The sequence below is a fragment of the Pseudomonas sp. GW821-FHT02H09 genome, assembly GCF_059421425.1.
Window position 1 is genome coordinate 228,174 of the sequence record NZ_JBWKVA010000005.1, and the last position, 99,260, is coordinate 327,433.

Annotated in this window: 88 protein-coding genes and 3 pseudogenes (1 of these 91 only partly in view); 37 read left to right on the forward strand and 54 right to left on the reverse strand. The window is 59.6% G+C overall.

Annotation, left to right across the window (positions count from 1 at the left end):
* The 11 genes from hutH to AC07VR_RS08935 all read left to right on the forward strand — a co-directional run.
* On the forward strand, nucleotides 1-634 hold the final stretch of the coding sequence (gene hutH / locus AC07VR_RS08885) for a histidine ammonia-lyase (RefSeq protein WP_494994323.1). Its footprint begins 899 nt before the window's first position; 634 of the gene's 1,533 nt are visible here — the last part of the coding sequence; the start codon falls outside the window, past its left edge; the stop codon is at nucleotides 632-634.
* Between the two features lie 145 nt (nucleotides 635-779).
* On the forward strand, nucleotides 780-2,189 hold the full coding sequence (locus AC07VR_RS08890; protein WP_494994322.1) for an amino acid permease: 1,410 nt from the start codon (nucleotides 780-782) through the stop codon (nucleotides 2,187-2,189).
* Between the two features lie 17 nt (nucleotides 2,190-2,206).
* A complete protein-coding gene (hutI, locus tag AC07VR_RS08895) occupies nucleotides 2,207-3,412 on the forward strand; it encodes an imidazolonepropionase (protein WP_494994321.1) in 1,206 nt (401 codons plus the stop codon).
* 10 nt (nucleotides 3,413-3,422) lie between these two features.
* Nucleotides 3,423-4,226 carry an N-formylglutamate deformylase gene (gene hutG / locus AC07VR_RS08900; RefSeq protein WP_494994320.1) on the forward strand — a complete coding sequence of 268 codons (804 nt, stop codon included), beginning with the start codon at nucleotides 3,423-3,425 and terminating at the stop codon, nucleotides 4,224-4,226.
* 166 nt (nucleotides 4,227-4,392) lie between these two features.
* Complete coding sequence (gene pip / locus AC07VR_RS08905; protein ID WP_494994319.1) at nucleotides 4,393-5,364, forward strand: prolyl aminopeptidase; 972 nt, start codon at nucleotides 4,393-4,395, stop codon at nucleotides 5,362-5,364.
* Entirely contained in the window at nucleotides 5,361-5,798 is a 438-nt protein-coding gene (dtd, locus tag AC07VR_RS08910; RefSeq protein WP_495011043.1) for a D-aminoacyl-tRNA deacylase, read from the forward strand. The genes pip and dtd overlap by 4 nt, the downstream gene beginning before the upstream one ends.
* Before the next feature lie 433 nt (nucleotides 5,799-6,231).
* Entirely contained in the window at nucleotides 6,232-7,983 is a 1,752-nt protein-coding gene (locus AC07VR_RS08915; protein ID WP_495011044.1) for a glucan biosynthesis protein G, read from the forward strand.
* Nucleotides 7,976-10,546 carry a glucans biosynthesis glucosyltransferase MdoH gene (mdoH, locus tag AC07VR_RS08920; protein ID WP_495011045.1) on the forward strand — a complete coding sequence of 857 codons (2,571 nt, stop codon included), beginning with the start codon at nucleotides 7,976-7,978 and terminating at the stop codon, nucleotides 10,544-10,546. Before AC07VR_RS08915 ends, mdoH begins: the two co-directional genes overlap by 8 nt.
* Nucleotides 10,547-10,930: 384 nt before the next feature.
* Nucleotides 10,931-11,728 (forward strand): transporter substrate-binding domain-containing protein, encoded by a 798-nt coding sequence (locus tag AC07VR_RS08925; RefSeq protein ID WP_495011084.1) that lies wholly within the window; start codon nucleotides 10,931-10,933, stop codon nucleotides 11,726-11,728.
* A 142-nt stretch (nucleotides 11,729-11,870) separates the two neighbouring features.
* Nucleotides 11,871-12,830 (forward strand): amino acid ABC transporter permease, encoded by a 960-nt coding sequence (locus AC07VR_RS08930; protein WP_495011046.1) that lies wholly within the window; start codon nucleotides 11,871-11,873, stop codon nucleotides 12,828-12,830.
* Complete coding sequence (locus tag AC07VR_RS08935) at nucleotides 12,823-13,557, forward strand: amino acid ABC transporter ATP-binding protein (RefSeq protein WP_495011047.1); 735 nt, start codon at nucleotides 12,823-12,825, stop codon at nucleotides 13,555-13,557. The genes AC07VR_RS08930 and AC07VR_RS08935 overlap by 8 nt, the downstream gene beginning before the upstream one ends.
* Nucleotides 13,558-13,609: 52 nt before the next feature.
* On the opposite strand, the gene AC07VR_RS08940 is transcribed toward AC07VR_RS08935, so the two are convergent.
* The 12 genes and pseudogenes from AC07VR_RS08940 to ubiE all read right to left on the reverse strand — a co-directional run bounded on the left by AC07VR_RS08940 (nucleotide 13,610) and on the right by ubiE (nucleotide 22,982).
* On the reverse strand, nucleotides 13,610-14,716 hold the full coding sequence (locus AC07VR_RS08940) for an RHS repeat-associated core domain-containing protein (RefSeq protein ID WP_495011048.1): 1,107 nt from the start codon (nucleotides 14,714-14,716) through the stop codon (nucleotides 13,610-13,612).
* A 102-nt stretch (nucleotides 14,717-14,818) separates the two neighbouring features.
* Nucleotides 14,819-15,691 (reverse strand): methyl-accepting chemotaxis protein, encoded by an 873-nt coding sequence (locus AC07VR_RS08945; RefSeq protein WP_495011085.1) that lies wholly within the window; start codon nucleotides 15,689-15,691, stop codon nucleotides 14,819-14,821.
* Nucleotides 15,674-16,735: pseudogene (locus AC07VR_RS08950) on the reverse strand (methyl-accepting chemotaxis protein); the annotation flags it as partial. The gene AC07VR_RS08945 and the pseudogene AC07VR_RS08950, both read right to left, overlap by 18 nt.
* A gap of 171 nt (nucleotides 16,736-16,906) precedes the next feature.
* Nucleotides 16,907-17,614: a 16S rRNA (uracil(1498)-N(3))-methyltransferase gene (locus AC07VR_RS08955; protein ID WP_494994311.1), complete on the reverse strand. Its 708-nt coding sequence runs from the start codon at nucleotides 17,612-17,614 to the stop codon at nucleotides 16,907-16,909.
* Complete coding sequence (gene tatC / locus AC07VR_RS08960) at nucleotides 17,611-18,411, reverse strand: twin-arginine translocase subunit TatC (RefSeq protein ID WP_494994310.1); 801 nt, start codon at nucleotides 18,409-18,411, stop codon at nucleotides 17,611-17,613. Before tatC ends, AC07VR_RS08955 begins: the two co-directional genes overlap by 4 nt.
* A complete protein-coding gene (tatB, locus tag AC07VR_RS08965) occupies nucleotides 18,408-18,866 on the reverse strand; it encodes a Sec-independent protein translocase protein TatB (protein ID WP_495011049.1) in 459 nt (152 codons plus the stop codon). Before tatB ends, tatC begins: the two co-directional genes overlap by 4 nt.
* A 10-nt stretch (nucleotides 18,867-18,876) precedes the next feature.
* Complete coding sequence (locus AC07VR_RS08970; protein ID WP_494994308.1) at nucleotides 18,877-19,152, reverse strand: twin-arginine translocase TatA/TatE family subunit; 276 nt, start codon at nucleotides 19,150-19,152, stop codon at nucleotides 18,877-18,879.
* Between the two features lie 25 nt (nucleotides 19,153-19,177).
* Entirely contained in the window at nucleotides 19,178-19,510 is a 333-nt protein-coding gene (locus tag AC07VR_RS08975) for a phosphoribosyl-ATP diphosphatase (RefSeq protein ID WP_494994307.1), read from the reverse strand.
* A gap of 2 nt (nucleotides 19,511-19,512) precedes the next feature.
* The gene (gene hisI, locus AC07VR_RS08980; protein ID WP_494994306.1) at nucleotides 19,513-19,905 is read right to left on the reverse strand and encodes a phosphoribosyl-AMP cyclohydrolase; all 393 of its coding nucleotides are present in this window, start codon (nucleotides 19,903-19,905) and stop codon (nucleotides 19,513-19,515) included.
* A gap of 82 nt (nucleotides 19,906-19,987) precedes the next feature.
* A complete protein-coding gene (gene ubiB / locus AC07VR_RS08985; RefSeq protein WP_494994305.1) occupies nucleotides 19,988-21,592 on the reverse strand; it encodes a ubiquinone biosynthesis regulatory protein kinase UbiB in 1,605 nt (534 codons plus the stop codon).
* Nucleotides 21,589-22,212 carry a ubiquinone biosynthesis accessory factor UbiJ gene (locus tag AC07VR_RS08990; protein WP_494994304.1) on the reverse strand — a complete coding sequence of 208 codons (624 nt, stop codon included), beginning with the start codon at nucleotides 22,210-22,212 and terminating at the stop codon, nucleotides 21,589-21,591. Before AC07VR_RS08990 ends, ubiB begins: the two co-directional genes overlap by 4 nt.
* Nucleotides 22,212-22,982, reverse strand: a complete 771-nt coding sequence (gene ubiE, locus AC07VR_RS08995) for a bifunctional demethylmenaquinone methyltransferase/2-methoxy-6-polyprenyl-1,4-benzoquinol methylase UbiE (protein ID WP_007948968.1) — start codon at nucleotides 22,980-22,982, stop codon at nucleotides 22,212-22,214. The genes AC07VR_RS08990 and ubiE overlap by 1 nt, the downstream gene beginning before the upstream one ends.
* A 174-nt stretch (nucleotides 22,983-23,156) precedes the next feature.
* On the opposite strand from ubiE, the gene AC07VR_RS09000 reads away from it, so the two are divergent.
* From AC07VR_RS09000 to AC07VR_RS09010, 3 genes are all read left to right on the forward strand, one after another.
* Nucleotides 23,157-23,432 carry a polyhydroxyalkanoic acid system family protein gene (locus tag AC07VR_RS09000; RefSeq protein ID WP_495011050.1) on the forward strand — a complete coding sequence of 92 codons (276 nt, stop codon included), beginning with the start codon at nucleotides 23,157-23,159 and terminating at the stop codon, nucleotides 23,430-23,432.
* 131 nt (nucleotides 23,433-23,563) lie between these two features.
* Complete coding sequence (locus AC07VR_RS09005) at nucleotides 23,564-23,986, forward strand: phasin family protein (protein ID WP_494994302.1); 423 nt, start codon at nucleotides 23,564-23,566, stop codon at nucleotides 23,984-23,986.
* Nucleotides 23,987-23,996: 10 nt separating this feature from the next.
* Nucleotides 23,997-24,770: a phasin family protein gene (locus AC07VR_RS09010; RefSeq protein WP_494994301.1), complete on the forward strand. Its 774-nt coding sequence runs from the start codon at nucleotides 23,997-23,999 to the stop codon at nucleotides 24,768-24,770.
* A 103-nt stretch (nucleotides 24,771-24,873) separates the two neighbouring features.
* On the opposite strand, the gene AC07VR_RS09015 is transcribed toward AC07VR_RS09010, so the two are convergent.
* The 10 genes from AC07VR_RS09015 to AC07VR_RS09060 all read right to left on the reverse strand — a co-directional run bounded on the left by AC07VR_RS09015 (nucleotide 24,874) and on the right by AC07VR_RS09060 (nucleotide 37,762).
* Nucleotides 24,874-25,494 carry a TetR/AcrR family transcriptional regulator gene (locus AC07VR_RS09015; protein ID WP_494994300.1) on the reverse strand — a complete coding sequence of 207 codons (621 nt, stop codon included), beginning with the start codon at nucleotides 25,492-25,494 and terminating at the stop codon, nucleotides 24,874-24,876.
* A 62-nt stretch (nucleotides 25,495-25,556) separates the two neighbouring features.
* The gene (gene phaC / locus AC07VR_RS09020; protein WP_495011051.1) at nucleotides 25,557-27,239 is read right to left on the reverse strand and encodes a class II poly(R)-hydroxyalkanoic acid synthase; all 1,683 of its coding nucleotides are present in this window, start codon (nucleotides 27,237-27,239) and stop codon (nucleotides 25,557-25,559) included.
* Between the two features lie 113 nt (nucleotides 27,240-27,352).
* Nucleotides 27,353-28,210, reverse strand: a complete 858-nt coding sequence (gene phaZ / locus AC07VR_RS09025; protein ID WP_494994298.1) for a poly(3-hydroxyalkanoate) depolymerase — start codon at nucleotides 28,208-28,210, stop codon at nucleotides 27,353-27,355.
* A gap of 135 nt (nucleotides 28,211-28,345) precedes the next feature.
* Nucleotides 28,346-30,025 (reverse strand): class II poly(R)-hydroxyalkanoic acid synthase, encoded by a 1,680-nt coding sequence (phaC, locus tag AC07VR_RS09030; RefSeq protein WP_494994297.1) that lies wholly within the window; start codon nucleotides 30,023-30,025, stop codon nucleotides 28,346-28,348.
* Nucleotides 30,026-30,282: 257 nt separating this feature from the next.
* The gene (locus tag AC07VR_RS09035) at nucleotides 30,283-30,660 is read right to left on the reverse strand and encodes a gamma-butyrobetaine hydroxylase family protein (protein ID WP_494994296.1); all 378 of its coding nucleotides are present in this window, start codon (nucleotides 30,658-30,660) and stop codon (nucleotides 30,283-30,285) included.
* Nucleotides 30,661-30,781: 121 nt separating this feature from the next.
* Nucleotides 30,782-32,119, reverse strand: coding sequence for an ATP-dependent protease ATPase subunit HslU (hslU, locus tag AC07VR_RS09040; RefSeq protein ID WP_494995468.1), 1,338 nt, complete (start codon nucleotides 32,117-32,119; stop codon nucleotides 30,782-30,784).
* A 57-nt stretch (nucleotides 32,120-32,176) separates the two neighbouring features.
* On the reverse strand, nucleotides 32,177-32,707 hold the full coding sequence (gene hslV, locus AC07VR_RS09045) for an ATP-dependent protease subunit HslV (protein WP_494995469.1): 531 nt from the start codon (nucleotides 32,705-32,707) through the stop codon (nucleotides 32,177-32,179).
* A 242-nt stretch (nucleotides 32,708-32,949) separates the two neighbouring features.
* Nucleotides 32,950-33,654 (reverse strand): SPOR domain-containing protein, encoded by a 705-nt coding sequence (locus tag AC07VR_RS09050; RefSeq protein WP_494995470.1) that lies wholly within the window; start codon nucleotides 33,652-33,654, stop codon nucleotides 32,950-32,952.
* A gap of 1 nt (nucleotide 33,655) precedes the next feature.
* Nucleotides 33,656-35,392, reverse strand: coding sequence for an arginine--tRNA ligase (gene argS, locus AC07VR_RS09055; RefSeq protein ID WP_494995471.1), 1,737 nt, complete (start codon nucleotides 35,390-35,392; stop codon nucleotides 33,656-33,658).
* A gap of 150 nt (nucleotides 35,393-35,542) precedes the next feature.
* Complete coding sequence (locus tag AC07VR_RS09060; RefSeq protein WP_495011052.1) at nucleotides 35,543-37,762, reverse strand: primosomal protein N'; 2,220 nt, start codon at nucleotides 37,760-37,762, stop codon at nucleotides 35,543-35,545.
* A 169-nt stretch (nucleotides 37,763-37,931) separates the two neighbouring features.
* On the opposite strand from AC07VR_RS09060, the gene rpmE reads away from it, so the two are divergent.
* The 3 genes from rpmE (at nucleotide 37,932) to AC07VR_RS09075 (ending at nucleotide 40,429) form a co-directional block, all read left to right on the forward strand.
* Complete coding sequence (gene rpmE / locus AC07VR_RS09065; protein WP_494995473.1) at nucleotides 37,932-38,153, forward strand: 50S ribosomal protein L31; 222 nt, start codon at nucleotides 37,932-37,934, stop codon at nucleotides 38,151-38,153.
* Between the two features lie 41 nt (nucleotides 38,154-38,194).
* Nucleotides 38,195-38,977 (forward strand): thermonuclease family protein, encoded by a 783-nt coding sequence (locus AC07VR_RS09070; RefSeq protein ID WP_495011053.1) that lies wholly within the window; start codon nucleotides 38,195-38,197, stop codon nucleotides 38,975-38,977.
* A gap of 183 nt (nucleotides 38,978-39,160) precedes the next feature.
* Complete coding sequence (locus AC07VR_RS09075) at nucleotides 39,161-40,429, forward strand: malic enzyme-like NAD(P)-binding protein (RefSeq protein WP_494995475.1); 1,269 nt, start codon at nucleotides 39,161-39,163, stop codon at nucleotides 40,427-40,429.
* 285 nt (nucleotides 40,430-40,714) lie between these two features.
* On the opposite strand, the gene AC07VR_RS09080 is transcribed toward AC07VR_RS09075, so the two are convergent.
* Nucleotides 40,715-43,153, reverse strand: coding sequence for a penicillin-binding protein 1A (locus AC07VR_RS09080; protein ID WP_494995526.1), 2,439 nt, complete (start codon nucleotides 43,151-43,153; stop codon nucleotides 40,715-40,717).
* A gap of 220 nt (nucleotides 43,154-43,373) precedes the next feature.
* On the opposite strand from AC07VR_RS09080, the gene AC07VR_RS09085 reads away from it, so the two are divergent.
* The 11 genes from AC07VR_RS09085 to hemE all read left to right on the forward strand — a co-directional run bounded on the left by AC07VR_RS09085 (nucleotide 43,374) and on the right by hemE (nucleotide 59,148).
* Nucleotides 43,374-44,447, forward strand: coding sequence for a pilus assembly protein PilM (locus AC07VR_RS09085; RefSeq protein WP_495011054.1), 1,074 nt, complete (start codon nucleotides 43,374-43,376; stop codon nucleotides 44,445-44,447).
* Nucleotides 44,438-45,007 (forward strand): PilN domain-containing protein, encoded by a 570-nt coding sequence (locus AC07VR_RS09090; RefSeq protein WP_494995477.1) that lies wholly within the window; start codon nucleotides 44,438-44,440, stop codon nucleotides 45,005-45,007. Before AC07VR_RS09085 ends, AC07VR_RS09090 begins: the two co-directional genes overlap by 10 nt.
* Nucleotides 45,004-45,627 (forward strand): type 4a pilus biogenesis protein PilO, encoded by a 624-nt coding sequence (gene pilO, locus AC07VR_RS09095; RefSeq protein ID WP_494995478.1) that lies wholly within the window; start codon nucleotides 45,004-45,006, stop codon nucleotides 45,625-45,627. Before AC07VR_RS09090 ends, pilO begins: the two co-directional genes overlap by 4 nt.
* Nucleotides 45,624-46,151, forward strand: a complete 528-nt coding sequence (locus tag AC07VR_RS09100; RefSeq protein ID WP_495011055.1) for a pilus assembly protein PilP — start codon at nucleotides 45,624-45,626, stop codon at nucleotides 46,149-46,151. The genes pilO and AC07VR_RS09100 overlap by 4 nt, the downstream gene beginning before the upstream one ends.
* A 13-nt stretch (nucleotides 46,152-46,164) precedes the next feature.
* Nucleotides 46,165-48,207, forward strand: a complete 2,043-nt coding sequence (locus AC07VR_RS09105; RefSeq protein ID WP_495011056.1) for a type IV pilus secretin PilQ — start codon at nucleotides 46,165-46,167, stop codon at nucleotides 48,205-48,207.
* A 4-nt stretch (nucleotides 48,208-48,211) separates the two neighbouring features.
* A complete protein-coding gene (gene aroK, locus AC07VR_RS09110) occupies nucleotides 48,212-48,730 on the forward strand; it encodes a shikimate kinase AroK (protein WP_494995481.1) in 519 nt (172 codons plus the stop codon).
* Between the two features lie 148 nt (nucleotides 48,731-48,878).
* Nucleotides 48,879-49,979, forward strand: a complete 1,101-nt coding sequence (aroB, locus tag AC07VR_RS09115) for a 3-dehydroquinate synthase (protein WP_494995482.1) — start codon at nucleotides 48,879-48,881, stop codon at nucleotides 49,977-49,979.
* A 10-nt stretch (nucleotides 49,980-49,989) separates the two neighbouring features.
* Nucleotides 49,990-51,600, forward strand: coding sequence for an AAA family ATPase (locus AC07VR_RS09120; protein WP_495011057.1), 1,611 nt, complete (start codon nucleotides 49,990-49,992; stop codon nucleotides 51,598-51,600).
* 349 nt (nucleotides 51,601-51,949) lie between these two features.
* Nucleotides 51,950-56,398, forward strand: a complete 4,449-nt coding sequence (gene gltB, locus AC07VR_RS09125; RefSeq protein ID WP_495011058.1) for a glutamate synthase large subunit — start codon at nucleotides 51,950-51,952, stop codon at nucleotides 56,396-56,398.
* Between the two features lie 32 nt (nucleotides 56,399-56,430).
* Nucleotides 56,431-57,849 carry an FAD-dependent oxidoreductase gene (locus AC07VR_RS09130; RefSeq protein WP_495011059.1) on the forward strand — a complete coding sequence of 473 codons (1,419 nt, stop codon included), beginning with the start codon at nucleotides 56,431-56,433 and terminating at the stop codon, nucleotides 57,847-57,849.
* A 231-nt stretch (nucleotides 57,850-58,080) separates the two neighbouring features.
* Nucleotides 58,081-59,148 (forward strand): uroporphyrinogen decarboxylase, encoded by a 1,068-nt coding sequence (gene hemE, locus AC07VR_RS09135; protein WP_495011060.1) that lies wholly within the window; start codon nucleotides 58,081-58,083, stop codon nucleotides 59,146-59,148.
* Nucleotides 59,149-59,216: 68 nt separating this feature from the next.
* Here the strand turns inward: hemE and AC07VR_RS09140 are convergent, their stop codons facing one another.
* Nucleotides 59,217-60,461: an MFS transporter gene (locus AC07VR_RS09140; protein WP_495011086.1), complete on the reverse strand. Its 1,245-nt coding sequence runs from the start codon at nucleotides 60,459-60,461 to the stop codon at nucleotides 59,217-59,219.
* 152 nt (nucleotides 60,462-60,613) lie between these two features.
* On the opposite strand from AC07VR_RS09140, the gene AC07VR_RS09145 reads away from it, so the two are divergent.
* On the forward strand, nucleotides 60,614-61,513 hold the full coding sequence (locus AC07VR_RS09145) for a LysR family transcriptional regulator (protein ID WP_495011061.1): 900 nt from the start codon (nucleotides 60,614-60,616) through the stop codon (nucleotides 61,511-61,513).
* Nucleotides 61,514-61,551: 38 nt separating this feature from the next.
* Here the strand turns inward: AC07VR_RS09145 and AC07VR_RS09150 are convergent, their stop codons facing one another.
* A complete protein-coding gene (locus tag AC07VR_RS09150; RefSeq protein WP_495011062.1) occupies nucleotides 61,552-61,911 on the reverse strand; it encodes a DUF6124 family protein in 360 nt (119 codons plus the stop codon).
* A gap of 454 nt (nucleotides 61,912-62,365) precedes the next feature.
* Here AC07VR_RS09150 and AC07VR_RS09155 point away from each other — a divergent pair, with 454 nt between their 5' ends.
* Entirely contained in the window at nucleotides 62,366-62,749 is a 384-nt protein-coding gene (locus AC07VR_RS09155; protein ID WP_495011063.1) for a type II toxin-antitoxin system PemK/MazF family toxin, read from the forward strand.
* A gap of 349 nt (nucleotides 62,750-63,098) precedes the next feature.
* On the opposite strand, the gene AC07VR_RS09160 is transcribed toward AC07VR_RS09155, so the two are convergent.
* The 20 genes from AC07VR_RS09160 to AC07VR_RS09255 all read right to left on the reverse strand — a co-directional run bounded on the left by AC07VR_RS09160 (nucleotide 63,099) and on the right by AC07VR_RS09255 (nucleotide 81,202).
* A complete protein-coding gene (locus tag AC07VR_RS09160; RefSeq protein ID WP_495011064.1) occupies nucleotides 63,099-64,325 on the reverse strand; it encodes a beta-ketoacyl-ACP synthase in 1,227 nt (408 codons plus the stop codon).
* Nucleotides 64,325-65,053: a 3-oxoacyl-ACP reductase FabG gene (gene fabG / locus AC07VR_RS09165; RefSeq protein WP_494995491.1), complete on the reverse strand. Its 729-nt coding sequence runs from the start codon at nucleotides 65,051-65,053 to the stop codon at nucleotides 64,325-64,327. The genes AC07VR_RS09160 and fabG overlap by 1 nt, the downstream gene beginning before the upstream one ends.
* Nucleotides 65,046-65,510 (reverse strand): hotdog family protein, encoded by a 465-nt coding sequence (locus AC07VR_RS09170; protein ID WP_495011065.1) that lies wholly within the window; start codon nucleotides 65,508-65,510, stop codon nucleotides 65,046-65,048. Before AC07VR_RS09170 ends, fabG begins: the two co-directional genes overlap by 8 nt.
* Nucleotides 65,507-66,703 carry a beta-ketoacyl-[acyl-carrier-protein] synthase family protein gene (locus AC07VR_RS09175; protein ID WP_495011066.1) on the reverse strand — a complete coding sequence of 399 codons (1,197 nt, stop codon included), beginning with the start codon at nucleotides 66,701-66,703 and terminating at the stop codon, nucleotides 65,507-65,509. The genes AC07VR_RS09170 and AC07VR_RS09175 overlap by 4 nt, the downstream gene beginning before the upstream one ends.
* Nucleotides 66,700-67,185, reverse strand: coding sequence for a hypothetical protein (locus tag AC07VR_RS09180; protein WP_494995494.1), 486 nt, complete (start codon nucleotides 67,183-67,185; stop codon nucleotides 66,700-66,702). The genes AC07VR_RS09175 and AC07VR_RS09180 overlap by 4 nt, the downstream gene beginning before the upstream one ends.
* Complete coding sequence (locus AC07VR_RS09185) at nucleotides 67,185-67,916, reverse strand: class I SAM-dependent methyltransferase (RefSeq protein ID WP_494995495.1); 732 nt, start codon at nucleotides 67,914-67,916, stop codon at nucleotides 67,185-67,187. The genes AC07VR_RS09180 and AC07VR_RS09185 overlap by 1 nt, the downstream gene beginning before the upstream one ends.
* Nucleotides 67,913-69,160 carry an NAD(P)/FAD-dependent oxidoreductase gene (locus AC07VR_RS09190; RefSeq protein ID WP_495011067.1) on the reverse strand — a complete coding sequence of 416 codons (1,248 nt, stop codon included), beginning with the start codon at nucleotides 69,158-69,160 and terminating at the stop codon, nucleotides 67,913-67,915. The genes AC07VR_RS09185 and AC07VR_RS09190 overlap by 4 nt, the downstream gene beginning before the upstream one ends.
* Nucleotides 69,147-70,307, reverse strand: a complete 1,161-nt coding sequence (locus AC07VR_RS09195) for a sodium:proton antiporter (protein WP_495011068.1) — start codon at nucleotides 70,305-70,307, stop codon at nucleotides 69,147-69,149. The genes AC07VR_RS09190 and AC07VR_RS09195 overlap by 14 nt, the downstream gene beginning before the upstream one ends.
* A complete protein-coding gene (locus AC07VR_RS09200; RefSeq protein WP_495011069.1) occupies nucleotides 70,304-72,643 on the reverse strand; it encodes an MMPL family transporter in 2,340 nt (779 codons plus the stop codon). The genes AC07VR_RS09195 and AC07VR_RS09200 overlap by 4 nt, the downstream gene beginning before the upstream one ends.
* On the reverse strand, nucleotides 72,627-73,193 hold the full coding sequence (locus AC07VR_RS09205; protein ID WP_495011087.1) for an outer membrane lipoprotein carrier protein LolA: 567 nt from the start codon (nucleotides 73,191-73,193) through the stop codon (nucleotides 72,627-72,629). The genes AC07VR_RS09200 and AC07VR_RS09205 overlap by 17 nt, the downstream gene beginning before the upstream one ends.
* A 152-nt stretch (nucleotides 73,194-73,345) precedes the next feature.
* Nucleotides 73,346-73,771 carry an acyl-CoA thioesterase gene (locus tag AC07VR_RS09210; RefSeq protein ID WP_494995499.1) on the reverse strand — a complete coding sequence of 142 codons (426 nt, stop codon included), beginning with the start codon at nucleotides 73,769-73,771 and terminating at the stop codon, nucleotides 73,346-73,348.
* Nucleotides 73,764-75,308: an HAL/PAL/TAL family ammonia-lyase gene (locus AC07VR_RS09215; protein ID WP_495011070.1), complete on the reverse strand. Its 1,545-nt coding sequence runs from the start codon at nucleotides 75,306-75,308 to the stop codon at nucleotides 73,764-73,766. Before AC07VR_RS09215 ends, AC07VR_RS09210 begins: the two co-directional genes overlap by 8 nt.
* Nucleotides 75,289-76,233, reverse strand: a complete 945-nt coding sequence (locus tag AC07VR_RS09220) for a lysophospholipid acyltransferase family protein (protein ID WP_495011071.1) — start codon at nucleotides 76,231-76,233, stop codon at nucleotides 75,289-75,291. Before AC07VR_RS09220 ends, AC07VR_RS09215 begins: the two co-directional genes overlap by 20 nt.
* Entirely contained in the window at nucleotides 76,230-76,964 is a 735-nt protein-coding gene (locus tag AC07VR_RS09225) for a glycosyltransferase family 2 protein (protein ID WP_495011072.1), read from the reverse strand. The genes AC07VR_RS09220 and AC07VR_RS09225 overlap by 4 nt, the downstream gene beginning before the upstream one ends.
* Nucleotides 76,957-78,636, reverse strand: a complete 1,680-nt coding sequence (locus tag AC07VR_RS09230) for an ApeI family dehydratase (protein ID WP_495011073.1) — start codon at nucleotides 78,634-78,636, stop codon at nucleotides 76,957-76,959. The genes AC07VR_RS09225 and AC07VR_RS09230 overlap by 8 nt, the downstream gene beginning before the upstream one ends.
* Nucleotides 78,633-79,178 carry a COG4648 family protein gene (locus AC07VR_RS09235; protein WP_494995504.1) on the reverse strand — a complete coding sequence of 182 codons (546 nt, stop codon included), beginning with the start codon at nucleotides 79,176-79,178 and terminating at the stop codon, nucleotides 78,633-78,635. Before AC07VR_RS09235 ends, AC07VR_RS09230 begins: the two co-directional genes overlap by 4 nt.
* Nucleotides 79,175-79,429: an acyl carrier protein gene (locus AC07VR_RS09240; protein WP_494995505.1), complete on the reverse strand. Its 255-nt coding sequence runs from the start codon at nucleotides 79,427-79,429 to the stop codon at nucleotides 79,175-79,177. Before AC07VR_RS09240 ends, AC07VR_RS09235 begins: the two co-directional genes overlap by 4 nt.
* Before the next feature lie 9 nt (nucleotides 79,430-79,438).
* Nucleotides 79,439-79,711: a phosphopantetheine-binding protein gene (locus AC07VR_RS09245; protein ID WP_494995506.1), complete on the reverse strand. Its 273-nt coding sequence runs from the start codon at nucleotides 79,709-79,711 to the stop codon at nucleotides 79,439-79,441.
* Nucleotides 79,680-80,501, reverse strand: coding sequence for a lysophospholipid acyltransferase family protein (locus tag AC07VR_RS09250; RefSeq protein WP_495011074.1), 822 nt, complete (start codon nucleotides 80,499-80,501; stop codon nucleotides 79,680-79,682). Before AC07VR_RS09250 ends, AC07VR_RS09245 begins: the two co-directional genes overlap by 32 nt.
* Entirely contained in the window at nucleotides 80,477-81,202 is a 726-nt protein-coding gene (locus AC07VR_RS09255; protein ID WP_494995508.1) for a beta-ketoacyl synthase chain length factor, read from the reverse strand. Before AC07VR_RS09255 ends, AC07VR_RS09250 begins: the two co-directional genes overlap by 25 nt.
* Before the next feature lie 392 nt (nucleotides 81,203-81,594).
* Between AC07VR_RS09255 and AC07VR_RS09260 the strand changes: the two genes are divergently transcribed.
* Nucleotides 81,595-82,365, forward strand: a complete 771-nt coding sequence (locus AC07VR_RS09260) for a ParA family protein (RefSeq protein ID WP_495011075.1) — start codon at nucleotides 81,595-81,597, stop codon at nucleotides 82,363-82,365.
* A gap of 10 nt (nucleotides 82,366-82,375) precedes the next feature.
* Here AC07VR_RS09260 and trxC read toward each other — a convergent pair whose 3' ends face one another.
* Nucleotides 82,376-82,810 carry a thioredoxin TrxC gene (trxC, locus tag AC07VR_RS09265; protein WP_495011076.1) on the reverse strand — a complete coding sequence of 145 codons (435 nt, stop codon included), beginning with the start codon at nucleotides 82,808-82,810 and terminating at the stop codon, nucleotides 82,376-82,378.
* Between the two features lie 184 nt (nucleotides 82,811-82,994).
* Nucleotides 82,995-83,513: an Hcp family type VI secretion system effector gene (locus AC07VR_RS09270; protein ID WP_494995511.1), complete on the reverse strand. Its 519-nt coding sequence runs from the start codon at nucleotides 83,511-83,513 to the stop codon at nucleotides 82,995-82,997.
* 498 nt (nucleotides 83,514-84,011) lie between these two features.
* On the opposite strand from AC07VR_RS09270, the gene mazE reads away from it, so the two are divergent.
* On the forward strand, nucleotides 84,012-84,281 hold the full coding sequence (gene mazE / locus AC07VR_RS09275) for a type II toxin-antitoxin system antitoxin MazE (RefSeq protein ID WP_495011077.1): 270 nt from the start codon (nucleotides 84,012-84,014) through the stop codon (nucleotides 84,279-84,281).
* Nucleotides 84,281-84,643 (forward strand): type II toxin-antitoxin system toxin MazF, encoded by a 363-nt coding sequence (mazF, locus tag AC07VR_RS09280; RefSeq protein ID WP_495011078.1) that lies wholly within the window; start codon nucleotides 84,281-84,283, stop codon nucleotides 84,641-84,643. Before mazE ends, mazF begins: the two co-directional genes overlap by 1 nt.
* 8 nt (nucleotides 84,644-84,651) lie before the next feature.
* Here mazF and selO read toward each other — a convergent pair whose 3' ends face one another.
* The 5 genes and pseudogenes from selO to AC07VR_RS09305 all read right to left on the reverse strand — a co-directional run.
* A complete protein-coding gene (gene selO / locus AC07VR_RS09285; RefSeq protein WP_495011079.1) occupies nucleotides 84,652-86,115 on the reverse strand; it encodes a protein adenylyltransferase SelO in 1,464 nt (487 codons plus the stop codon).
* 58 nt (nucleotides 86,116-86,173) lie between these two features.
* Nucleotides 86,174-89,521: a mechanosensitive channel MscK gene (gene mscK / locus AC07VR_RS09290; protein ID WP_494995515.1), complete on the reverse strand. Its 3,348-nt coding sequence runs from the start codon at nucleotides 89,519-89,521 to the stop codon at nucleotides 86,174-86,176.
* Nucleotides 89,522-89,555: 34 nt separating this feature from the next.
* Complete coding sequence (locus AC07VR_RS09295; protein ID WP_494995516.1) at nucleotides 89,556-91,298, reverse strand: potassium/proton antiporter; 1,743 nt, start codon at nucleotides 91,296-91,298, stop codon at nucleotides 89,556-89,558.
* 151 nt (nucleotides 91,299-91,449) lie between these two features.
* Entirely contained in the window at nucleotides 91,450-92,322 is an 873-nt protein-coding gene (locus tag AC07VR_RS09300) for a methyl-accepting chemotaxis protein (RefSeq protein ID WP_495011088.1), read from the reverse strand.
* 30 nt (nucleotides 92,323-92,352) lie between these two features.
* Nucleotides 92,353-93,075 (reverse strand): annotated as a pseudogene (locus tag AC07VR_RS09305) (MCP four helix bundle domain-containing protein); the annotation flags it as partial.
* Nucleotides 93,076-93,351: 276 nt separating this feature from the next.
* On the opposite strand from AC07VR_RS09305, the gene AC07VR_RS09310 reads away from it, so the two are divergent.
* The 4 genes and pseudogenes from AC07VR_RS09310 to AC07VR_RS09325 all read left to right on the forward strand — a co-directional run bounded on the left by AC07VR_RS09310 (nucleotide 93,352) and on the right by AC07VR_RS09325 (nucleotide 95,930).
* Nucleotides 93,352-93,582 carry a hypothetical protein gene (locus tag AC07VR_RS09310; RefSeq protein ID WP_494995517.1) on the forward strand — a complete coding sequence of 77 codons (231 nt, stop codon included), beginning with the start codon at nucleotides 93,352-93,354 and terminating at the stop codon, nucleotides 93,580-93,582.
* The gene (locus AC07VR_RS09315) at nucleotides 93,579-93,881 is read left to right on the forward strand and encodes a cell division protein ZapA (RefSeq protein ID WP_494995518.1); all 303 of its coding nucleotides are present in this window, start codon (nucleotides 93,579-93,581) and stop codon (nucleotides 93,879-93,881) included. Before AC07VR_RS09310 ends, AC07VR_RS09315 begins: the two co-directional genes overlap by 4 nt.
* Nucleotides 93,882-94,154: 273 nt before the next feature.
* Nucleotides 94,155-95,066, forward strand: a pseudogene (locus tag AC07VR_RS09320) (HAMP domain-containing protein); the annotation flags it as partial.
* Between the two features lie 132 nt (nucleotides 95,067-95,198).
* Entirely contained in the window at nucleotides 95,199-95,930 is a 732-nt protein-coding gene (locus tag AC07VR_RS09325) for a methyl-accepting chemotaxis protein (RefSeq protein ID WP_495011089.1), read from the forward strand.
* Between the two features lie 125 nt (nucleotides 95,931-96,055).
* On the opposite strand, the gene AC07VR_RS09330 is transcribed toward AC07VR_RS09325, so the two are convergent.
* Both AC07VR_RS09330 and AC07VR_RS09335 read right to left on the reverse strand, forming a co-directional pair.
* The gene (locus tag AC07VR_RS09330; RefSeq protein ID WP_495011080.1) at nucleotides 96,056-97,858 is read right to left on the reverse strand and encodes an acyl-CoA dehydrogenase; all 1,803 of its coding nucleotides are present in this window, start codon (nucleotides 97,856-97,858) and stop codon (nucleotides 96,056-96,058) included.
* 148 nt (nucleotides 97,859-98,006) lie between these two features.
* The coding region (locus tag AC07VR_RS09335; RefSeq protein ID WP_495011081.1) for an aldehyde dehydrogenase family protein at nucleotides 98,007-99,260 on the reverse strand (1,254 nt) is incomplete at its 5' end.

Sequence of the window (99,260 nt, forward strand, 5' to 3'; positions counted from 1 at the left end):
TGCCGAAGTGCTGAGCATCGAATCCAACGCAGTGTCGGATAACCCGTTGGTGTTCGCTGCTGAAGGCGACGTGATTTCCGGTGGTAACTTCCACGCTGAGCCAGTGGCCATGGCCGCTGACAACATAGCGCTGGCTATCGCTGAAATCGGCTCGCTGAGCGAACGCCGCATCTCGCTGATGATGGACAAGCACATGTCGCAATTGCCGCCATTCCTGGTGGCCAACGGCGGGGTTAACTCCGGCTTCATGATCGCTCAGGTGACTGCTGCGGCATTGGCCAGCGAAAACAAAGCACTGGCGCACCCGCACTCGGTCGACAGCCTGCCGACTTCGGCCAACCAGGAAGACCACGTTTCCATGGCGCCTGCCGCCGGTAAACGTCTCTGGGAAATGGCCGAGAACACCCGTGGCGTCCTCGCTGTGGAATGGCTCGCCGCTTGCCAGGGCCTGGACCTGCGCGATGGTCTGAAGACGTCGAGCAAACTTGAAGAAGCCCGTGGCATCCTGCGCAGCAAAGTACCGTTCTACGAGAAAGACCGTTTCTTCGCTCCGGACATCAACGCTGCGAGCGAGTTGTTGGCGAGCCGTTGCCTGAACGAGCTGGTGTTGGCGAAATTGCTGCCTAGCCTCTGATAGTGCTGATTGTTCCCACGCTCTGCGTGGGAATGCAGCCCGTGATGCTCTGCGTCACAAGAGCGGACGCAGAGCGTCCAATGAGGCATTCCCACGCAGGAGCGTGGGAACGATCTTTTCCGACAAAAACAATTAAGGACGAGAAATGCAGCAGCAAGCAAAAGGCTTGAAACGCGGGCTATCGGCTCGCCATATTCGTTTCATGGCGCTGGGGTCGGCAATCGGCACCGGGCTTTTTTACGGTTCTGCCTCGGCCATTCAAATGGCCGGTCCTGCGGTATTGCTGGCGTACCTGATTGGTGGCGCGGCGGTGTTCATGGTCATGCGCGCCCTCGGTGAGATGGCCGTGCATAACCCTGTTTCCGGTTCTTTCGGTCAGTACGCCAGTACTTACCTGGGGCCGATGGCGGGCTTTATTCTCGGTTGGACCTACGCGTTTGAAATGGTCATCGTCGGGCTTGCCGACGTAACGGCCTTCGGCATCTACATGGGCTTCTGGTTTCCGGAAGTCGCGCGCTGGATCTGGGTGCTCGGCATTGTGTTCCTGATCGGCGGGCTGAACCTGTGCAACGTCAAAGTCTTCGGTGAAATGGAGTTCTGGCTGTCGCTGCTCAAAGTCGGCGCCATCATCGCGATGATCCTCGGCGGACTCGGCATTATTGTGTTCGGCATCAGCAGCTCGCCGAGCTCGCAGATCACGGGAATCAGCAATCTCTGGACCCAGGGCGGCTTTATGCCCAACGGTGTCGGCGGCTTGATCGCTTCGTTCGCAGTGGTGATGTTTGCGTTCGGCGGCATCGAAATCATCGGCGTGACCGCCGGTGAAGCGAAAGACCCGCAGCATGTCCTGCCAAAGGCGATCAACGCCGTTCCCTTGCGGATTCTGCTGTTCTACGTGCTGACCATGTTCGTGCTGATGGCGATCTACCCATGGCAGCAGATCGGTAGCCAGGGCAGTCCGTTCGTGCAGATTTTTGACCATCTGGGGATCAGCTCGGCCGCAACTATCCTCAATATCGTGGTGATCTCGTCGGCGGTCTCGGCCATCAACAGTGACATCTTTGGTGCGGGCCGCATGATGTACGGTCTGGCCCAGCAAGGTCAGGCGCCGAAGGGCTTTGGCCAGTTGTCGCGCCATGGCGTGCCATGGATGACGGTGGTGGTTATGAGCGCAGCCTTGCTCGGTGGTGTGCTGCTGAACTACCTGATTCCGGAAAACGTGTTCATGCTGATCGCCTCGATTGCGACCTTTGCCACGGTCTGGGTCTGGTTGATGATTCTGGTCACTCAGGTGGCAATGCGTCGCTCCATGAGCCCGGCTGAAGTCGCACAACTGAAGTTCCCGGTGCCGTTCTGGCCGTATGCGCCGATGGCGGCGATCGTCTTCATGGCGTTTATATTCGGTGTGCTTGGCTACTTCCCGGATACTCAGGCAGCCTTGATCGTCGGCCTGGTGTGGATTGCCCTGCTGGTACTGGCCTACCTGTTGTGGGTCAAGCCAGCCGCAGGGCAGGCGGTACAGGTTTCCAACGACCTTTCTTTGTCTCATCGATAACCTAACGGAGGCCTGGGATGAAAACTCTCTGGCAACACTGCCACGTCGCAAGCATGGCGCAGGGTAACTACTCGATCATCGAGGATGCCGCCATCGTGACGTCAGGAGCGCACATAGAGTGGATCGGCCCGCGCAGTGAACTGCCGGCCGGTGAATACCCCGAGGTGCATGACCTCGCGGGTGCCTGGGTCACGCCGGGTCTGATCGACTGCCACACCCACACAGTGTTCGGTGGCAATCGCAGCGGCGAGTTCGAGCAGCGCTTGCAAGGCGTTAGCTATGCCGAAATCGCCGCCGCTGGCGGTGGCATTGCCAGCACCGTGCGTGCGACCCGGGCGGCCAGCGAGGATGAATTGTTCGCCAGCGCGCATAAACGCTTGAAGAGCTTGCTGCGCGACGGCGTCACCAGTGTCGAGATCAAGTCCGGCTATGGCCTGGATCTGGCCAGTGAGCGCAAGATCCTGCGGGTGATCCGCCGTCTCGGTGCTCAATTGCCGGTCAGTGTGCGCAGCACCTGTCTGGCTGCCCACGCCTTGCCACCGGAATATGCGGACCGCGCCGACGATTACATCGAGCACATCTGCAGCGAAATGCTTCCGGCACTCGCCGCCGAAGGGTTGGTGGATGCGGTTGACGCGTTTTGCGAATACCTGGCGTTTTCGCCGGAACAGGTCGAGCGGGTGTTCATCGCCGCGCAGAACCTCGGTTTGCCGGTGAAATTGCATGCCGAACAGTTGTCCTCCCTGCATGGGTCGAGCCTGGCGGCGCGCTATCACGCGTTGTCGGCTGACCATCTGGAGTTCATGACCGAAGACGACGCCATCGCCATGGCCAAGTCTGGCACTGTCGCAGTGCTGTTGCCGGGAGCGTTCTACTTTCTGCGCGAAACCCGGCTGCCGCCGATGGACGCCTTGCGCAAACACGGCGTGAAAATCGCCATCGCCAGCGACCTCAACCCCGGCACCTCGCCGGCGCTGTCGGTGCGGCTGATGCTGAACATGGCTTGCACGTGCTTTCGCATGACCCCGGAAGAGGCTCTGGCGGGTGCGACCATTCATGCGGCCACCGCGCTGGGCATGGATCAGACCCATGGCTCGCTGGAAGTCGGCAAAGTGGCGGATTTCGTCGCTTGGCAGATCGATCGTCCGGCAGACCTGGCGTATTGGCTGGGCGGTGACCTGGATAAACGCGTCGTGCGTCACGGCGTTGAAGTCACGTTTTAGGAGAATGGCAGTGGATAAGGTTCTGAACTTCAAACAAGGCCGAGTGCCGTTGCTGATCAGCATGCCCCATGCTGGCGTGCGTCTGAGCCCGGCAGTAGAAGCCGGGCTGATTCCCGAAGCGCAAAGCCTGCCGGATACCGACTGGCATATCCCGCAGCTCTACCAGTTCGCGCAAGAGTTGGGCGCCAGCACCCTGGCCGCCGAGTACTCACGGTTCGTTATCGACCTGAACCGGCCTTCCGACGACAAGCCTTTGTATGTCGGCGCTACCACCGGTTTGTATCCGGCGACGCTGTTCGACGGCGTGCCATTGTTCCGCGAAGGACTTGAGCCGTCCGCCGAGGAACGTGCGCGTTATCTTGAGCAGGTCTGGACGCCGTATCACAGCACCTTGCAACAAGAGCTGGCGCGGCTGAAAGCCGAGTTCGGTTATGCACTGTTGTTTGATGCGCACTCGATCCGCTCAGTGATCCCGCATTTGTTCGAAGGGCAACTGCCGGACTTCAACCTTGGCACCTTCAATGGCGCCAGTTGCGATCCACAGTTGGCTACGCAACTGGCAGCCATCTGCGCCCGGCATCCGGACTACAGCCATGTGCTCAACGGGCGCTTCAAGGGTGGGCATATCACAAGGCATTACGGTAACCCGGCCGAAAACATCCATGCCGTGCAACTGGAGCTGGCGCAGTGCACTTATATGGAAGAGGTCGAGCCGTTCCGCTACCGCCCTGATCTGGCCGTGCCGACTCAGGTGGTGCTCAAGCAATTGCTGCAAGGATTGCTGGATTGGGGGCAGAAGCACTACCGCGGATAGATTTGAAAGATCGTTCCCACGCTCTGCGTGGGAACGATCGGTCGAGTCAAACACCCCCCCAATTTCTCCAAGGACATGCTCATTGCACAATTCGGGTTTATGATGCCGGACGGCAGAATAATAGAAGTCCCCCCAGGGATGACCTCGACCCCATACGGAGTGCGCAATGCAGACTTTGTACCCGCAGATCAAACCCTACGCCCGGCACGATCTGGCCGTCGATAAGCCACATGTACTGTATGTCGACGAAAGTGGTTCACCGGAAGGTTTGCCGGTGGTGTTCATCCACGGCGGGCCAGGGGCCGGATGCGATGCGCAAAGCCGTTGTTTTTTCGACCCGAACCTGTATCGCATCGTCACCTTCGATCAGCGCGGTTGCGGTCGTTCGACACCTCACGCCAGCCTTGAAAACAACACTACCTGGGATCTGGTCGCTGACCTTGAGCGGATTCGCCAGCATTTAGGTATCGAAAAATGGGTGTTGTTCGGAGGCTCCTGGGGCTCGACCCTGGCGCTGGCTTACGCGCAAACTCATCCGGAGCGGGTCCACGGGCTGATTCTGCGCGGGATCTTTCTCTGCCGTCCGCAGGAAATCGAATGGTTCTACCAGGCCGGTGCCAGCCGCATGTTCCCGGATTACTGGCAAGACTACCTGGCGCCGATTCCATTGGATGAGCGCGACGACCTGCTCGGCGCTTTCCATAAACGTCTGACCGGCAATGACCAGATCGCCCAGATGCACGCGGCCAAAGCCTGGTCGACATGGGAAGGTCGTACTGCAACCTTGCGTCCCAACCCGATGGTAGTCGAGCGCTTTTCCGAACCGCAGCGCGCGCTGTCGATTGCCCGGATCGAGTGCCACTATTTCACTAACAATGCCTTCCTTGAGCCCAACCAGTTGATCCGCGACATGCAGAAGATCGCTCACTTGCCGGGTGTGATCGTCCATGGCCGCTACGATGTGATCTGTCCGTTGGATAACGCCTGGGAACTGCATCAAGCCTGGCCGAACAGCGAATTGCTGATCATTCGCGATGCTGGTCACGCGGCATCCGAATCGGGAATTACCGATGCGCTGGTGCGCGCGGCCAACAAAATGGCCCGTCGCTTGCTTGACCTGCCGCCTGAAGAAGCATGAAGGGCCTGCTCCAGCGCGTGCGTGGTGCGCGAGTCGAAGTGGCGGGGGAAATCGTTGGCGCGGTCGACCAGGGTTTGCTGGTGCTGGTGGCGGTCGAACCCGAGGATACCCGGGCCAGCGCCGACAAATTGCTGCATAAGCTGCTCAACTATCGGGTGTTCAGTGATGCCGAGGGCAAGATGAACTTGTCGTTGGCCGATGTCGGCGGCGGTTTGCTGCTGGTGTCGCAGTTCACCCTGGCTGCCGATACCAAAAACGGTTTGCGCCCGAGCTTTTCTACCGCGGCCCCTCCGGCATTGGGAGAAGAGCTTTTTGGCTATTTATTAGCCAAGGCGCAACAATTGCATAGCAATGTGGCATCGGGAAGATTTGGCGCAGACATGCAGGTGCATTTGGTCAATGATGGCCCGGTAACCTTCCTGTTACAGACCTGAAAGCGCTTGAAATATCTATTTAAGCTCTTTTTGGCCGAAAACAGGGGTTTTTCGCGATAAATACTTTGTTACCCCTGATGCGTTGTAACGCGGCCTACTAGATAATCGCGCGCTACGGGGATCAGCGTTCGTTGGTCCATTTTGACTTAGGTAGAGACTTGTCCTGGACCGTTTGGGGAATCATTTCGCCCCTGCGGAGTCGGAATAATGCTCGCCAACCTGGCATGAGTGGCTTGTACGGTTAGTTTGTTAGCAATATTTCGGATGTCAGGGAGTCAGAGACAAGGCGTTGCGACCAGTCATAGCCCGCTATGGCGAGGAGCAGCAACGCAGTATCTGGATTCCTGGCGCCGAAATAGGCAAACGAGACTGACCACACAGGCCACCTGGTCTGGCCGTTGGTTTTTTGATCTGTTTTCGGCGAGGGTTGCTCGTGATTGTTAGTCCCTGTAATGCACCAAAATTGTCTGCCAAACGGTTACGTAACGCACTGATGACGGGCTCTGCACTGCTTTGCCTGCTCAGCGCCGGCCAGCTTTGGGCATTCAATCTGGATGATGTATCGGCCAAGGCCAAAGAGCTGGCCGGGCAGAAGTACGAAGCCCCGCGCAGTAACCTGCCGAACGAATTTCGGGAAATGAAATTCGCGGATTACCAGAAAATACGTTTCCGCACCGAAAAAGCCGAATGGGCCGATCAGAAAACCCCGTTCAAGCTGTCGTTCTATCACCAGGGCATGCACTTCGACACGCCGGTGAAAATCAACGAAATCGGCGCCAACTCCGTCGAAGAGATCAAGTACGACTCGAGTCGTTTCGATTTCGGCGACGTCAAAGTCGATCCAAAGGCCACCGAGCAACTGGGTTATGCCGGTTTCCGTGTGCTGTATCCGATCAACAAGGCCGAAAAGCAAGACGAAATCATGACCATGCTCGGCGCGAGTTACTTCCGCGTCGTCGGTAAAGGGCACACCTACGGCTTGTCCGCCCGCGGCATGGCCATCGACACTGCGCTGCCGTCCGGTGAAGAGTTCCCGCGCTTCACCGAGTTCTGGATTCAGCAGCCCAAGCCGACCGACAAGCACCTGGTGATCTACGCCCTGCTGGATTCGCCTCGCGCGACCGGTGCCTACCGGCTGATCCTGCGTCCGGGCAGCGACACTATCGTCGACGTCAAGGCGCAGATGTTCCTGCGTGACAAGGTCACCAAGCTCGGTGTTGCGCCGCTGACCAGCATGTACCTGTTCGGTGCCAACCAGCCGTCGAAAGTACTTAACTATCGTCGCGAACTGCACGACTCCAGCGGTCTGTCGATCCATGCCGGTAATGGTGAATGGATCTGGCGTCCACTGAACAACCCGAAACATCTGGCCGTGAGCAATTTCTCGGTTGAGAACCCGCGTGGTTTTGGCTTGCTGCAACGTGGCCGTGACTTCAGCCACTACGAAGACCTCGATGACCGCTACGACAAGCGCCCAAGTGCCTGGATCGAGCCAAAAGGCGACTGGGGCAAAGGCACTGTTGACCTGGTCGAAATTCCGACCGCGGACGAAACCAACGACAACATCGTTGCTTTCTGGAGCCCGGAAAAGCTGCCTGAGCCAGGCCAGCCGCTGGACTTCGCCTACCGTCTGCACTGGACCATCGACGAAGCTGCATTGCACTCGGCTGACAGTGCCTGGGTCCAGCAGACCCTGCGCTCTACCGGTGACGTGAAGCAGTCCAACCTGATCCGTCAGCCAGACGGCAGCGTCGCTTATCTGGTGGACTTCGTCGGCCCGACCCTCAAGGCTCTGCCTGAAGATACACCGGTTCGCAGTCAGGTCAGCGTCGGCGATAATGCCGAGCTGGTGGAAAACAGCGTTCGCTACAACCCGGAGACCCAAGGCTGGCGCCTGACCTTGCGCATGAAAATCAAGGACCCGAACAAGTCCACTGAAATGCGCGCCGCTCTGGTCAAGAACATCGTGGCTGCCGAGCCGGTCAAGGCTTCGGCTGCGACGGCTAACTCTTCCGTTGCCAAGGCCGACAAAATCGCCGCCAGACAACAAGAGAAAGTCGAGAAGAAAGAAAAAGACGCCAAGCAGCCAGCGGCTGCCGAAGCGGCCCCTGCCACACCGGAATCGGTAAAAACCGAACAAGTCTTGACCGAGACCTGGAGCTACCAGTTGCCTGCCGATGAGTAATTCTCAAATACAACCAGAGACACTTGCCGAGTACCTGGCGCACCTGCCGATGAACGATGCGCAGCGCGCGGAACTTGCGGGCTGCAAATCATTCACCGAGTTGCATGAACGTCTGTCGTCCTCGACTTTCGACGCGCCTGCCGGGGCTGCACAAGCCTCGGTGGGTCGCCGCTTGACCTTGAATTCCGCGCAAGAACTGGAGGAGGCCGAGATGTTGGCGGTCGACGCCAGCGGTCGGGTGTGCCTCAAGGCAACTCCGCCGATTCGCCGGACCAAGGTCGTACCGGAGCCGTGGCGCACCAATATTCTGGTGCGCGTCTGGCGTCGTCTGACCGGGCGCACCAACCCGCCGGCACCCAAGATCGACGAGCGTGTGTTGCCGGCTGCCCGCTGGCGCACGGTGGGTTCGATCCGTCGCTACATTTTGCTGACACTGATGCTCGGCCAGACCATCGTCGCCGGCTGGTACATGAAAGGCATCATGCCGTACCAAGGCTGGTCATTCGTCGATCTGAACGAAGTCTTGCATCAACCGCTTATCCAAACCGCCACCCAAGTGCTGCCGTACGCGCTGCAATCCAGCATCCTGGTTCTGTTCGGGATTCTGTTCTGCTGGGTATCGGCGGGTTTCTGGACTGCACTGATGGGCTTCCTCGAGTTGCTCACCGGGCATGACAAATACCGTATATCCGGCGCCAGTGCTGGTGACGAGCCGATTCCCAAAGAAGCCCGCACCGCGCTGGTCATGCCGATCTGCAATGAAGATGTGCCGCGTGTATTCGCCGGTTTGCGAGCGACTTTCGAGTCGGTTGCAGCGACTGGTGACCTGGATCGCTTCGACTTCTTCGTCCTCAGCGACAGTAACGACAGCGACATCTGCGTTGCCGAACAGCAGGCCTGGCTAGACGTCTGCCGCGAAGCCAAAGGCTTCGGGCGGATCTTCTATCGCCGCCGTCGCCGTCGGGTCAAACGCAAGAGCGGCAACCTCGACGACTTCTGCCGTCGTTGGGGCGGTGATTACAAGTACATGGTGGTGCTCGACGCCGACAGCGTAATGAGTGGCGAATGCCTGACCAGCCTGGTGCGCTTGATGGAAGCCACGCCGGACGCCGGGATTATTCAGACCGCGCCGCGTGCTTCGGGCATGGACACGCTGTATGCACGCATGCAGCAGTTCGCGACCCGCGTTTATGGCCCGCTGTTTACCGCTGGCCTGCACTTCTGGCAGTTGGGTGAGTCCCACTACTGGGGGCACAACGCAATCATCCGCATGAAACCGTTCATCGAGCATTGCGCCCTGGCGCCATTGCCCGGTAAAGGCGCGTTCGCGGGTGCGATCCTCTCTCACGACTTCGTCGAAGCTGCGCTGATGCGCCGTGCCGGCTGGGGCGTATGGATTGCCTACGACTTGCCCGGCAGTTATGAAGAACTGCCGCCGAACCTGCTGGACGAACTCAAGCGTGATCGTCGCTGGTGTCACGGCAACCTGATGAACTTCCGGCTGTTCCTGGTCAAGGGCATGCACCCGGTGCACCGTGCGGTGTTCCTGACCGGCGTGATGTCGTACCTGTCGGCGCCGTTGTGGTTTTTCTTCCTGGTGCTCTCGACGGCCTTGCTGGCGGTCAACACGCTGATGGAACCGCAGTACTTCATGGAGCCTCGACAGCTCTATCCGCTGTGGCCGCAATGGCACCCGGACAAGGCCGTCGCGCTGTTCTCGACGACGATCGTGCTGCTGTTTCTGCCGAAATTGCTGAGCATCATCCTGATCTGGGCCAAGGGCGCGAAAGAGTTCGGTGGCAAGTTCAAGGTCACCCTGTCGATGCTGTTGGAGATGCTGTTCTCCATGCTGTTGGCACCGGTGCGGATGATTTTCCACACTCGCTTCGTTCTCGCCGCGTTCCTCGGTTGGGCTGCGACCTGGAACTCCCCGCAACGTGACGACGATTCCACGCCGTGGAGCGAAGCGGTGCGCCGTCATGGTCCGCAAACCTTGCTGGGCTTTTTCTGGGCATTGCTGGTGGTTTGGCTAAACCCAAGCTTCCTCTGGTGGCTGGTGCCGATTGTCGGTTCGCTGATGCTGTCGATTCCGGTCTCGGTGATTTCCAGCCGGGTCAAGTTGGGCCTCAAGTCCCGTGATGAAAGCCTGTTCCTGATCCCTGAGGAATACGCACCGCCACAGGCCTTGCTGGCGACTGATCGGTACACCCACGAAAACCGTTGGCATGCGCTGAACGACGGCTTTGTCCGGGCAGTGGTCGACCCGCAGCAGAATGCCCTGGCTTGCGCCTTGGCCACTGCCCGTCACGGCCAGGCCGAGCCGATCGAGTGGTTGCGTATCGAGCGAGTGCGTCACGCGCTGAAAGCCGGCCCTGCGGCGCTCAATAATAACGAGCGTGTGGCGCTGCTCAGCGATCCGGTTGCGTTGGCTCGCTTGCATGAGCAGGTCTGGAGCGAAGGTCATGCCGAATGGCTTGGCGCCTGGCGCCAGTCGATCGAAGCCGATCCGCATGCTCCGTTGCTACCGTTGAAACCGCTGTCTGCTGAAGTACAGCCGGCCTGATGAAAAGCCCCGCTCCTGAGAAGAAGCGGGGTTTTTTGTTGTGCGCCCAGCATGGGCGCAATCTTGATCGTTCCCACGCTCCCGCGTGGGAACGCCTCACCGGACGCTCCGCGTCCGCTCTTGAGGTGACGCGGAGCGTCACAGGCGGCATTCCCACGCAGAGCGTGGGAACGATCATTGCGCTCAGCATCTCTTCCCGCGTCTTTCCTGTTTCTGCCAACCTGCGATAACAAATCCTCCTTAAACCCTTGTGCAAACAAACGAGTGAGTTAGGATCGCTCCCCGAATTGGTGCGCCCGGACAGCTTATTGTTCGTATCTGACGGTTTTCTAACGAAAATCTGCTTTTTGCGCGCCTCAAAAAAAGGGTTCAGGGGACTTGATGATGAAGAAGTATCTATCGATGCTGCTGCTTGGCGTCACGGCAATGGTGTCAGTCAACGCCGCTCATGCCGGTGCCATCGATGACGCGGTCAAGCGCGGCACGCTGAAAGTCGGCATGGACCCGACTTACATGCCGTTCGAAATGACTAACAAGCGCGGCGAGATCATCGGCTTCGAGGTCGACCTGCTCAAAGCCATGGCCAAGGCCATGGGAGTCAAGCTGGAGATGGTTTCCACCGGCTATGACGGCATCATCCCGGCCCTGCTGACCGACAAGTTCGACATGATCGGCAGCGGCATGACCCTGACCCAGGAACGCAACCTGCGCCTGAACTTCAGCGAACCCTTCATCGTGGTTGGCCAGACGCTGCTGATCCGCAAGGAGCTGGAAGGCACCATCAAGTCCTATAAAGACCTGAACACTGCCGACTACCGCATCACCTCCAAGCTGGGCACTACTGGCGAATTGGTCGCCAGGAAGCTGATATCCCAAGCCAAATACCACGGCTACGACAACGAGCAAGAAGCGGTACTCGACGTGGTCAACGGCAAGGCTGACGCCTTCATTTACGACGCGCCTTACAACGTTGTCGCGGTGAACAAAGTCGGTAACGGCAAACTGGTATTCCTCGATAAGCCGTTCACCTACGAGCCGCTGGCCTTCGGTCTGAAGAAGGGTGATTACGACAGCATCAACTTCATCAACAACTTCCTGCACCAGATCCACGAAGACGGCACTTACGATCGCATCCATGACAAGTGGTTCAAAGAGACCGCCTGGCTCAAGGATATGGAATAACACCCAGTCGATGATCGTTCCCACGCTTTTGCGTGGGAATGCATCCTGTGACGCTCCGCGTCACGCCTGCGAAAGGACGCTGAGCGTCCTGAGCGGTGTTCCCATGCAGCGTGGGAACGATCAATCAGAGTCGAGTCTCAGAATGAAACAGAAAAAAGCCCAATGGCCCTGGCACGTATTGACCGTGCTGGTGCTGATCGGCCTGGCCGGCGCGTTGTACTATGCCACCTCGCTGATGTCCTATGAATGGCGCTGGAACCGCGTACCGCAATACTTCGCCTACCACGCCGAAGAATCCCGGCGGGCGGCGGACATCTCCACCGTCAGCGAACTGGTGCGCACAGGCGACAAGGCTCAAGTCACCCTGCGCAACGACGCAGGTGAAGAACAGCAGCTGACCGTCGACGACAACAGCCTGCAATTCGCCCGCGGCGATGACGTGGCCGAAGGCGACGTGATTGGTGTCACCCGCCATTGGGCGGCCGGGCCGCTGCTGTGGGGCTTGTGGACCACTTTGTGGCTTTCGCTGGTCTCAGGTTTGCTTGGGCTGTTGATCGGCCTGGCTACCGGCCTCTGCCGGCTGTCGAACAACCCGACCCTGCGCGATCTGTCGACGATTTATGTCGAACTGGTGCGCGGTACGCCGTTGCTGGTGCAGGTATTCATCTTCTACTTCTTCATCGGTACGGTGCTGAACCTCTCCCGCGAGTTCGCCGCAATTGCGGCGTTGTCGCTGTTCACCGGCGCCTATGTGGCTGAAATCGTCCGCTCGGGCGTACAGTCGATTGCCCGTGGCCAGAATGAAGCCGCACGTTCGCTGGGTTTGAGCGCTGGTCAGTCGATGCGCCATGTGGTCTTGCCGCAGGCCTTCAAACGCGTTCTGCCGCCGCTGGCCGGGCAGTTCATCAGTCTGGTCAAGGACACCTCGCTGGTGTCGGTGATCGCCATTACCGAGCTGCTCAAAAGCGGTCGGGAAGTTATCACGACCTCGTTCTCGCCATTTGAGATTCTGTTCTGCGTGGCGGGCCTGTATTTGTTGATCAACCTGCCGCTGTCGAAAGTCGCCAGCCGGCTTGAGCGGAGGCTCGCGCAAAGTGATTGAAGTCCGCGATCTGGTTAAAGTCTTCGACACCCGTGGGCAAGTGGTCCGCGCGGTGGATAGCGTCACCACCCAAGTGGCCAAGGGCGAAGTGCTGGTGGTGATTGGCCCGTCCGGCTCCGGCAAATCGACCTTCCTGCGCTGCCTGAACGGTCTCGAGGCGTTCGACTCGGGCTCCGTCAGCATCGACGGCCTGGAACTGTCCAACCCGAAAACCGACGTCAACGCCTACCGCCGTGAAGTCGGCATGGTCTTCCAGCATTTCAACCTGTTCCCGCATATGACCGTGCTGGAAAACCTTTGCCTTGCGCAGAAAGTCGTGCGCAAGCGCGGCAAGCAAGAGCGCGAGGCCAAGGCTCGGGTGTTGCTGGAAAAGGTCGGCATCGCGCAGAAGGCCAACGAATTTCCGTCACGCCTTTCCGGCGGCCAGCAACAACGCGTGGCGATAGCCCGGGCGTTGGCCATGGAGCCCAAGGTGATGTTGTTCGATGAGCCAACCTCGGCGCTCGACCCGGAAATGGTCGGCGAAGTCCTCGACGTAATGAAAACCCTGGCCCTGGAAGGCATGACCATGGTCTGCGTGACCCACGAAATGGGCTTCGCCCGGGAAGTGGCAGATCGGGTGCTGTTCTTCGACCACGGCAAACTGCTGGAAGATTCCCCGCCTGAGGAGTTCTTTGCTTTGCCGAAGGATTTGCGGGCTCAGGCGTTTTTGCGACAGGTGTTGTAGATCCATGTCACGCGCTTAACCTTTGGGTGACATGCAGGTTCTGTCATCTTCTTCAGGCGGATAATGAACGTCTCCTAAGGGTTTCTTGGCGGCTGTTTCTTCGGATCGAGGTGGAGTTTTGAACTACTCCCGATCCGGACCTGAACTCACCCTGATCAAACCTCTTCATCAAATTGAATTTATCTAAATTCGTATTCGAGACCGGCATAGGAGATTCACTGCCAAAGTTATGACCAATATTGGGTTGAGACTGGGATCGTGTCAGGCGTGGGGCTGGCAATTGGGCTAGAGAAGATGTCCGCGACAGAACTGTCGCCGGTCGGGCAAGTTTGTGCAGGACGACGCCGGCACCACTGATAAAAGCAACTGCCGAAAGCGCTGCCATAGCGAGCATGAATCGATCATTTGCCGATGATTCAGGGTTTTTAATTTCAAAGGCGGTCATGACCGGAAAAAGTACCGTCGCAGCAAGCCCGCTTATTGTTGCTATTCCCTTGGAGGCCTGCCCAAAGCCAGTGCGTCCGACTACCGGGATCCGCTGTGCTGCCCGTTGCAATGGCGCCACCCTGGGTAGGTGGGGGAGCAGGTAACTGCCCACGAAATCCGCAACACCCATCCCAAACCATGTCCATCCCTGCCAATATTTTCCTGTGGGATCGATACGATTAACGGGATCTCCCTGGCAATACGCATAGCCATTCAAGCCGCCTTTTCCAAAGGGACTCAAACTATCCAGACTGTTAAAACGCATAAGTACCGGATTGAACGCCCGGTGTCCGTTCCCCAATAAATAATGGCCAGTAACCGGGTCAGGATGCTCGCCATTGAAACCCAGAAGGCTGGCTAATCCCCCTTCAACCGGACGATGACCGTAAGGCGTATAGGCGGACTTGCTATCGGTAGTTTGTAACACCGAGTGTTGTTTATCGGTCATTAGTAACGAAGTGCGCCTGGTTTCCTCCTCCTGCTGCAGTTCCGCCAATAACATGTCTGCGCATTGAAATATCTGACGTTGTACGGAACCTTGAATTTCTGTAGTTAAGCGGTCTTTTTGATAGAGGCGATCTACACGAGACCGACCGCTGGGGGTGCAACTTACCAACCGATCAAGCGCATCGTATTGGTAGCGGATTAATAAGCTGTCATGTGAGTTGGGCATTGATCATCTTCAGGTGGCCAGGCTATCGATCCAGCTTCTACCGACGAGAAAACGATGTCTACCTGGCAGAACTGCCAGGTAGTGGTGACAGCAGCTCGTTCTTCAGGTCCTGAACCGCCCGACCAACATCTGCAGATGAGTCCCCAAGCGAGCCAGCTCAACGCTGGAAGCAGCGGTCTCTTCACTGGCGGCCGAGGTCTGTTCCGAGACATCGCGCACGTTCAGCACGCTGCGGTTGATCTCTTCGGCCACGGCGCTTTGTTGCTCGGCAGCGGCGGCGATCTGCTGGTTCATCGCCTGAATCGCTGACACGGTGCGGGTGATGTTTGTCAGCGAACTCCCCGCGCGTCGGGTCAGTTCGACGCTGCTGTCGGTCAGGCTGCGGCTGTTGTCCATGATGTTGGCGACTTGCTGGGTGCCGCTTTGCAGACCGACGATCAGCTCTTCGATTTCTTCGGTGGACTTCTGGGTGCGCTGGGCGAGGCTGCGCACTTCATCGGCCACCACGGCGAAGCCACGTCCTGCTTCACCGGCGCGGGCGGCTTCGATGGCAGCGTTGAGGGCCAGCAGGTTAGTCTGTTGTGCCACCGACTTGATCACGTCGAGCACACTGCCGATTTTGTCGCTTTCGCGCTTGAGATGGCTCATTGCTTCAGTGGAGTTGCCGACCTCGGTTGCCAGGCGTTCGATTTGAGCGATCGCCTCGCCCACCACTTTATCTCCTTCACGGGCCTGTTGGTCGGCGGCGACGGCAGCTTCTGAGGCCTCTTCGGCGTTGCGCGCGACTTCCTGCACGGTGGCGGTCATTTCGTGCATTGCGGTGGCAACCTGATCGGTTTCGACTTTCTGGCTGTTGACCCCGGCGCTGGTCTGTTCGGTAACGGCTGACAGCTGCTCGGCGGCGCTGGCGATCTGCGTCACGCCATCGCTGATGCCGCCGATCAGATCCCGAAGGCCCATGGTCATGCTTTGCATGGCCCGTTGCAGCTGGCCCAGTTCGTCGCGGCGCTCGGACGTGAGGTTGTGGGTCAGGTCGCCGGCCGCAACGTGCTCGGCGATTTTCAGCGTCTGGTTTAACGGAATGACGATCTGGCGGGTGATAGCCCAGGCGGCAATCAGGCCGAACACCAACGCCAGCACAGTCACCAGGAGCAGGGTGCTTTTGGCCTGGGCGGCCTCGGCGTCACGCACTTGGGTTTGAGCGCTCGTCAGTTGCTTGCTCAGCTCTATCAGGCGGTCGCCTTGCGCGGCCATGCGTTTGAGGGCGTCGGCGCTGGCCACTTGGCAGTCGCGAAACTGGCTGACGGCGGCGCGGTAGCCGATGAGCGAGTCGGTGGCCTGTTGCAGGTTGGCGGTGTGCTGTTCCGGCAGTTTCCCCGGTAGGCTTTCGAGGTTTTTCAGGGCGTTGTCGATGGCGTCCAGCGCCGGTTGTTCGGCGTCGGCCTTGCCACTGTAGGTGTAACCGCGCACCTGGAAGCGTGCCTGCTGAATCAGCTTGCTCAGGTCTACCACGCTGTTGAATTGAGCAACGCTGTCACCTTGCAGCAGGGATTTTTCGACTTCCGCCACGCGGGCCGCGGCGTTGTCGGCGGTGGCGCCGAGCCGGGCGCGGGCCGCTTCGCGATTGGCGGTGGCCTGGATCAGGTCGGCAAAGGCGTGCCTGTACTCGCTGACGGCTTCGATCTGCTGGTTGAGCATCGCCACATTTGTCGGCTTTATGATCACCTTGAGGGCGCTTTGCAGGCCTTCGTCGAGCTTGCCCAGCAGATCGTTGACCGCCGCCGGGCCTTGTTCGCCACGGCGCATTTCATAGTCCAGGCGGGCAATACGCAGGTCCTTGGTCAGTTCGTTCAGGCTGGAGATGTAGCCGAGCTTGTCGCCACGACTGATCACCCCACTCAGGCCAGTCCAGCCAGTCACGGTGATCAGCAGCGTCAACAGAAGTACCAGGCCGAAGCCTGCGCCGAGTTTGCGATTGACGCTCACATTTCCAAGGTTCTGGGCTAACCAACGGTACATGCTGTTCACTCCCTTTAGAGCATGAATGGGTCTATTGGGGTGTATCGGCAGGCTTGCCGGAAACTGGAGCAGCCGGTCGACGTTTGATTGCCCGCGAGGCGATATTTCTGGCACACCGTGGTGCGCCGATCGCCGGCAAGCTCTGCTCCTGCGGGTGTGCGGGGCGATAGATCAGAACAGTCGGGAAAGGAGGGCAGTCACGGCAGTCTCAACCCGCAGGATGCGGTCACCGAGCTGCACCGGTTGCAGGCCGGCCTTGGCCAACAGGTCGATTTCGTAAGGGATCCAGCCGCCTTCCGGGCCGATGGCCAGCGTCACCGGCTCATCCAGCCCGCGCGGGCAGGGCGGGTAATTACCGGGATGACCGACCAGTCCGAGGGTGCCGTCGGCCATCGCTGGCAGGCGGTCTTCGACGAAGGGTTTGAAGCGTTTCTCAATGATGATTTCCGGCAGCACGCTGTCGCGTGCCTGTTCCAGGCCGAGGATCAGTTGCTCGCGAACCGCTTCGGGTTCAAGAAACGGTGTTTGCCAGAAGCTCTTTTCGACCCGGTAGCTGTTCACCAGCACCACGCGCGGCACGCCCATCGCCGCGACGGTTTGCAGCACGCGGCGGAGCATCTTCGGTCGTGGCAGGGCCAGCAGCAGCGTCAATGGCAGCTTGGCCGGCGGCGGCTGATCAAGGCTGACCTGCAACTCGGCTTCGTGAGCCTCCAGGCGCAGCAACTCGGCCGAGCCCATCAATCCGCCGATACGCCCGACTCGCAGGCTGTCACCGACGGCGGCGCGATGGACTTCCTGCATATGGGTCAGGCGGCGATCACGCAGGATCACCCGGTCGGCCGCAATGAAGTCGGCCTCTTCGAGGAGGAGCAGATTCACGCTTGGGTCGCTGGCGGCTGGTCGTTATGGTCGTTGTCGGCGGGCTGATCGTCCGGGTGTTCGCCGCGCTTGCTGACCAGGCTGCCAAAGAGAATGCCGATTTCAAACAGCAACCACATCGGTACCGCCAGCAATGTCTGCGAGAAGATGTCCGGTGGGGTGAGGATCATGCCGACCACGAAGCAACCGATGACCACATATGGGCGGATTTTCTTCAGGTATTTGACGTCGACCACGCCGATCCATACCAGCAACACCACGGCTACCGGGATTTCGAACGCGACGCCGAAGGCGAAGAACAGCGTCATGACGAAATCGAGGTAGCTGGTGATATCGGTCATCATTTCCACGCCGGCCGGGGTGGCGGAGGCGAAGAATTTGAAGATCAGCGGGAACACCAGGAAGTAGGCGAAAGCCATCCCGGTATAGAACAGCAGGATGCTCGAGACCAGCAATGGCACGGCGATGCGTTTTTCGTGCTTGTACAGGCCTGGCGCGATAAAGCCCCAGATCTGATGCAGGATTATCGGAATCGCTAAAAACAGCGAGACCATCATCGTCAGCTTGAGCGGTGTGAGGAACGGTGAGGACACATCGGTGGCGATCATCGTCGCGCCCGCCGGCAGGTACTGGCGTAACGGTATGGAAACGAAGGTGTAGATCTGCTGGGTGAAGGCGAAAAGCCCGGCGAAGATCACGAAGATCGCCGCTACACAGCGCAGCAGGCGGGTGCGCAACTCGGTGAGGTGCGAAACCAGCGGCATGTGCTGGTCGTTTTCCGGTTTATCAGCGCTCATGGGGCTCGCGGCGGCAAAGTTGAGTCGTGGGGGGCTGGCGTACTGGGTACCGCCGCAGGAGAAACGGGTTCTGTCAGTGTTGAGGGGGCAACCGGTTCAGCAGGGCTGAGGGCTGTCACCGCAGGCGCTGCCTGGGTCTGGTTCGCAACCGCCGCAGGCGCGGCAATCGTCTGCTCCGCCACCGGTTCGGAAGTTGTCGGCGTCTGCTGCTGCGGCGCGAGGATCTTCCGCGCTTCTTCTTCAAGCGACAGAATGTGTTCGTTATGCAGTTGCCGACGAATTTCGTCGGCACCGATTTCACGTTCAACTTCCTGTTTGATCGCGTTGAAGCTGCGTTTCAAGCGCCCTATCCAAAGGCCTGCCGTGCGCGCAGCACCCGGCAGACGCTCGGGGCCGAGCACCAGCAGGGCAACGAGACCGACGAGCAACAGTTCAGAGAAGCTGATACCAAACATTAGTCAGTGCTCACGAGTCTTTGCGGATCGGCTCTTCGACTTTATGCGCCTGCACGTCGATGGTATGCGGCTCGTTCAGTGGCGAAGCCTGTGGCTGCACCGGCGGTACCGGTTGGCCCGGTGTTGCGGATGGATCTGCAGGTTTTTCATCGTCGTTCATGGCCTTGCGAAAGCCCTTGATCGACTCGCCGACGTCAGTGCCGAGGTTTTTGAGTTTCTTGGTACCGAACACCAGCACCACGACAACCAGGATGACGATCCAGTGTTTCCAGTCAAAAATGCCCATGCTGCAACTCCTCTTATAATCGTTTTCAAGCGGATGGACGCGAAGCCTTCTCGACGTGCCCGGACGTACCGATGCGCCGCTCCAGCTCGTCCAGCACAGCCTGTGGATGCTGCCCCAGTTGGGCGAGCATGACCAGACTGTGGAACCACAAATCGGCGGTTTCGTATATTACATCGCTGCAATCACCGCTGATGGCGGCATCCTTGGCGGCGATGATGGTTTCAACTGATTCCTCGCCGACTTTTTCCAGAATCTTGTTCAAGCCCTTGTGGTACAGGCTGGCGACATAGGACGTGTCGGCCGCTGCGCCTTTGCGCTCTTCGAGCACCAGGGCGAGACGGTTCAGGGTATCGCTCATGATCAGTGTCCTGCCGAATAGATGGCGTGCGGGTCTTTGAGTACCGGGTCGACAGTCTTCCAGTCGCCGTTTTCATAGACGCGGTAGAAGCAGCTTTGGCGGCCGGTGTGGCAGGCGATGTCGCCGATCTGTTCGACCATCAGAATGATCACATCGGCGTCGCAGTCCAGGCGCATCTCATGCAGTTTTTGCACATGGCCGGACTCTTCACCCTTGCGCCACAGCTTGCCACGGGAACGGGACCAGTAGATGGCGCGGTTTTCGGCGGCGGTCAGCTCCAGCGCTTCGCGGTTCATCCAGGCCATCATCAGCACGCGCCCGGTTTTGTGGTCCTGGGCAATCGCCGGCACCAGACCATCACTGTCCCATTTGATCTCATCCAGCCAATCTTTCATCTTCGACTCCGACAACCGTGCTCAGCGCTTGTTGCTGTGCCTTGGCGATGTGAAACAGTGTGCCAGCAGCGCGCGTTGCTGGCTATCGGCGCATGACCAGATACAAACCGACGGCGACCATGATCCCGGCCGGCCAATGCCCCAATTCATTCAACGGTCCGCCGGCAGCGAGTATCGTACCGCCGGCCAGATGTGCGGTACCGAGCAGACGCAGGAACCAGTCGTCCTTGCGCCTGTGCCACGGTGGTGGCGTATCGGAGATATGGGGTTGCGACATGCGTTCGAGCAAGTCTCGGGTCATGTTGGCCAGGTGCGGCAGTTGTTCTACCTGGCTCTGCAGGTTGCCCAGCAGGGCTTTGGGGCTGATCCGCTCGCGCATCCAGCGTTCAAGGAACGGCTGGGCGGTGTTCCACAGATCCAGCTCCGGATACAGCTGACGACCCAGGCCTTCGATGTTCAGCAGGGTTTTCTGCAAAAGAACAAGCTGGGGCTGCACTTCCATGTTGAAGCGCCGTGCGGTCTGGAACAGGCGCATGAGCACCTGACCGAAGGAGATGTCTTTTAATGGTTTTTCGAAAATCGGCTCACAAACCGTACGGATCGCCGCTTCGAATTCATTGAGTTTGGTTTCCGCCGGCACCCAGCCCGAATCGATGTGCAGCTGGGCGACGCGGCGGTAGTCGCGCTTGAAAAAGGCGAACAGGTTGCGCGCCAGATAATCCTGGTCTTCCGGGGTCAGGCTGCCGACGATGCCGCAGTCGATGGCAATGTACTGTGGGCTCCACGGCTGCACGGTGCTGACAAAAATATTGCCAGGGTGCATGTCGGCGTGGAAGAAACTGTCGCGGAACACCTGGGTGAAGAAGATCTCCACGCCGCGCTCGGCGAGCATTTTCATGTCGGTGCGCTGGTCAGCCAGGGTTGCCAGATCGGTGACTTGAATACCGTAGATGCGCTCCATCACCAGTACTTTCGGCCGGCACCAGTCCCAGTAGACCTGCGGCACGTAAAGCATCGGCGAGCCGTCGAAATTACGCTTCAACTGGCTGGCGTTAGCCGCTTCGCGCAACAGATCGAGCTCGTCGTAGATGGTTTTTTCGTAGTCCTGGACTACGTCCACCGGGTGCAGCAGACGGGCATCGGCGGAGAGTTTTTCGGCCGCACGGGCGAGGATGAATAACCAGGCCAGGTCTTGGGCGATCACCGGTTTGAGGCCTGGACGTATCACCTTGACCACCACTTCTTCACCGCTTTTCAGTTGCGCGGCGTGAACCTGCGCCACTGAAGCCGAGGCCAGCGGTTCGAAGTCGAAACGGCTGAAGACTTCGCTGATCTTCTTGCCAAGCTGGCTTTCGATCAGATCCACCGCCACTTGAGAGTCGAACGGCGGCACCCGGTCTTGCAACAGCATCAGCTCGTCGGCGATGTCTTCGGGCAGCAGGTCACGGCGAGTGGAAAGAATCTGGCCGAACTTGATGAAAATCGGCCCCAGATCCTGCAGCGCAAGGCGCAGGCGAGCGCCACGGCTAAGCGCCAGCGTCTTGCGCGGGAACCAGCGCCATGGCAAGGCATAACGCAGCGCCAGGAGAAACCAGGGCAATGGCAGGGCGAACAGCATGTCATCGAGGCGGTAGCGGATCACGACGCGCTGGATGCGCAACAAACGGCGGACGGCAAGCAGCTTCATGCGTTATCGCTTGAATCAAGGGATCGGGAAAGACGCTCGAAACGCGCCTCAAGACGTTCCAGATCGAGTTTGATCTGGTCTAGTTCGCTAAAGCGGGCTTCGGCTTCGCGTTGGCCTACCAGTGTGCGCGATTCTTCGCTGAGGTACTCGGCGAGGTTCTGGTTCAGGCTGGCGAAACCTTGCTGATACCAGCGCGCGCGGCTGCGCAAATGGCCACCGAGCAACTGCGTGGCGACCGGGCCGAGCCAGCGCGAGAGTTCGTATTCCCAGTCCAGTTCGAGGTCCTGCAGTATCATCGCGAGCTCCAGCAGTACCGCGCTGTCACCTACAAGCTCGACTTCAGGGCTGTGGAGAACCGCGGTCTTGTCTTTGTTCAGCGCCAGGCTCAGCAGGCTCGACGCCGGAGCGCGCAAGGTGCAATCGGCATCGGCCGCCCAATGGGCGGCCAGCATCAGGCCTTCATTGCTGGGGATGATGAACAGCTGCAACGCCGGGCTGCGACAATCGACGGCAATCACCTTGCCGTCCAGATGCTGCAAGCGCGGCAGGGCCGTGCTGTCGAGACGCAGCACGCGATTGAGGCCGTGTTCGACGCCGGCGAGCAGGCCGCTGAGCAACATCAGGGTTTGATGCCGCGATGCAGGGCGACAATGCCTGCGGTCATGTTGTGGTAGGTCACGCGGTCGAAACCGGCCTCGACCATCATCGACTTCAAGGTTTCCTGATTCGGGTGCATGCGGATCGACTCGGCCAGATAGCGGTAGCTTTCCGAGTCATTGGTGATCAGCTTGCCCATCAGTGGCATGAAGGCGAACGAATAGGCGTCGTAGGCTTTGGACATCAGTGCGTTGGTCGGCTTGGAGAACTCCAGCACCAACAGTCGACCACCGGGCTTGAGGACGCGCAGCATGGAGCGCAGGGCGTCTTCCTTGTGCGTGACGTTGCGCAGGCCGAAGGCGATGGTCACGCAGTCGAAATGGTTGTCCGGGAACGGTAGTTTTTCGGCGTCGGCCTGGACAAACTCGACGTTGCCGGCCACACCCAGATCCAGCAAGCGATCGCGACCAACCTTGAGCATGGATTCGTTGATGTCAGCCAATACCACCTGACCGGTCGGACCTACCAGGTGCGAGAACTTTTTGGTCAGGTCGCCGGTACCGCCAGCGATGTCCAACACGCGATTGCCGGTGCGGACGCCGGACAGTTCGATCGCGAAACGCTTCCACAACCGGTGCATGCCACCCGACAGCAGGTCGTTCATCAAGTCGTACTTGGCGGCTACCGAGTGGAAAACTTCGGCGACTTTTTCCGCCTTCTGGCTTTCCGGGACGTTTTTGAAGCCGAAGTGAGTGGTGGGTTCGGCATCGCTGCCTTTGCGCTGATCAGTCATATCGCTGTCACCAAAAGAGAATGCGCGACATTCTAATCCCGGTGGCGGTCTTTGTCTTGGCAAGGCTGAATGTAAGATAGGCAACCGCCGAGTGGTTTTGACGCAGCTAGTGGCCCACACCGGCCGCTTGTGTCAGATGCTCCAGGCAAGTCCCGATAAAACAGGAGTCATTCAATGGCCCGTATAAGTGTTGAGCGTGCCCATGGCCTGGGTCTTGAAGCTGCCCGCGAAAAGACCGAAAGCCTTGTGCAAAAACTGGCCGATCAATATGGGCTCGTGCCTCAATGGGTGGGCGACACCGTGAAACTCAAACGCTCCGGCGTGAATGGGGCGGTCGAGATCGGCGAAAAAACGATCAGGGTGAATGTCGAATTGGGCCTGTTGATGTCGGCCATGAGCGGCACGATCAAGTCGGAAATCGAAAAGGCGCTGGATAAAGCCCTGGCCTGAAGCGCTTTTGTTTTTGTGTAGCAGGTTGGTGGTATTTCTTAGGGTGCTGTTTCTAATTTTTCTCACTACTTTGTGCCTAAGCCCTCATTCCTGCGGGCAGTTCCTCAAACCTTTTGCGCATGAGGTGCACCATGGCCAAAGTTAGTCTGAAGAAAAAAACCGACGTTGAGTCAACCACGCTGAGCGAAGTGAAAGTGTATGCCCGCAAGATCTGGCTGGCTGGCCTGGGTGCCTACACCAAGGTCGGTCAGGAAGGCAGCGAGTACTTTCAAGAGTTGATCAAGGCTGGTCAAACTGTTGAAAACAAAAGCAAAAAAGCGGTGACGGAACAACTTGAAGCCGCTAACAGTCAGATTGATAACGACAAGAGCGACGTCACCAGCTTCAAGGGCAAAGTCGAAGTGCAACTGGATAAAGTCGAGAAGGCTTTCGACACGCGTGTCGCAAGTGCCTTGAATCGCTTCGGCATTGCGTCTAAACATGATGTTGAAACACTCTCTGCTAAGCTCGATGGGCTGACGGCATTGCTTGAACGTGTCGCGCGTAAACATTAAGGAGAACGGGATGGCTGGTAAAAAGAATACTGAAAAAGAAGGCAGCTCGTGGATTGGGAAAGTCGAAGACTACTCCCGCAAAATCTGGCTTGCTGGTTTAGGCGTGTACTCGAAGATTGATACTGACGGCAGCAAGCTCTTCGATACCCTGGTCAAAGATGGCGAGAAAGCCGAGAAACTCACCAAAAGTGCTGTCGGCAAAAAAGTCGATGCCGCCAAGGACTCCGCCCAATCGGCCAAGTCCCGTGTCGGTGATGTCAAAGATCGCGCACTGGGCAAATGGGGCGAGCTGGAAGAGGCTTTCGACAAGCGTCTGAACAGTGCCATTTCGCGTCTGGGCGTGCCTAGCCGCAATGAAGTGAAAGCGCTGCACAGCAAGGTCGATACCCTGACCAAGCAGATCGAGCGCCTGACCGGTGCTTCGGTCACGCCAGTCTCCGCCAAAACTGCAGCGGCTAAACCATTGGCAAAAGCAGCCGCTAAACCTGCAGCCAAGCCAGCGGCTAAACCGGCTGCGAAAACCGCCGCGGCTAAACCTGCAGCGGCCAAGCCAGCTGCAGCTAAACCAGCAGTCAAGGCAGCAGCGAAACCTGCCGCCAAGCCTGCCGCTGCGAAGAAGCCGGTTGCCAGGAAACCAGCTGCGCCAAAGGCTGCCGCACCCAAGCCTGCAGTTGCCGAAAAACCCGCGGTTGCCGTCAGCGCAGCGAACTCCGCTGCTGCACCGGCCCCTGTGGTCGCCCCGACTGTTGCGCCGACTTCACCGACGCCAACCAGTCAGTCCTGATTTTTTCAGGACTCACAAAAACGCCCGACCGGCACAGGTCGGGCGTTTTTGTTTCTGCTGGGAAATTTCGCAGTGTCTGACAGAGCGGAAAAGATCGTCCTGCTCACTCATGCTCTTCCAGATACCGCAACGCCATTTGCTCAGTCGCCAGTTTCACTGGTGCCAGCAAGTGCGGTGCAACCAGCATCATGACTTGGTACACCACGACCCGCACTTCACCCTCACGATCAAGGATCCGTTGATAGTCGAGGGAGAACAGGAGCGTCATGGTGATTTGCTCGACCAGTTGCCCCAACGCCTGCGTGTCGCTGACCAACTGCCCCTGTGCCTTCAAACGTGCCAATAGAGAAGCCAGGGTTCGCTTCAAGGCGTTGAGCAGATTGCGAATACCTTTGGCTAGTTTTGGCAAGCGTCCGGCCAGGTTGGACAGGTCCTGGAACAGAAAACGATAGTGCGCCAGGCGTTCAACGATCAGGTGCAGGAACAGCCAATAATCTTCAGCGGCCAGTTGTGCATCCACCGGCGGATCGAGCAGCGGGGTCAGTTCGCTCTGGAAGCGCTCGAACAAGCCAAGGATCAGCGGCTCCTTACCATGAAAATGGTAATAGAGATTGCCAGGGCTGATGCCCATCTCATTGGCAACTTCCATGGTGGAGACATTCGGTTCGCCCTTTTGGTTGAACAGTTGCAGGGCACATTCGAGGATCCGGTCGCGGGTTTTCATCCAGTCTTCTTGGTTATTGAGTCATGCCACGGCCAATAGCCCGACCGTGGTGCAGAGAAAATTCAGCGTACGCGTACATAGGTACCTGGCGCCGCCTCCATTGGTGGATAGTTCTGGTTACCGAGGGCCATCAGGGTTTCTCGCTGGGCACCGGAGCGTTCCTGAATCCAGCTCAGCCACTGGGGCCACCAACTGCCTTCGACATGGGTGCCGTCGTAATACCAGGCGCGTGGATCGCTACTGAGCTTGGGGTTCTCGATGTAATTGGCCTTGGGGTTGCCCGGTGGGTTGAGGATGCTCTGGATGTGCCCGCTGTTGGACAGCACGAAGCGCCGTTCGCCGCCCAGCAACAATGTCGAGCGGTACACCGCATCCCACGGGGTAATGTGGTCGTTGATACCGGCCACGTTGAAACTGTCCACGTTAACCTTCTGTAGATCGATAGGCGTGCCGCATACCTCCAGCCCTCCAGGGTGGCTCAGCGGGTTGTGCTTGAAGAAGTCCAGCAGATCACCATGAAATGCCGCTGGCAGGCGCGTGTTGTCGTTGTTCCAGTACAAAATGTCGAAGGCAGGCGGTTCCTTGCCCAGCAGGTAATTGTTGACCCAGTAGTTCCAGATCAGGTCATTGGGGCGCATCCATGCGAAGACTTTCGCCATGTCCCGGCCGTCGAGCACGCCTTGTTGGTAGGAGCGACGCTTGGCGGCTTCCAGCGTCTGCTCGTCGGCGAACAACATGGCCGGGCTGTCGATCTGGCTATCGAGCAGACTGACCAGGTAGCTGGCGCTGGAGACCCGCCGCAGTTGCCGCTTGGCTTGCAGGTGGCCTTGAAGCGCGGCGATGGTCAGGCCCCCGGCGCAGGCACCCATCAGATTGACTTCGCGTGCGCTGGTGATGGCGCGGCAAACATTCAGTGCTTCCTCCACCGCCTCAACATAACTGGACAGCCCCCATTCGCGGTGGCGAACATCCGGGTTGCGCCAGCTGATCACGAACACTTGCAGGCCATTCTTCAGCGCGTACTGGACGAAGCTGTTACCCGGGCTGAGGTCGAAAATGTAGTACTTGTTGATTTGCGGAGGCACGATCAGCAGTGGCCTGGCGTACTGCTTTTCGCTCATCGGCTTGTATTGCAAAAGCTCAAGCAGTTCGTTGCGAAACACCACCGAGCCTGCAGTGGTTGCCACGGTCTTGCCGACCTCGAAGGCGTGTTTGCCGACTTGGCTGGGCAGCCCGTGGTTGTGCATCAGGTCGTCGAATAAATGGTTGAGACCGCGGACTATGCTGCTACCGCCGGAGTTGAACAGCTCCTTGATCGCCAGCGGGTTGAGCAGGGTATTGGAGGGGGACACGGCGTCATTGAGCAGCGCGAAGATGAAATGCGCGCGGGCGCGGTCATCGTCGCTCATGCCGCTTTCATCAATCCAGCGTTTCACCTGTTTCTGCCAACTCAGGTAGGCCTGCAGGCCGCGACGATAAAACGGATTCAGTCTCCAGGTCGGGTCCGTAAAGCGTTGGTCCTGCGGGCTCGGCGTGTGCAGCGTTTCGCCCAACAACACGCGACCCAGCTGGCCTCCCAGGGCCAGGGCATGGCGGGCGCTGGTCACCGGGTGGCGCAAGCCATGGGCGGCCACGCTGCGCAGAGTCGAGAACAGGTCGCGGCCGCGCAGGCCGGTAATCGCACTCTGAGCGTTGATGAACGTGGCCCGTGTGGGCAACATGCCCGGTGTTGCTTTGTCTCTCATGAGTCAACACTCCTTCGTCAAGCCATCAACAAGCACATCAATCCAAGACAGACAACATAGTCGGTCCGGGCCTTTCTTGCGCAGGCGATCATCCTGTCGACATGCGCAAGACGCTATGTCCTGCCGAACGGAGCCGGGTGCGGGTGCATTACTGCCCGCTGACGCTCTTCCTCGAGAAATTCCATGATGATCGGCGCGACGGCTTCGGCGCGGGTAATCAGAAACAAATGACCGTCGTCGATTATGTGTAGCTGGGCATTGGGAATGCGCCAGGTCAGGATGCGCATGTTGATCAGCGGGATCAGCGGATCGTCGTCACCGGCCAGTATCAAGGTGGGCTGATGGACCTTGTGCAGCCAGTGAATGCTGGTCCAGCCAAGGCCCGCGAACAGCTGCCAGTAGTAACCCAGTTTGCCGGCCGAACGCACTTTACTGGCGTATTCGGCAGCCAGATTGGGATCGCGGCGAAAGGCTCCACCGTAGATCAGTGGAGCGATGCGAATCACATGGGACGGCTGGATGTAGCGCCGTGGGCTTGCCATCATCCAGAGTACTTTCGGCTTGCCCGGCACCATAAACGCGCCTGCTGCGGTCGCAGCCAGAACAAGCTTTTTGCAGCGCTCCGGGTAGTCGTAGGCAAACTGCTGGGCCAGCGCACCACCCCAGGACACGCCCACGATGTTGACTTGCCCATAGTCCAGGTAGTCGAGCATGCGCGCGGTCAGTTTGGCCAGCCCCGGGAAGCGGTAGGGCATGCTGGGCGTCGACGAACCGCCGACACCGGGAACGTCGAAGGCAATTACCTCCAGGTCCGGGTCAAGCGCATGGACGAACGGAAACACCAGCTCCAGGTTCGCGCCGATGCCATTGAAGATAAGCAAGGGCGTCAAATGAGGCTTGCCTGGGCGTACCGCGGTTCGGATGGTTTGGCCATCCAGGTCGACAGTACGGAATATGAACGGTTGCGGCATCTCAGAAGCCCTGTGGGTTAAAACGCTGAGCAAGCCTTCCTGAGCTTGCTCCAGATTATTCGAGGTCTGGCCTCGGCTGTATTGGTAGGGCTCGCGGCACCTCCGAGGGCCGCGGACTTCGTGACTGCCTACAGCTTAACGTTCATGCACATAGGTGCCCGGTGAGGCTTCCCCGGACGGATAGGCTTTGTTGCCCAGGTTGGTCGGGGACTTCTTCAGTTTGCCCGAGCGCTCGGCCTGCCAGGCCTGCCAGTGCAGCCACCAGGAGTCGGTGTGTTTGGTTGAGTTTTCTTGCCAGTCGGTGGCGGTGGCCGGCATATCGGTACTGGTCATGTAACGTGATTTCGGATTGCCCGGCGGGTTCAGAATGCTCTGGATATGTCCGCTGCTGGACAGCACGAATTCGACCTTGCCGCCGAATAGCTGCGCCGACTTGTAGCAAGACTTCCAGGGCGTGATGTGATCGTTGGTGCCGGCCAGAGAGTAGATGTCGGCAGTGACCTGCTTGAGGTCGATCGGCGTGCCGCTCACTTCCAGTGCATTGGCGCGGGTCAGTGGATTATTTTTGAACATTTCGATCAGGTCGCCGTGGAACGCAGCCGGCAATCGCGTGGTGTCGTTGTTCCAGAACAGAATGTCGAAGACCGGAGGCTCGTTACCCAGCAGGTAGTTGTTGACCCAGTAATTCCAGATCAGATCGTTGGGGCGCATCCAGGCGAAGACTTTGGCCATGTCGCGACCTTCCAGCACGCCCGCCTGATAGGAGTGGCGCTTGGCGGCTTCCAGGGTCTGTTCGTCGACGAACAGCGCAACCTGGGAGTCGAGGGTGGTGTCCAGCACGCTGACCAAAAGGGTCAGGGCGTTGACCTTCTTCTCGCCGAGGGCGGCGTAGTGGCCCAGCAACGCGGTGCAGGTGATGCCGCCGGAGCAGGCGCCGAGCATGTTGATGTCTTTGCTGCCGGTGATGGCGGAGACCACGTCGACGGCTTCTTTCAGCGCATCGATGTACGTCGACAGGCCCCACTCACGCTGAGCCTTGGTCGGGTTGCGCCAGCTGACGATAAAGGTCTGCTGATTGTTGCGCAGGCAGAAGCGCGCCAGGCTTTTGTCCGGGCTCAGGTCGAACACATAGAACTTGTTGATCTGTGGCGGGACCACCAGCAGCGGGCGCTCATGCACTTGTTCTGTGATCGGCCGGTACTGGATCAGTTCAAGTACGTCGTTGCGGAAAACCACCGCACCTTCAGTGGTCCCCAGACTCTTGCCGACTTCGAAGGCACCCATGTTCACCTGGCTCGGCATGCCGCCGTTGTTTACCAGATCTTTGGCCAGATGTGAGAGGCCGTCGAGCAGGCTTTTGCCGCCGGTCTCGAAGAAGCGTTTGACCGCTGCCGGGTTGGCCGCACTGTTGGTCGGGGCCATGGCTTCGGTCATCAGGTTGATCACGAAGTGAGCGCGACTGATGTCCTGTTCGGACAAATTACTGTTGCCGATCCAGTCGTGGAGTTCTTTGCGCCATGCCAGATAGGTTTGCAAATAGCGTCTGTAGAGCGGGTTCTGGCTCCAGGCCGGGTCGGTGAAACGACGGTCATCGCTTTCCGGTTGCAGCGCCGATTTACCGAATATCACGTTCTTCAGCTCGACGCCAAAATGCGCGACGTGCTTGACGCTGTGAATGGGTTGTTTGATGGCCTGGGTTAAGACCATTCGAGCAGAAGTAAGCAGATCTTTCCTGCGCAAGCCGATGACGGGATTAAGCCCCAGCGTATTTTCCGAGGCTTGAAACTTCAGGTCATCGTTATTCTTGTTACTCATCTACGACGCTCCATTGTCCTGAGGCGAGTACCGGGACCAGCTGTGTAGTCACACAGCAATTGCCAGGTACTACTGCTCGGGTGACCGTTAATTACGCACCGCTGCTTTCTGGTTCAGAGAGCACTGCAGGGAACTTGCCAGCTCCATTGGTTACCCGAGTTTAATTTTTTTCGCAAGCCGGCCTGTCGTTGGCCGCACAGCGGAGCATTCAAACAGATGAAATTAGAAAATGCCCTCTAAACAGCGAGACGCTTGAGTTAGAGCATCAGCTTGACGATGGACTCGCTAGGGTCGCGGGATTTCCCGGCGGCTTTGAGCTCTGCAAGATAATCCGCCCAAAGTGCTTCCTGTCGAAGTGCCAGTTGGTACAGATAATCCCAGGTGAAAAGGCCGCTGTCGTGACCATCGTCGAAGGTCAATTTCAGTGCGTATTGGCCGGCCGGCTCGACCTTGGACAGGCCTACGCCGATCTTGCCAAATTGCAGGATGGGTTTGCCGTGGCCCTGGACTTCGGCGGAAGGAGAGTGCACGCGAAGGAATTCGGCGGGCAGGTGGTACACCTCATCCGGCGCGTATTTCAGCGTCAGGGTTTTCGAGGCTTTGTGCAGTTCAATGGCGATGGGGAGTTTGCTCATGACCTGTAGTCCGTCTATATGGCGCGTGGTCTGACCCCCCGTAGGAGCACGGCTTGCCGGCGATGGCGGTTTCAAGTGCGCCATCGCCGGCACGCCGTGCTCCTACAGGAGTTCACATGACCTACAGGATATAACGGGAGAGGTCTTCGTTCTGCGCCAATTCGCCGAGGTGGCTGTTGACGTAGTCGGCGTCGATCTGGATCGCTTGACCGTCATGGGCGCTGGCCAGATCACCGGCACTGAACGACACCTCTTCAAGCAGGCGCTCGAGCAAGGTGTGCAGGCGACGGGCACCGATATTCTCGGTCTTTTCGTTGACCTGCCAGGCGATCTCGGCCAGACGCTTGATGCCGTCGGGCAAGAACTCGATGACCAGGCCTTCGGTCTTCAGCAACTCGCGGTATTGCTCGGTCAGCGATGCGTGCGGCTCGCAGAGGATGCGTTCGAAGTCGTCCGGGCTCAGTGCCTTGAGTTCGACGCGAATCGGCAGACGGCCTTGCAGCTCCGGTACCAGGTCGCTCGGCTTGCTCAGGTGGAACGCGCCGGAAGCGATGAACAGGATGTGGTCGGTCTTGACCATGCCCAGCTTGGTGTTGACCGTGCAGCCTTCGATCAGCGGCAGCAGGTCGCGCTGTACGCCTTCACGGGACACGTCGACACCACCGGAATTGCCGCGCTTGGCGACCTTGTCGATTTCGTCGATGAACACGATACCGTGCTGCTCGACCGCTTCCAGGGCTTTGGCTTTCAGTTCTTCTTCATTGACCAGGCGACCGGCTTCTTCGTCGCGCACCAGCTTCAGCGCTTCCTTGACCTTGAGCTTGCGGTTCTTGCGTTTGCCCTTGCCCATGTTGGCAAACAGGCTTTGCAACTGGTTGGTCATTTCTTCCATGCCCGGAGGTGCAGAGATGTCGACGCCGGTCGATTCGGCGATTTCGATCTCAATCTCTTTGTCATCCAGCTGACCTTCGCGCAGGCGCTTGCGGAACAGCTGACGGGTATTGGAGTCGTGGCTCGGCGCGGCGTCTTCGTTGAAACCCATGCGTGCCGGAGGCAGCAGTGCGTCGAGGATGCGATCTTCGGCAGCTTCTTCGGCCCGATAACGAACCTTGGTCATTTCCTGTTCGCGCAGCAGCTTGATCGCCGCATCGGCCAGATCGCGAATGATCGACTCGACGTCGCGGCCGACATAGCCGACTTCAGTGAACTTGGTTGCTTCGACCTTGATGAACGGAGCATTAACCAGTTTGGCCAGGCGCCGGGCGATTTCGGTTTTACCGACACCGGTCGGGCCGATCATCAGAATGTTCTTGGGCGTCACTTCGACGCGCAGCTCTTCGGGCAGCTGCATCCGGCGCCAGCGGTTACGCAGCGCGATGGCGACGGCGCGTTTGGCATCGTCCTGGCCGATGATATGGCGATTAAGTTCGTGGACGATTTCGCGGGGAGTCATGGACATAATAATTTGCGGTCCTCAAGCAAGAATAAAAGCCGTGGCGCGATGGCCGAAACAGGCTTACTCGGCGAGGTCCTGCTCCTCAATGGTGAAGGTGTGGTTGGTGAACACGCAGATGTCGCCGGCGATGCCCAAGGCGGTTTCGACGATTTCGCGAGCCGACAGATCGGTTTTTTGCAGCAGGGCGCTGGCTGCGGCCTGAGCGTAACCGCCACCGGAACCCATGGCGATCAGGCCTTCTTCGGGCTCAACCACGTCACCGTTACCGGTGATGATCAGGGACGCGTCTTTGTTGGCGACTGCCAGCATGGCTTCCAGGCGGCTGAGGGAGCGATCGGTGCGCCATTCTTTAGCGAGTTCTACAGCCGCGCGAACCAGGTGACCTTGATGCTTCTCAAGCTGGCCTTCGAAACGTTCGAAGAGGGTGAAGGCGTCAGCCGTGGCCCCGGCAAAACCGGCGATGACTTGACCGTGATACAGGCGGCGAACTTTTTTCGCATTGCCTTTCATCACGGTATTGCCGAGAGAAACCTGGCCGTCGCCGCCCATGACGACTTTGCCATGGCGGCGAACTGAAACGATGGTGGTCAAGGGAGAGTCTCCACGCAGCGGGGCGAAAATGCCCTGATGGAAACTCATATGGGGGTGGTGGGGCGTATTTCAACTGTAGGACACAGTGGGGGACGAGCGGTGATTGTTGGAAATATGTTGATCGTTCCCACGCTCTGCGTGGGAATGCAGCCTTGGACGCTCCGGCGTCTGCCGTTGTGACGCAGAGCGTCACGGGATGTATTCCCACCGCGGAGGGTGGGAACGATCAGTGAGGTCTTCGGTTAGCGGCTCTGGCGTTGTTGTAACAACAGATTGCTAAAGCCGCTGCCTGCCAATTGTTTCTGTGCGGTGGTCAGCTGTTCGCGATTGCTGAACGGCCCTACCAACACCCGATACCAGGTTTCTTCCTTCACGGTGCCGGACTCAACCGAAACCGCCTGCCCAAGCAGGATAATCTGCGCACGAACCTTGTCGGCATCGGCTTCTTTACGGAACGAGCCAGCCTGGAGGAAGAATTTGGTTACTGGCGCCGCTTTCGAAACCGGAGGCGCTGGCGGCGGGGTAATGCCGCTGAGTGCCGCCTGGGCCCGAGCGGTGTCGATCTTCGCCGCTTGGGCCGGGGTCACCGGAGCCACGGGTACGGGCTGCGGTGTCGGCAGGGTTTTCTCCGGCACGGCATCCGGCGGCACGATGACCTCGGATTCCGGCAGCAACGTGTAGAAGTCGTATTTTGGCTTCACCGGTTGTTGTGGGCTCGGAGGCGTCTTGTTCGCTTCGGCGATCTTGGTGGCTTTCTGCTGTTCTTGCTTGACCCGTTTGACGTCGTCGCCCTTGCCGGGTTCGAGCTTCATCAAAAAGACAATAAACGCGCCCACGGTGAGGCCGATGGCCATCCACAGCCATCCCGGGATCGGTTTCTTTGCAGGAGCTTGGTAACGGCTGGCGCCACGCTTTGGTGCTGGTGCTGGTTTTTTCTTGGCAGCCAACTTACATACGCTCCAGAGTTTCCAGGCCCAACAACTCCAGGCCTTGCTTGAGTGTGCGACCGGTCAGAGCGGCGAGACGCAAGCGGCTCTGCATTTGTGCCGGCGTTTCAGCAGTGAGGATCGGGCAGTTCTCGTAGAAGCTGGAGAACAGGCCGGCGACGTCATACAGGTAGGTGCAGAGGATGTGCGGTGTGCCCTTGTCGCTGACGTTGTTCAGCACTTCGCCAAATTGCGCCAGTTTGGCGGCCAGCTCATGTTCGTGAGCCGCCTGGAGCACGATTTGCCCTTCAACTTCGCTGAAGTCCTTGCCCAGCTTGCGGAATACACCGGCCACACGGGTGTAGGCGTACAGCAGGTACGGCGCGGTATTGCCCTCAAAGTTGAGCATCAGGTCGAAGTTGAAGCTGTAGTCGCTGGTGCGGTGTTTGGACAGGTCGGCGTATTTCACGGCGCCAATGCCCACAACCTTGGCGATGTTGCGCAGATCGGCTTCGGCAAGTTCCGGGTTCTTTTCCTTCACCAGCGTGTAGGCGCGTTCTTCGGCTTCGATCAGCAGGTCGATCAGCTTCACAGTACCGCCGTCACGGGTCTTGAACGGACGGCCGTCGGCGCCGTTCATGGTGCCGAAGCCCATGTGCTCCATCTGCATCGGGTGAGTCACGAAACCGGCGCGACGGGCGACTTCGAACACTTGCTGGAAGTGCAGGGCTTGCCGTTGGTCAACGAAGTACAGCGCGCGATCAGCCTTCAGCTTGCCGCTGCGGTAGCGCACGGCTGCCAGGTCGGTGGTGGCGTAGAGATAGCCGCCATCGGCCTTTTGCACGATCACCGGCAGCGGGTCGCCGTCGGCATTCTTGAATTCTTCCAGGAACACACACTGGGCGCCGTTGCTTTCAACCAGCAGGCCTTTGGCCTTGAGGTCGTTGACCACGTTGATCAGATCGTCGTTGTAAGCGCTTTCGCCCATGACGTCGGCCGGGGTCAGTTTGACGTTCAGCAGTTCGTAAATTTTCTGGCAATGGGACAGGGAGATGTCTTTGAAATGCGTCCACAGGGCCAGGCATTCCGGATCACCGGCCTGCAGCTTCACCACCAGGCCGCGGGCGCGATCGGCGAACTCTTCGGATTCGTCGAAGCGCTGCTTGGCGGCGCGGTAGAAGTTTTCCAGATCTGACAGCTCGTCGCTGGTGATCGGGTTTTCCTGCAAATAAGCCATCAGCATGCCGAACTGGGTGCCCCAGTCGCCGACGTGGTTCTGACGGATCACGGTATCGCCGAGAAACTCGAGAACCCGTGCCACGCCGTCGCCGATGATGGTCGAGCGCAGGTGCCCGACGTGCATCTCTTTGGCCAGGTTCGGCGCCGACAGATCGACCACTGTGCGCTGGACCGGGCCCGCCTTGTGCACGCCGATTTGCCGGTCGGCGAGGGCTGCGTCCAGGCGCGAGGCCAGCGCCTGGGTATTCTGGAAGAAGTTGAGGAAACCCGGGCCTGCGATTTCTGTTTTGCTGACCTGCTCGTCGGCCGGCAGTGCAGCGATGATTTTTTCTGCCAGATCGCGCGGCTTCATGCCCGCAGGCTTGGCCAGCATCATGGCGATGTTGCTGGCGAAGTCGCCGTGGGTCTTGTCGCGGGAGTTCTCCACCTGAATCGCCGGCGTCAGGCCTTCAGGCAACACACCTTCGTTGACGAGTTGGGTGATGGCTTGCTGGATCAGCTGGCGAATGGTGTCTTTCATGGTCTTCTCTTTCGACCGCAGGCGCGGCGGCGCTTCGATGCGCAGGTGGAAAAACTGGGCATTATCCGTTGCGAAGACGGGCTTGCCAACTATAGCGGTGAGGTTATGGATATGTGGTGACTATTCTTGCCCGCGATAGCAATTTATCTATCAATACAGATCCACAGGGTCAACATCCAGCGACCATCGCACCTGTCGCCCGCTGGGCATTTGCTCCAGCGCCAACAGCCAACCGCTCAGCAATCGATGCAGTGGCGCCCGGGCGGTGGCTTGCAACAAGAGCTGTGCGCGATAGCGCCCGGCGCGTCTCTCCATGGGGGCCGGCACCGGGCCGAGCAACTCGATGCCGGTCAGATGCTGTTCGCCCAGCAAGCGTTCAGCCTCGCTGCAGGCCTCATCGAGGAAGCCTTCGGCTTGCCCCGGTTTGTGCGCTTCAGCCCGCAACAACGCCAGATGCGCGAAAGGTGGCAGGCCGGCGGCGCGGCGTTCGCTCAGGGCCTGTTCGGCAAAGGCGAAATAACCTTGTTCGGTCAACTGCACCAGCAGTGGATGATCGGCCAGATGAGTCTGGATAATCACTTTGCCCGGCTCTTCGGCGCGGCCGGCACGCCCGGCGACCTGGACGATCAACTGAGCCATGCGTTCGCTGGCGCGAAAGTCACCGGAAAACAACCCGCCATCAGCGTCCAGAATCGACACCAGAGTCACACGTGGGAAGTGATGCCCTTTGGCGAGCATTTGCGTACCCACCAGAATGCACGGCTGGCCTTTCTGGATGGTGGTGAACAGCTGATTCATCGCGTCCTTGCGTGAGGTGCTGTCGCGGTCGACTCGTAACACCGGGTAATCCGGGAAGAGAATCCCCAGCCGCTCCTCGGCTCGTTCAGTGCCCGCGCCGACAGGACGCAAATCGACCTTGCCGCATTGCGGACAGTGGCGCGGTACGCGCTCGACATAGCCACAATGGTGGCAGCGTAGCTCGCCGGAGCGCTGATGCACGGTCATTCGCGCATCGCAGCGGTTGCATTCGGACATCCAGCCGCAGTCGTGGCACAGCAGCGTCGGCGCGAAGCCGCGGCGGTTGAGAAACACCAGCACTTGCTGCCCGGCCGCCAGCGTCTGGCCGATGGCTTGTTGCATCGGCCCGGAAATGCCACTGTCCAGCGGGCGACTTTTAACGTCCAGACGCAGAAAGCGCGGTTGCTGCGCGCCGCCAGCCCGTTGCTTCAAGTGCAGCAGGCCGTAACGACCGATATGGGCGTTGTGCAGGCTTTCCAGCGAAGGTGTGGCCGAGCCGAGCACGATCGGGATGTTTTCCTGGCGAGCGCGCACCAGCGCCAGATCCCGGGCGTGATAGCGCAGGCCTTCTTGCTGTTTATAGGAGCCGTCGTGTTCTTCATCGATGATGATCAAGCCGGGGTTCTTCATCGGCGTGAACAGTGCCGAGCGAGTGCCGATAATGATGTCGGCGTCTCCATCCCGGGCCGCCAGCCACGATTCCAGCCGTTCGCGGTCGTTGACTGCCGAGTGCACCAGCGCGATGCGGGCGTTGAAGCGTTGTTCGAAGCGCGCCAGGGTTTGCGGGCCGAGGTTGATCTCGGGAATCAGCACCAGCGCTTGTTTGCCAGCCTCGAGGGTTTCGCGGATCAATTGCAAATAGACTTCGGTCTTGCCGCTGCCGGTGACTCCGGCCAGAAGGAACGCATGGAAACTGTCGAAACCTGCGCGAATCGCTTCATAGGCCGCGCGCTGTTCTGGATTGAGGGGCAGCTCCGGTTGTGCCAGCCAGTGTTCATGGCGCCCGCTGGGCGCGTGCTTGCGGATTTGCACCTGCACCAACTCTTTGGCCAGCAGCAAGTCGAGGCTGTCCTTGCTCAGCATCAGCTTGCTGAGCAGCTGATGGGCCACACCGTGGGGGTGCTGCGCCAGTGTCGCCAAAGCTTCGCGCTGGCGCGGCGCCCGGCTGATACGCGGATCGTCGAGGCTCGCGCCAGGAGATACCGACCAGAAGCGCTCCTGACGAGCCTCAGCCAGTTCGCCCTGGCGTAACAACACTGGCAGTGCCCAGCTCAGGGTGTCGCCCAGGCTGTGTTGGTAGTACTGGGAAGTCCACAGGCACAGCTTGAACAGTGCCGACGGCAAGGGTGGTGTGGCGTCGAGCAGTGCCAGTGCTGGCTTGAGCTTTTCAGCCGGGACTTCGCTGTGGTTGGTGACCTCCACCAGAATGCCGATCATCTCGCGTCGACCGAATGGCACGCGCAGGCGCATGCCCGGATGCAGATGAGCGCGCAGTACACCAGCGGGGGCGCGGTAGTCGAACAGGCGGCGTAGCGGCGAGGGCAGGGCGAGGCGCAGAATGGCGTCGGGCACGCGGGGATTTCTCAGTAAGCGGGCGGTGAAGAAGGCCCGGAGCCTAGCAGACGGTCGGTGTAAGGCATAGCTTGCGCGATTGCAAAGGTCTGGTAGAATCCGCGGCCTAATTCCGTGCGGTATTCAACAATAGTGTTGGGTGGCGGCACGCTAGCCTGAGGAATACACCATGAAAGCCGATATCCATCCAGAATACCCGGCAATTGCCGTAACTTGCAGCTGCGGCAACAAGTTCGAAACTCGTTCGACTTACGCTAAGCCTCTGGCGATCGACGTTTGCAACGAATGCCACCCGTTCTACACCGGTAAGCAGAAGACCCTGGATACTGGCGGTCGCGTTCAACGCTTCGCCGATCGTTTCGGTGCTTTTGGCGCAACCAAAAAAGCCTGAGGCTGATCATCCTGGAAAGCCTCAAAGGCTGTTCCTTGCTGATGAAAAAGGCGTCCCTTGCGGGCGCCTTTTTTGTGTCCGCGATTTGGTTCTCCAGCGTCCAGGCCTTCTGCCCGGCACCAGCTGCCTTGACCACGGTTCAGGTCCAGCGCGTGGTCGACGGCGACACCCTTCGGCTGAGCGATGGCCGCAGCGTGCGCATGATCGGCTTGAATACTCCGGAGCTAGGGAAGAGGGGCCGATCGGATGAGCCTTTCGCCGTGGCAGCTCGCAAGCGTCTGGAGGTTCTGGTCAGTGAAAGCGATGGGCGTCTTGGCCTGCTGTTGGGGCAAGAGAGCAAGGATCACTATGGGCGTACGCTGGCCCATATGTATGGTGCCAATGGCGTGAACCTTGAAGCCCAGCTGCTGGCTGAGGGTCTTGGCTATCAAGTGGCCATTGCACCGAATGTCGATTTTGTGGACTGTCAGCAGGCCGCAGAGCGCAGCGCACGCCAGGCGGGTGTCGGGCTTTGGCGGCAATCGTCTGTACTGAAAGCGGATCAGATCAGTACCCCGGGTTTCGCTGTGCTGAGCGGTCGTGTTAGCAATATTCAGCGCAATCGTGGCGGGCTGTGGATCGAATTGCAGGATTCGGTTGTATTGCGCATTGCACCCAATCAGCTGGGTCAATTCGATGTTTCGATGCTGGACCGGCTCAAAGGTCGGCAGATCGAAGCGCGCGGTTGGGTGCTCGATCGCTCTCGGCGTGGTGGACTGAAATCCGGTCAGGCGCGCTGGTTGCTGCCGTTGTCCCATCCGGGAATGCTTCAACTGGTGCAATAAGAAAAAATTGTAGACATTTTTATTATTGATTGTGAACAGTTAATCCCTTGTGTTCCGTGGCTCTTGGTCCAAAGTCGTAGGGTAGGGCCCTTGACACTGATGACTGGTCAGTCTTGTAGGGACTTTGCGACGCGCGTATCCTCTGCGGTCCGTCTGTCCCACAGTAAAAAGCGGAATGCCCACATGTCTGATTTGAAAACTGCCGCTCTCGAATATCATGCCCATCCTCGTCCAGGGAAGCTGAGCGTCGAGCTCACCAAAGCCACCGCTACCGCTCGCGACCTGTCGCTGGCTTACAGCCCCGGTGTAGCCGAACCAGTCCGCGAAATCGCCCGCGACCCTGAACTCGCCTACAAGTACACCGGCAAGGGCAATCTGGTTGCAGTCATTTCTGATGGCACCGCGATTCTCGGTCTGGGTAATCTCGGCCCATTGGCTTCCAAGCCAGTCATGGAAGGTAAAGGCGTGCTGTTCAAGCGCTTCGCCGGCATCGACGTGTTCGATATCGAAGTCGACTCCGAAAGCCCGCAAGCCTTCATCGACACCGTCAAGCGCATCTCCATCACCTTCGGCGGGATCAACCTGGAAGACATCAAGGCGCCTGAGTGCTTTGAAATCGAACGTGCTCTGATCGAGCAGTGCGACATTCCGGTATTCCACGATGACCAGCACGGCACCGCAATTGTTACTGCCGCCGGCATGATCAATGCCCTGGAAATCGCTGGAAAAACCCTGCCTGAGGCGAAGATCGTTTGCCTGGGCGCTGGCGCTGCCGCGATCTCCTGCATGAAATTGCTGGTGAGCATGGGCGCCAAAATCGAAAACATCTTCATGGTTGACCGTACCGGCGTGATCCACTCCGAGCGTGACGACCTGAACCAGTACAAAGCTGTTTTCGCTCACGCTACCGACAAGCGCACCTTGTCCGACGCGCTGAAAGGCGCAGACGTGTTCGTCGGTCTGTCCGGCCCGAACCTGCTGAGCGCAGAAAACCTGCTGCTGATGGCTGCCAACCCGATCGTCTTCGCTTGCTCGAACCCGGATCCGGAAATCGCTCCGGAACTGGCTCACGCTACCCGCAACGACGTGATCATGGCTACCGGCCGTTCGGACTACCCGAACCAGGTCAACAACGTACTGGGCTTCCCGTTCATCTTCCGTGGTGCCCTGGACGTACGCGCCAAGCGCATCAACGAAGAAATGAAAGTGGCTGCCGCCAACGCCCTGCGCGAACTGGCCAAACTGCCAGTGCCTCAGGAAGTTTGCGACGCCTACGGCGGTATCAAACTGGAATTCGGTCGTGAGTACATCATCCCGAAACCAATGGATGCTCGTCTGATCACTGTGATCTCCGATGCTGTTGCCAAGGCTGCGATCGAGACTGGTGTGGCGACTCTGCCGTATCCGAAGAACTACCCGCTGAAAAGCGTGGATGACGTGTTCAACGGCTAAGCCGTTGTAGCGTTAAACAAAAAGCCCCGGCTCGGATGAGTCGGGGCTTTTTGCGTTATGGGGGTTGCCGAGTTGATCGTTCCCACGCTCTGCGTGGGAATGCCTCACTGGACGCGCAGCAATCGCTTCGGCTGTGACGCAGAGCGTCACGGGCTGCGTTACCACGCGGAGCGTGGGAACGATCAGGATACGTTCTATCTGGCATACCGCGGATGCAGGTATTGGGAGCGCTTCGCGCTCCAGCGGGGGCAAGCCCCCTCGCCACAATTGCTCGCCGTTGCTCCTCTAGAACAAATCGATCGGCGCCGCTTCATCCGCGGGCAGCGGGCTGCCCGGTGCGTTGCCGTTACCCAGCTCGTTGATTGACGGTGGGGTGTCTTCGCTCTTGAACAGCTCGAAGTAGGCATTCGGCGTGCCCGGTGTGGCTGCGCGGCCGCTGATCGGGTCGACCCGCAGACTGAGGATGCCTTCCGGTTCGCTCTGGGTGTGTGCCGGCTTGCCCTTGAGGGCTGCACCCATGTAGTCCATCCAGATCGGCAGTGCGACGGTACCGCCGAACTCGCGGCGGCCAAGGCTTTCCGGTTGATCGAAACCGGTCCAGACCGTGGTCACGTAGTCAGAGTTGTATCCGGAGAACCAGGCGTCCTTGGATTCGTTGGTGGTCCCGGTCTTGCCGGCCAGATCGGAGCGGCCCAGTGCCAAGGCGCGACGTCCGGTGCCGAGCTTGATCACGTCTTCCAGCATGCTGTTGAGGATGTAGGTCGTGCGACCGTCGATGATGCGTTCAGCTACCGCTGGAGTTTGCACTTCCGTCTGCGCCACGGGAGCTTCGCCTGGCATCGGGTTGACCGTAAAGGTGTTGGCTGCCGGAGCCACAAATCCGCTGCTGGCAGCGCTGCCGGCCGGGACGCTTGGCGGGTTGGCGGTGAACAGGTTGTCACCGTTGCGGCTATCGATCTTGTCGATGATGTACGGGGTGACTTTGTAACCGCCGTTGGCGAACGTGCTCCACCCTGTGGCGATTTCCATCGGTGTCAGCGTTGCCGTGCCCAAGGCCAGAGACAGGTTGCGCGGCAGATCCTGCTTGTTGAAACCGAACTTGCTGATGTAGTCGATGGTGCGGTCGACGCCCAAGGCTTGCAATAGACGGATCGACACCAGGTTGCGCGACTTGTACAAAGCTTCGCGCATACGGATCGGGCCGAGGAACGTGTTGGTGTCGTTCTTGGGGCGCCAGACCTTGTCCAGATACTCATCGACGAACACGATCGGTGCGTCGTTCACCAGGGTCGCCGGGGTATAACCGTTGTCCAGTGCGGCGCTATAGATGAACGGTTTGAAGCTCGAGCCTGGTTGGCGCTTGGCCTGCATCGCCCGATTGTAGTTGCTTTGCTCGAAAGCGAAGCCGCCAACCAGCGATCGGATTGCACCGTTCTGTGGGTCAAGCGAGACCAGTGCGCCCTGGGCGACCGGGATCTGGCTGAATTTCAGCGAATTGTCCGCCTGACGTTGCACGCGGATCAGGTCGCCGACCTGAGCAACATCCGACGGTTGCTTCGGATTGGCGCCCATGCTGTTGGTGTTCAGGAACGGCCGGGCCCATTTCATGCTGTCCCAGCTGACATGTTCTGCGCCGGAGCGGGTCAGGACTTGCACGCCGTTTTTCTCGACCTGAGTGACGATGGCCGGCTCAAGGCCGCTGATAGGACGCTGTTTGGTCAGTTCCAGGACCCAGGCGTCATGGGTCTTGCCCGGCAGGCGAGACTCAGGGCCGCGGTAGCCGTGGCGTTGATCGTAGGCCATCAGGCCTTCATGAATGGCAGTGTTGGCCATTTCCTGCAGGTTGCTCGGCACCGTGGTCGTGACGCGGAAGCCCTCGGTGTAGGCCTCGCTGCCATAACGGCCAACCATTTCGGCTCGGGCCATTTCAGCGATGTACGGCGCATTAACTTCAGGCGTCGGTACGTGGTAGCTGGCGTTGAGCGGTTCGGCCAGCGCCGTCTGATAGGCCTTCTCGTCGATTTTTCCAAGCTTGTACATGCGCCCCAGAATCCAGTCGCGACGCTCCTTGCTGCGTGCCGGGTTGGCCAGGGGGTTGAAGCGCGAAGGAGCCTTGGGCAGGCCGGCAATCATTGCCATTTGTGCCAGGCTGGCGTCACGAATCGACTTGCCGTAATAGACCTGCGAGGCCGCCTCGATCCCGTAGGCGCGGTTGCCCAGATAGATCTTGTTGACGTAGAGCTCAAGGATCTCGTCTTTGGTCAACTGACGTTCGATCTGCAAAGCCAGGAGGATCTCCGTGGTCTTGCGCGAGAAGCTGCGTTCGCTGGTGAGGAAAAAATTCTTCGCGACCTGCATGGTGATGGTGCTGCCGCCGGACTGGATGTGTCCGCTTTTTACCAACTGAGTGGCGGCACGCATCAGGCTGCTGGGATCGACACCATAGTGATTGGCGAAATTGTCGTCTTCAGCAGAAAGTAACGCATTAATGAAATTGGGGGGAATGTCGGCGAAACGGATCGGTGTGCGGCGCATTTCGCCGAATTCTGCGATCAACTTGCCGTCGCTGCTATAGACCCGCAAAGGAATCTGCAACTGGATACTTCTCAGTGCCTCCACCGAGGGTAACCCGGGACTAAGATAAAGAAACGCGCCGCTGAGACCCAGAAGCAGTCCGCAGAAAACAGCAACGATAGACCACCCGAAAAACTTCAGCAGACGAATCAAGGCTTTTGGATTTCCAGAGAAGAGAATGAATTAGGCGTCAGGATATTCACGGTAAACAGGATCGACCCGCGCTCGAGATAAAGGCGTAAAAAAAACGTTGAGCATTATAAGCATTTTTCGACAGGGAGCGTCATTTGCACTGCTGTCAAGACGCAGCCATTGAATGCTTCGGGTAATAACGAGTCCGTAACTCACGGATAGTCAAAGGGAATTGGTAGTGCGAGGACTCTTCAACAAAAAAGCCGACACGCTTTTGGGGATCGATATCGGTTCCACCTCGGTCAAGCTCCTGGAGCTAAGCCGCTCGGGCAATCGCTACCGGGTGGAGGCGTATGCGGTAGAACCACTGCCGGCAAACGCCGTGGTCGAGAAGAACATCGCCGAGCTGGACGGGGTGGGGCAGGCCCTGTCGCGCTTGCTGCTCAAGGCCAGGACCGGCGTCAGGAGCGTGGCCGTGGCGGTGGCCGGGTCTGCGGTGATCACCAAGTCTATCGAGATGGACGCCGGGCTTTCTGATGACGATATGGAAGGCCAGCTGAACGTCGAAGCCGATCAGTACATTCCCTATCCGCTCGAAGACGTCGCCATCGATTTTGAGGTTCAGGGCTACTCGGCGAGCAATTCCGGGCGCGTCGAAGTGTTGCTGGCGGCCTGCCGAAAGGAAAATGTCGAGATCCGCGAGGCGGCTCTGGCCCTGGCCGGGTTGACCGCTCGAGTGGTCGATGTCGAGGCGTATGCCCTGGAACGTTCGTTTGGCTTGCTTGTGGCGCAATTGGCCTGCCCCCAGGACCGTTTGACGGTGGCGGTGGTCGACATCGGTGCAACCATGACCACCCTGAGCGTTCTGCATAACGGGCGGACCATCTACACCCGCGAGCAGCTATTCGGCGGGCGCCAACTGACTGAGGAAATCCAGCGCCGCTACGGCTTGTCGATGGAAGAGGCGGGGTTGGCAAAAAAACAGGGAGGTTTACCGGATGATTACGTCAGTGAGGTTCTGCAGCCGTTCAAAGATGCACTGGTGCAGCAGGTCTCGCGCTCCCTGCAATTTTTCTTTGCCTCGGGTCAGTACAGCGCGGTCGACTTCATCCTGTTGGCGGGCGGTACGGCCTCCATCACAGGGCTGGATCGACTGATCGAGCAGCGCCTCGGCACGCCGACCCGGGTAGCCAATCCTTTCGCCGATATGGCGCTGAGCGGCAAGGTCAACGCTGGCGCGTTGGCCAGTGATGCGCCGGCCCTGATGATTGCCTGCGGTCTGGCCCTCAGGAGTTTCGACGGATGGCCCTGATCAACCTTTTGCCCTGGCGCGAAGAGCTGCGAGAAGTACGTCGCAAACGATTTCTGATGGCCTTGGCGGGTGTGCTGGTGGCGACGGCGGGTGCGGTGCTTATCGCTGACCAATACATTATTGGCAAGATCGATCGGCAAATGGCTCGTAATGACCATGCCAGTCAGCACATTGCGCTGCTCGATGAGCGGATCAAGCAGATTGTTGGCGTGAAAGCCCGTCGCCAGCAACTCGTGGAGCGGATGAGGATCATCCAGGATTTACAGGGCAACCGGCCGGTCAGCGGTCGAATTTTCGATCAGTTGGCCCGCACCCTGCCGGACGGCGTGTATTTCACTGAAGTGAAAATGACTGGCAAGACCCTTTCCATTACGGGTGCTGCCGCGTCGAACAACCGTGTCTCGGACTTGATGCGCAATCTCGACGCGTCCGACTGGTTCGATGCGCCGAGTCTGATTGAGGTCAAGGCAAATACCGTGGGTGCTATAGATCAGGTCAGCGTCTTTCAGTTGACCGTTCGTCAGACCCGGCCCGCCGTCGAGGAGCAAGCCTCGACATGACTCCGTCCGAATGGTTCGAGGGGCTGCGCAAGATTGACCTGAACGATCTGGACATGAACAACATGGGGGCATGGCCGGCGGTGGTCAAAGCCACGGTCGGCGCCTTGCTCATGGTTCTGGTACTGGCGCTGGGCTACAACTTCTACCTCAAGAATCTTCAGGATCGGTACGACCAGCAGCGTGCGGATGAAGTCACCTTGAAGGAGCAGTACGCGAGCAAGGCCCGTCTGGCGGCGAATCTGGAGCCTTACACCGAGCAGATGAGGGATATGGAAAACTCCTTCGGCGTGCTGCTGCGTCAGCTCCCCAGTGATACCGAGGTGCCCGGTTTGCTGGAGGACATCACTCGCACGGGGTTGGGCAGTGGGCTGGAGTTCGAGGAAATCAAGCTGCTGCCGGAGGTGGCTCAGCAGTTCTACATCGAGTTACCGATCCAGATCACCGTCACCGGTGCTTACCATGACCTGGCGACCTTCGTCAGCGGCGTGGCCGGTTTGCCGCGAATTGTCACCCTGCATGATTTCGAGATCAAACCGGTCACGCCGGATATTGGCTCGAAACTGCGCATGAGCATCCTGGCCAGGACCTACCGCTACAACGACAAGGGCCTGCCGAAATGAAAGCGGCCCACTGGATCTCAATGCTTGTAGCGCTGACGGGGTTGTCTGGCTGTAGCGACGATAACGACTTCAGTGATCTGGACGCCTACATGAGCGAGGTGCGTCTGCGGCTTCCCGGCAAGATTGAACCAGCGCCGACGTTCAGGTCTTACCAGGCATTCACGTATAACGCCACGTCCTTGCGCAGCCCGTTTTTACCGGCGGGCAGGGTGGATCCGGCGGGGCGACAGAATGGATCGCGCAATGTACAGCCGGACCTGGATCGGATGAGGCAGTTTCTCGAAGGTTTCAATATCGAGCAGTTTGAAATGGTCGGCACCATCTCCAGCGCCTCTGGTTCTTTCGCCTTGCTGCGTGGTGCTGGCGGCGTGCATCGATTGACAGTCGGCGACTACCTGGGACGCAACGATGGCCGGATCGTGGCCATCAGCGACTCGCAAGTCGATGTGGTCGAAATCGTTCCCGATGGTGAGGGTTTCTGGCTGGAGCAACCTCGGACCATCCCTTTGAAAGATCGCTCATAGTGGAACCCCAATAATGAACAGGACTATTTCGTCCCTCGGTATTGCGCTATGGATAGCGCTGATGTCGCCGATGGTACAAGCGGCCAACCTCAACGCGCTGGATGTTACCGCGCTGCCGGGGGACCGCGTTGAGTTGAAGCTGACATTCGATGGGCCGCCCCCCGCTCCCCACGGCTTTACCACCGGGCAGCCTGCGCGGATTGCCCTCGACTTACCGGGAGTGTCCACTCGACTGGCGAGCAAGAATCGCGAATTGGGCACCGGCAATGCGCGCAGCGTGACGGTGGTCGAGACCAGGGATCGCACTCGTCTGATCGTCAATCTGACGGCACTGGCTCCCTATAGTGCTCGCGTCGAGGGTAACAATTTGTTCGTCGTGGTCGGTCAGGGCGTGGTGGTTTCACACAAGCCCCTGTCTAGAGCTCCGCGAGTGGGTAAAGCCATCAGAGGTGTGGATTTTCAGCGTGGAGAGCTTGGTGAGGGCAACGTGGTCATCGAGTTGTCGGATCCGGGCGTCAGCCCGGATATCCAGGAACAAGATGGCAAAATCACCCTGAATTTCGCAAAGACCCAATTGCCCGAGCCGCTGCGGGTCCGGCTGGACGTCAAGGATTTCGCCACGCCCGTGCAGTTCGTCAACGCCAGTGTGCGCTCCGGTGAAGCCAGCATCACCATCGAACCCAGCGGTGCCTTCGACTATTCGACTTATCAGACCGACAACAAGCTGACGGTTAGTGTTCGGCCAATGACCACTCACGACTTGCAGCAGCGTAATGCCGATCGCCTCGTCTACAGCGGCGAGAAGCTGTCGCTGAACTTTCAGGACATCGAGGTGCGTTCAGTGCTGCAACTGATCGCCGATTTCACCAATCTCAATCTGGTTGCCAGTGACACGGTGCAAGGCGGCATCACGTTGCGCTTGCTGAACGTGCCATGGGACCAGGCGCTGGATCTGATACTGAAAACCAAGGGGCTCGACAAGCGCAAGATCGGCAACGTCCTGCTGGTCGCCCCGGCGGACGAAATCGCCGCCCGCGAACGTCAGGAGTTGGAGTCACGAAAGCAGATCTCCGAACTGGCACCGCTGCGTCGTGAGCTGTTGCAGGTCAATTACGCCAAGGCTGCTGACATCGCGAAACTGTTCCAGTCGGTGACCGGCACCGAGGCGAAAATCGGCGAACGTGGTTCTATCGCGGTGGATGAACGAACCAATAACATCATTGCTTACCAGACTCAGGACCGTCTCGATGAGTTGCGTCGTATTGTCGCCCAACTGGATATTCCAGTGCGTCAGGTGATGATCGAGGCGCGAATCGTCGAAGCCAATGTCGATTACGACAAAAGCCTCGGCGTGCGCTGGGGTGGTTCGATCCAGAACAAGGGTAACTGGAACACCTCTGGCGTCAGCAACGGGGCCACTCCCTCGTCCACCATTGGCACACCGGGCAGCACCAGTACCCATTCTCCGTTCGTCGATATGGGTACGGTCGGCAATACTTCGGGTCTGGGCATCGCGTTCATTACCGATAACGTGCTGCTGGATCTGGAACTGACGGCCATGGAGAAAACCGGCAACGGGGAAATTGTCTCTCAGCCCAAAGTGGTCACTTCCGACAAGGAGACCGCGAAGATCCTCAAAGGCACGGAAATCCCGTATCAGGAGTCCAGTTCCAGCGGCGCGACTTCGGTCTCCTTCAAGGAGGCGTCGTTGTCGCTGGAGGTGACGCCGCAGATCACTCCGGACAATCGCATTATCATGGAGGTCAAGGTCACCAAGGATGAGCCGGACTATCTGAACAAACTCAACGATGTCCCGCCGATCAAGAAGAATGAAGTCAACGCCAAGGTGCGGGTCAACGACGGCGAGACCATCGTAATTGGTGGGGTTTTTTCAAATTCTCAAAGCAAGGTTGTAGATAAAGTGCCATTTCTCGGAGATGTGCCGTATCTTGGCCGCCTTTTCCGAAGGGATGTGGTGTCGGAAAAAAAATCCGAGCTGCTGGTATTCCTGACTCCGCGTATCATGAATAACCAGGCGATTGCTGTGAGTCGTTGATTCTGTGCGAAATTTGATTCTTGTTGGGCCAATGGGGGCTGGAAAAAGCACCATTGGTCGCTTGCTGGCCAAAGAGCTGCGCCTGCCGTTCAAAGATTCCGATAAGGAAATTGAATTGCGCACGGGCGCCAATATCCCGTGGATCTTCGATAAAGAAGGAGAGCCAGGCTTTCGTGACCGCGAAGAGGCGATGATTGCCGAGCTCTGCGCCTTTGATGGCGTGGTGCTGGCGACCGGCGGCGGCGCAGTGATGCGCGATGCCAATCGTCGGGCGCTGCATGCCGGCGGCCGCGTGGTTTATCTGCATGCCTCCGTGGAGCAGCAGGTCGGCCGCACCGCCCGGGATCGTAACCGCCCGCTGTTGCGTACTGCCGATCCGGCAAAGACCCTTAGAGATCTGCTGGCGATTCGCGACCCGCTTTATCGGGAAATCGCGGATCTGGTGGTGGAAACTGATGAGCGGCCGCCGCGAATGGTGGTGCTGGACATTCTTGATCGCTTGCAGCAGCTTCCTCCCCGTTAATGCGCAAGGCGAAATGCGCTATCCTCGACGTCCGGTCATGGGCGCTTTAGCTCGTGGCTTCTGGCTATCGGATGACGTCAGAAAACCAGGCGTTACTGGCCGTTGATGCAGGGCAGGGCGCCAGCTTCCATTTTCACTGTGGGGACACATGCAGACACTTAAGGTCGATTTAGGCGAGCGTAGCTACCCGATTCATATTGGCGAAGGTTTGTTGGACCAGCCTGAGCTGCTGGCACCGCATATCGCCGGGCGGCAGGTGGCAATCATCTCAAACGAGACCGTCGCGCCGCTTTATCTCGAGCGTCTGACCCGCAGTCTCGCGCAATACTCGGTTATTTCCGTGGTGCTGCCCGACGGCGAAGCCTTCAAGAACTGGGAAACCCTACAGACTATTTTCGACGGCTTGCTCACTGCGCGGCATGACCGGCGCACCACTGTGATCGCCCTCGGTGGCGGCGTTGTTGGTGACATGGCCGGTTTTGCTGCTGCCTGCTATCAACGGGGTGTCGATTTCATCCAGGTGCCGACCACGTTGCTGTCGCAAGTCGACTCGTCAGTGGGGGGTAAAACCGGGATCAACCATCCGCTGGGCAAGAACATGGTCGGCGCCTTCTATCAGCCCAATGTGGTGCTGATTGACACCTCGACGCTCAATACGCTGCCTCCTCGCGAGCTGTCTGCAGGCCTGGCGGAAGTCATCAAATACGGATTGATCTGCGACGAGCCGTTCCTTGCCTGGCTCGAAGAAAACGTCGATCGACTGCGTGCCCTGGATCAAGCGGCCCTGACCGTTGCCATCGAACGCTCCTGCGCGGCCAAGGCTGCGGTGGTTGGAGCCGACGAACGTGAGTCCGGCGTACGTGCCACGCTTAACCTGGGGCATACCTTCGGTCACGCCATCGAGACCCATATGGGCTATGGTGTCTGGTTGCATGGTGAGGCGGTTGCCGCCGGAACCGTGATGGCCCTTGAAATGTCCACGCGACTGGGCTGGATCACCGCGCAAGAGCGTGACCGCGGGATTCGCCTGTTCCAGCGCGCCGGGTTACCGGTCATTCCTCCAGCGGATATGACCGAAGCAGATTTTCTCGAACATATGGCAATTGACAAGAAAGTGATCGACGGTCGTTTGCGTCTGGTGCTGTTGCGCCGAATGGGCGAAGCCGTAGTGACCGACGATTATCCGAAAGAGGTTTTACAGGCCACGCTGGGAGCGGATTACCGCGCTCTGGCTCAGCTTAAAGGTTAATAAGATCCCGATGACTAGTTTGCATGCCGACGAGGCTTTCCTCGGCCATTACCAGTTGAGTCATGACCCTTTTGCTCCACGGGTGCCTGGCTTCAAATTCTTTCCTGCCCAGCGCAAACCGGTGTTGGGGCAATTGCACCACCTGGCTCGTTACAGCCAGCTGCTGCTGGTCGTGACCGGGCCGCAAGGCAGCGGTAAGACCTTACTGCGGCAGGCGCTGGTAGCCAGTACCAACAAGCAGTCGGTGCAAAGCGTGGTGGTTTCTGCCCGTGGCGCCGGCGATGCAGCAGGTGTACTGCGGCAGGTGGCTCAGGCGCTGAACGTTGCCCAGGCTGAAATCGGCTCGATTCTGGCGCAGGTGGTGCAACTCGCGCTGACCGGCCAGGAAGTCTATTTGCTGGTGGATGATGCCGAGCAACTCGACGAGTCCGCGCTCGAGGCGCTGCTTGCGCTGGCCGCGGGTGCTCCCGAAGGTCGCCCGCATGTGTTCCTGTTCGGCGAGTCTTCGCTGATCGCAGCTCTGGAGCAGTTGAGCACCGAGGAAGAGCGCTTCCACGTCATCGAGTTGCAACCCTACGCCGAAGAAGAAACCCGCGAATATCTGGCTCAGCGTCTGGAAGGGGCCGGTCGGGGAATCGAACTTTTCTCCGCGGATCAGATCTCTGATATTCATGAAAGCTCCGATGGCTGGCCTGGCACCATCAACCAGGTCGCTCGCGATGCAATGATCGAAGCCATGATTGCCAGCCGCTCTGCGGTCAAGCGTCCAAGTATGGGGTTCAATATGCCGAAGAAACACGTATTGGCGATATCTGCCGTCGTCGTGGTGGCGGTAGCAGCAGCCTGGTTGATGCCGGGCCGTAACAAGGCACCGGCTACCGCTGTTCCAGCCACTGAACAGGCTCAACTGCCATTGGGGCAGGCGACGCCAAAACCGAACAGCAGCGGCAGCCCGGCTGTCGAGTTCGCAGGGTCTTCGCAGCCGATGCCTCTGCCGCTGGTTGGGCAGGCGCAACCGGTCATGCGTGGTCCTTTGGCTGAAGCCGCTGGCGGCATCACCGAAGGCAACGACGGCGTACCGGTCAAAGGTTCGAGCGCAACGCCACCTACCGTGACCACAACAGCGCCTCCGGCAGGCGTATCGGCCGGCCCGGCGCCAACCCCGGCTGCACGTCCAGCTCCAACTCCAGCTCCAGCACCGACTCAGGTGGCTGTCGCCAAGCCCGCTCCAGTCGCCAAGCCTGCACCGGCTCCGGTGGTCAAGCCCGCGCCGGTCATCAAGCCTGTTGAGAAACCTGTCGAGAAACCGGTTGCCGTGGCTAAAGCGGCTACTGGCGGTAGTTGGTACGCCGGCCAGGCACCAGGCAACTTCGTGGTGCAGATCCTCGGCACCAGCTCCGAAGCCACTGCGCAAAACTTCGTCAAAGAGCAGGGCGGCGAGTACCGCTATTTCAAGAAAACCCTGCAAGGCAAACCGCTTTACGTGATCACCTACGGTAACTTCGCTAACCGCGATGCAGCCGTTGCCGCCATCAAGGTCTTGCCAGCGAAGGTTCAGGCTGGTAAACCTTGGCCTCGCACTGTCGCCAGCGTCCAACAGGAACTGGCAACAACCCGCTGAAGATTCGGCGGCCTTACCCAGGCCGCCTCTCCCGGCACCTCAAAATTTCCGCAGGCGCATGCTGCCCTCCAGGCCGCGTGCCTTGTGGTGTCTGCGTCATAGTAGTCTTTGAGTCGTTGCGGTCAGCATTAAAAATGTTTTGACTAGCACAGCATATCGCTTTAAACCTTTCACATATGCGACATAGATTTGCGACATTTCGTCGTCGAATTTGTGAGCCCCTGTGTCGGTGTGTACAATGACCTCCCTTTTGCCCCCGCAAAGCTGGCGTACGTTCAGCGTGGATGGTAAGCGGTTGAATTGAAAAGAAATTTGCCTCGATAAGAGGCAGCCTGGTGAGAAAGTGTCTATGAAAGCAGGTCTGTACCAACCAGATGAATTCAAGGATAACTGTGGTTTCGGCCTGATAGCCCATATGCAGGGCGAACCCAGTCATACCCTGTTGCAAACGGCCATTGAGGCCCTGACCTGCATGACCCACCGCGGTGGGATCAACGCGGACGGCAAGACCGGTGACGGTTGCGGTCTGCTGATGCAAAAACCCGACGTGTTCCTGCGCGCCATCGCCCAGGAAACGTTCGGTATTGAAATGCCCAAGCAATACGCCGTGGGCATGGTGTTCTTCAATCAGGACCCGGTAAAAGCGCAAGCCGCTCGCGAGAACATGAACCGCGAGATCCTGGCCGCCGGCCTGCAGCTCGTCGGCTGGCGTAAAGTGCCAATCGACACCAGCGTCCTCGGCCGTCTGGCTCTGGAGCGCTTGCCGCAAATCGAGCAAGTGTTCGTAGGTGGTGAAGGCCTGAGCGATCAAGAGTTCGCCATCAAGCTGTTCAGCTCCCGTCGTCGTTCGTCGGTGAGCAACGCGGCGGATACCGACCACTACGTCTGCAGCTTTTCCCACAAGACGATTATCTACAAAGGCCTGATGATGCCGGCGGATCTGACCGCCTTCTATCCGGACCTCAGTGACCAGCGCCTGCAAACCGCGATCTGCGTGTTCCACCAGCGCTTCTCCACCAACACCCTGCCGAAATGGCCGCTGGCTCAACCGTTCCGCTTCCTGGCGCACAACGGCGAGATCAACACCATCACCGGTAACCGCAACTGGGCACAGGCCCGTCGCACCAAGTTCGCCAACGATCTGATTCCTGATCTGGAAGAGCTCGGCCCGCTGGTCAACCGTGTCGGTTCCGACTCCTCGAGCATGGACAACATGCTCGAGCTGATGGTCACCGGCGGCATCGACCTGTTCCGTGGTGTGCGGATGATCATTCCGCCTGCGTGGCAGAACGTCGAGACCATGGACGCCGATCTGCGCGCGTTCTACGAATACAACTCCATGCACATGGAACCGTGGGACGGCCCGGCCGGCGTGGTCATGACCGATGGCCGCTATGCGGTCTGCCTGCTCGACCGTAATGGCCTGCGCCCGGCGCGCTGGGTTACCACGAAAAACGGCTTCATTACCCTGGCCTCGGAAATCGGTGTCTGGAACTACCAGCCTGAAGACGTGATCGCCAAGGGCCGTGTGGGTCCTGGGCAAATCTTCGCGGTGGATACCGAGACCGGCCAGATCCTCGATACCGACGCCATCGACAACCGCCTGAAGTCGCGTCATCCGTACAAGCAATGGCTGCGCAAGAATGCCCTGCGCATCCAGGCGACCATGGAAGACGACGACCACGGTTCGGCGTTCTACGACGTCGACCAGCTCAAGCAGTACATGAAGATGTACCAGGTCACCTTCGAAGAGCGTGACCAGGTGCTGCGTCCGCTGGGTGAGCAAGGCTATGAAGCGGTCGGCTCCATGGGCGATGACACGCCGATGGCAGTGCTGTCCCAGCGTGTGCGCACGCCGTACGACTATTTCCGTCAGCAGTTCGCGCAGGTCACCAACCCGCCGATCGACCCGCTGCGCGAAGCCATCGTCATGTCGCTGGAGATCTGCCTCGGTGCCGAGCGCAACATCTTCCAGGAGTCGCCGGAGCATGCCTCGCGTGTGATTCTCAGCTCGCCGGTCATTTCCCCGGCCAAATGGCGTTCGTTGATGAATCTCGATCGCCCGGGCTTCGAGCGTCAGATCATCGATCTCAACTACGACGAGAGCGTCGGCCTTGAAGCTGCGGTGCGCAATATCGCCGACCAGGCTGAAGAAGCTGTGCGCTCCGGTCGCACCCAGGTCGTTCTGAGTGACCGCCACATCGCGCCGGGCAAACTGCCGGTGCACGCTTCGTTGGCCACCGGCGCGGTACACCACCGTCTGACCGAAAAAGGCCTGCGTTGCGACAGTAACATTCTGGTCGAGACCGGCACCGCGCGCGATCCGCACCATTTCGCGGTGCTGATTGGCTTCGGCGCTTCGGCGGTCTATCCGTTCCTGGCGTACGAAGTGCTGGGCGACCTGATCCGTACCGGTGAAGTGCTGGGCGACCTCTATGAGGTGTTCAAGAACTACCGCAAAGGCATCACCAAAGGCCTGCTCAAGATCCTCTCGAAGATGGGCATCTCGACCATCACTTCGTACCGTGGTGCGCAGCTGTTCGAAGCTATCGGTCTGTCCGAAGAGGTCTGCGAGCTGAGTTTCCGTGGCGTACCGAGCCGCATCAAGGGTGCGCGCTTCGTTGACATTGAAGCCGAGCAGAAAGCCCTGGCCGCCGAAGCCTGGAGCCCGCGCAAGCCAATCCAGCAAGGGGGTCTGCTGAAGTTCGTCCACGGTGGCGAATACCACGCCTACAACCCGGATGTGGTCAGTACCTTGCAGGCCGCCGTGCAGCAGGGCGACTACAGCAAGTTCAAGGAATACACCGCGCTGGTGGACAACCGTCCGATCTCGATGATCCGCGACATGTTCCAGGTGAAAACCCTTGAACAACCGCTGGATATCAGCGAAATCGAACCGCTGGAATCGGTTCTCAAACGTTTCGACTCCGCCGGGATCTCCCTTGGCGCATTGTCGCCGGAAGCTCACGAAGCCCTGGCCGAAGCCATGAACCGCCTGGGTGCGCGTTCCAACTCCGGTGAAGGCGGCGAAGACCCGGCGCGTTACGGCACCATCAAAAGCTCGAAAATCAAGCAAGTGGCCACCGGCCGTTTCGGGGTGACCCCGGAATACCTGGTCAATGCCGAAGTGCTGCAGATCAAGGTCGCTCAGGGCGCCAAGCCCGGTGAAGGCGGTCAACTGCCCGGCGGCAAGGTCAACGGTCTGATTGCCAAGCTGCGTTATGCAGTGCCTGGCGTCACCCTGATCTCGCCACCGCCGCACCACGACATCTATTCCATCGAAGATTTGTCGCAGTTGATTTTCGACTTGAAACAAGTCAACCCGAAGGCGCTGGTTTCGGTGAAACTGGTAGCAGAAGCGGGCGTTGGCACCATCGCGGCCGGTGTGGCCAAGGCCTACGCGGACTTGATCACCATCTCCGGCTATGACGGTGGCACCGGTGCTTCGCCGCTGACCTCGATCAAATACGCCGGTGCTCCGTGGGAACTCGGCCTGGCCGAGACCCACCAGACCCTGCGCGGCAACGACCTGCGTGGCAAGGTTCGGGTACAGACCGACGGCGGCCTGAAAACCGGCCTCGACGTGATCAAGGCCGCGATTCTCGGTGCTGAAAGCTTCGGTTTCGGCACCGCGCCAATGATCGCGCTAGGTTGCAAATACTTGCGTATATGCCATCTGAACAACTGCGCCACCGGCGTTGCGACTCAGAACGAAAAACTGCGCAAGGATCACTACATCGGTACTGTCGACATGGTGGTGAACTTCTTCACCTACGTCGCCGAAGAAACCCGTGAGTGGCTGGCCAGGCTGGGCGTGCGTTCCCTCCAGGAGCTGATCGGGCGTACCGATCTGCTGGAAATCCTCGAGGGTCAAACCGCCAAGCAGAACCATCTGGACCTGACCCCGTTGCTGGGCAGCGATCACATCCCGGCGGACAAGCCACAGTTCTGCCAGGTTGAGCGCAACCCACCATTCGACAAAGGTCTGCTGGCCGAGCAAATGGTCGAGATGGCCACTTCGTCGATCAACGACCTGAGTGGTGCTGATTTCTCCCTGGATATCTGCAACTGCGACCGTTCCATCGGCGCGCGGATCTCGGGTGAAATCGCCCGTGCTCACGGCAACCAGGGCATGGCCAAAGCACCGATCACCTTCCGCTTCAAAGGCACTGCCGGTCAGAGCTTCGGGGTATGGAACGCCGGTGGTCTGAACATGTATCTGGAAGGCGACGCCAACGACTACGTCGGCAAAGGCATGACTGGCGGCAAACTGGTCATCGTTCCGCCGGTCGGCAGCGCCTACAAGACTCAGGACAGCGCCATTATCGGCAACACCTGCCTGTACGGCGCCACTGGCGGCAAGCTGTTCGCCGCCGGTACTGCGGGCGAGCGTTTCGCGGTGCGTAACTCCGGTGCTCACACCGTGGTGGAAGGCACTGGCGATCACTGCTGCGAGTACATGACCGGCGGTTTCGTCTGCGTACTGGGCAAGACCGGCTACAACTTCGGCTCGGGCATGACCGGCGGTTTCGCCTACGTGCTGGATCAGGACAACACCTTCGTTGACCGGGTCAACCACGAACTGGTGGAAATCCAGCGGATCAGCGGCGAAGCGATGGAAGCCTATCGCAGCCACCTGCAACGCGTGCTGAACGAATACGTCGAGGAAACCAACAGCGAGTGGGGTCGTAACCTCGCCGAAAACCTCGATGACTATCTGCGTCGGTTCTGGTTGGTCAAGCCTAAGGCTGCCAGCTTGAAATCGTTGCTTTCCAGCACCCGTGCCAACCCGCAGTGATATGCGCCTGAAGAGTTTGATGAGGTTTTAACATGGCTGAACGTCTGAATAATGACTTCCAGTTCATCGAGGTCGGGCGCAAGGATCCGAAGAAGAAACTGTTGCGTCAACGCAAGAAAGAGTTCGTGGAGATCTACGAACCCTTCAAACCCCAGCAGTCGGCCGATCAGGCCCACCGCTGCCTGGGTTGTGGCAACCCGTATTGCGAATGGAAGTGCCCGGTGCACAACTTCATTCCCAACTGGCTCAAATTGGTGGCCGAGGGCAACATCCTCGCCGCCGCCGAGCTCTCCCACCAGACCAACACCCTGCCGGAAGTCTGTGGTCGGGTGTGCCCGCAGGATCGTCTGTGCGAGGGTGCTTGCACCCTCAATGACGGCTTCGGCGCGGTGACCATCGGTTCGGTGGAGAAGTACATCACCGACACCGCGTTCGCCATGGGCTGGCGTCCGGACATGTCCAAGGTCAAACCGACCGGCAAACGTGTTGCGGTGATCGGTGCCGGGCCTGCGGGTCTGGGTTGCGCCGACGTGCTGGTACGCGGCGGTGTGACTCCGGTGGTGTTCGACAAGAACCCGGAAATCGGTGGCTTGCTGACCTTCGGTATCCCCGAGTTCAAGCTGGAAAAGACCGTGCTGAGCAATCGTCGCGAAGTCTTCACCGGCATGGGCATCGAGTTCCGCCTCAATACCGAAATCGGCAAAGACGTTTCCATCGAGCATCTGCTTGAAGAATACGATGCTGTGTTCATGGGCATGGGCACCTACACCTACATGAAGGGTGGCTTCGCCGGGGAAGACCTGCCGGGTGTGCACGACGCGCTGGATTTCCTGATCGCCAACGTCAACCGCAACCTGGGCTTTGAAAAGTCGCCGGAAGACTTCGTCGACATGAAAGGCAAAAAGGTCGTGGTACTCGGTGGCGGCGATACGGCGATGGACTGCAACCGCACCTCGATCCGCCAAGGCTCCAAATCGGTGACCTGCGCTTATCGTCGTGACGAAGCGAACATGCCGGGCTCGCGCAAAGAGGTGAAGAACGCCAAGGAAGAAGGCGTGAAATTCCTCTACAACCGTCAGCCGATCGCGATTGTCGGTGAAGACCGGGTCGAAGGTGTGAAGGTGGTCGAGACCCGTCTCGGCGCACCGGATGCCCGTGGCCGCCGCAGCCCGGAGCCGATTCCGGGTTCCGAAGAGATCATCCCGGCTGATGCCGTGGTCATCGCGTTCGGTTTCCGTCCAAGCCCTGCGTCGTGGTTCGAACAGTTCAGCATCCAGACCGACAGCCAGGGCCGCGTCGTGGCCCCGGAACAAGGCCAATACAAGCACCAGACCAGCAACCCGAAAATCTTCGCCGGTGGCGATATGGTTCGCGGTTCTGACCTGGTGGTGACGGCGATCTTCGAAGGCCGTAATGCCGCCGAAGGGATCCTGGACTACCTGGGCGTCTGATCCACTCCGATCGTTCCCACGCTCTGCGTGGGAATGCTGCCCGGGACGCTCCGCGTCCCTGACGGCGTGACGCAGAGCGTCACAAGAGGCGTTACCACGCAGAGCGTGGGAACGATCATCAGCTGTTGAAACCTGCGATAAATTGACCCGATAGACAAAAGGCGCGGCTCTTGCCGTGCCTTTTGCGTCGAGCTCTGAGAAAATGTCCGCACTTTTTTTCCGGATGCCGACATGACTGCCCTGAAGAACGACCGTTTCCTTCGTGCCCTGCTCAAGCAACCCGTAGACGTCACCCCTGTGTGGATGATGCGTCAGGCCGGTCGCTATCTGCCTGAATACCGTGCCAGCCGTGCCAAGGCCGGTGACTTCATGAGCCTGTGCATGAGTCCGGAGTTCGCCTGCGAAGTCACCCTGCAGCCGCTCGACCGTTATCCACAGCTGGATGCGGCGATCCTCTTCTCCGACATTCTGACCATCCCCGATGCCATGGGCCAAGGCCTGTACTTCGAAGCCGGCGAAGGCCCGCGCTTCAAGAAGGTCGTCAGCACCCTGGCCGACGTTGAAGCCCTGCCGATCCCTGATCCGCACAAAGACCTCGGCTACGTCATGGACGCGGTCAGCACCATCCGCCGCGAACTGAACGGCCGCGTGCCGCTGATCGGCTTCTCCGGCAGTCCATGGACACTGGCCACCTACATGGTCGAAGGCGGCTCCTCGAAAGACTTCCGCAAGACCAAGGCCATGCTCTACGACAACCCGCAAGCCATGCACTTGCTGCTGGACAAGCTGGCGCAGTCGGTGACCTCCTACCTCAACGGTCAGATCATGGCCGGCGCCCAGGCTGTACAAATCTTCGACACCTGGGGCGGCAACCTCTCGGCGGCGGCGTACCAGGAATTTTCCCTGGCCTACATGCGCAAAATCGTCAGCGGTCTGATCCGCGAACACGAGGGCCGCAAAGTACCGGTGATCCTCTTCACCAAAAACGGCGGTCTGTGGCTGGAAAGCATCGCCGACGCCGGTGCCGACGCTCTCGGCCTGGACTGGACCTGCGACATCGGCGAAGCCCGCCATCGCGTCGGCAGCAAAGTCGCTCTGCAAGGCAACATGGACCCGACCGTGCTCTACGCCAAACCTGAAGCCATCCGCGCCGAAGTCGGTCGCATCCTTGCCAGCTACGGCAAAGGTACCGGCCACGTGTTCAACCTCGGCCACGGCATCACCCCGGAAGTCGACCCGGAACACGCTGGCGCGTTCCTGCGCGCCGTGCATGAGCTGTCGGCGCAGTACCACGAATAACCAAACATCGAAAACAAAAACGCCCGGCTTATGCCGGGCGTTTTTGTATCGCAAAGATCTTTAGCGGTTCAGGCTTTCACATTCCCGGCCAACACCGGCAACTTCGCCAGCTTCAGCGCCACCAGCAGCGCAATGACCAGTAAACCGGTGATAAACAAACCGATGCCGTTCCACCCGGCGTAGTGCCAGAACATTCCGCCTGCGGTTCCCGCAATGCTTGAGCCGGCGTAGTAGCTGAACAGGTACAGCGACGACGCCTGGCCCTTGGCTTTGGTGGCGCGGCGGCCGATCCAGCTACTGGCCACCGAGTGCGCGCCGAAGAAGCCGAAGGTGAACAGCAGCATGCCGATCAGCACTGCTGCCAGTGGGCTCAGCATCGTCAGAGCAACCCCCACCAGCATCAGCACAATGGTGCCCCAGAGCATTTTGCGACGACCGAATTTGTCGGCCAGTGCGCCAACTTTGGCTGAGCTATAGATTCCCGACAGGTACACCACCGAGAGCAGACCGACGAATGCCTGGTTCATGTGATACGGCTCGGCCAGCAAGCGATAGCCGATGTAGTTGAACAGCGTCACGAAGGCGCCCATTACCAGGAACCCTTCGAGGAACAGCCACGGCAAACCGGCATCACGAAAGTGCATGGTGAAGCCGTCGAGCAGGCTGCGTGGGTGCATCGAGCGGGCGTGGAAGTTGCGCGACTCTGGCAGTATCTTCAAGAACACTGCCGCGGCAATGAGCGCCAGACCGCCGATTACCAGCATCGCGGTGTGCCAACTGACGAAATCGATCAACACGCCGGTGATCAAGCGTCCGCACATCCCGCCAATCGCGTTGCCACCAATGTACAACCCCATCGCCAGACCAATATGTTGCGGGTGGATTTCTTCACTCAGGTACGTCATGGCTACTGCGGCCAGCCCGCTCAGCGACAACCCGGTCAGCGCGCGCATTACCAGCACGCCTTGCCAGCTTGGCATCATTGCGCTGGCGATTGTGCACAGTGCGGCGGCGAACAGGGCCGCGACCATCACCGGTTTACGGCCGATTCGGTCGGAAATCGGGCCCGTGATCAACAGACCGATGGCAAGCATCCCGGTGGCGACCGAGAGGATCAAACTGCTCTGCGCCGCGTTGATGGAAAACTCGTGGGACAGCAGCGGCATCATCGGCTGTACGCAGTAGAGCAGGGCGAAGGTGGCGAAGCCGCCGGAAAACAGCGCCAGCACCGTGCGCATGAACATCGGCGTGCCTTTTTCGATGTAGATGTCGCTCCGTTCAGCGACCCCATCGTGTGGCGCAGAAGTTGGCATTTCGTGGGCTAGCGGGGCGACAGCAGTTTTCACGGGGTACCTCGGAGGGGCGCAGCCGGTCAGGCAATGAAAAAAGCATATAGCTGGCTAATGATTCTTTCCAATATATTGTTCGACCTGTTTGATAGGTTGTACGACCTAATGGAGTTTTCATGGAACTGCGTCATCTGCGCTACTTCATCGCCGTTGCCGAAGAACTGCATTTCGGCCGCGCCGCACAGGTGTTGGGCATCTCCCAGCCGCCGTTGAGTCAGCAGATTCAGGCGCTGGAGCAAGAGGTCGGCGCGCGCTTGTTCCAGAGGACCAATCGTCGGGTCGAGCTCAGTGAAGCCGGGCGGCTGTTTCTGGAAGAAGCGCGGTTGGTATTGGCACAAGTCGACAAAGCCGCCGACGTGGCCAGACGTGCGCAGTTGGGAGAGCTTGGGGAACTGAAGATCGGATTTACTTCGTCGGCGCCCTTCAACTCGAACATCCCGCAGGCGATTTTCACCTTTCGCCAGCGCTTCCCGGCGGTACATCTGAACTTGCGGGAAATGAGCAGCACCCAAGTGGCCGATGCGTTGGTGGATGAGTCGATTCAGGTCGGCATAATGCGACCGTTGCCACTACCGGATTCACTGAGTGTGGTCGAATTGATGCGCGAGCCTTTGGTGGCGGTACTCAGTTCCAAGCACCCACTGGTGGTCGGCAGTGAGGAGGGTTTGTACCTGTCGGCGCTGGCTCCTGAGCCTTTTGTGTTTTTCCCGCGCAGCTATGGCAGCGGGCTGTATACGCAACTGCTCAGCCTGGCGCGTGATGCCGGGTTCAGCCCGCACTTCGCTCAAGAGGCCGGCGAGGCAATGACCATCATCGGTCTGGTGGCGGCGGGGCTCGGAGTGTCGGTGTTGCCAGCGTCTTACCGGCGAATGCGCATCGATGGCGTGGTCTATCGACCACTGCTCGACCCGCAAGCGATCTCGGCGGTGTGGCTGGTGCAGAGAAAGGATCAAAGCTCACCGATGGCCAAAGCGTTTGTCGAGTTGCTGACCCGCAAGGCTGAGCCTGTTGGGTGAGGCGCCAGCACGCTTAAAGCAGTGCTGGCGTTTTTCGGTTATGGCTGGGCTCGCGGTTTCAGGTGCTCGATGGACTGGTCGACCATGGCCTTGGCAATCTCCAGTAGATGCCACACGGCGAAGACCATGGAGCGCTCGGCGCCTTTGAGGTGATCTCCGCATTCGTAAGCCGTGACTGACGCACAGCGCAGCAAGTCAGCGGTGTAGAGCATCGAGTCTTCGAAGCTCACATCCTTGCTGACGTTGTAAAAACGCAATTCGTCGGGCGCGGCGGGATTAGCATCAGGCAGGTAATAATCCAGGGCACGGTACAGCGCGGCGCGGTCCTTGAGCAGGTCGCGGGTGAAGGCTTTGTCCATTGACGGGGGGACGGGTGGATCGGGGACGATTTTATCCATGTGGTGTTGCTCCTATCGGTGCATGGGAGCCGTCACTGGTCGCTGCTAAACGATGAGGGTGGCGGCTGTGCGCAGGTTAGCAGACCGGCCAATAGGAAACCCGGCGCACCCGAAGGTGCCCTGCGCACAGCCACCATAAGCATGAGGACGTTAAAAAACGCTTGCCATGAGGTATGGGGGCGCTATGCGCCTATTGGACGTGGGCTGCTAAACCCGATCACTGTTATGCAGTGACGGAGCGAAGACTAGCCGCGGGATCTGGTAGGCACAAGGCGCAAAGATTCTCTAGGAAATGTCCTGCAAGATAAAGAGATTTGCCTTTCTGGCCCTTAAAGATCGCGGGCAAGCCTCGTCCTGAGAGCACCCAGAGGAGTGGACATCTCAGGTAACGGATCGGCCTTAGTGATTTGTTCAACATTTGCGCAGAATCGATTTTTTTCGGCGAGTGCCATGGATGCCACTTCAATACCAACCAAAGGAAGGCAGCGTGCTCATCTGCGATTTCAGGGGCTATGAAGTCCCCGAGATGGTCAAGGTCAGGCCAGTTGTCGTCATACGTAAACACCGAACCAACAAGCTATTGGTAACGGTTGTGCCATTGAGCACCACGGCTCCCGAGTCTTTTCTAGATCACCATCTGGAGCTCGAAAACCATCTTCAAGGAGGGAGTCCTATTTGTTGGGCGAAGTGCGATATGGTTGCGACCGTCAGTCTTCCCAGGCTTGATCGGATCAAGCGACGAGATCGGCAAGGAAAGCGTGTTTACGAAATCTCACAACTTTCGGTAGAGGAGTTTGCCGCGATCAAAGCAGCTGTTCGCAGCGCCCTGGGGCTATAAAGCCTAAATGCATGAGGCTATCGGGCGATTTGCCACCGGTTGCCGGTAGCTTGGTTTCGGGCAATACTGGCCGCGTTCCCGAAAGGGGCTTGTGAGACTCTGAGGATCCTGGGTAACCAGCCATCGCAGAGCCAGACAGGCACAGAGCGATGACAAGCCAGCCTGTTTGTGAATGAGGGCGCCGAGAGGCGCCCTTTGTCGTTGTGCGCCAGGCATGGCGCGTTTGATCGTTCCCACGCTCTGCGTGGGAATGCCTCATTGGACGCTCTGCGTCCGCTCCGGATTGTGACGCGCAGCGTCACGGGCTGCATTCCCACGCGGAGCGATGGGAACGATCAACTAAACGCAGTTACTGCCAGCGGCGGAAGATCAGCGAGGTGTTGACGCCGCCAAAGGCAAAGTTGTTGTTCATCACGTACTGGTTGCTCATCTGCCGGAACTCGCCGCGCAGGTAATCCAGCGCGCCGCATCGCGGGTCGATGTCATCGAGGTTGAGGGTGTGCACGTACAGGTCGCGGTTCATCATCTCGATGCTGAACCACGACTCCAGCGCCCCACAGGCGCCGAGGGTGTGACCCAGGAAGCTTTTCTGCGAACTGATGGGCATGTGGCTGCCGAACAGGCTGCTGGTGGCCAGGGTTTCGGCGATGTCGCCCTGTTCGGTGGCGGTGCCGTGACCGTTCACGTAGCCGATGTCGGATGGCGCAAGCCCGGCATCTTCCAGCGCCAGCTCCATGGCCCGGCGCATTGTGGTTCGCTCGGGACGGGTGGCGTGCAGGCCGTCGGCGTTGCAGCCGAAACCGACGATCTCTGCGTGTATGTGTGCACCGCGAGCCAAGGCGTGTTCCAGTTCTTCGAGCACCAGCATGCCGCCACCTTCACCGATCACCAGGCCATCGCGGCCGCTGTCATAAGGACGCGGGCTGGTGTGTGGCGCATCGTTTTTCAGGCTGGTGGCGTAGAGCGCGTCGAAGACCATGGCTTCGGTCGGGCACAGCTCTTCGGCGCCTCCAGCGAGCATCAGCGGCAAACGTCCGAATTTGATCGATTCATAGGCATAACCGATGCCCTGGCTGCCGCTGGTACAGGCGCTGGACGTGGGGATCAACCGGCCGGTGAGGCCGAAGAAGATGCTGATATTCGCCGCCGTGGTGTGGGGCATCATGCGCACGTAGGAGTTGGCGTTGAGGCCCTCTGCCATCGAGTTCAGCAGCATCTTGCTGAATGCTTTGATCTCGTCGGTGCTGCCGGTGGACGAGCCACAGGACACGCCCATGCGGCCGTCCTTGATCGAAGCATCGCCCAGCAGCCCGGCATCGGCCAGGGCTTGCTCTGCCGCGGCGACCGCCAGACGCGAAACCCGGCCCATGCTGCGCAATTGCTTGCGAGTCCAATGGGCGGGCACCTTGAAGTCATCGATCGGCCCGGCCAGTCGGGTGTTCAATTCAATAAAGCGATCCCACTCATCCATGCGCCGAATGCCGCTGCGGTTGGCGCGGAAGTTGGCGGCGATGGTTTCCCAATCTCTGCCCAATGAGGTGATGCCGGCCATGCCGGTGACGACGACGCGCTTCATCAGCACAGGCCTCCATTGACGGCCAGAACCTGCCGTGTGATATAAGCCGCTTCCGCAGACATCAGGAAATTCACCGCGCCGGCGACCTCTTCAGGCGTACCCATGCGTTGCGCGGGGATCATTTTCATCAGCTCTTCGACCGGTACGTTTTCGTCGAGCATGGCCGTGTCGATCAAACCCGGTGCCACACAGTTGACGGTGATCTTGCGCTTGCCCAGTTCGATGGCCAAAGCCTTGGCGGCACCGATCAAGCCTGCCTTGGATGCGCTGTAATTGACCTGCCCGCGATTGCCGATCAGCCCGGAAACGGAGGTGATGCAGACAATCCGCCCGGCGGCGCGACGACGAATCATCGGCATCATCAGCGGGTGCAGCACGTTGTAGAAACCGTCGAGATTGGTGCGCATCACCACGTCCCAGTCTTCCTCGCTCAGCGCCGGGAAAGCGCCGTCGCGGGTCAGGCCGGCGTTGAGCACTACTCCATAATAGGCGCCATGGGCTTCGACGTCGGCCTCAAGAATCGCTTTGCAGGTGGCGCGCTCGGACACGTCGAATTGCAGGATGCGTGCATTGCGCCCCAGCGCCTGGACTTCGGCCTGCACCGCTTCGGCGTGGCTGAGGCCGCTGCGGCAATGCAGCACCAGATCATGGCCAGCCTGGGCCAGACGTAAAGCAATGGCGCGGCCGATACCACGGCTGGAGCCGGTGACCAGTACGGATTCAGTCATGACTGGACTCCCGAGATTCGTGAAGATAGTGAGCCGGCTTAGGCGGGCAGAACACATTCAGGCGCGCCGTGGCATGGATACCGGGTGCATTGATGTGGCATTCGAATACGCCCATGCCGTTGTCGTCCTCCAGTGTGCGCAAGGCGTGGATGGTCAGTTCGGTGCCGACAGGGAAGCGTTCCACATTGCATTCAAATTTACGCGTACCGAGCAGAAATCCAAGCTCGACGGCGTTGCCTTGCAGGCGCGCGCGACAACCGGCAAAGGCGGCGACGCTCTGGGCCATCAGCTCGACGCCGACCCAGGCTGGCAGGCTGGCGTCTGTCTGGTTGAACAAACCACCGGGTTTGACGGTAAGGCGGGTGTGGATTTGCTCTTCATCGAACGACAGGACTTGATCGATCAGAATCATGTCGCCAGCGTGGGGAATCAGTTCGGCGAGCGGCCAGTCAATCATGGGGCGTCTCCGATAATCAGGCTGACGTTATTGCCACCGAAGGCAAAGGAGTTGCTCATCAGGTAGCGCGGTGTGGTCTGGTCGAGGCGATCGGCGGTCGTCACCCAGCTCAGTGCCGGCAATTCGGGATCGGCCTGGCCGTCCCAGACGTGCGGCGGCAAGGCGTGCCTGGTGTTGTCGGCGGACAGGCTCAACCAGCAGAAGGCAGCCTCCAGCGCCCCGGCCGCGCCGAGGGTGTGGCCGCTCATGGGTTTGGTCGAGGAGCAGCGCACGCCGCCCGGGAACAGCGCCGCGACCGCCAGGCTTTCCATGGCGTCGTTATGCTGCGTTGCCGTGCCGTGCAGGTTCAGATAACCGATTTGCTCGGGCTGCAAGCGTGCGTTGCTCAAGGCTTTACCCATGGCTTGCAGGGCGCCCAGACCGCTCGGTTCGGGCGCGGAAATATGGTGCGCATCTGAACTGGCACCGCCGCCAAGCAACGCAATGGGCTGGCTGTCGCCGGCGCTTTTACTCATCAGGAACAGCACCGCCGCTTCGCCAATATTGATGCCGTTGCGATTGACTGAAAACGGATTGCAGCGCTGCCCGGATACGGCTTCCAGCGCCGAGAAACCGTTGAGCGTCAGCTTGCACAAACTGTCGGCACCACCGCATAGCACCGCGTCGCACAGGCCCAGGTCCAATAGCCGTTGAGCGCTCATCAAGGCGCGGGCGCTGGAAGTGCAGGCGGTGGAAATCACATAGGCCGGGCCGCTCAGTTGCAGCCAGTCCGCGAGGAAGTTCGCCGGGGAGCTGAGTTCCTGTTGCTGATAGTCGTAGTCGGCGGGGAACTGCCGGTCGCGTACGTAGCTGGCGATAGCGCGACTGCCCTCTTCGATGCCCGAGGTGCTGGTGCCCAGGACGATGCCGATGCGACTACGGCCATAGGTCTGAATCGCCTGGTCGATGTCATCACGAATTTGCAGCGCGGCTTCCAGCAACAACCGGTTATTGCGGCTGCTTTGCTGGTTCAGTTCGGCGGGAATACTTGCCAGCTCGCCCTGTACCGCCGCCACGGGCAACGCACGATCAGGTACCCAGCCGGCTTCGACACGCATGCCCGAGCAGTCGCCGGCAAACAGGTTACGGGCGACTTCGTGCTTGTTGCGGCCTAAACCGCAGATCAGCCCGAGGGCATTCAAATAAGCCGTCATGGCGCAGTCTCGGCGGTCAGCGGGGTGATGTGATAGTGCAGGCTTTGAGGCAGGTTCAGCTTAAAGTCCAAAGGCTGTTGATAGCGAATGTTCCAACGTGGGCCGAGGGAGCGCTGCGAACCTTGTTGCTGCGCCGTTGGATAGTTGCCCAGCAGTTCGCCCGCAGGCGTCAAGGCAAACAGCAGCGCGGCAAACAGCTCGCGGGCTTCGGGGTTGGGTGGCAGCAAGCCGTCGGCCTGCCAGGTGCCGTCAATCAGCCGCTGACGGGCCAGCGGGATCCCCAGCGGGTCGATCAGCGACCAGCGCAGGCTTTGCCCTTCACGCTGAATCACCAGCAGCCAGTCCTGGCGTTGCTCGGCTTGCTGGCGTTCGATGTGCAATTGCAGCGGCAATGGCAGGTTCGGGTTTCTCTCGGGCAGCGGCGCCTGGCTGGCGCAGGCGCTCAGCAACAGGACACAGCTCAAGAGCAGGGGGCGAATCATCAGACCTTACCTTCAAGGGGTTTGCGCGCGACCACGTTGACCAGTGTTTCTTCCCGTTGGCCGAAGGGTTTTGGACGGCGCAGGCCAAGGAGTTCCAGCAGGCCGAAATCCTTTGAACGGCTCCACCACAGATAAGGGTAAGACACGTTTTGCGCGCTGAATTCAAAACCTTGATCGCGGATCATCTGCAGGTACTGTTGGGCGCTCTTTTGTACATGCATCGGATGGCGGAACAACCAGCGGATCACCCAGGTGTCGATGTAGGCTTCGGTGGACTCGGCGAACAGCAGATAGCCGCCAGGCTTGAGCACCCGATAGAACTGGGCGAGGGCTTGTTCCTGTTCCACCAAGTGGTGAAAGGTCTGGTGGCAAAACAGCAGATCGACGCTGGCGTCCGGCACCGCAAGGGTCGCGCAGTCACTGCCGATCAGCTCGACGTTGATGTTCTGGCGACGGGCCTCTTGCGCGCTCACGGTCAGGCTGTGGGGGTCGGCATCCAGTCCGATCAGACGTTGTGGAGCGAACACCTGACACAGGTACTGGAATGACTTGCCCTGGCCGCAACCGGCATCCAGCAGCACCGGATTGCTCGGCAACTCATCGCTGAACAGTTTGCGCAAATCGTTGATTGCCACCCGCAGCACACGGTATTGCCAGGTGTGGCTGCGCAGGAACCAGAGGCCGAAACGGGTTTCTTCGACGTAGTTGTCGCTGAAGTATTGACGGGTCATGTTATGTCACTCGCGCAGATTTCAGACAGCATCCGCAGTCGGCGTTTGGGTTCGCTGACGAACGGGTTGCGTTCATCCCACGCATAGCCGGCGAGGATCGAACTGATCATACGGCGAATCTCCGACGAGCTGCCGGGGTGGAAAATCACATCCTGGAAGGTCCCGGCGTACCAGCCTTCGACGTAGCAGCGGAAAGTATCCACGCCACGCTTCAAGGGTCGCGCAAACTCACTCTGCCAGTCGACATTTTCACCCTGCAATTGGCGATGCAGCAACCCGGCGGCCATGCTCGCCGAACGCATGGCGATGGTTACGCCGGAGGAGAACACCGGGTCGAGGAACTCCGCTGCGTTGCCGAGCAAGGCGAAGCCCGGCCCGTACAGGGCTTTGACGTTGGCCGAATAGCCGCCGATGGTCCTGGCATCGGTGTCCCACACCGCGTTCTGCAGCACGCTTTGCAGGCTTGGGGTTTGAGCGATAAAGCCGCGCAGGCACGCATCCAGATCGCTGGAGCCGCTTTCAAAATGCTCCTTTGCCGCGACCACGCCCACCGAGCAGCGACCGTTGCTGAACGGGATGGTCCAGAACCAGATATCGCGATGGATCGGGTGGGTGGTGACAAGGATTTTCTCGCGTTCGAAACGCGGGCTGTCGATACGGTCTTCAACGTGAGTGAACAGCGCCTGACGCACCGGGAAATTCGACGGTGCTTCCAGGTCCAGCAAGCGCGGCAACACACGACCGTATCCGCTGGCATCGAGCACGAAGTCGGCCTCGACGCGGTACTCGCTGCCGTCTTCGCGACGAGCGCTCAACTGCGGTTTGGGCAGGTTGAAGTCGACATCGATGATCTCTTCGCCGTAGCGGATGTCCACGCCCTGCAACTCGGCCTGATCAGCCAGCAGCTTGTCGAAATCGGCGCGCTGGACTTGAAAGGTGGTTGGCTTGCCGTTGCTGAAGGTGTCGCCGAAATCGAAGACGCTGTAACGCTCGCCCCAGGCGAAGGCTGCACCGTTCTTCATCTGAAATCCGGCGGCCTTCACGGCGTCGAGCATGCCGGCTTCTTCGACGAAATCCAGGCAATGGGACAACAGACTTTCGCCGATGGAAAATCGTGGAAAGTGCTGACGCTCGATAATCAATACATCGTGGCCTTTACGTTTGAGTAGCGCGGCCGCGATCGCACCGGATGGGCCGGCTCCAATCACCACAACCTGGCGACGTTCCATTTCAACTGTTGGCACTGGGGCTCCTTGCCGAAACGGCGGCGTGTGAAGGAATGCGGCGGATACCGGCAAGTGCCGGTAGCAACGTTGCGATCAAGCCCATCAGCATCAGCGCGAAGTACAGTGCCGGGCTGATCAGCTGTTGTTGCAGCAGCAGGTTGAGAAAGACGATTTCGCTCAACCCGCGAATATTCAGCAGCAAGCTTTCCCGCCAGCGACTGGCGCCGGCAAAGGAGGAGCCGGCCCAGCCCAGACCGAGCCAATTGCCCAGCAGCTTGCTGAGGATCGGCAAGACCAGCAATGCACCAAGCTGAACCCGGCTGAGGCTATCCATGGCGCTGTGTACGTTGATCTGGACAATGCCGAAAGTCAGGATCAGCGGAATCGCGATATGGGTCTGTATATGACTCATCCAGGCAGCCTTTAACGGCAGCACCAGTGGCAGCTTGAGGACGGCCATGCACAACAGATAGCCGATGCCGAAAATCAGCGCGTTGAGCTTGTAGTGTTCGGCGACCACCAACAGCCCGAAGAAGCCCAGGCTGTGGAGCATCGGCTGACGCATACCCAATACACGCAACAATATCGGCAGGCAGGCGCCGGCCAGCGGCAGCAGTAAGCTACCGAGGTGCAAGCTGCCTTGGGCAATGGCGAACAGGCTCCAGCAAGTCAGGTCGATCAGGATCGCGGTTTGCACCAGCCGGCGGGTTGCCGCCGGCGGATAGTCAATGTGTCGCAGGTACAGATAGAGCACCGGAATCGCAGTGATCGCGAACAGCAAGCCCACCGCCAGTGAGCTCAGCCACGGCTGGCTCGGCAACATCCAGAAGGTAGTGGCAAGTCCGCAGGCAAACGGAATGCAGAAGCTCGGCAGGGCGATTTTCAGGCTTTGACGATCCAGCCGCAGGTCGATCACGTCGCTGAGGATATGCCCCAGTAGCAGTGCGAAACTCAGGCTGTAGAGGTTTTTCAGCCAGCCCGGCGACACCAGTTCGGCGCCGCTCAGCTGCCAGTGCGGTTCGATCCACAACAGCATCAGCAGCGGCAGGCCGAAAGTCGCCAGCAGCAACTGGCTGACGATCGGGATCAAACCGTAATGACGACCCACACGGGTCGCCACGGCGAACAGCGCCAAGGCCAGCAGCCAGAACAACGCGACCATCATGCTGCCGGCTCCGCGACGGGTGTGGCGTGGGCATGATGCCTGGCCCATGGCGCGAGGATGAAGCTGAAGGCAAGACCCAGGCTCACCGACAAGCCAAAGTTGCTCACCGCCGGCGTGCTGGAAATCGCCAGCAGGCCGAACGACAGCCAGGTGGTCGCTGCCGCCAGCAGGGTGCCGAGCAGGCTTACCGCCGCGCCGCCAATTTGCTCACGCATGAGAATCGCGTAGTCGACACTGATGGCCGTCACCAGCAGCAGGCCGAACAGGCTAAACAATGTCAGCGGCTGCCCCAGCCAACCGAGGCTGGCCAGGCTGCACAGCGCGGCCAGCAGCGGTAGTGCGACGATCCGTAGCGCACCGCCCAAGCCAAACGGCAGGATCAGCAGCAGCACAATCAGGATGCAAGACATCAACTTCAATTCAGCGGCGCTGATCTGGGTCGCGGCGAAGACTTTGTTCAGGTCCCCCAGTCGATCGACTAATTGCACGCCGGGTAAATCCAGCGCCTGAACCCGCAGCAACTGCGCGTTATTCAACCCTTGCAGGCTGACCATCCCGGCCACGCCATCGCTGGTGGCTCCCAGCCACAGCGGGCGCCACGGCTCGGCCAGCGGTCCGCTCAGGGCTGCGTCGATGTCTTGGGTGGGGAGCGTCTGCAACTGCGTCAGTTCGGCTTGCAGGGCGCTGGCCGGTATGCCGAGGTCGAGCAGCGGCTGCCAGAATTGCGGCAGTTTGTTCAGCGCTTCGCGAACCCGTTGTTGTTCGCTGGGTTGGCTGACCAGTTGATTGAGTGACAGGTAGCCCTGGAGTTTTTCCAGGTTGATCAGTTGATCCAGACGCTGGCTCAGGGCGCTCGAACGCTCAAGCAGTTGTTGCTGATCGGCCGCCCGCACCAGGAAGAACTGGCTGGTAGGTTGATAACCGGTTATCCGCGCAATCACCTGAGCTTCGTTCATCAGTTCTGGCGGTGTGCTGATCCATTGGCGGATATCGTTTCTGGTCGTGAGTTGCCACAGTCCGCCGGCACAGAACAACACCAGCAACCCCAGCAGAACCGGGCTGCGAACCCGACTCAACAAGGCCTGGCGCGCGTTCACCAGCCATTGTGCGACTTGCAGCGGCCACTGCGCCGGGCGCAGATCGGTGCCCTTGAGCATTGCTGGCAGCAAGCACACGGCAGACAAATAAGCGCCGAGCAAACCGGCGGCGGAGAACACCGCGATCTGGGTCAATGCCGGGAACGGCGTCCAGGCCAGCGCCAGATAGCCGATGCAACTGGTGGCCAGGCTCAGGGTCAACCCCGACAGCGTCAGGCGCAACGCCGGCCAACTGTGCCACGGCTTCAGACTCCAGCTCTTGGACAGGTAATGCAGCGGGTAATCCACCGCCACGCCGATCAGGCTCGAACCCAACACCAGCGTTATCACATGCATATGGCCGAACAGCGCCACGCAAGCCACGGCGCCAAACAGCATGCCCACCAGCACCGGAACGAAGGCCAGCAGCACGCGAAAGCGGCGGAAGGCTAGCAGCAGCAACAACAGAATGCCGACGGTGGCACCGCCGCCGACCCAGGTGATCTCGCGGGTCGCCTGTTGCTGGCCGTTGGCCGCGTATAGCAGGCCGCTGGCGGCGAGCAATTGCACGTTGGCCTGTGCTGCTTGTTCGCGACTGTGTTTCAGTAGCTCGGCCACTTGCAGCGGCAAGTGCATGTCGAAAGCGTTGCCCTGAGTGCGAGCCCGCAACAGCACCCAACTTTTGCCGTCGGCATCGGCGATCAACGCGCCGCTGCCAATATCCAGTTGCACCGCGCCGCGCTGCGGCTGGCTGTTCTGAATACGCCCGGTCAAACCCAGCCAGTCATCCTGGCTCGGCACCAGACTGAATCCGGTAAAGGGGTCGAACAACGCTTGTACGCGTTGTTGGATAAACGCCTGCGGCTGCTCGATCAGCTGTTGCCGATCTGCCGCCGAGAGCATCGCCACTCGCCCTCGCAGCAGCTGCGAGCGCAGCGCCGGCAAGTCGGCTTGCAGATTCCACTGGACCTTCTCGAACAAGCCGCTGGCCTGCCAGCGCTCGCCCAATTGCTGAGCCATGGCGATGGCCTGCTGGCGATCGGTGTGGCCAACCAATACCAGCATTTCGCGGTTCAGCGGCTCTTGCATGCGTTGTTCGGCGCGCAGCTCCAGTGCATCCGGCGCAGTGCCCGGTACCAGTTCCATCAGGTTGGCGGACAGCGGTGCAGCGCCGCGCCATTGCCAGCCGGCCAGGACCAATACGGCCACCAGCAGGATCAGGAACAGTCGGGGCAACCAGCGTTCACTCGGCAAAGTCATGTTGCTCCGCCTCGCTCAGAGGTTTGAAGCGGGTGGTGTCCTGCATGCGCAATATGGTGCTGTCGCCCTGGGTTTCCAGCAACTCGATACGTTGCACCAGCGTGCCGCCGTCGATGTTGATCCGGGTGAAGACTTGCTTGAGCAGCATGGAGCGCGGCGTCAGCGTCAACTTCCATTGCTGGGCGTCGCCTTGCAGTTGCAAGTCGAAGTCCCGTTGCAGGCCACTGCTGTCGCCCTGCAGTACGGCGAGGAATATACGGTTCTGCTCGGCGCCGGAGCTCTTGTTCGGCAGCATTTGCCAGCCGTTGTCATTGCGCCGGGCAATGCCTTTGGCGCTGATGCGATAGTCCTGTTGCAGCGGAGTCTTGAGCAACCAGAGCAAACCGTGATCCTTGGCCAGGACGAAAGTGCCTTTGCTGGTCAGCGGCTGCGGCAGGGCACGCAGGTGTTTTTCCTGAATGAAGCTGCCGTGGATAACCTCGGGCCTGGCCAGCTGATCGCTGAGTTGTTGCAGGTCAAAGGCGAAGGCCTGCGATGACAGGCCAAGCATTAGCAGCAAACTCACCCACTTCCCGTAGCAGCTGCCGCCAGGCTGCGTTCGGCCGCGAAGCGGTCGTAAAACCTGAGTCCCGGATTGCGACTGCTGCGCAGCCGAACGCAGGCTTCGCCAGCTGCTACGCAGGCGCGTGTACCCAAACAGGCTCATGGCAGCACCTTTTCAACCGCATCGACAAACACTCGCGGCGATGCCAGCTGCATTTCGCTGCTGGCCATGTCCACTGCAACCTGCACGGAGCTGCCTCGGGTCAGACGTTCGGCGCTTTCGAGGTCGCTGATCAGGTAGTTGATCTTCAGGCGATTTTCCCACTCCACGAGGCTGGCGCGCACGTTGAGCTTCTGGCCGAAAATGGCGCCACGCACGTAGCGCAGTTGCAGGTCGATCACCGGCCACGCGTAGCCGGACTCTTTCATTTGCGTGTAGTTGTGGCCGATTTTGTCCAGCAGGGCGCAGCGGGCAACTTCCAGGTATTTGACGTAATGGCCGTGCCAGACCACGTCCATCGTGTCGATGTCGAAGAACGGTACGAGGATTTCCGTATCGACGTGAATCACTCCCTTGCTACGCATGCAGCCTCCAGTGTTGTTCGGCGATACGTTGCAGGCACAGACGCAGTTCGGCTTCCAGCGCGCGGTCCTCGATAACCGGCGGGAAGTCCTTGGCCAGATCGATGTGCATCTGGGCCAGAGCCGGCGGCAATGGTCGCGCATCTTCAGCCTGGCTGCGCAGCCAGACGCCTTGGTTGGCGGCCAGCAGGGTGGCGGCGGCGACTTGTTCGGTCAGCTCCAGTACACGGATCGCGTCGCGGGCGGCGATGGTGCCCATGCTGACTTTGTCCTGGTTATGGCATTCGGTGGAGCGCGAGAACACGCTGGCCGGCATGGTGTTTTTCAGCGCTTCGGCAGTCCAGGCGCTGCTGCCGATCTGCACTGCTTTGAAGCCGTGATTGAGCATCGCCCGCTCGGCGCTGGCGCCGGACAGGTTACTCGGTAAGCCGTGGTTGTAACGCACGTCCACCAGCAGCGCGAGTTGTCGGTCCAGCAGGTCGGCGACATTGGCCACCAGGGTTTTCAGACTGTCCATGGCGAAGGCGATATGCCCACCGTAGAAATGCCCACCATGCAGCACACGTTCGGCTTCAGCGTCGATGATCGGATTGTCATTGGCGCTGTTGAGCTCGATTTCAATGAACGAGCGCAGCCAGTTCAGGCTGTCGGCCAACACACCGAGCACGTGGGGGGCGCAGCGCAGTGAGTAGCGATCTTGCAGGCGATGCAGCGGCGCGGTTGGCGCGTCGATCGCCAGATCCTTGCGCAACCAGGCGGCGACCTGCATTTGCCCCGGGTGCGGTTTGGCGGCGAACAGACGCTCGTCGAAATGCTCTGGATTGCCTTGCAGCGCAACCACGTTCAGCGCGGTGATGCGCGTGGCCAGTTGCAGCAGGTAGTCGGCACGAGCGAAGGCCAGACAGGCGAGGCCGGTCATTACGGCAGTACCGTTCATCAGCGCCAGGGCTTCTTTGGGGCGCAGCACCAACGGGGTCCAGCCGAGTTCGTGGTGTACGTCGGCGGCTTGTCGGCGCGCACCTCGGAACATCACTTCACGCTCGCCGGACAAGGTCGCGGCCACATAAGACAGCGGCGTCAGATCACCGCTGGCGCCCACTGAACCCTCTTCGGGAATCAGCGGCAGAATGTCTTGATCGATGAAGGCTTGCAGACGTTCCAGCAGCTCCACGCGAACCCCGGACACACCGTGGCACAGCGACTGCAGACGTGCCGCGAGCACTGCGCGAGTGGCCTGAGCATCGAGCATTTTGCCCAGGCCGCAGCCGTGGAAGGTGTACAGATGACGGGGCAACGCCTCGACGTGGTGCAACGGCACCGCGACCACGCAGGAATCGCCATAGCCAGTGGTGACGCCGTAGATCACGCCTTCCTTGTCCAGCAAGGAGTCGAGGAACTGCGCGCCCTTGGCAATGCGCTGACGGAACTCAGGGTCGCTTTGCAACTGCGTCGGCACCTGACGGTTGGCCAGGGCCAGCACGTCTTCGATGCGCAAAGGGAGTTCGCCGAAGGTTACCGGCTCAAGCGGATGCGTCGTCATCGGTCTTCCAGTAAGGGTAAAAATTGAACCATTGTTGGGGTGCTTCGAGGCAGTAATGCCCCAGGCGTTCGGCGTAGCGTGCAGTCCACCCGGCGATGACTTGCTCGCGGTCGCTGCGTTTCCACAGTATGGCGTCGGCGAAAGGCTCGAGGATTATCCGATAGCGCCCATTGTTCTTGAGACAAAACAACAGATTGACCTGGCACTTGAGCAGCCCGGCCAACAGCCACGGACCTTGCGCAAAGGCTGCCGGATGACCCAGGAAGTCCACTCGCACAGTGCGCCCGCCATGTAATGGGACGCGGTCGCCGGCAATCGCCAGCCACTCGCCGCGATCCAGCCGCTGGTTAAGTTGCAGCATGATCACCGGGCTCAGCTCGCTGACCTGAATCAGCCGCAGATGGGTAGCGCCGGCTTCGCCAAGCAGACGGTTGAAGCGTTCAGCGTGCTTGGTGTGTACCAGCACGTTCATCGTCACTTTCCCGCCCAATTCGGCCAGAGCGCGACAAACCTCAAGGTTGCCCAGGTGGGCGCCCACCAGCATTTGCCCGCGCTCACCGCGCAACTGGTTGCGCAGCAGCGCCGGGTCGACGATTTCGATTTGCTCGATGCGCAGCTTCCGGTTCCACACGTCGAGCTTGTCGAGCAAGGAGTCGGTGAAGGCCATGAACTGGCCGAACACCCGCGAGTGGGTTGGACGCAATTCGGTGCGTCCACTCCAGTCGGCGAGGCGTTGCTGGTATTGCCACGCGCTTTGCCGGGCGCTGCGACCGAACAGGAAAAAGTACAAAACGATACCGTGCAGCACAGGGCTCAACACCCGACGACCCAGCACTTTGACGCTGAACGCGAAGAGCTTCATCAGCCAGAAACTGCCGCGCTCCTTGTGCTCGGCCCAGTGCTCTTTGTGGGGGGTGATGCTCATGCCCGCCACCGTCGCCAAAGGATCATCGGCGCGCGCAACAACATCCCGAAGAACAACCGGGTGTGCATGCTCGTGATCAACGCGTTGTCGTGGAACAGACGGAAATGCGAGATCCCGTCCTGCGGGTAATGGACTTTGGTTTGCAGCCAATGCATCGGCTGATTACGCCAGGCCAGCCGCACGATGATGTCCGAGTCGAAGTCCATGCGCTTGCCGATCTTCACCGAGTTGATGAGGGCCAGCGTCGGCGGCAATGGGTAGACGCGAAAACCGCACATGGAATCGACAATCTGAAACGACAGGGTGTTGATCCAGACGCAGATGTGAGTCAGGTAACGTGCGTATAACCGGACCTTTGGCACACTGGAGTCGTATTGCGGGTATCCGCAAATCAGCGCTTGCGGGTGCGTGCGTGACGCGTCGATGAAGGTCTCGATATCGTGCAGGTCGTGTTGGCCATCGGCGTCCACTTGCAGGGCGTGACTGAAGCCCAGGCGCGAAGCTTCACGAAAGCCGGCCATGACCGCCGCGCCCTTGCCTTGGTTGACGGCGAATTTGACCAGGAAGATCTGGTCGCGCCTGGAGAGTTGCTCCAGCACGGCTGCGCAGGCAGGGCTGCTGGCGTCGTCCACCAACACGCACGGCAGTCCGTTGGCGAGCAGGGCCTCGACCACCGCAGGGACAGTGGTTTCGTGGTTGTAGACCGGGATGATGGCGCAGGGGTTATGCATGTGCCGCCTCTAACAGGATCCTGCCGCTGGAGCAGGTCGCGGTGTCGTTGCGATAAGCGAAATACAGCTTGCCGCGCTCACTGTCGAACCGCAGATGCAGCTGAACCTGGTCGCCTGGGCGGACCAGTTGCTGAAACTTCAACACCTCCATCCCCGCGAATTTTCCCGGCAGCGGCAGTAACTGCTGACCCAGGCTCAGCGCCCAATCGATTTGCACCACGCCTGGCAACACCGGTGTTTGCGGGAAATGGCCGCTGAAACAGGCCAGGTCCGGCGGGACTGCCAGTTGCAGGCTCCACTCGCCCTGGGCCTCGACTTGCTCCAGCACTTCCGGCGTTTTCGGGCGCGGGGCCAGTAGCAGCGCTTCGACCTCGGATTGCGGCAGTTTGCCTTGGGCGTTCAGCGGCAGTTGTCGCAACAAGCGCCAACGCCGTGGCAAGGCCAGGGCCTCGCAATGCTGGTGCAGGTGTTGACGCAGCTCCTGGGTCAGGGTGCGTCGACCCTGATTGCGCAGGGCATGCAGGCCTTGTTCGCTCAGCACCAACAGGGCGCCAAGGAACGCGCGGTTTTCCTGAACCACACCGAGACGCGCTTCGGCGACCCATTCGTGGTTGACCAGTGCCTGTTCGAGCATTGGCAGTGAGATACGTTTTTCTTCCAGTTTGACGATCCGGTCCAATCGCCCAAGCAGTTCGAAGCGCCCGTCGGCGGCGATTCGCGCGGCATCAGAGGTCTGCTCGACATGACCTGCGGGCAGGTACGGCGAAGCAATGCGCAGCGCGCCGTCGCTGTCCTGGCTCAGCTGTACATCGGCGAACGGCTGCCAGAGTCTGTCGCCCTGACGCCAGGCAATGCCGCCGGTCTCCGAGCTGCCGAAAATTTCCGTCGGCCATTGCTGCAAGCGTTGCTGCAGGCGTTGCGCGGCCTCGGCGGGCAACGCTCCGCCGGAAGAAAACACTCGTCGCACACCGCTCAGCGCCGGCCAGTCAAGGTTATCGCCCATGCGCTTGAGTAATGCCGGGCTGGCGACCCAGGCGAAGGCCGGTTGCTCACGGCTGGCGCGCTGCAGGTCTTCGGGGAACGGCAGTTGTTTACGCACGAACTGGCGTCCGGCACACAGTGGCCAGAGCACACGGAACAGCAAACCGTAAATATGCTGGGTGGCGACGCTGCCAATGATGCAGGCCTGGCCCAGATCGGCGCCCCACAGCTGCTCCAGGGCCTGGACCTCGTTGGCCAATTGCCGCAGGTTTTTTTCGATGCGCTTGGGCTCGCCGCTGGAGCCGGACGTGCACAGGCTCAGGCCGCATCGGTCCAGATCCAGCCCGGCGGCGGGCAACGGGGCTTGAAACAGATCGCTGAGCGCTACGTCGTCCGCCTGATCGGTCAGCCACAGGTTGACCTCGTTGGACCAGCGTTGGCGGGTCTGGGCTTGCAGGTCAGCGGGTAACAGCACGCTGACGCCGGCGCGCCAGGCGCCGAGTAAGGCAATCGCCAGTTCACCGGCGTCTTCCAGATACACGGCAATGCGCTGCACACCGTGGGCTTGCAGGCCGGCAGCGAGGCTTAACGCCTGCTCGCATAGCTCAACGTGATTCAATCCAGGGTCAGCCGTGACGGCGCGCCCAGGCTGAGCCTTGAGCAATAAATGCTCAAGTTTTATCCAATTCATGCGCGGCCTCGTACGCGTTGTCGTAATAGCCATTCAATGGCGAACAGCAAACCCATCAACCCGTAGGAGATCAGGCCGGTGTACAACGCCCACCAACTCAGCGGCGCCCAGAGGGTCAGGGCGGCGGCGAGCATACCGTTACAGAGAAAAAACACACTCCAGGCAATCGTTACCTGGCGGGTATAGCGAATCACCTTGTCCGGTAGTTCCGGCTCGCTCAAGCGCGCCAGACGTTCAACCATCGGCGGTCCGTATTTCAAACTCAGGCCAAACAGCGCCAGCATGAAACTGGTGATCAGCACCGGGTACCAGCGCAGCAACAGCGGGCTATCGAACAGTGCCAGCAACAGACAAAAAACCATTGCAACAACCGCCACCCACAGGCTGCCGGGACGCCGTTTGCCGGTCAGCGCGCGGGCCAGCCACAGGCCACCCAGCAGCAGACCGAACTGCCACGGCGCGAAATGCTCCATGCCGTAATACACCGCGAGGGGGTACAGCAGGCCTGCCAGCAGCAGGCCAAGGCCGATCAAACGGCTCATGCGGCCGGTTGAACCAGACGGTAGACCGCCTCGACCACGTCGCTGACAGTGCGCACCGACTTGAACTCTTCGGCGGCGATTTTCTTGCCGGTCTGGCGTTTGATATGGTCAATCAGGTCAACGGCGTCGATGCTGTCGATTTCCAGGTCCTGATACAGATTGGAGTCAAGGCTGATGCGCGCCGGCTCCAGCTCGAAGAGTTCGACCAGGGCATCGCGCAGGGTGTTGAAAATGTCGTCACGAGTTTGCATGGTCCGGTCTCAAGCTGCCTGTTTTGCGGTGACGAACGCCGCAAGGCTCGCCACGTTGGTGAAGTGATTACGGGTGTCCTTGGCGTCGGCGTCGATCTTGATGCCGTACTTTTTCTGGATTGCCAGGCCGAGTTCGAGGGCGTCTACCGAGTCAAGACCCAGGCCCTCCCCGAAAAGAATCTGCTCGTCGCCGATGTCTTGTGGGCTGATGTCTTCGAGGCCCAGGGCGTCGATGATCAACAGTTTGATTTCAAGGTGAAGGTCGTGCTGCTGATCGCTCATCTTCGGCGAGTTCCTGAATGAAGTAGTGGTGCAGATAATCGTTGAGCTTGCGCGAGGCCTTTGGTGGCGGGCCCTGCGTTGCAAAGGTCTGTGGGTCTATATCGGCGCCGACACGGAAACTGAAGTGTACGCGGCGTGACGGGATGCGATACCAGGGTTCGGCTTTGGTCAGAGTGGTCGGGCTGACCTTGATAATCACCGGGGTCACGATTTTCGCACCGCGCAGGGCGATTGCCGCAGCGCCCCGATGAAAGGCCGGCGGCTGGCCGGGCCGGGTGCGGGTGCCCTCGGGGAAAATAATCAACGTTTGCCCGCTTTGCAGCGCATCCGCGGCGGCATCGAGCATGTCCATGCTGCCATCATTACTGATGTATTCAGTAGAACGCAGGGGGGCCCGAGTGAAGGGGTTTTGCCAGAGACTTTGCTTGACCACGCAGTTGGCATTGCGCACCAGGCCGATCAGAAACACCACATCGATCAGCGACGGGTGGTTGGCGATGATCATTTGTCCCGGACGGCCGAGTTTTTCCGCGCCTTCGACCTCATAGGTCAAAACCCCGGCGCGGGCCATGAAGCGGATAAAAAACCAGAACAACCAACCAATGGTGTGCCGTGCCCGTTGCCGATGCACCTGAGCATCGCCCGGCAGGCGGTTGAGCAGCGGGAAAACCACCAGCCGCAGACATAACCCGACCAGGCCGAACAGCGTAAAACTTGCGGCGGTAGCCAGCAGGCGCCAGTAATAGGCGTCACGTTTTTTAGCGGTTATTGATTGCGTTGCCAGTTCCATACACGGTTCTTCCAGGCATGTTGGCAGGTGGTCTGCTCACTGAGCAGAATACGCAACAGATTCAGGGCATGGGGCCAGTCGGCTTTGGTCGATTTGCCGGTGGCGCTGGTCAGTGACAGTTGCCAGTCATTGCCCGGGGTCAGCAACAGGCCAACGGCGTACGGGAAGGGTACGTCATCAATCCAGGTGGCATAGGCCTCGGGCGGCTGCTCTTCGGTGATCACCAGCAACACTGCCGGTGCGCCTTCGTTGAGCAGCGCGGCGGCCTCCAGCATGCCGTGTTCCAGTCCATCGCCAGTGGCGGTGAGAGCGGTCATTTCACTGGTTTCGCCGCGCATGATCGACCACAGGCCAATCACCGCGTTGTGTACCGAGAGGCTGAACTGGGTCGGCGACAACGGCTGGTCGGTCGCCAGATCGATGAGAATGTCGAGGGTCCGCTGGGCTTCGCCATGGCGGGAAATAAAGACCAACGGTAGCTGTTCACGGCCCTCGGCCAATGGCCAGCCAACACTGAAAGCCATCCGCGCCAGACGACTGAGGCGTCGGCGCTGCATCGCGGGGAGAAATGAGACGTCGGGTGCGGCATCGCTGCTGTCGCGCACGACCGGTTGTCGACTCCAGGACCGCCAGTCGCCCACGCTTTCGAGCCCAGGGGCCCAGGCGCGCCATTGGGCGATGTTGAAGTTGATCTCAGACATTCATTCCGCCCCTGCGGGCTTCCTTGACGCGATGGATCGCTAAGGGCGACCGGCGTTACATGGCGCTATTGCCGAGTGACGCGCATTATCCCGGCACAGCTGGCTTGTAGCAAATGCTGGTTACATTTTGCTCAAGGCAATTGACACACGTTCCAGGAAAAAGTGCCGTTCGGTCATCGGCCGGATTTTCGCAGCTGCGCCTGTAGGAGCGAGCTCGCTCGCGATGGACGTTAACGATAACGCGTGTTTTCTGAACAAACGCGTCGCCCTTGAGTCCATCGTCGGAACGCCGCCCGGAGCAAGCTCGCTCCTACATCTCCCACCGGCGAGGTAGCTAAGCAGAGGCGTGGGCAACTACACTCGGTCATTCTTTGATACACGGAGGTTTTGACATGCGGCGCGTGGTGTTCAATCAGAAAGGTGGTGTAGGCAAATCAAGCATTGCCTGCAATCTGGCAGCGGTGAGTGCCCATGAAGGCTATCGGACACTGCTGGTGGATCTCGATGCCCAGGCCAACTCCACTCAATACCTCACGGGGCTTACCGGCAACGACATCCCCATGGGCATTGCCGACTTCTTCAAGCAGACCCTGTCTTCCGGACCGTTTTCGAAGAAAAACCAGGTAGATATCTACGAAACCCCGTTCGACAACCTGCATGTGGTCACCGCCACCGCTGAGCTGGCCGACCTGCAACCCAAGCTTGAGGCAAAACACAAGATCAACAAACTGCGCAAACTGCTGGATGAGTTGGCAGAGGACTACGACCGGATCTACCTGGACACCCCGCCTGCATTGAACTTCTACGCGGTATCGGCATTGATCGCAGCCGACCGCGTGCTGATCCCCTTCGATTGCGACAGCTTCTCGCGCCAGGCGCTCTACGGCCTGCTGGCGGAAATCGAAGAGCTCAAGGATGACCACAACGAAGGCCTGCAAGTGGAAGGCATCGTGGTCAACCAGTTCCAGGCCCGCGCCAGCCTGCCGCAGCAGATGCTCGACGAACTGATCAGCGAAGGCCTGCCGGTGTTGCCGGTGTACCTGGGCAGCTCAGTGCGCATGCGCGAATCCCATCAGGCCAACATGCCGCTGATCCACCTTGACCCACGGCATAAACTGACTCAGCAGTTCGTCGAGCTGCACAACCTGCTGGAAAACGCCTGACGGCCAGCAGTCAGATGCCCTGACTGCGCAACCAGTCCAGTAACTGCTGCAACGGGAAGGCCCCGCTCTGGCGCGCCACTTCCTGGCCATTCTTGAACAGGATCAGGCTGGGAATCGAGCGAATGCCCAACTGCGCTGACAACTGCTGATTGGCCTCACTGTCCAGCTTGGCCAGGCGACACTTGCCCGCCAACTGCCCTGCGGCCTGTTCAAACACCGGCGCAAACGACTTGCACGGCCCGCACCAGTCTGCCCACACATCCACCAGCAACGGTAAGTCGCCTTTGATCTGACTGGCGTAATCGCCCTGTTTCAACTCGAACGGCTTGTGGAGCAATACCTCGGCTTTGCAACGACCGCATTTGGGTTTGTCGTTCAGGCGTTCGGCGGGAATGCGGTTGAGACCGTTACAGTGGGGGCAGGGGATCAGCGTTGGATCGGACATGAGCGGTCTCCGGGAGAATAGGCAATGACGCTTATCTGGAGTCGCAGGCAGGAATTATCAAGGCGCGGGCGGTCAGGGAGCGCAGGAAACAGACCTGGCCCGGATGCAGAGGTTCTGAACTGTTGAGCGCTGCAAACAACATCGACCAGCAGAGCTGGCCGATGCGGTGCGACGGTCGGCCAGACTAGCCAGCGACCGGACTACGCCAGTCATCGGAACCGGAAGTGCCAGAGACTTCGTGGGTCCAGGTGATTTTGCGGTAAGTGAAGTGCACGTCTTCCTGGTGGGTGAAGTGCGACATGTTCGGATCCTGGCAGTTGTGCATGTAGTCTTTGATGTCGACGATGATCGCGTCTTCCAGTTTGGTGGTGTAGTAGTGCTCCTGGGTGCCGGCAGCGGAAGTGCGGTACCAGTGGATAGTGATCTCGCTCAGGCGCTCGCCCGAAGTCAGCGCAGCCAGCAGCAGCGGCGAAGCCTTGTCGAAGACTTTGGTGATGCATACCGGCTTGTGAACGCGCTGACCAGTGGGTTGGCCGGACAGTGGATCACGCGGGATGATCACTTCGTGGCTGAAGCCCTGAACCATCACCTGGTCTTCGTGGCCTTCCTGATAAGTGTTGCCAACGGAGTCTGCGGTGAACGCGCCAGCGGTGATCAGCCCTTGTTTCTCACCAGTGATGGACATGTACGCGGGTGTAGCCATGGATGCTCTCCTTGCTTGAATAACTGAGGGTGCCCGGGAGGCGAAAACGCCCGGTGGGCGCCTGACAGTTATCAAGCTCCATGCCACTAAAAAATAATCTATATAAATCAATAAGATAAATATTATCTGTGATGCTTTTCGAGCGTTGCTCAACGATTAATGAAGAAAGTTGCGCAGGAACTTGCGCACCACCGAGCAAGTTCCTGCGCAGCGGGTCAAGAGCCTTTTGCTGCAAGGTTCACGAGGAGATATCAACAGAGTTATGCACAGGCTTTTGCGCAAAAAGTTGCGCATCATGGCTGAGCGCCGCTTTGCCTTGCGGTCACATGCGTTCACATATTTGAGGTTGGCTGTTTACGACCTGGATCTAGGCTGGGAACAGCGTTCAATACTTTCAAGTGACTGAGTGAGGAATTCGCTTTGCTCCCATCTGCGTGCTACTTTTGTTGCACTTATCGAGACGTCGATATCAACCTTATTTTGGATCGGAGTCCACTTATGTCCGTGACTTCCAAAATCCGCCGACAAGGCGGTGCTGCGGTGATGACCATCCCGCCGACTTTATTGAAATTGCTGCATCTGGAGGTGGGGGCGCAATTGGAGCTGAATGTAGTCGATGGTGAGTTGATCGCTCGGCCAGTCTTACAGCCAGTGCGCAAGCGCTATACCTTGGCTCAACTGCTAGAGGGTTCCGATGAAATCGCCGAGCTCAACGCTGAAACAGCCTGGGCTCGTGAAGGCGACCCGGTTGGCCGGGAGTTGGGCTGATGGTTCGTCGACAGGCCCCGCAGCGAGGCGATGTTTACTGGATTGATCCGAACCCGGTGGCAGGTCGAGAGATGACGAATCGCCACCGTTTTGTTGTGATAACACCGCGAGAGATCAATGCCTTGGGTGTGAGTATGACTGTCCCGGTGACCAGTGGCGGTAGCTTCAGCCGAAACTCAGGTTTGGCGGTGGTTGTCACCGGGCACGAAACCAATGGCGTCGTGGTGTGTAATCAGGTGCGCAGTTTTGATATCGAACAACGAGTCCGAGAGGGTTCTGCCAAGTTTATCGAACGTCTCGACGATGTGACGATGATGGACATCGTTTCGCGAGTTGTCAGTGCAATTGACCCTCAAGACTGAATCCATTCTCACGACGAACAACTGATCTCCAGATGCTTGCCCCACTCGGGCGGGCGCTCTGCATAGTTTTCCATTCCCGGTTGTTCTTCGAACGGATTGCTCAGCACCGTATGTAGACGCCGCACCTCTTCGTAATTACCGCTTTCAGCCGCTTCGATAGCTTTTTGCGCCAGATAGTTGCGCAGGATGTAGAGCGGGTTGACCGCGTGCATGCGGCTGCGGCGCCGCGCTTGATCATCGGCACCTTCACGGGCGACGCGGGCTGTATAGCGCTCGGCCCAGGCGTCGAAACCTTTGAGATCGATGAAGTCGTCACGCAGGCGGGCGACGGCCTGTTCGGCGGTCTCATTACCCAGTCGACGGAAGAACAGGTTGTAGTCGATGCCGCTGTTTTGCATCAATTGCAGCAAACCTTCGACGAGCTTCTGATCGTCGTCTTCGGCGCTGGTCAATCCGAGACGGCGGCGCATCAGGTCCAGGTAGTGGGCCTGGTACAGCGGAAAGTACAGGCCAAGGGTTTCGCGCAGGGCCTCGACGCTGATGAACGGCGTCAGGGCTTGCGCCAGCGCGCTGAGGTTCCATTGACCGATGGGCACCTGATTACTGAAGGAGTAGCGGCCCTGATCATCGGAATGGTTGCAGATGAAGTGGGCGTCGAAGTCATCGAGGAAGGCAAAAGGGCCGAAGTCGAAGGTGATCCCGAGGATCGACATGTTGTCGGTGTTCATCACGCCGTGGCAGAAGCCATAGGCCTGCCATTTGGCGATCAGCTCGGCATTGCGCTCGACGATCTCGCGGAACATCGCCAGGTACGGCTCGGGTTGCTCCAGGCACTCAGGAAAATGCATCGCCAACACATGCTCGCCGAGCTGCTTCTGCTGCTCGGGTTTTTTGGTGTAGTAAAAGTATTCGAAATGCCCAAAGCGCACGTGACTTGGCGCCAGGCGCAGCACCATCGCCCCGCGTTCCTGCTTCTCGCGCCAGACGGGCGTATTTGAGCCAATCACACACAGCGCGCGGGTAGTGGGAATACCCAGGGCATGCAGCGCTTCAGAGGCCAGAAACTCGCGGATCGATGAACGCAGCACCGCTCGACCATCGCCCATACGCGAATACGGCGTTTGCCCGGCGCCCTTGAGGTGCAGATCCCAATGCTCGCCGGCGTCGTTGTAGACCTCGCCCAACAGCAGCCCGCGACCGTCCCCCAGTTGTGGGTTGTAGGAGCCGAACTGATGCCCGGAATAGACCATCGCCCGTGGCTCGGCTTCGGCCCAGAGCTTGTGGCCGCTGAACAGCTCGGCGAACACCGGCGTCTCGGCTACCGCCGGGTCGAGGTCGAGCAACGCCATGGCTGCCGCGCTGGCAACCACCAGTCGCGGATTGTCGATAGGCTCGGGCAGCACATCGGTTGAGAACGCGTCGCCCAGGCGGGCAAAGCGATTGTCGAAGGTCAGTTCGTCGAGGGCTTTCAACGGCCATCTCCAGCAGAATGTCCAGGTATTCTGCTGGGGATTGGCGCGTGGCGTCCAGTCAGTCGAGACGCGCCGATGGTGGCTCAGGTGGTGTCTTGCCTTTATCGGGAGGCGTGGCGGGTTTGACAGCATCGGTGGCCAGTAATATCTGTTCCTGGCCTGTCAGGTTTTTCAGGTGCACATCCACCTGACGGAAAGCGATGTTGATGTTGTGCTTCTTGAACTCGCTGTTGATGAACCGGTTGATTTCATCGAGTGCCGGGTTACGGTCGCCAAGGTCACGCACATGAATACGCAGTTCGTGATCCAGGGTGCTTTCACCGAAGTTCAGGAAGAACACCGAGGGCGAAGGGTCCTTCAGCACGCGCGGGTTTTCCATGGCGGCTCTGAGCAGCAGGGTTCGCACCAGCTCCAGATCCGAATCATAGCCGACGCCCAGTTTGAGGGTCACCCGGGTCACGGTGTCGGTCAGCGACCAGTTGATCAGTTGCCCGGTGATGAACGTCTTGTTCGGGACAATGATGTCCTTGCGGTCGAAGTCGGTGATGGTGGTGGCACGGATACGGATTTTGCTCACCGTGCCCGACAGGTTGCCGATGGTGATCGTGTCGCCGATCCGGACCGGTCGCTCGAACAGGATCATGATCCCGGAGATGAAGTTGGCGAAGATCTCCTGCATGCCGAAACCCAGACCCACCGAGAGCGCCGCTACCAGCCATTGCAGTTTGTCCCAGCTCACGCCGAGGGTCGACAGGGTTGAAACAAAACCCACACCGGCAATCACGTAAGTCAGCAGGGTGGTTGTGGCGTAAGCGCTACCCTGGGCCAGGTCGAGCTTGGACAGCACCAGTACTTCCAGCAAGCCTGGCAGGTTTCGCGCCAGCGCCAGAGTGATGCCGATGATGATCAATGCGCCAAGCATGTCGCCGATGCTGATCGGCACCATGCTCATGTTGGCGCCGGTACCGCTGGTGTATTCGTACAGGGTGATGTTGTCCAGGTACGAGAACACCGTGATCAGGTCCTTCCAGACCCAGTACAGTGCAGCGATGAACCCGCCGAGCAAGGCCAGGCGGATCAGTCGCAGGGACTGTTCGTTGACTTTCTCGATGTCCAGTGTTGGCTCTTCGACGATCGCTTCGCCGTCGCCGGCTTCCTTGGCCGCCTGGCGTTTGGTCAGGGCCCGCTGGTAGGCCAGACGCCGCGCCGCGACGGCCAGGCCGCGCACGAAGGTGGCCTCGATCACCAGCCAGAACATCAGCAGGTACAGGGTGTTGATCAACCGGTCGCTGAGTTTCAGTGCGGTGTAGAAGTAGCCAAAACACACAGCAATGAACAAGGCGATCGGCAGCACGGTAAACAGTATGCCGACGGCTTTGCGAATCAGTGAGGCGCTGTTATGTGTCGGGCTGTTGAGCAGCAGGCGGCTGAGCAACCAGGCCATCAAGGCATAGCAGGTCAGCACCACGGCGATGCCGATAACGTCATCCGCCAGGGATGCCGGTTGCAATTCGGCAACCGCCACCACGGCCACCAGCGCCAGTACGACCAGCCCAAGACGGCGGATCCAGCCGCGAAGGAATTCCACCTGAGGTCTTTCCCAGCGGAAATGCAGTTCCGCCACGCCACCCGGCGCCAGGATCCGGTACGCGGTGTAGAACACCAGCCACGCCTGTGCGATCTGCAGCAGAGCGGCGCCGAGGTTGGCGTTTTGCCCGCGGGCGTCGATCTGCAGTGCGAGGCCGCACAGGGCCAAGGCCAAAGATACCGGCATCGCCAACAAGATATTGATCAGAATCGCCTGGGGCGTATGCCACTGGCTGTCGCGTTTGAAATGGCCGATGTCCCGGTGAACCTTGATCAGCCGGGCATAGAGGTACTTGCGTCTCCACAGCAAGGCGCCGATCAGTAACGCCAGCGGCAGGAACAGCAGCGGGCGTTGGGTCAGGCCGTCGGCCAGCTCGCTCAGGCTTGAAGCCCATGGCAGCGTGGTGATCTGTTTATCCAGACGATCAGGCACGGCTCGCATCCATTCGAGGTCCAGTGGCTTGTTGCTGGGAATCCAGAACATCTGTTCGTCAAGGGTCGCGCGCAGATTTTGCGCGGTGCTGAGCAGCTGTTTCTGATTCAGCTGCAGGGTGATGGACTCGTTGAGCACGGCGCTCAGTTCACGGCTCAGCCGTTCCAGCAGATCGGCGCGGGTGATCGCCAGATCGAGCAGGTTCTTGCGCAGCTGTGGTGTGACTTGCTCCGGCGGTTGAGTCGCCAGCAGCGTGTCGACGTAGCTGCTCGGGTTGCCGAGCAGCTCTCGTTGTTGGCTGACTTCGAATTGGTACAAACGTATGTCGGCGATCTGGTCGGCCAGATTGCGGTCGAGCTTGAGGCGCGGCAGGGCCTGTTTTTGTTTGTAGAGAATCTTGGAAAGCAGCAGGCTGCCCCTGAGCACGTTGATCTGCTCGTCCAGGGCCGCATCGCTCTGGGTCACGCTGTCGAGTTGCTGCTTGGTTTGCAGGTTCTGCTGGGTCACTTCGTTGAGGCGGTCGGTGCTTTTGAGCAGGTAGTCGGACAGTTTCAGGTTGGTCGCGCTTTCGGTGGCGAGCAGACTGCTGCTGCCTGATTTTTGCGCTTCGATCGACTGTTGGGTCACCGTCTCCTGGGACTGGGCCAGGCGCTTCTGGTTGATCAGGGTTTGCAGATCCTGGATTTCCTGCTCCATGCGCGCGGTTTTTTCCATCAGCAAGTCGTGCTGACTGTTGCCCAGGTCTTGCAGTTGGCTGTTGCCGGCCAGTTCCTGACGGCGTAACGGGATCAGCCCGTTGAGCGCGGCCAGTTCGGCGTTGAGTTGATTGCGTTGATCGGCGCTCAGTAGCTTGCCGCCATCCTTGCCGAGTTTCAGGATGCCGTTGATTTGCAGGATGCGCGTCTGGCTGTTGCTGATCTCGGCCTGAGCCCGTTCCGGCCGGGTCTGTGCAGTGATGATCAGGCTGTTGGCGTCGGCCAGGGCTTTCTGCAATTCGCCCTGCTGATTGCTGCGTTCGGTTAACAACTGCTCGAGCTGCGGGACTGGCAGGTTGGCATAACGCTGTGCCGCAGGTACCACCTTGGTGGCCTTGAGACGTACCAGTTCGCGTTGGTTTTCGGCGGTCTGGCGTGGCGCCGTATTCAGTTGCTGCTTGAGGTCGGCCAGTTTCTGTTCGTAATCCTGCAGGTTGACCAGTTGGGTCAACGTCTGCTGCAGAATCGTTTGCAGGGCCTTTTGGTCAGCCTCGGGTAGCTTGCGATCAGCAATCTTGTCCAGGCTATGCTGGACCGACTCACTGGTGGGTAGATCAGCCGCTTGCAGCGCGCCGACGGAAAGGCTGAGCCCAAGCAAGATAATGGCGAAACACGTACGCAGGGTTGACATAGATACCGGTCGAGCTGGATTGAAAGTGGGCAGTTTAGAGGAAGAGTCCGGGTCCCGGGCGACTTCCTTCGGGGAATCTGACGCCCACTTTGGCAATCTTGTTCCCGTCCATGACGGCAACGGTCCAGATGGTGTTGTTCCACTCCACCTGGTCGCCGACTACCGGCGCACCGCCCACTTTCTGGGTAATGAAGCGGCTCAGTGGCATGTCTGGATCGACCCCTTCGAGTTGCAGTCCGTACAGCGTTGAAACCGCCCCCAGTTGGGCGTCGCCTTCCAGAACGAAGTCACCGAAGAAGCGCAAATCGAGGCCGCGTTGCGGTGCCTGACTGAAGAGTTTTCCGAGCGCCGGCAGGTTGTGTTCATGGCCGATAACGCAGAGCAAATCACCGACTTCGAGCACCGTACTACCCGACGGATGGAGCAGTTGCTGACCGCGAAACAGCGCCGCGATACGTGTGCCTTCGGGCATTTTCAGCTCGCGAAGAGCGGCACCGATGCACCATTTCTCTGCGCCAAGACGGTACACGAACAGTTCCCACTCACTGGTGACGTGCACTTCGAGGGCGGCCCGGGAGATCGGCGCGGGTTCTGGTGGAACCATCACCTTCAACAGTTTGGCGACCCACGGCAGGCTGGTGCCTTGCACCAGCAGCGATACCAGCACGATGAAGAACGCGAGATTGAAGTACAGCTGGGCGTTCGGCAGGCCGGCCATCAACGGGAATACCGCCAGAATGATCGGGACCGCGCCGCGCAAACCAACCCAAGAGATAAAGGCCTTCTCGCGCCCATGGAAAGCCTTGAACGGTAGCAAGCCGACTATCACCGACAGCGGCCGCGCAAACAGAATCATCCACAGCGCCAGACCGAGGGCGGGCAGGGCAATGGGTAGCAAGTCGTGGGGTGTCACCAGCAGCCCCAGCACCAGGAACATGCCGATTTGCGCCAGCCAGGCCATGCCGTCGAGCATGTGCAGGATGCCGTGGCGGCTGCGTACCGGGCGGTTGCCAATCGCCAGACCGCACAGGTACACCGCGAGGAAGCCGCTGCCGTGCAGGGCGTTGGTCAGGGCGAACACCACCAGACCGCCGGCGATCACCAGAATCGGATACAGGCCGGCGGCCAGGTGGATTCGATTGACCATTTGCAGCATCAGCCAGCCACCGCCCAGACCGATGATGGCGCCGATACCGAACTCACTGATCAGGTGCCCCAGCAGGCTCCAGTGCAGACCGGTTTCGCCGCTGGCGAGCATGTCGATCAGGGTAACGGTGAGAAACACCGCCATCGGGTCGTTGCTGCCAGATTCGATTTCCAGGCTGGCGGTCACCCGTTCGTTCAAGCCTTTGCCGCCCAGCAGCGAGAACACCGCCGCGGCATCGGTGGAGCCGACGATGGCGCCGATCAGCAGGCCCTGGATCAGGTTCAGGTTGAACAGCCAGGCGGCGGCCATGCCGGTCAGCCCGGTGGTGATCAGTACCCCGATCGTGGCCAGCGACAGCGCTGGCCATAGCGCTACGCGGAAACTCGCGACCCGGGTGCGCAACCCGCCGTCGAGCAGGATCACGGCCAGCGCGAGGTTGCCGACCAGATAAGCCGTTGGGTAGTTATCGAAGATGATGCCGCCGCCGTCGACGCCGGCGGCCATGCCCACAGCCAGGATGATCACCAGAATCGGGATGCCGAGGCGGGACGAAAGGGAGCTCACCAGTATGCTCGCACCTACCAGCAACGCGCCGATCAAGAACAGGCTGTTGATGGTCGTCGCATTCAAAGGCAGTACTCCAGAAGCAGGCAGGCGGGCGCAAACTGACCATGCAGTCTGCGTGCCACGATTCTAACCTGTTGAAATGTGATGCTGTCAAAAAAGCTTTTGACGCGAGACGACGATCGATCCCACGCTCTGCGTGGGTGCGATCGCCTACTCAGAGGCTAAACCGCCCAACCATGTTGTTCAGGTCCAGCGCCAGGCGCGACAGCTCATTGCTCGCAGCACTGGTCTGATTGGCACCGGTGGCTGATTGCACAGACAAGTCGCGAATGTTCACCAGGTTGCGGTCGACTTCACGGGCGACCTGCGCCTGTTCTTCGGCGGCACTGGCGATGACCAGGTTACGTTCGTTGATCTCGGCGATGGCGCTGTTGATGGTGTCCAGCGACAGGCCGGCGCCCTTGGCGATGTTTAGCGTCGATTCGGCGCGCTCGGTACTGTTGCGCATCGAATTGACGGCGTGTTCGGTACCGCTCTGGATGCTGCCGATCATGCGTTCGATTTCGCTGGTGGACTGCTGGGTGCGGTGCGCCAGGGCACGAACTTCATCCGCCACTACGGCAAAACCACGACCGGCCTCACCGGCGCGTGCGGCTTCAATCGCGGCGTTCAGCGCGAGCAAATTGGTCTGGTCGGCGAGGCCGCGAATCACGTCCAGCACTTTGCCGATGTCCCGCGATTCTTCTGCCAGGTTACCGATCAGGTTGGCAGTGCTCTGCACGTCGGCGCTCATGCGTTCGATGGCGCTGACAGTTTCCTGCACCAGATCACGGCCGTCACCGGCAGAGGTGGTGGCGTTTTGCGAGGCTTCGGAAGTGCTCACCGCATTACGCGCAACTTCTTCCACGGCGCTGGTCATTTCATTGACGGCGGTGGCGGCCTGTTCGATTTCATTGTTCTGCTGGGTCAGGCCACGGGCGCTTTCGTCGGTGACGCTGTTCAGCTCTTCTGCCGCTGAGGCAAGTTGTGTGGCCGAACCGGAAATCCGTTGCAGGGTGTCACGCAGTTTTTCCTGCATTTTCGACATGGCCAGCAACAGGCGACCCGCTTCGTCGCTGCCGTCGACCTTGATGGGGCGGGTCAGGTTGCCTTCGGCGATTTCTTCGGCGGCGATCAGGGCCTTGGCAATAGGCTGAGTGATGCTATTGGTCAGTAACCAGGCAAACAGCAAGGTCAAGCCGGTAGCGATGACCAGCAATGTCACCACCAGATTGAAGGCGGAGGAGTATTGATCGGTGGCCTGCTGATTGGTGTTGACGGTCTGCTGGGTGTTGATTTCGAGCAGGCGGTTCAGCACGGTGTTAATCGCTTCGGAGTTGGTCAGCAATTCGGTGTTCAGCAACGTGCGCAGTTCGTCGACCTGGTTATTACGCGAAAGCGTCTTCATCCGGTCTTCAATCTGGCGGTATTGCCCCAGCAACTGCATGTACTGGTCGTAGGCCGCGCGTTCCTGCGGGCTGCTGATGAGCTTTTCATAGACGGATTGGGCGACACGGATCTGCTGGTTACGGGTGTCGAGCAACTCCATGGTCTTTTGCTGGATATCCGGTTCGCGGTTGACCAGCAGACGGTAGGACAGCACTCGCTGACGCAGGCTCAGTTGGGTGAATTCGTCGAGGCTTTTGATGCTCGGCATATTGTTGAGAGTGATGTCTTCAGCGGCTGCGCGAATCTTGCTCATCTGGTTCAAGGCGAACACCCCCAGAATCAACATCAGACTGCCGATCAAGGCAAAGCCGAGGAACGCTCGCGGAGCGATATTCAAATTACGAAGGGACATGGTGTTTACCGAATAAAGCGCATTCGCGCGAGGTGCCAAGACTGGATATCTGTGACTTATCGGTCATAAGACTAAAGTCTTGAGCGTCTGCGTATTTTTGCCGCAGGCGAGGCGCTATTACGAAGCGCCAGGAACCAGATGGATGAATCGCAGTCTTTAAAGCTCGCAAGCAAGGTCGTCGCCAGGAAAATCAAGGCGTCCGGCCCGGATAACCCTGGCATCCGTGATGACTTTTCTTTATCGTACGCGCCCTTTGAAAATGCCTGAGAAATCAAAATGTTGGAAGCATCCCTAAGCCAATTGGAACAGCTGGTCAGCGAACTGGTGCAACAGAACCAGGAGCTGCTCGGCACGAACAAAAAACTCAGTGCGGAACTGGCCCAGGCCAAGGATGAAAACGAAAGTCTGCAACTGAGCCTGATGGAGCAGGAAGAAAAGCAGGGCGCCACCGTGGCACGCATTCAAGCCCTGGTTGAGCGCGTCAGCGCGGGTCCTGTCAACGCATGAGAAACGGCGCCGACGGGATAAAAGTCATCTCGATTCTCGGGGAGGACTATTCAATCAAGGCTCCGGCCGGGGAAGAGCAGACCCTGCTGGACGCTGCTTTAATGCTGAAGGCCGCTTTGGCCAGCACCAAGAAAAAATACCCGACTCTGATTGGAGACAAATTGCTGGTGCTGGCGGCGATGAATCTGTGCTCGCAGCAGATCGACATGCAGAAACGGCACAAGCAGGAACTCGACCGTTACCAAGAGCAAGTCAGCGCCACGGTTGAAGTGATTTCACGGACGATCGGCCAGGCCTGATCGGGTTGAGCACAACCAAAGAATAAACTGTCGGACAAACTGTTTTGTAGTTTGTATACAATCGGCATGGCTGTTGCAGTGTTTCAGCCTCTTATTCTTTGGGGGTGCTCCATGCAGTTCTGGCGACGCAGTATTCAATGGCAGTTGATCCTGAGTATGGGCACCGCCCTGCTGGTCAGTATTCTGATCGTGGTCGGCATTTATACCCTGGTGGTCAACCGCCTGGCCCAGAGCTATCTGGTGGAGAAGGCGCTGCCCTCCAGCATCGAAGCGATGCGCAACGACATCGAACGACTTCTGGTCCAGCCACTGACCGCAGCCAAAGACATCGCCAGCAACAGCATGGTGCGCGAATGGCTGGCCGGGGGCGAAAGCGGAGCCCGGACCAACAGCTTCGTCAGCTATCTGGAAGGTATCCGCGCCGAGCACAAAGCCTTTACCGCGCTGATCGCGGGTTCTGCTTCAGGCCACTACTACACCGAAAAAGGTCTTGATCGGACCCTGAGCCGATCCAGTCCGACCGATGCCTGGTTCTATGCCTTTCTGGACAGCAATCAGCCGCGCACCCTGAATATCGACAATGACACCCGCACCGGTGAACTGGCGCTGTTTATCGACCTCAAGGTCGAGGCGGCCGGCAAAGTCGTGGGCGTTGCCGGGCTGGGCCTGAGCATGCGCGAGCTCTCTGAGTTGATTCACAACTTTAGCTTCGGTGAGCGCGGCAAGGTCTATCTGGTGCGTTCCGACGGTTTGATTCAGGTGCATCCAGAAGCGCAATTCAGCGGAAAACGTCAGGTGGCCGAGCAGATCGGCAGCCCGGCGGCACAGGCGGTGATGGGGCATCAAGGGCTGACCAGCAGCGTTTTTATCCGCGATGGTGAAGACTTCCTGGCCTTGAGCCTGCCTCTGCGGGACTTGGGCTGGACCCTGGTGGCCGAAGTGCCGCAATCGCAGATCTACGCCCAGGCCAGACAGGCGATGTGGATGACCAGCGCCATTGGCTTGTGTGTGGCCCTGGTCTGCCTGTTATTGGTGGTGTTGCTGGCCCGCGGGCTGGTGCGCCCGATCCGTCAGGTAACAGCGGCATTGGTGGCGATTGGTAGCGGTGGTGGCGATTTGACTCACAGGTTAGATTCCTCTCGAGCCGATGAGCTGGGTGATCTGGCGCGCGGCTTCAATCGTTTTCTCGACAGTCAGCGCGAAATGATCGGTGAAGTGCTGGCCACCAGTGAGCGACTGCGCACAGCGGTCGGGGAGGTCGCGCTGGTGGTGGACAACACCGCCGAACGCTCCGGTCGGCAGCAGGAAATGACCGATATGGTTGCTACCGCCGTGCATGAGATGGGCCTGACCGTGCAGGAAATTGCGCAAAACGCTGGCAATGCCGCGGTCGCCTCGCAAACCGCTCGCGATGAAGCCTTGCAGGCACGGGAAGTGGTCGGTGGTTCGATCCGCCATATCGAAAGCATGTCTGATGAGATTGGGATCGCCGCCGGTGCGGTGGGCGAGTTGGCGACGCAGGTGGCGTCCATCGATCAGGTGTTGGCGGTCATTCGCGGGATCTCCGAGCAGACCAATCTACTGGCCTTGAACGCAGCGATTGAAGCAGCGCGAGCAGGGGATATGGGGCGCGGGTTTGCGGTGGTCGCCGATGAAGTGCGGACTCTGGCGCGTAGAACCCAGTCGTCCACCGACGAAATCCGGCAGATGATTCAACGCCTCAAACAGGGCGCGGAAAATGCGGTGTCGTCGATGCATTCCGGGCAAGCGGCGACGGGGACTGGCGTCGAATCCAGTCAGCGCACCGGGGCCTCGCTGACGGCGATTACCGGCCAGGTGGAGCGCATCAGCGACATGAACCACCAGGTGGCGACCGCCACCGAAGAGCAGTCGGCGGTGACCGAAGAGATCAACCGTAACGTGCAAGGTATCTCGGATCTGGCCCGCGCCACGGCAAGTGAAGTGCGTGCATGTCGCGAGGATTGCCAGACACTGCAGCGCCTGGCCGATGATCTGGCGCGGCAGATGGGCGGGTTTCGGTTACGGTAGTTGATCGTTCCCACGCTCTGCGTGGGAACGCCTCCCCGGACGCTCCGCGTCCAGCTCCATGGCTGTGACGCAGAGCGTCACTGGCTGCATTCCCACGCAGAGCGTGGGAACGATCGGGCGTCTGCCTAGAACCACTCATCCTGCATGCTCAGGCACGTGTCATCTCGCGCTTCAAGAATCGTCAGCTCATGATGGCAGCCCGGCACTTCCCAGGTCAGGAAGTACCGCGCAGCCTGCAGCTTGCCTTTATAGAAGCTGATATCCGTCGCATTGCCCTGAGCCAATCCTTGCTCCGCGCGGATCGCCTGTTCCAGCCAGCGCCAGCCGATCACGGTGTGGCCGAAGGCTTTGAGGTACAGCGCCGAGTTGGCCAGGCTGCTGTTGACCTTGCCTTGGCCCAAATCAGTCAGCAGGCCGATGGTCACGCTTTGCAAGCGGGCAACCAGCTTCTCGAGGGGCTGGCGCAGGGCGTCCAGGGATCCATAGGTCCGGGCTCGCTCGGCGGTGTCGGCGATCAGGCGAATCAGCTGCTTGAGCCCGGCGCCGCCGTTCTGCGCCAGTTTGCGCCCCAGCAGGTCCAGCGACTGGATACCGTGGGTGCCTTCGTGGATCGGGTTCAGGCGGTTGTCGCGGTAGTACTGTTCCACCGGGTACTCGCGGGTGTAGCCGTGGCCACCGAGGATCTGGATCGCCAATTCGTTGGCCTTCAGGCAAAACTCCGACGGCCAGGATTTGACGATCGGGGTCAGCAGGTCCAGCAGCTCGTGGGTCTGTTTGCGTTCGGCTTCGGTCTCAAGGGTCGTGGTGTCGTCAAACAGGCGCGCTGCATACAAGCCAAGGTCGAAAGCGCCTTCGACATAGGCTTTCTGGGTCAGCAGCATGCGTTTGACATCGGCGTGCTGAATGATCGAGACCGGTGCTGTATTCGGATCCTTGCTGTCCGGCAGGCGACCTTGCGGGCGCTCGCGAGCGTACTCCAATGAGTAGAGATAACCGGCATAACCGAGCATCACCGCGCCCATGCCGACGCCAATCCGTGCTTCGTTCATCATCTGGAACATGTAGCTCAGGCCGTGGTGCGGCTTGCCTACCAGATAGCCGACACACTCACCGTTATCGCCGAAGTTCAGCGCGGTGGAGCTGGTGCCACGCCAACCCATCTTGTGAAACAGCCCGGCGAGCAGTACGTCGTTGCGCTGGCCTGGACTGCCGTCATCGTTGACCAGGAATTTGGGCACGATGAACAGCGAAATGCCCTTTACCCCCGTCGGCGCATCCGGCAGCTTGGCCAGCACCATGTGCACGATGTTTTCCGATAACGAATGATCGCCGCCGGAGATGAAAATCTTGTTGCCCTTGAGCCGGTAAGTGCCATCGGCTGCGGGTTCGGCGCGAGTACGGATGTCCGACAACGACGAGCCTGCATGGGGCTCGGTCAATGCCATGGTGCCGAAGAAACGCCCGTCGATCATCGGTTGCAGGAAGCGTTGCTTTTGCTCATCGGTGCCGAAACTTTCGATCAGGTTCGCCGCGCCCATGGTCAGGAACGGGTAGGAGGTCGACGCTGCGTTGGCCGATTGGAAATGCGCGAAACAAGCTTGCGAAAGCAGAGTTGGCAACTGCATGCCGCCGGCCTCGAAACTGCGCGCGGCGTTGAGGAAGCCGGCTTCGAGGAAGGCATCGACCGCCGGTTTTACCTCTGGAATCAATATTGCCTTGCCGTCTTCATAGCGCGGTTCGTTTTCATCGCCCTTGCGGTTGTGCGGAGCAAAGAACTTCTCGGCAATGCTTCGTGCCGTGCCGATGGCGGCATCGAAGGTCTCACGATTGTGCTCGGCGAACCGCTCACGCTGAGTCAGGCCCTCGGCATCGAGGACTTCGTACAGCTCGAAAGCCAGATTGCGGGAACTGAGCAACGTCTCGGACATGGCGGCCTACCTTTTTTTGGAATAGGCCGAGTCTAGGCGGGTGAATGGGCGGTGAATAGCAAGATTGATGCGGGTGATGGAGGGGAAAAACACAGAGGAGGCATGATCGTTCCCATGCGGGAGCGTGGGAACGATCACCGGGGGAGTGTCAGCCGATAGTCATCAAACTGGCGTTACCACCCGCCGCCGCAGTGTTGACGCTCAGTGCACGCTCGATCACCAGACGCTCCAGCGCAATGTTGGTTTCGCCTTGGGACAGGCCTTGAACCCCGACGATAGCACCGGCACGTTTGGCCACTTGCTGGCACACCGCGCGCAGTTGGTCGGAGTCGCCGTGATGCAGGACTGTATCGAGGACCACTTCGTCCTTGCTCCAGTCGGCCACCAGCTGGATGCGCGCTTGCACGTCTTTCGGCAGGCGAATGTAGAGCGCCTTGCTCAGTTCGGTTTCCGGCCATACCGCCGAACTGCCCACCGCCAATACAGCAGCCAGTTGGGTGAGCAGGTCGGCTTCGACTTGCGCCAGGCACAGCACGTGCTCACGCGGCAGGATGGCGTAACTGTTGCGCTCGCCGGTCGGGCCGTTCAGCAGGCGGGTGATGCCGCTTTGCGACTGGGCGGCGAACTGGGTGCAGATGCTGCCCAGCTCTGCTTGCTGGTTGTTGCTGGCCCAGGTTTGCAGGGCCGTCAGCGGTTTGCTCATGGCGTCGCGCAGACGAACATCCGGAGTGCTGAGTGCGTCACCACGAACGAAGGACTGTTCGATCGCGTCGGTAGGACGCGTCGACAGCAAGCGGTACAAGTACAGCGGACCACCGGCTTTAGGGCCGGTGCCCGACAGACCTTCACCACCGAACGGTTGCACACCGACCACGGCGCCGACGATGTTGCGGTTGACGTAGACGTTACCGGCGTTGACGTTGTCGATCACCTTGGCAATGGTTTCGTCGATGCGCGTGTGTACGCCCAGTGTCAGGCCGTAGCCGGAAGCGTTGATCTGCCCGATCAGTTGATCGATCTCTTTACGCTTGTAACGCACCACGTGCAGTACCGGACCGAAGATCTCCCGCTGCAGTTCGTCGAAGCTTTCCAGCTCGATCAACGTTGGCATGACGAAGGTGCCACGTTTGCATTCCTCGCTGTCGGCGATCGCCACCTGGTACACGTTGCGACCTTTGTCGCGCATGCCCTGGATGTGTTTCTCGATGCCGGCCTTGGCTTCGGCGTCAATCACCGGGCCGATGTCCACGGACAGGCGTTCCGGGTTGCCGAGACGGCATTCAGCCATGGCACCTTTGAGCATTTCGATGACGCGGTCGGCAGAGTCTTCCTGCAAGCACAGCACGCGCAGGGCCGAGCAACGCTGACCGGCGCTGTCGAAGGCCGAGGACACCACGTCGAT

What these genes read in the sequence shown, in the direction of transcription:
- AC07VR_RS08890 (WP_494994322.1), top strand. Translation starts at nt 780, where the DNA reads ATGCAGCAGCAAGCAAAAGGCTTGAAACGCGGGCTATCGGCTCGCCAT.
- hutI (WP_494994321.1), top strand. Translation starts at nt 2,207, where the DNA reads ATGAAAACTCTCTGGCAACACTGCCACGTCGCAAGCATGGCGCAGGGT.
- pip (WP_494994319.1), top strand. Translation starts at nt 4,393, where the DNA reads ATGCAGACTTTGTACCCGCAGATCAAACCCTACGCCCGGCACGATCTG.
- dtd (WP_495011043.1), top strand. Translation starts at nt 5,361, where the DNA reads ATGAAGGGCCTGCTCCAGCGCGTGCGTGGTGCGCGAGTCGAAGTGGCG.
- mdoH (WP_495011045.1), top strand. Translation starts at nt 7,976, where the DNA reads ATGAGTAATTCTCAAATACAACCAGAGACACTTGCCGAGTACCTGGCG.
- AC07VR_RS08925 (WP_495011084.1), top strand. Translation starts at nt 10,931, where the DNA reads ATGAAGAAGTATCTATCGATGCTGCTGCTTGGCGTCACGGCAATGGTG.
- AC07VR_RS08930 (WP_495011046.1), top strand. Translation starts at nt 11,871, where the DNA reads ATGAAACAGAAAAAAGCCCAATGGCCCTGGCACGTATTGACCGTGCTG.
- AC07VR_RS08940 (WP_495011048.1), bottom strand. Translation starts at nt 14,716, where the DNA reads ATGCCCAACTCACATGACAGCTTATTAATCCGCTACCAATACGATGCG.
- AC07VR_RS08945 (WP_495011085.1), bottom strand. Translation starts at nt 15,691, where the DNA reads ATGCAAAGCATGACCATGGGCCTTCGGGATCTGATCGGCGGCATCAGC.
- tatC (WP_494994310.1), bottom strand. Translation starts at nt 18,411, where the DNA reads ATGAGCGCTGATAAACCGGAAAACGACCAGCACATGCCGCTGGTTTCG.
- tatB (WP_495011049.1), bottom strand. Translation starts at nt 18,866, where the DNA reads ATGTTTGGTATCAGCTTCTCTGAACTGTTGCTCGTCGGTCTCGTTGCC.
- AC07VR_RS08970 (WP_494994308.1), bottom strand. Translation starts at nt 19,152, where the DNA reads ATGGGCATTTTTGACTGGAAACACTGGATCGTCATCCTGGTTGTCGTG.
- AC07VR_RS08975 (WP_494994307.1), bottom strand. Translation starts at nt 19,510, where the DNA reads ATGAGCGATACCCTGAACCGTCTCGCCCTGGTGCTCGAAGAGCGCAAA.
- hisI (WP_494994306.1), bottom strand. Translation starts at nt 19,905, where the DNA reads ATGAAAGATTGGCTGGATGAGATCAAATGGGACAGTGATGGTCTGGTG.
- ubiB (WP_494994305.1), bottom strand. Translation starts at nt 21,592, where the DNA reads ATGAAGCTGCTTGCCGTCCGCCGTTTGTTGCGCATCCAGCGCGTCGTG.
- AC07VR_RS08990 (WP_494994304.1), bottom strand. Translation starts at nt 22,212, where the DNA reads ATGTTGCTCAGCGGCCTGCTCGCCGGCGTCGAACACGGCCTCAATCGC.
- ubiE (WP_007948968.1), bottom strand. Translation starts at nt 22,982, where the DNA reads ATGACTGATCAGCGCAAAGGCAGCGATGCCGAACCCACCACTCACTTC.
- AC07VR_RS09000 (WP_495011050.1), top strand. Translation starts at nt 23,157, where the DNA reads ATGGCCCGTATAAGTGTTGAGCGTGCCCATGGCCTGGGTCTTGAAGCT.
- AC07VR_RS09005 (WP_494994302.1), top strand. Translation starts at nt 23,564, where the DNA reads ATGGCCAAAGTTAGTCTGAAGAAAAAAACCGACGTTGAGTCAACCACG.
- AC07VR_RS09010 (WP_494994301.1), top strand. Translation starts at nt 23,997, where the DNA reads ATGGCTGGTAAAAAGAATACTGAAAAAGAAGGCAGCTCGTGGATTGGG.
- AC07VR_RS09015 (WP_494994300.1), bottom strand. Translation starts at nt 25,494, where the DNA reads ATGAAAACCCGCGACCGGATCCTCGAATGTGCCCTGCAACTGTTCAAC.
- phaC (WP_495011051.1), bottom strand. Translation starts at nt 27,239, where the DNA reads ATGAGAGACAAAGCAACACCGGGCATGTTGCCCACACGGGCCACGTTC.
- phaZ (WP_494994298.1), bottom strand. Translation starts at nt 28,210, where the DNA reads ATGCCGCAACCGTTCATATTCCGTACTGTCGACCTGGATGGCCAAACC.
- phaC (WP_494994297.1), bottom strand. Translation starts at nt 30,025, where the DNA reads ATGAGTAACAAGAATAACGATGACCTGAAGTTTCAAGCCTCGGAAAAT.
- AC07VR_RS09035 (WP_494994296.1), bottom strand. Translation starts at nt 30,660, where the DNA reads ATGAGCAAACTCCCCATCGCCATTGAACTGCACAAAGCCTCGAAAACC.
- hslU (WP_494995468.1), bottom strand. Translation starts at nt 32,119, where the DNA reads ATGTCCATGACTCCCCGCGAAATCGTCCACGAACTTAATCGCCATATC.
- argS (WP_494995471.1), bottom strand. Translation starts at nt 35,392, where the DNA reads ATGAAAGACACCATTCGCCAGCTGATCCAGCAAGCCATCACCCAACTC.
- rpmE (WP_494995473.1), top strand. Translation starts at nt 37,932, where the DNA reads ATGAAAGCCGATATCCATCCAGAATACCCGGCAATTGCCGTAACTTGC.
- AC07VR_RS09070 (WP_495011053.1), top strand. Translation starts at nt 38,195, where the DNA reads ATGAAAAAGGCGTCCCTTGCGGGCGCCTTTTTTGTGTCCGCGATTTGG.
- AC07VR_RS09075 (WP_494995475.1), top strand. Translation starts at nt 39,161, where the DNA reads ATGTCTGATTTGAAAACTGCCGCTCTCGAATATCATGCCCATCCTCGT.
- AC07VR_RS09090 (WP_494995477.1), top strand. Translation starts at nt 44,438, where the DNA reads ATGGCCCTGATCAACCTTTTGCCCTGGCGCGAAGAGCTGCGAGAAGTA.
- pilO (WP_494995478.1), top strand. Translation starts at nt 45,004, where the DNA reads ATGACTCCGTCCGAATGGTTCGAGGGGCTGCGCAAGATTGACCTGAAC.
- AC07VR_RS09100 (WP_495011055.1), top strand. Translation starts at nt 45,624, where the DNA reads ATGAAAGCGGCCCACTGGATCTCAATGCTTGTAGCGCTGACGGGGTTG.
- AC07VR_RS09105 (WP_495011056.1), top strand. Translation starts at nt 46,165, where the DNA reads ATGAACAGGACTATTTCGTCCCTCGGTATTGCGCTATGGATAGCGCTG.
- aroB (WP_494995482.1), top strand. Translation starts at nt 48,879, where the DNA reads ATGCAGACACTTAAGGTCGATTTAGGCGAGCGTAGCTACCCGATTCAT.
- AC07VR_RS09120 (WP_495011057.1), top strand. Translation starts at nt 49,990, where the DNA reads ATGACTAGTTTGCATGCCGACGAGGCTTTCCTCGGCCATTACCAGTTG.
- gltB (WP_495011058.1), top strand. Translation starts at nt 51,950, where the DNA reads ATGAAAGCAGGTCTGTACCAACCAGATGAATTCAAGGATAACTGTGGT.
- AC07VR_RS09130 (WP_495011059.1), top strand. Translation starts at nt 56,431, where the DNA reads ATGGCTGAACGTCTGAATAATGACTTCCAGTTCATCGAGGTCGGGCGC.
- hemE (WP_495011060.1), top strand. Translation starts at nt 58,081, where the DNA reads ATGACTGCCCTGAAGAACGACCGTTTCCTTCGTGCCCTGCTCAAGCAA.
- AC07VR_RS09140 (WP_495011086.1), bottom strand. Translation starts at nt 60,461, where the DNA reads ATGCCAACTTCTGCGCCACACGATGGGGTCGCTGAACGGAGCGACATC.
- AC07VR_RS09145 (WP_495011061.1), top strand. Translation starts at nt 60,614, where the DNA reads ATGGAACTGCGTCATCTGCGCTACTTCATCGCCGTTGCCGAAGAACTG.
- AC07VR_RS09150 (WP_495011062.1), bottom strand. Translation starts at nt 61,911, where the DNA reads ATGGATAAAATCGTCCCCGATCCACCCGTCCCCCCGTCAATGGACAAA.
- AC07VR_RS09155 (WP_495011063.1), top strand. Translation starts at nt 62,366, where the DNA reads ATGCCACTTCAATACCAACCAAAGGAAGGCAGCGTGCTCATCTGCGAT.
- AC07VR_RS09160 (WP_495011064.1), bottom strand. Translation starts at nt 64,325, where the DNA reads ATGAAGCGCGTCGTCGTCACCGGCATGGCCGGCATCACCTCATTGGGC.
- fabG (WP_494995491.1), bottom strand. Translation starts at nt 65,053, where the DNA reads ATGACTGAATCCGTACTGGTCACCGGCTCCAGCCGTGGTATCGGCCGC.
- AC07VR_RS09170 (WP_495011065.1), bottom strand. Translation starts at nt 65,510, where the DNA reads ATGATTGACTGGCCGCTCGCCGAACTGATTCCCCACGCTGGCGACATG.
- AC07VR_RS09175 (WP_495011066.1), bottom strand. Translation starts at nt 66,703, where the DNA reads ATGACGGCTTATTTGAATGCCCTCGGGCTGATCTGCGGTTTAGGCCGC.
- AC07VR_RS09180 (WP_494995494.1), bottom strand. Translation starts at nt 67,185, where the DNA reads ATGATTCGCCCCCTGCTCTTGAGCTGTGTCCTGTTGCTGAGCGCCTGC.
- AC07VR_RS09185 (WP_494995495.1), bottom strand. Translation starts at nt 67,916, where the DNA reads ATGACCCGTCAATACTTCAGCGACAACTACGTCGAAGAAACCCGTTTC.
- AC07VR_RS09195 (WP_495011068.1), bottom strand. Translation starts at nt 70,307, where the DNA reads ATGATGGTCGCGTTGTTCTGGCTGCTGGCCTTGGCGCTGTTCGCCGTG.
- AC07VR_RS09200 (WP_495011069.1), bottom strand. Translation starts at nt 72,643, where the DNA reads ATGACTTTGCCGAGTGAACGCTGGTTGCCCCGACTGTTCCTGATCCTG.
- AC07VR_RS09205 (WP_495011087.1), bottom strand. Translation starts at nt 73,193, where the DNA reads ATGCTTGGCCTGTCATCGCAGGCCTTCGCCTTTGACCTGCAACAACTC.
- AC07VR_RS09210 (WP_494995499.1), bottom strand. Translation starts at nt 73,771, where the DNA reads ATGCGTAGCAAGGGAGTGATTCACGTCGATACGGAAATCCTCGTACCG.
- AC07VR_RS09215 (WP_495011070.1), bottom strand. Translation starts at nt 75,308, where the DNA reads ATGACGACGCATCCGCTTGAGCCGGTAACCTTCGGCGAACTCCCTTTG.
- AC07VR_RS09220 (WP_495011071.1), bottom strand. Translation starts at nt 76,233, where the DNA reads ATGAGCATCACCCCCCACAAAGAGCACTGGGCCGAGCACAAGGAGCGC.
- AC07VR_RS09225 (WP_495011072.1), bottom strand. Translation starts at nt 76,964, where the DNA reads ATGCATAACCCCTGCGCCATCATCCCGGTCTACAACCACGAAACCACT.
- AC07VR_RS09230 (WP_495011073.1), bottom strand. Translation starts at nt 78,636, where the DNA reads ATGAATTGGATAAAACTTGAGCATTTATTGCTCAAGGCTCAGCCTGGG.
- AC07VR_RS09235 (WP_494995504.1), bottom strand. Translation starts at nt 79,178, where the DNA reads ATGAGCCGTTTGATCGGCCTTGGCCTGCTGCTGGCAGGCCTGCTGTAC.
- AC07VR_RS09240 (WP_494995505.1), bottom strand. Translation starts at nt 79,429, where the DNA reads ATGCAAACTCGTGACGACATTTTCAACACCCTGCGCGATGCCCTGGTC.
- AC07VR_RS09245 (WP_494995506.1), bottom strand. Translation starts at nt 79,711, where the DNA reads ATGAGCGATCAGCAGCACGACCTTCACCTTGAAATCAAACTGTTGATC.
- AC07VR_RS09250 (WP_495011074.1), bottom strand. Translation starts at nt 80,501, where the DNA reads ATGGAACTGGCAACGCAATCAATAACCGCTAAAAAACGTGACGCCTAT.
- AC07VR_RS09255 (WP_494995508.1), bottom strand. Translation starts at nt 81,202, where the DNA reads ATGTCTGAGATCAACTTCAACATCGCCCAATGGCGCGCCTGGGCCCCT.
- AC07VR_RS09260 (WP_495011075.1), top strand. Translation starts at nt 81,595, where the DNA reads ATGCGGCGCGTGGTGTTCAATCAGAAAGGTGGTGTAGGCAAATCAAGC.
- trxC (WP_495011076.1), bottom strand. Translation starts at nt 82,810, where the DNA reads ATGTCCGATCCAACGCTGATCCCCTGCCCCCACTGTAACGGTCTCAAC.
- AC07VR_RS09270 (WP_494995511.1), bottom strand. Translation starts at nt 83,513, where the DNA reads ATGGCTACACCCGCGTACATGTCCATCACTGGTGAGAAACAAGGGCTG.
- mazE (WP_495011077.1), top strand. Translation starts at nt 84,012, where the DNA reads ATGTCCGTGACTTCCAAAATCCGCCGACAAGGCGGTGCTGCGGTGATG.
- mazF (WP_495011078.1), top strand. Translation starts at nt 84,281, where the DNA reads ATGGTTCGTCGACAGGCCCCGCAGCGAGGCGATGTTTACTGGATTGAT.
- mscK (WP_494995515.1), bottom strand. Translation starts at nt 89,521, where the DNA reads ATGTCAACCCTGCGTACGTGTTTCGCCATTATCTTGCTTGGGCTCAGC.
- AC07VR_RS09300 (WP_495011088.1), bottom strand. Translation starts at nt 92,322, where the DNA reads ATGTCGAAAATGCAGGAAAAACTGCGTGACACCCTGCAACGGATTTCC.
- AC07VR_RS09310 (WP_494995517.1), top strand. Translation starts at nt 93,352, where the DNA reads ATGTTGGAAGCATCCCTAAGCCAATTGGAACAGCTGGTCAGCGAACTG.
- AC07VR_RS09315 (WP_494995518.1), top strand. Translation starts at nt 93,579, where the DNA reads ATGAGAAACGGCGCCGACGGGATAAAAGTCATCTCGATTCTCGGGGAG.
- AC07VR_RS09325 (WP_495011089.1), top strand. Translation starts at nt 95,199, where the DNA reads ATGGTTGCTACCGCCGTGCATGAGATGGGCCTGACCGTGCAGGAAATT.
- AC07VR_RS09330 (WP_495011080.1), bottom strand. Translation starts at nt 97,858, where the DNA reads ATGTCCGAGACGTTGCTCAGTTCCCGCAATCTGGCTTTCGAGCTGTAC.